Here is a 115,343-nt window from a genome sequence, read left to right on the forward strand (position 1 = left end):
CTCTTGAGGCTGTATTTTTAATTAGCAAGGAGTTAGAAAGCTCTAATGTAATCGCCTTCGATGAGTTATTAGAGAGGATAACCAACTCCGCAACAAATATTGCTCAGATATTACATTACAGAAAACACAAAATTGATGATGCCTTTGGATATGAAAACTCATTTATCACAAATGAGCAAAACTTAATAAGAGGTCATCGATTACAACCAGATCCTAAGAGTAGAGAAGGCTTTTCTAAGGAAGAGTTCGTACAATACTCTCCAGAAACAAATGGCAAATTTCAGCTTTATTATATGTATATAAGTAAAGATATTTTAGAATCACAATCATTACTTGAAAAAAATACAGATGAGATTTTTTCAGACTTCCTAAAACATGAGAGTATATACTATAAATCTGATAAAGATTACCAATTATTTGCTGTACATCCTTGGCAAGCAAAATACTTGGCAAAACATGATGAAATCCAAAAGTATAAAGCTCAAAAAAAGATAATAGATATTGGCATAACAGGCCCTTGGTTTTATCCAACAACCTCTGTTAGAACTGTGTACTCTCCACAAGCCAACATTATGCTGAAATTCTCGCTAAATATCGCCATAACAAATTCAGTAAGAACGAATTTGGCCAAAGAATGTAACAGAAGTTTGACGGTTCATAAACTATATACAAATCATTTACAGACTATCTTAAATAATGAGTTCCCATTCTTTAAGCTAATTACAGATCCTGCTTATTGTGCAATAAAAGTTAATAATAAGGTTTTTGATCCGAGTATCTGCATTATACGCAATGCCAACTTTAATCCTCAAGATGATATTGCATGTATTGCAAGTCTAACTGAACCCAACCCATTTAATGAAGCTACGCGTATTGGCTCATTAATTCAGTACTTCAGCGTACACAATAATATCTCTACTTATGAAGCTACTATCTATTGGTTTGAGACTTACTTAACAGTGGCTATTACCCCTATACTATGGCTGTACTCAAAATATGGTATTGCTCTAGAAGCTCATCAACAGAACTTGCTAGTCAAACTAGAGCATGGACTACCAGTTGAAAGCTACTATCGTGATAGCCAAGGATATTATTATATAAAAGACCATCCAGAACTCAAAAAAGCTAGTTTTGGAAATATCAGTAGTCTATGTGAAGAATCTGAGGACTTTATAGATCATCATTTTTGCTACTATTTCGTTGTGAATCAACTTTTTTCTGTAATAGAAGCCGTTACAAATACTGGCTATATTAGCGAACAAGATTTAATAAAAATAACTATAGATTTCTTAGAAAGCTTCCTAGAAAAGTATAAAACCTGCGATAAATTTATCAAAAAGATTCTAAATATAGATCAATTACCTCTAAAGGCTAATCTACGCACAAGACTTTGTGGGCTTGATGAACTACAGGCTCCTTTAACTAATCAATCTATTTATGTAAATACAAATAATCCTTTTAAGGAGGTTATATGAAAATCTATGACATTATTGGCATAGGAATTGGTCCTTTTAATCTTGGACTAGCGGCATTATTAAACGATAAACCTATCAACTGCCTTTTCTTTGATAAAAAAGATAATTTCTCTTGGCACCCTGGGTTGATGATGAACTGGACAACATTACAAGTACCATTCTTAGCTGACTTAGTAACTATGGCTGATCCAACTAGTGAGTTTACTTTTCTAAATTACTTACATCAAAAAAACCGTATGTATAAATTTTACTTCAAAGAAAATTTCTTTATACCTAGACAAGAATATAACGACTATTGCTTATGGGTATCACAAAAGTGTAATTCTTGTAAATTTGGCTATGAAGTTATAAATATAGAGCATCAGATAGATTCCCTGAACGAGACTTGGTGCATCACAGTAAAAGATAAAGATAATCTAGAGCAACAATACTTAACAAAGAACATTGTACTTGGGTTAGGTACATCTGCATATTTGCCAAGTAAACTTAAGAATAAAGCGAACATTCACCATAGTAGTGAATATCTGAATATAAAAGATCTAGCTCTAAAAGATCAGCACATAACGCTGATAGGTTCTGGTCAAAGTGCTGGAGAGATATTTTTAGATTTGATGAAGTCAAAAGATGATTCTACAAAAATTAGCTGGCTAACTAGAAGTAAAGGCTTTTTCCCAATGGAGTACTCTAAACTTGGTCTAGAACACTTCTCACCTGATTATATTGAGTATTTTTATAACCTACCTAATTTAGAAAAGCCTAAACTTCTAAGTGAACAAGATTTACTCTATAAAGGAATTAGTGCTGAAACAATATCAGATATCTATGATGTCCTTTATGAACAATCTATAGAAAATAAAAACAATGCTGAATTGATTGCAAACTGTGAATGCCTAAATATTGATAACTCACAAGATAAACTTCTCTGCTCTTTTTATCATAGTCAGCAAAATCAAGAGTTCTCAATCGCAACAGATAGAGTTATTGCAGCAACCGGATATAAAGCAAATATAAATAATGCCCTCAAAAATATAGAAACACTAATTCAACGAGATGATAGCAATAATCTCAAAATATCTCGTGATTATAAAATAATCACGCAAAATACGTCTTTAAACATTTTTGTCCAAAATGCTGAGATCAACTCTCATGGTGTAGGTACTCCTGATTTAGGATTAGGGGGTTATAGAAATGCTGTGATAGTAAATACTCTTCTCAACAAAGAGATATACAAAGTATCTTCTCGAACGATTTTCTCAACATTTGGTGTTCCAAGAAAATACTTAACACAAAGAGCAAATATTAAAGTCGCATAAATTACAGGAGACTATTTATATGAAAAAGGAAATAAACTACTACAAGATAGCTAGCACAAGACTATTGGAAAAGATAATTTCAGAATTTAGTTATGAAGGAATTTTTAAGCCACTACAAAAAGATATAGATCAAGAAGTATATACTTTAGAAATAAACTCCAACCTATATTACAAATTTAAGGCTGTACAAAGAATATACGGTAATTTAACTATTGAAAAGGATTCTGTAACAAGACATGAGAGTAATAGTACAAAACCTGCTGATGATGCTATAAGACTTATCATTGATACACTACCTATAACAAATATTGACTCTGTCACAACGGCACACCTCATAAAAGAGCTAAATAATACGATATTTGCAGATATCGCTATCTTACAAAAAGACAATATCTCAGCAAAGGACATCTACAAACTTCCATATGCCTACATAGAAGGAAACATGACTGGTCACCCCTGGTTTGTGATTAATAAGGGTCGCATTGGCTTTAATGCATCAGACTATGCAAACTACGCTCCAGAAATGCAAAAAATCATCAATTTAGTGTGGATTGCCGTAAACAAAGATTTAGTAACTTTTTCATCTATAGCAAGTACTGATTATCTACAAATTACTAATAAAGAAATTAACTCAGAAACCTTACTCAGTTTCAATAAAACTATAAAGATGAACGGTAAAAAGCCTAGTGATTTTTATATTTTACCTGTTCATCCATGGCAGTGGAAAAATGCTGTAATGCAACAGTTCACGAAATATATAGCTGATAAAGATATTATATTTCTTGGTAAGTCTACCGATCAATACTTAGCTATGCAATCAATAAGAACTATGTCTAATATTTCTCATCCTGAAAAACACAGTATAAAGCTACCTCTAAATATACTAAATACCGCGGTTTATAGAGGCCTACCCAAAGATCAAACAATTAATGCCCCAATGCTTACACAATGGGTTAAAAATATAGTCCAAAAAGATGAGTTTTTAGCTAAATGTAATTTTATTCTTCTAGGAGAGTTAGCTAGTGCCTACTGCCATCATCCTTATCAGTCAGAAGTTCCTCAGGTACCATACTACTTTACAGAGCAGTTAGGTGCAATCTGGAGAGAAAGTATTCACACTAAACTTAAAAGTACTGAACAGGCTATAACAATGGCTGCTTTAACTTATGTTGATGCTAATGATAAAAGTATCATTTGTGAAATGATCAAAGAATCATCTTTAGATATTGATAAATGGCTAGAAATGTTTTTTGAAAATACTGTCCCTGCTCTACTACATTTCTTATACAAATATGGCATGGTTTTCTCTCCTCATGGAGAAAATAGCATATTAATTATAGAGGACAATCTCCCTGTTGGTCTGGCTATGAAAGATTTTGTCGATGATATAAATATATGCAAAAATCCTGTTGCTGAACTAAGATCGCTTCCACAACAGGTAAAAAACGCCATTCCTCAAGTTGAAGATGATTATCTTCTGCAATTTATTCATACAGGATTATTTGTTGTTCACTATAGATATATCTCTTCAATACTAGCAGACAAACTAAACTACCCCGAACTTTACTTCTATCAAAAATTAGATGAATGTATACAAAAATATCAGACAAGCAATCCTGAGTTAAAATCTCGTTTTGAACGTTTTGATCTATATAAACCAACTTTTACAAAACTATGTCTGAATAGGCTAAGAATTTTTGAAGTTGGATATAGTGATTATTCAGCAAGACCTAAGGTAATATCTACAGGTCAACTTGATAATCCTCTTTATCTTGCCCAAAGCACTAGAAATGTAGATAAATATTTATTCAAGCATAATAGAGTATCTTTTAGAGCATTTGACTTAGAACATGATTTAGATATTATTCACTCATGGATGAATAAACCTCACGTAGCAAAATTCTGGAGCCTGAATAAATCAAAGTCAGAGCTAAAAAAACATTTTTGCAATATGCTTTCAAAGCCTAACCAAAAATTACTTATATTATCGATAGATAATTCAGAAATCGCCTATGCTGAAATTTATAACACTCAGACTGATCGTATCGCTAATTATTTTTCCACTGATGATAATGAATATGGATGGCACCTGCTAATTGGCCCTGAAGAAGCTATAGGCAAAGGATATTCTAAATTACTTGTAGAAGCTCTTAGCAAATATTGCTTTGATATGCTTGGTGCTAACAAAGTTATCTTTGAACCTGATGTTAGAGTGATCCCTTTTCAAAAAATCGCTCCTAAAATCGGATATTCAAATCATGGTGAGATAGCCTTACCTGAAAAACAAGCATATCTATTTAGTTGTTCAAAGAGCTCTTTTATAGAAGGTGAAACATTATGATAGACTGCGATATTTCAAAATGGCCAATAGTTAAAATGCATTTTGGTAGCTCCCCAAGCTATAAAGATGTACTTAGCTGGTTAGATAAATGTTCTCAAATACTAAAGAAACAACAAAAATTCTTAGTAATTAGTACTTTTTCTGAACAGTATCAGTTTGAGCATAAAGCACGATTAAAACAAGCAAAATGGTTTAAAGAGTCTAAACCTGAACTTGCTAAATGGTGCCTAGGTATGATTCGTGTCACAAATGATCCTATTATGATCAGAAAGATTAATGCTCCAGCAATGGCTAAGGGTATGCCCTTTAGCTGTATTGCTGTTGGTAATACATGCTCAGCATGGGAAAAAGCTCAACAAATTCTAATAGAAGATAACTTGATATGAAAAAACAACTTGATATAACCATTCTTTATTTAGCACAAGCTATATCACTATATTTCTGTACTTTTGGATTACCAACGATTCTACGTTCTGAAGGAGTCTCTTTAGAAAAAATAGGCCTTTTTAGTATCTTACTATTACCATGGGTTATCAAATTCCTATGGGCTCCTTATGTAGATAGGTTATATATCAAAAAAATAGGCCGAAGAAAAAGCTGGTTTATTGTAATGCAATTTTTGACCATAAGTCTATTTTTAATATTCTCTATTTACACTCCAAAAGACTATAGCAACTATATTTTCTTATTTGCGTTTTTATTGTCCTCCATTGCAGCAACTCAAGATATAGCAATTGATGGATTTTCAATAGAACAAACAAAAGCTAAAAGCTTACAGTGGAGCAACTTTTGTAGAGTAATTGGCACTACTCTAGGTAGCATGATTGGTGGAGCATCTCTAATTGCGCTATACAAAATTTTAGGCTGGCATCAAATTACTCTATATATGACTTTGATAAGTTTATGCATTTGTGCCTATATGTTTCTTATAAATGAAAATCATCAAAACGAAGAATACCGGCACCACATACCATCTCTAAAGTCTTTCTTTAGTAGAAAAGAAACCAGAATATTGTTACTTATGTGTTTGAGCTACAGAGCCTGTGAAGGTTTGGTTATGGGAATGCAATCATCATTTTTGGTAGATTCTCATATTCCGCTAACAACGATAGGCATAGTTATGGGAACTGGTAGCGCATTAATAGGTGTTTGTGGTGCAGCTGTTATTAGTTATCTCTTTAACTTTTATAAAGAAACTATTCTTTTAACAATATTGGCATTAATCAGAGGCTTTTGCTATTTCTCTCTAGGATTTATAAGTTTTTATGGCATTGATAATCAAATATTTATCTTTGGAATTGTATTATTAAATATGGCTTCTCGACTTATGGAGATGATAGTTCTATATACTATATTCATGAAATTTAGCTCAAAAGATCAAGCAGGCACTGACTTTACAGTTTTAGTATGTGCTGAACTTCTAATCTATATACTAGGAATGTCACTTAGTGGTTTCTTAGCTGCGAATATTGGTTACTCAATGCTTTTCACACTAGGAGGTATTATTTCCATACCAGGGTATTTAATAGCATTACTATTATTACAAAAACTATTCCCTAGCGAGAGTGCTAAGCCTATTATATTGGATAGATAATCTAATTTATTCATTTGCTATAAATGATATTGATTATCATTATCATGATGATATTATCTAAGTTCTAATTTGTTACTTCTAATACAATAACATTCTTATGAATTCTAAAATTACAGCGCCTATAATTATATGTATAGTTATTTTATTATCTTACAGCACAGCTTTTTCAAACACTAATGCTCAAGAGCTTAGCTTAAATGAAGAAGCTATCATTGAACTACAGCAGCAGATACGTAAATTACAAGCTGATATTAGTGATATGGAAGAAAACTCACTAGACTCCAATCGATTAACAACATATGACTCAAAAATAACCGATCAAAACCCTAATGATATAAGCCTAATATTTGAAAATAGTACAAATGCTTACGAAATCAGCACAAGTATAAATACAAATAATTCAATCATAGATTTAAGAAATACCCTAGCAGGCGGTATCTTTACTCATGATGGTGCTATTAATGTCGGAAATGCCCCAGCTATTACAACCAGAGGACAAGTAACATTTTTAGGAGCCTACTCAGGTAATAATAGTATACCTATAGGAATGATATCAGGCAGTTTATTCTCATCTACGGTAATCGGACAACGCAACAAATTTGATGACTATGCTATATTTTTAGGCGGAAAAATAGAAGTCGATGCTCAAGTATGGTCTGGTAGTGAGGGAATCTCAAATGGCTATACTCTAAATGCTAATGGTCAAAATATTTCTCTGACATCTTCTACATTATATTTTCTAGCCAATGTAGGACACTACGTGACCGCTCAATTTGATATCAGCACTAGTGAGCTTAATAACTTTGGCTTAGGCAATGCTTTTGTCATATTTGGTAATCTAGATACATCGCCATTATTTGTAACTGCTGGAAGAAGTAAACTATCAGTAGGTGCTTTTGGTGGTGGTGGACCATGGACTGGTGGTACAACAGGATTTCTGGCACCGGGTAGAACAACCAACATATCATTAAACTATAAAGATGACATTCTAAATGCCAATATAGCTGTCTTTGGATCTGATGATAATCATCTAAATTTTTCAACTGGACTATTCTACGCTGAGAGTTGGACTGAGAGCCTAGCTGTTGGCTTTAATACAGGATATGTCTTTAATATTGCAGGAGCTGGTAATGCTTCTTTTAGCAAGTTTTTGGAGAATCAAAATTCTTCAACTGATAATATAGGCAGCTTCAACATTAATGGTAACCTAACTTACACTATAGGTGGTGGTTTTTTAAACCTAGGAACAGGTTGGGCAAGTACTACAAATAGAAAAGACTTTAATGGTAGTAATCAAAATGTCTTAGCTGGAGGCTGGTATGCTGCAGCAAACTATTCATTACAGCTAGGCGGCAGAAATACAAACTTTGGTGTATCATATGGGCAAACATATAATTCTGCTAATATACCGATGTCATTACCAGCATCTCCACTGCTATTTGGTCAATCTCCATCTGGAATCAAAAACCAGCTAGTTTTATCAACTCAACGCGCATATTTTGACAACAATGTCTTAATAGGTCCAGAGTATTCATATCAAAAGTTATATAACGACAAGCATATGAATACTTTCACTATAGACATTGCTGTATACATGTAGTCACTGAGTTAATGCTAAGCTAAAGTATTACTATTATTTAGTTTATTTTTTGTATACATGAGAAAGCTTAGTCTGGTTTTTTTGACGTTAACCACTTCCTTAACTGAATTATGTTATGCTGATGCAAGATCACAAATTATTATAGAGAATAACTGTTCAGTCCCAATATCATTCAGCATATCTCCAGGAAATAGCACTGGAAATGCCATAAACAATCAAGTATTAGATGCAAATCAGTATATCAATGTTGGACAGTATACCAATGATAAGTTTGTAGATTATAACTCAACTATAGATATAAACTTCCATTCTGAGAATTTACAATATAATGGTTCAATACAATTTAATCTAAAAAATGGTTGGACTATTAATAGTGCGAATTTTGATAATTTGAATGGTGATATAGCTATAGAGCATCAAAATAATGATTTTGACTATAGTTGGCATAGCTACACAACAACACTAAAATATCGTATACCTATATTTACAATCTCTACCTGTCCGAAATTCACAAACCCGCAAGACTCAAAACTCAAAGACATAGAAAGAATACTTATATTTGGAGATAGCCTAAGCGATACAGGCAACTTATATGGTTATACAAATGGAATTATTCCAAGATCAACTCCTTATTATAGAGGTATGTTTTCTAATGGCTCAGTTTGGACAACAATGTTAAGTGGAATTCTAGAAAATAAAATCCCAATCAGTAATTATGCTGTTGGAGGAGCTACCGCTGTCTTTGAACCATCTTGGACAGATCTTGGCTTACCCTATACGATAGACACTGAACTTCAAGCATATTCTCTCGATAATGGAGCTCACGATACCAATAAAAATCTAGCAATATTTTTTATTGGTGCAAATGACTATTTAACAATATCAGCCAATCAAGATCCTAACTTACTCAAGAATATTGCTAGCGAGGTTACTGACAAGATTATAGCAGCTATCAAAACTGTAAAAGCACAAAAAACTCTAGTTATAGGACTACCTAATCTAGGTTTAACACCAGAGTCAAAAAATATAGGCAACCAAAACCTCTTAAAAGAAGTATCTTCGCTACATAACCAAATTCTAAAACAGTTTGCTGAAGACCAGACTAATATAGAGTTTGTAGATATGAATCCAATATTTGAGATGCTTGTTAATGATACTGATAATTTCAACAAAAAATATCACACTTCGATAAGCCCAAGCAAAACCAACCAAAGTTGCTGGAGTGGTGGTTATTTCTCTTATAATCCAGATGGTCTAAACTCAAAAGAGTTTTATGAAAACCTATTAAGAGGCAATCCCAAGACTATCCTACTTCAAGAATCTGAGAATATTTCATCAGGAGAGCTAGATATGAATAAAATTCCTCTGAATCCAGATATTACTAGTGCGATTTTAGCTGCTGAAACTGGTAAATTATGTGATAATCCTCAAGAATATATATTCTGGGATGGTGTCCATCCAACCTATCAAGTGCATAAAGCACTATTTGAATATATCGCTAACGAGTATTTAGGAATAAATATATAGGTAGAAAACTTAATCGAAATAGCCACCAGCGACAAAACGATCAATAAAATGTTGGCTAAAGTGCATTTTATTCAATTTAACATTTTCCAAAAGTTGCTGGTATTGGCCTGACTTAAAAATATAATCAATAACATAAAATACATTACCTTTACCAACTATCTTTTCAACCTTTTCTTCGAAATTAGAAAAATCTGTTTTCTCATCAATATAATCATCTAATAAAGAGCAAAGCTTATCTATAGTTTTCTCATCAGCTCTGTCAAAGTACTTTGCAACCTCATAATGAAACTCATACTTGCTATCATGAAAAAATGGGTATACATTTCCTTTCCAAGCAACTTTATAAGCATCATCAACGTAGCTACTACTTAAAACATTTAGCTTCATAAGATGATAGTAAAATTTATTTGTATTCATTTGATTTTCCTATTTTATTTATTAAGCTCTTCTTGAACTATTTGATTAACCTGCTTAGGATTCGCCTTACCTTTACTTGCCTTCATAGCTTGACCAACAAAGAAGCTCATAAGCTTAATCTTACCAGCCTTAAAGTCAGCAGCCTGTTGAGGATTAGCTACAATTATACCTTGAACTAGTTCTCTTATTGCGCTCTCATCTGATACTTGTTTCAAACCTAGTTTCTCGATGATATTAGCAACAGATGTTGCTGACTCAATATATTCTGCTATGACTTTTTTAGCATTCGCTTGTGAGATAACATCTTTTTGGACATTATCAATAATCTCTAATAGAATCTCTGCTGGGATTATATCTACTGAGAATTCTTTTTCCGCTCTATTAAGAGTTGATATTAAATCGACTGTTATCCAGTTATACGCTGGCTTATAGCCTATCACAGCTGCTACTTGATCATAATAATCTGCTATTTCAAGATTTGATAATAAAAACTCAACTTCTTGATCAGCTAAATGCTCACGATAGACTGCTTCACGCTCTTCTGGCTTGAGTGGCATCTGCTTTTTGATACTTTCGATATATTCATCAGTTATTACCAATGGTAATAAATCTGGATCTGGGAAATAACGATAATCAAAAGCATCCTCTTTTGCACGCATTGAGCGTGTTTCATTTGCATCCGCATCATATAGACGAGTTTCTTGAACAACCTCTCCACCAGACTCTAGCACAGCTATTTGACGAGCATATTCATACTCAATCGCTTTATCAATAAATCTAAACGAGTTTATGTTTTTAAGTTCTGCACGAGTACCAAACTTATCTTGACCTTGTGGTCTAATTGACAAGTTGACATCACATCTAAACGAGCCTTCTTGCATATTACCATCACATATACCCAAATGCTTGACTAGCTGATGAAGCTTTTTAAGATAAGAAACTACTTCTTCAGATGACCTAAAATCAGGATATGTAACAATTTCTAAAAGTGGTGTACCTGCACGGTTATAATCTAACCCTGTCTCACCAGCGACATAACCATGAACTGATTTACCAGCATCTTCTTCTAGATGAGCTCGCTCAATTCTGATAGTTTTAGCTCCACTAGAAGTTTCAATCTCTAGCTTACCCTCTTGGACTATTGGATTATTAGATTGACTAATCTGGTAGCCTTTTGGTAAATCTGGATAAAAGTAATTCTTACGTGCGAAGAAACTATCTTTTGATATTTTAGCATCTACAGCTAAACCAAATATAACAGCTTTACGAATAGCTTCTTTATTTACTACAGGCAAAGTTCCTGGCAAACCTAAATCTAAAAATGCAGCCTGAGTATTTTGATGCTGCCCATATTTTGTTGCAGAAGTCGAAAACAGCTTAGATTTAGTACTTAACTGAATATGGACCTCTAGCCCTATCACCATTTCCCAATTCACTATTAAATCCTCGCTTGTTCTAAAATAAATTCTTCAATACCATAACTATTTTGATATTGCGTGACCATTTGTGTCAAAACATTATCATTAAATGCCTTCGCCATGAATTGACCACCAACAGGTAAATCATTAGCAAAACCAATCGGAAAAGCTATCGCTGGTAGACCTGATATATTAGCAGGTATAGTATAAATATCTGATAGATATGCCGAAACAGGATCTAACTTATCGCCTTTTTTGAAAGCTTCACTTGGAGCTGCAGGCATGAATATAACATCAACTTGCTCAAATATTTGATTAATTTGATCAGTCATTACCTTACGTAGCTGCTGAGCCTTATTATAATAAGAGTCATACTGACTTGATGCTAACACATAGTTACCTATCATGATTCTACGCTTAACCTCTTCACCAAAACCATCAGTACGAGATTTTCTGTATAGCTCATCTAAGTCTCTAGCTTCTGGATTACGATAGCCATATCTAATACCATCATATCTAGCCAGGTTAGCAGCTGCTTCTGCTGGTGTTATGATATAGTAAGTTGAAAGAGCCTCTTTTAAATCAGGAACTTTAACTGACTTTATTTCAGCTCCTAGCTTTTTGAAATTATCAAGAGTTTTTGACACAGCTTCTTGTATTTGTGCTGGTAGGTCTTTGATTAGACTTTCATCAACACCAATTACTTTACCTGAGATATCTTTCTCTAAATCTTGTGTAAAATGATTTTCTTTGACACCAACACACGTAGAATCATACTGACACTCTCCAGAGATAGCATCTAACATAATAGCCACATCTTCTGCATAATGTCCAAAGATACCTGCTTGGTCAAAAGATGATGCAAAGGCTACCATACCAAATCTTGAAGTACTTCCATAAGTTGGCTTCATAGCTGTTAGACCACAAAAACTCGCAGGCTGTCTCACAGATCCACCAGTATCTGAACCTGTACTAACAGGAGCAAAGCCTGCAGCAACTGCAGCTGCTGAACCACCTGAAGATCCACCTGGTACTCTATCCAAGTCCCAAGGATTACTAACAGCTCCGTAATAGCTATGCTCATTAGTTGAGCCCATAGCGAACTCATCCATATTTAACTTACCAAGAGTTACCATACCTTGATCTTTACAGTTTTTTGTAACTGTTGAATCATATGGAGCTACAAAGTTATCTAGCATCTTAGAAGCTGCTGTTGTTTTGATACCTTTTGTACAAAAAAGATCTTTATGCAAAATAGGTATACCAGTCAACAAACTTTGCTTACCTGCAGAAATAATAGCGTCAGCATTTTCTGCTTCTTTTAGCGCCTCTGCTTCACATAGTGTTATTACAGAGTTTATACTTTTATCTTGGTCTTTTATTTTTGCTAGATATTGCTTAGTTAGTTCAACCGCTGTGACTTCGCCACTATCTAGCCTAGCTCTCAATTTTTTAATATATGACATTGCTCACCCTATTTAACAACCTGTGGCACCATAAAATAATCATCAACTACTTCACAAGCAAATTTATCAAAACTTGCTCGATTATCTTGATCTTGAGGAATATCTTCACGAAATTTAAAATCAACACTAATTGGAGAAACCATCGGTGTAACTCCATTAGCATCAAAATCTTTGATGGCATCAAGAATCTTACAAATATTTGTAAGGTCTTGAGTATACTGCTCTAACTGCTGCTCATTCAAATCAAAACAAGATAGCTTAGCAATATGTTTTACTAGTTTTTTATCCATTTAAACACCCAAATAAATCATTAGAAACAAATACCCATAAATTATAGAATACTCATAAACATAAAGAAAGGTGTAGCTATTGCTATTTTATATTTGATGGCTGATTCTGTACTTGCTCTTTTATCGTTACAGGTTTAATCACTGATTCACTCTTTTTGATACCTATATGTAGCTGGCTACTGTTTAGATTTATCGGGAAACCATTATATCTACGCCATAGCTCATAACCTAAACTAACATCATTAAGCAATACCCAACCATGTACTTTGGTACCTAGTCTTAACACATCAGGAGATGGCCAATCCCTACTACCACTTTGTTTAACAAATATCTTAAACTGTCCTTGGGCATTATTTTGTGGAGAGATAAATATAACCTCGCCTTCGAAAGTACCGATTGCTACCTGAGGCCAACCACTAAACTGTATAGCAGGCCATCCTTCAAATTGTAGCATTACCTTATCGCCAACCTTGACCATAGGTACATCCATACTATTAACCCATAATTCAACTATTCTAGACTTACTCTCTGGAACTATAACTGCTAATACATCTGTATCTTTGACTATTACCCCTCCCATACCATGGATACGATCCATTATCACACCATCAGTAGGAGCTTTGACTAAACGGCTTTGTTGACGTGCTATTTGTACTTTTACTTTTGCTAGATCAACATTAAGTTTTGATAGTTCTTGAGTATAATTTACCATCTCCATCTGAGCCTGCTCATATATTCTTTGAGTACTCGCTCCTTTATCTACTAGATACTTATGTCTTTCGATATTATTTTGTGTATTTTTTATTGCTAGTTTAACTGACTTGATACCTAGCTCAATCGCTGCCTTTTCTTCCTCTAAACGAGAGACAACCTCAGGATCAAGATCAAGCACCTCAACGATAGGATCCCCTTTTTTAACAGCATCACCTTCAAATACATACCATTTACCTAGTCTACCTCCAATAGGAGCAGATATATTTTGCTGACGCTCAGATGGTGATAAAGTTGTAACATCGCCATAGCCATCGATAGTTTGTTGCCACGGAATCATACCCAAGACAACACCTATAACAATAATGCTCAATAAAACCAAGAATATAATCTTTTTAAAGCTAGGGTCTTTTCTAAGCATTTCTGATGATTTTAGTTGCATCATTAAATCCCCACTTACTGAATAGATATAATTAACGTTGGTGTTGCTATTTTACGTAGCATATGTGTAATTGCCATATGACCATTCCTGTTTGTTAAGCCATACGAATCAATTAGTATTAATAGCTTAGGCTGTTTTAAAATAGCTCTTATTAAATTCATCTTTAATACTACCATTGTATTAAACTCTAAATTGTATTTGATAGTTTGTGAATCAATTTCTTTTTCAAAATACTTTTCAAGAAACGTAATACCAAAGATATCTAATAATTCACTTAGATACTCAAGCCTCTCTTGAGAGAAATCACCCTCACATAAATTGTCAAGCACAGTACCTGCAATGACCTCTATACCACTAGCAATATGGATTTTGTCACTAATCTCTTGCTTAGAGTAGTTTGTCAGACAGACACCATTTAATTTTATTACTCCAAGAGAATTATCATCAAAGAAAGAATCTAGAAGCTTTTGCGCACTATTTATTGATAAACAAAGTTCATAAAACTGATTTTGAGTGTAATCAAAAGTATACTTTTGCTCATCGTCGGCTAATATAACATCCAATGATACAACATTATCAGCTAGCTTAGCTTCTTTATGCTCTGCACGCACTTTATCTTCTTGAGAAATCTCCAATAAATCTAGAATCTTACGCACCGCCACAAGAAAACCATAACAATCATATAAATATTGACTAAATTTCAGTAATCCAAGTAAAACTATATTGACCAAAAGCTCTGCAGCAATCAACTGGCCAATAGATAACTGACCATTTATGATCAGATAACTACCGATACCTAATAATAGAATATTTATGAATATATATGTCAAACCTATGTATACATGTTGTCTCAAGACTACACCAAAGAAATTAGATCTAGCATCTAAATAGTTACATAATTTAGTATCGACCTTTTTCATAGAATTATTTAGAGGGCGTTGTTTAAATGATAAAAACTCCGCTGTTTTCTCTTCAAGAGAGTCAACAATATCATAAATATTGCTCGACTCTTTAAGTCCAGCTTTATACCCAGCGTTCATCGGCACAAATATTGACAATATGATACAAGCAACCAATAAAATATCAAACACTAAAAATAATGGATGATAAAACGCTAAAATAATTACACAAAAAAGAGTCTGCAAGAATATATCTAGAAGAATTATAAAAATAACTGATACCGACTTTTGCAAAAACTTAAGTTCAAAAGCCCTGTTAATTTTCTCGCGAACATTTATCTTATCTAACTTGTTAAAATCAACTCGATAGATAGCAGTTATAACTCTTAACACGACATCTACAAAGATTTTCCTTTGGATATCTTCAACAAGCTTTAGTTGAAAAATCCTCACAAAAAAAGCTGCTGTTAATAGAATAAACAGAATAGTTATCAATGATATAACTGGCCTAATAGACAAACTAACGCCAACAAGATTAACTAATGTTTGAACTGATACAGGAATTGTTAGTGATAAAAAACCTAATAGTAAACTGTATATAATAAGCGTATATACGGTATGTCTAGGAATTTTCAATACTGATTTAATTTGTTTATACAACATAAAAATAAAATACGACATAATAACAACTATACTGCTTTAGTATAATATTGTTTTAAATAATGTCTACACTAGGATATTAATTTTATGTAATGATACTACATGTATCTAGCAAAGATATATATTTATAATGAAGAGATAAATGGAAACTGATTTAAACCATTTCTAAACTTTGATTGACCTTGCAAAAACATGATCAATTTCTTTTAGATAAGTTTTCTTGATACCCTCAAAATCCATTTCTGGAACATCTAAAATGATACTATGCTCATCTTGCATTACTTTTTGCAAGTTTTTCGAGAATGACTCACCTTGCTTAAGATCAAAAGCTACTTGCTGAACAATTTTGTAACAATCCTCACGCATAAATGGTGTATTTGCTACTAAGAAATGTAGATAGAAACTTGATAAATATGCACTTGTACTTCTTACTCGATCTTCGATAATATCTTTTTGAACAACAAGGTTATCGATAGTATTTTTCATTCTACGTAGCGCATAAACCATAATACCGAAGTTATCTGGTAAGTAAAAACGCTCTGCAGAAGAATGAGAAATATCTCTTTCATGCCATAGTACACAATTCTCTAATGCTATAGATACATGAGATCTTAACATCCTTGCCATACCTGTTAAGTTTTCAGTAGAAATTGGGTTTTTCTTATGTGGCATAGTTGAAGAGCCTTTTTGACCTTTAGAGAAACCTTCATACACTTCGAAAACATCACTTCTATGCAAATGTCTAATCTCAACTGCTAATCTCTCAATGGCAGAAGCAATAAGCCCATGAATAGAAATTAGTTTAGCAATTCTATCTCTTGGGATAACCTGAGTTGATACTTCTTCAACTGGTAAACCTAAAATATCAGCTGCCTTTTTCTCATCTTCTGTAGTTAAAATACAGTAGTTACCTACCGCCCCTGAGAACTGTACTGTCAAACCATCTTTTTGGAATTCTTTAAGATCTTTTAGTCTACGTTTAAACTCAACATAAGCACCCAAAAACTTCTGACCGAAGCTCATAGGTTCTGCAAACATACCATGACTTCTACCCATAGTAATGATTTCTTTTGTTTCTTGAGCTTTTGCTAATAATGAATCACATAAAGACTCTAAGTCTCTAACAACATACTCCATTGACTCACGGATCTGTAAGCTAAGAGCTGAATCGATAATATCTGAAGATGTAACACCAAAATGAAAAAACTTACCAGTTTCAGCTGTGAATTGCTCAGCAATTGAAGTACAAAAAGCTATAATATCATGCTTGGTAACTTTCTCGATTTCATCAACTCTATCAGGTCTAATCTCTGCTTTAGCACGAATCTCAGCTGCCGTACCTTTAGGAACCATTTTGTCCTCTAAAGCTTCAAGAATTGCTAACTCAACCTCAAGCATTTTTGCATATTTATTTTCATCTGCCCAAATCTTTGAGATTTCTGCTACGTCATACCTTTTTATCATCTTACTATCCTATTCGATAAACATGTATAAGCACCCTCGACACATCAGACACAAAAACATATGGCTAAAAACAAGAAGCGACTATATACAATGATTTATTTGATTCAACATAAATATATTTTAATTCTCTCAAATGGAGCCATATTGTCAACATTTTTATAAATATTACTCTCCAACGATTTTACTAATTTTTTTCAGCTCATTTGCTATAATACTATCTAAAGATTATGACTAAAAAATACTTATTGTTTTTAATATACAGGTCAAAATAGATTACCTAGTAAAAGGAGATAGCATGAAAAAGCTTATATTCACATCAATCGCAATTATGACTCTAGCATCTACGGGCTATAGCTCAGTATTAAAAGGTAGTGACTATATTTCAACAGATGTTGGTACAACATATAATTTCGAACGTGTTGATGCTGATGATAAAGATAACTTCTTAGTTCAAACAACAATAAAGAACTGTAGCGATGATAAGACATCATGTCAGTATTTCAGCGAAATTAAAGAACCATCGGGTAAAGAAGTATCTCAATCAAAGTATGTATATAGTTATATAACGAAAAATAACGGCGATGTATATATTCAATACCCTAATTCTGATAAAGAAACACTACTTTTACCAGCTAATATAGAATTTAACAAGATTAGAAAAGAAGATATAACAATAGGTAACAGTAAGTTCTCAAATACTTATGAATTTAAAAAAGAAATTCCTAAACTGACTATTAACGGTAAAGATTATGAGAACTGTATTGAGCTAGAAGCTAACTCAACTGTAAAATATAAAGGACAGGTTGAAAAAACTCAAAGTACAGAAACATACTGTAAAAAAATTGGGCTAGTCAAAGATACTTTAAAAGAGACTTTTAATTCAGAAAAACCAATTGTCTACAAAAATATACTTATGTCTATCACAAAGTAAAAATATATGAAAAAAATACTCTTTGCTTTAATTTCAATAGCATTATTGGCTGGCTGTTCTACGACTATAATTAACGGTAGTGATTACATATCTATGCAACCTAATACTCAGTACCACTACAAAAGAACAGCCCTAAAAGCAAACAAATCTATTTTTATTGATATAGATATTGAGTCTTGCAATAATGACAACACAAAGTGTCAGTACTTTGTAACTGTAAAAAACAGCAAAGATAAAATATTAGAACAATATTATGAGACTTATTATGTAAATTTCTTTGGTGATGTATATCTGACTGACAAGGTGTATCCTAACAGCACCCTACTCTTACCAGCTAGAATCACGCTAGGTCAAGAGATGCTTTTGGATAATGGTGATAGATATGGCGCTGTTAATGAAAAACTACTTGCTTACAAGCTCATACCTGAAATACAGATAAATAGTCATAAATATGAAAACTGTGTAAATATCCTGTTTGTATCAACAACTCCCGCAGAGTCTGTATATCTAAAGTTAGTAACTGATGAAGTCACTTGCAAAGATATAGGCTCTGTCCAAAAAGAAATGCAAATGTCATATAAACCTAAACATGCTAATACCAGTGAAGAAGAAATAAGTAATAGCGTGATGAAATTTGCTGCCACAAAAAGTATCAGCAGAGATATGGCTCCGGAAGGTTTTCTTAAGCCTTTTGGACAAAAAAATGTAACAACGGATAATGAAGGATTTATTCTTATAGATACATACTTAGATATACTAGAGTCTATTACTCACAGTAATTAATCTTACGAATTCAAAAAGTATAAACTTTTATCATATTTTGAATAATATAACTAATACCCAAATTCTATAGTATATGCGCGAGAAAAAATCTGTTTAGGTTCTATCTCAACATTACCTATACGATACTCAATATCAACATCCATACCTAGTGTATCACTTCTGCCACACCACGGCTCAATACATACATACGGAGCATTAGCCTTAGGTTTTGACCATAAGCCAAGATATTCAAAGCCATCAAAAGTCACTTCAATATAACGATTTGAACCTTTCTCAACTAATCTGACTCTTTTATCTGTGAAACCACTATACACAAGAGCATCATTATCAAAAGTATGATTATCTAGTTCAATTTTAGATAGTTTGAAATGCTTGGTTTCACCAGTATAAAAAGCCTCTAGTGTAATAGGATGAAAATCTAATTTTTGCTCAGAGAATGTAATCTCATAATCACTAAATTTATGCTTGTTATCAAAAGGACAAGCAAATGCTGGATGAGCTCCAAAGCCACATGATGCAACACTATCCTCTAGGTTTATAATATTATACTCTGTGAGAAGTTTATTAGCTTCAAGAGTGTATGTGACTTCAAATCTTAGTCTAAAAGGATAGTCCTCTTTGGTAGTCTCCATAGCTAAAATAACACTATTTTCACTATGTAAAACAATATCAAATACAGTATGACGAGCAAGACCATGATTTCCCATAGGATATTCTTTACCTTGGTATTTGATCTTATTACCATGAGATTTCCCAACTACTGGAAATAGTACCGGTGACACTCCAGCCCATACGCGACCATCACCAGACCACATATATTCATGATTGGTTGTAGTATTGATAACAGCGCGAACTTCGGCACCTAGCTCACTAATCTCTACTAATAAATTATCATTTTTGATTGTAATCATAACAACACCCCATCGTTATTAGTGAAGAGGTATAACTATATTAAAATGGTATGTCATTCCGTCAGGCTTGACCGCGTAATCTAAGAAGTAGGTTATTAAAATCTACCTCTGCAAATACCACTTACCAAACCATACCCTCTTCTGGGTTAACTTCAATATCTTCAGTAAAAAACGAGCAATTTAAAATACTCTATTAGTATTTTAGCATATTGTTGAATAGTAAACTAAGGTGAAAAGATTCCCCTTCATTTATGAAGGGGTGGCAGTCGCAGACTGACGGGGTAGTTTTGACACAAGCTCTTCTAACCACATCATCACACCTTCAAGATTAGTTTTAATATCCTTATCTAATATATGAATTACCTTTAAATCCAAGCTATTTAAGTATTCATCTCTAATACTATCGTACTCTTCTTTATCATTATGACTAGAACCATCAATTTCTATAACTAAGCGATAAGCTGGACAATAGAAATCAACAATATAATTACCTATAATTTTTTGCCTATGAAAATTCAGACCTAAGAACTTTTTTGATTTCACCATATTCCAAAATAAAACTTCTGATAAACCTCCAGCTTTTCTAAGCTCTCTTGCTCGTTGCTTTAACTTTGGATTGTATGGTAACTTTGTCATTTTAACTACCCCAAGTTGCTCTCGCAACCCACCCCTTCTCTTGTGAAGGGGAATTAAAATCTCAGATTTTAAAATACTAATCGCAATATAGCTGACTCCTATGAAACACTAGATAACATGTGACTAGTAAACCCACCGGTCTTTGCTATATTAATTAAATTTCTTTTTTCATCTGCGGCCAAATAATCATCAATAACTCTTGAAAGATCTTTTACCGTTTCTGAAAAAAGACTTTCATTCAGGTCTAAAAGATTTAAATTTGTAATACTATCAGCCATTAAACTACTAAATCCAAATATTTTTCTTACCATAAGAAGACTCAAATGAAATTTAAAATTTGAAACCTTTGATTTTTCATCAAGATTACCATGCTTTAACCAAAAATTATGAACTTTTCTATTCACTAAACAACAATTTAAATAACTCTTATATTCGCGATGATTATCAAATATCCTATTATATGTTTGATCTTTTTTAAGCAAAGATGTTGGTGTTGCTCTTGCACTATGAGGCTCTTCAAAAATCAATGTTTGTACTGACTGAGCTAAACTTTGTATACTAAATATTTTAGTGGCTGGCTTTCCTAGATTCTTATAATAGTTTTTTCTTCTATCATAATAGTAACCCTCATTTAAAAAATACAATTCTAACTCTCTTTGTATTTGTTCTGTTGCTCGTAATAAAACTGCAGACACAGGGTTCTGGCTGTTTGTTGATGCAATTATGTTATCTGTAACCTCTTTATTATCATTTACTATGATGACTTTAACAAGAACTGACCTATCATCTGAAGTATCTCCATTATGAGCGTTATATATTGAATAAGATGTTTGTAAACCATTTACGATTTGAACATTTTCTATAGATAATTGTTTATTTAATTCTTTAGGATCTTCCGCAACAATTGTTACACCATTATTCAACCACCAAAAATCTTGATCTGCTTTAGTCTCAATGGTATTTTTAATCTTCTTATTAACATCTACAGATCCTTGAAAATGTCGAATATTATTTTCAAATAGATCATCTCTAATTTCATCGTTATCTGAAGTTAAAAACTGCTTGTACTTCGCAAGCTCAACTACACCAATGTAACCAATCCCATCATTTCCATAACTAATAGATAAAGGCCTATCTTTAAACTCTATAGATAGTCTGTTAGATTTTTGCTTTTGGTAAAACTCTAATAATTCTTTACAGCTATAGCATTTAAAATCAACAAGCTTTGTTGAAAATATCTTGGATGTTATTCTTTTTAGCTGTTCTTTCTTTTCTTCAAAAACATTATTAATTTCTACTGAGGTTGCGTTAGTTATATAATGGTAATCAATAGATATAGACCCTCCGGCAATAGCTGTTTTCTGCCAAGCATCAGCTAATAAAATAGTCTGAGAAACTAAGCTCGCATTAAATCTAGTAAGTAAAGCTGTTTCATTTTTTTCTAAGTCAAATAGTTCTGGAATTGTAGTAATGATTTTATCTATAGATGATTCTTTAAAAGAAGACTCTTTTTTACACTGAGATATTACAAACCTTGTTCTTGTTTTACTTTTAAATGAAAAATTATCTAGATCTTCAATATTCTCAATGTACTCATCATCAATAAATATCATAAGTGAGTCAATTCCACCATCATTTGAGCCATCAACAATAGAATGTTCTATATTCTCAAATGTTAAGTCATTATCTTTATGAACTTGTGACAAACTAAATAGCTCAAATATTTGACTGTCCGAGAAACTCAATTCATTTGACTCTTTGAATACCTTTATACAGCCCTCTAATATAATCTTATTATTATTCATAAAAGTACTCTACCCAACCCACTTCCTAGCATTTCTAAACATTCTCATCCATACAGAATACTCATCATACTCTGCTGGGATATGCGAGTTTGTGATCGCTCTATAGACACGCTCAGGATGCGGCATCATCGCAAGGACACGACCATCTAGAGCTGTCACAGCTGTTAGACCATCTATTGCACCATTTGGATTGTATGGATATATCTCTGTAGTTTGATCTTGCCCATCGATATATTTAAGAGCTACTTGAGCGCTTGCTAGCATAGCTTGTTGCTGGTTGTCATTTTCAAATAATGGACGACCCTCTCCATGAGCTACAGCAATTGGTGCTTTTGTGCCTGCCATATCCGCAAACCAAATAGAATCAGACTCTTGAATCTCAACCATAGATACTCTTGCCTCAAACTGCTCTGATTTATTCTTGATAAATATCGGCCAGTTTTCAGCGCCTTTGATTAGTGATTTAAGCTGAGCAAGCATTTGGCAACCATTACACACGCCTAGTGCTAGAGTATCATTACGACCAAAGAATCTACTAAACTCATCTCTTAGCTTCTCGGTAAAGAGGATATTCTTTGCCCAGCCGCCGCCAGCACCTAGAACATCACCATATGAGAAACCACCACAAGCCACCAATACTTTGAAATCTGCCAAAGTTACACGCCCAGCATGCAAATCTGACATATGCACATCATGAGCCTCAAAACCAGCCGTAGTAAATGCTGCTGCCATCTCAACTTGACCGTTGACACCTTGCTCTCTTAAGATTGCAACTTTTGGTTTCTCAACATTGACAAACTTAGCTGTAATATCTTCTTCAAGATCAAATGTCGCCTCAACATGGATACCTTTATCATCAGTATTTAAAATACTATCAAACTCTTGTTTAGCACATTCGTTATTATCACGGATTGATTGGATTTGATATGAAGTCTCAGCCCACCATCTTTGTAAATTTACACGCGTATTTGAGTATACTTTCTCACCATTTGCAAAGATATTTAACTCATCGCTAGAGTTTAGCTTAGCTATTGCACACAGGTGAATTTCAGTATCTTTAAACATCTTGTCAACTAGTACTACATCACTATTTTTAACTTGGATAACAACCCCAACTTCTTCAGCAAAGAGTTTTGCTAATATATCTTGAGTCTCTAGCTTAATATCTAAACCTTTACGCCCAGCGAATGACATCTCTGCTAAAGTTGCAAATACACCACCATCAGATACATCATGATATGCTAAGATTTTATTTTCAGCTTTTAGTTTAGTGATATTTTCAAATAACACTTTCACCTTAGTCGCTTCAACATCTGGTGCAATATTGCCAACTTGGTTATAAGCTTGGGCTAAACAAGAAGCTCCAAGTCTACCGGCACCATTTGATAGATCAATGTGTAATAAAGTTGTATCATTATCATCAACTAAAACTGGTGTAAGAGTCTTACGTGCATTAGTAACAGGCGAGAAACCTGAAATCACTAAAGACAATGGCGATGTTACTGATTTAGCTTGACCATTATCTGACCCCGATTTATCTAACCACTGGGTTTTCATTGACATTGAGTCTTTACCAACTGGTATTGCAATACCCAACGCTGGCGCAAATTGCATACCAACAGCTTTTACAGTCTCATATAACTTTTGGTTTTCGTCACCCTGATTTGCAGCAACCATCCAATTTGCAGATAGGCGAATATCACTTAATTTTTCAATATCCGCAGCTAGAAGGTTTGTTACAGTCTCAGCAATTGCTAATCTACCAGAAGCAGCCGCATTAATAGCAGCAACAGGAGTTCTCTCGCCCATTGCCATAGCCTCGCCTGCTTGACTATCGACTGTAGCAGTTGTCACAGCACAGTCAGCCACAGGCACTTGCCATGGACCAACCATTTGATCGCGTGCAACCATACCTGTAATACTTCTATCGCCAATTGTGATTAAGAAAGATTTAGAAGCTACAGCCGGTACTTTTAGCACTCTTTCAATCGCATCATCAAGCTTGATAGTACTCGTATCAAAAGCATCTTGCTCAACTTTAACAGTTTTTACATCAATATGCATTTGTGGTGTATTACCAAATAATAGCCCCATTGGTAAATCAACCGGCTTATTATCGAAATACTCATCATTTAACGTAATATGCTTCTCAGATATTGCCTCACCAACTACTGCAAATGGACATCTTTCTCTGTTACAAAGTTGTTCAAAAAGCTCTAATGACTCAGGATCAACTGATAATACATATCTTTCTTGTGACTCATTTGACCATATTTCTAATGGAGAAAGCCCTTCTTCACCGACATTTACTTTTCTAAGCTCAAAATGACCACCGACATTACCATCTTTCACAAGCTCAGGAAACGCATTTGAAATACCACCTGCACCAACATCATGGATAAATGTAATTGGGTTATGCTCACCCATTTGCCAACATCTATCGATAACCTCCTGGCAACGACGCTCCATCTCAGCATTATCACGCTGAACAGATGCAAAATCTAGCTCTGAGTTAGTATCAGAAGATACAACGGATGACGCAGCCCCACCACCTAGACCAATGCGCATCGCAGGTCCACCAAGACAGATTAACTTAGCACCAACTTTGATATCGCCTTTCTCAACATGCATTCTTTTGATGTTACCCATACCACCAGCAATCATAATTGGCTTGTGATAGCCAAACATCTCTTTACCAGCAGATGTGTTAACCTCTTGCTCAAAAGTACGGAAATAACCATTTAGATTTGGTCGACCAAACTCATTTGAATAATGAGCTCCACCTATTGGAGCCTCTAACATAATTTGAAGTGGTGTAACTATATGATGTGGTTTACCATACTTGCTAGTCTCCCAAGCTTGTTCAAAATTTGGGATATTTAAGTTTGATACCGTAAAACCTGTCAAACCAGCTTTTGGTTTAGCTCCCAACCCAGTAGCTCCCTCATCACGAATCTCTCCGCCAACACCAGTAGCTGAACCACTAAATGGAGCTATAGCAGTTGGGTGATTATGAGTCTCAACTTTCATCAGGATATCAACTTCCTCTTGATTGAAACTATAAACACCAGTTTGCGTATTTGAATAGAATCTTTGAGCAGTTGCACCCTCTATCACAGCTGCATTATCTTTATATGCAGAAAGTACACCTTTCGGAGATTTCTCAGTAGTGTTACGAATCATTTTAAACAATGACTTATCTTGCTCTTGACCATCTATAGTCCATTTGGCATTAAAAATCTTATGTCTACAATGCTCTGAGTTTGCTTGAGCAAACATATATAGCTCTGTATCAGTAGGGTTTCTACCAAGCTTTGTATACTCATCAGCTAGATAATCAATCTCTTGCTCACTTAAAGCTAATCCAAGCTTCTTATCCGCATCTTTGATAGCCTGAGCACCATTTTCTAGTACATTAACAGTCTCTAGCTCTTTTGGTGCTGTTACGCTAAACAACCCATGCAGATCTTCTTTACAAGAAAAGACTTCCTCAACCATACGATCATGTACTAAATTTTCTATAGCTCTTAGCTCACTATCAGAAACTTGTCCCTCAATACCAAAAAGAACAGCTCTTTCTACTCTCTTAACAGCACTGATACCAGTATTACGGATAATATCAGTAGCCTTTGATGACCAAGGAGAGATCGTGCCTGCTCTTGGAGCCGTAATAAAAGTATGACCCTTCGGCTCTGTTGAACCATACTCTATATTGTAGTTAAGTAAAGATTTAATTATTTTTTCTTGCTCATTACTTAACTCTGACTCAAGCTCTACAACATGAATATATTGAGCAGATACAGACTCAACTTTATTAGATATTTTTTTAGCATCTGCTGAAATCTTTTCTCTTTTAAATGGAGATAATGCACTTAACCCTTCAAAAATCCTAATCATTAGCTATCAAACCCTTTATATTTCTTTTCTAACTCTTTTAACTCTTTTCTATGTCTTTCTAGCTCATTCAAATAAGCTTCGTCAACATCACCTGTAATATAATTACCAGAGAAAACACTATCTTCAAACTCTGTGATTTTAGGATTTTGCTTTTGAACTATTTGCTTTAGATCTTCTAATGGTAAATAAATCAATCCATCAACTCCAATCCACTCACGAATTTCTTCTAACGTTTTACCATGTGCAACCAAGTCTGATTTAACAGGCATATCAATACCATATACATTTGGATAACAAACAGCTGGTGATACAGAAGCAAGATATACAGATTTCGCACCCAAATCTCTGACCATCTCAATAATACGCTTAGATGTTGTACCTCTAACTATTGAGTCATCAACTAGCAAAACATTCTTATCCTTAAATTCTGCTGGTATTGGATTTAACTTTCTTCTTACAAAGTTCTTTCTATCAACATTTTCAGGCATGATAAATGTTCTACCCACATAGCGGTTTTTAACAAACCCTTCACGGTACTCAACACCTAATGCTGTTGCTATCTCTTGGGCTGATGCTCTACCTGTCTCCGGCACGGGGATTACAATATCAATCTCTTTATCTTTCCATGTTTCTTTGATTCGTTGACTTAACACTTTACCAGCATCAACTCTAGCTTGATATACGCTTACGCCATTCATAATACTATCAGGACGTGCAAAGTATACATATTCAAATAGACAAGGCGCTAAAACTGGATTTTTTGCACATATCTTAGAGTGAACTTGTCTATCCTCAGTGATAATTATCACTTCTCCAGGCTCAACATCTCTTAGTATCTTAAATCCCGATATATCTAAAGAAACACTCTCACTAGCCACCATATAGGCTTTTTCGCCATTGTCATATTCCTTAACACCTAGTATCAAAGGTCGTATACCATACGGATCTCTAAAAGCCACTAGTCCAAAATTTGCTATCATCGCAGTACAAGCATAACCACCCTTAGCATGTTCAAAAACAAACTCACATGCTTTATAGACAGCTTCAGGTGTTGGACAACCTTTTGATTTATTCATACCACATGCAAAAAAATTCAAAAGCAGCTCTGAATCAGAAGTTGTGTTTAGATGACGTCTTTCGATATCATGTAACATCTGTGCAAGCTCAGCAACATTTGTCAAATTACCATTATGAGCAAAGACTATACCGTGAGGATTATTTACATAAAAAGGCTGACTGTCTGCAGCTCCTAAGCTTCCAGCAGTTGGATATCTGACATGCCCTATACCCATATTACCTTTTGACTTTTCTAGCTTTTCATCTGTAAACACATCACTTACAAGCCCTGTATTTTTGCGAATAAAAAAATGTCCTTGATCCATAGTCGCGATACCTGCCGCATCTTGACCTCTATGTTGCAAAAGACTTAAACCATAAAATAATGGATAACTAACCTGATTCGGTCCAGCGACTCCTATAACTCCACACATAAAACTACCAACTACTCTTTATACCAAATTAATTAACAAACATATTATAGCAATATTTATCATGATAAATTAATCAAAATCATCTAATACTACTAATGCGAAAAACCACCTCTTTCGATATCTTTAGATTTATTATCTAAAGAGTTAATAACATTTTTTAGATCCCTAATCATAAGCTCTGCTAAATCAAAGCTAAAGCCTCTCCTAACAAGCACTCGCATAACTACCAAGTCTTGTCTATCTTTTGGCATCGAATAAGCAGCTATCTGCCAACCTCTAGCACGAATTTTTTCAGAGATATCAAACAAATCATAACTTTTGCCTGCCTTAAGTGACCAGCTCACTGCTGGGATACCACCTTTACCAGCATGAATAATATCAAAGATACCCATACCCTTAATTTCTTTAGCAATATATTTTGCAACATCATAACTAAGCTTATGAACTTTCTTATACCCTTCAAAACCAAGCTTAACAAAGTTATAATATTGGGCAACTATCTGACCACCAGGTCGAGAGAAATTTAAAGCAAATGTCGGCATATCGCCACCAAGATAATTAACATTAAAAATCAAATCTTGAGGTAAGTATTTCTTATCTGCCCAAACAACCCAACCCACTCCTAATGGCGATAACCCAAACTTATGTCCTGATGAATTAATTGACTTAACTCTTGGTAATCTAAAATCCCACCTAAGTTCAGGCTCTACAAATGGTGCTAAAAATCCTCCAGAAGCAGCATCCACATGCACTGGAATATCAATACCAGTATCTCTCTCAAATTTATCAAGTGCTTCACAAACTGCCTCAACAGGCTCGTACTGACCTGTAAAGGTAACCCCTAAAGTCGGCACAACTCCAATTGTATTTTCATCACAGTACTTAAGCATAGTTTCTGGAGTCATTATTAAACTTTCATTTGACATTGGAATCTCTCTAAGCTCAATATCCCAATATCTAGCGAATTTATGCCAGCAGACTTGCACAGGTCCTGTAACAAGATTAGGTTTTGTATAATCTTTACCTTGTGCCTTCATCTTATCACGCCAGCGCCACTTCATTGCCATACCGCCAAGCATAGCTGCTTCAGATGAGCCAGTAGTTGAACAGCCGATTGCATTTTCTGCTGAAGAGTTCCATAGGTTTGCTAGTATGTTGACACATCGTGACTCTATTTCAGCAGTTTGAGGATACTCATCTTTATCAATCATATTCTTATCAATGCAATCATCCATAAGCCTATGAATGAAATCATCAACTTCTGTTTGACAAAATGTCGCTAAATTCTGCTTTGAATTACCATCGAGCATTAGCTCATCTTTGATTTGTTGATATGCTTCGAAAGCATCATTTGATTTTTTGGGAATTTCAAATTTTGGTAATGATTCTTTATACAACTTATGTTTCATATCATTTTTGGCATGTAACGCCATAATTGATTACCCCCTAGTAATGTTTATTCCTATAAATTCAAAATTTTGAATTTCGTATAAATCTATTTTCTGATTAGCGATGTTTTGACAACAAATTGAAATTATTAATTCTTGATAATTAAATGTGAAAAAATCTTCTGGATAATTATTACTTATCCATCGTGTATTTCGCTTAATGAAGTTCGCATCAGACAGCCCTCTAGCAATACCTAGAGAGCTTCTTTTTACTTGAGCTTCTTTTAATGTCCATAACTTATAAAACTGATTATATGTGTCTTCGCTATTTTTTAAACTTTGATACTCTTGATTAGTAAAGTATCGCTCTGCTATCAAAAGAACATTTCTCTTTGAAGATATCTCCTCAGCATCAACACCTATATCGTGATTTGCAAAAACTATTATAGCTTTATTCTTAGTATGACTTATATTGAAATAAAACTTGTGACTCTTTAGATATGGCTTACCATGCTTATATTCAAATATTGGAGTAGCAATATCATAAAATCTCTCTAATACAAAATAGCGAATAAACTGGGAAAATATTTTCTGCTTATTAGTTAGTTTTAACAAATCTATATTTTTTTTAGAAGAAAGATAATTTCTAAGATCCTCAGCTTTGTATTTTTCAAAATCTAAAATAAAAGCTGAAACTTGAGACATTGAAGTAATTACTCCGTTGCAATCTGCGAGATTATATCTGTTTTACCAAGAATATTGTTTATGTACTCAACATCTTTATAAGTCAAGCCACCCTGCAACTGCTTCAATCTAACATAATCCTCAACATAGTTAAATATAGCATCTGCAAATGAAAGCTGAGCCTGTACAAGTATTGCCTGACGGTTAAGTAAGTCTACAATAGTCTGAGTACCAGCCTCAAAGCCATCTAATATCGCTTTTACAGAAGCAATACCAGCATATACTGACTTCCTGAAGGCATCAATCCTCACAGCATCCAGTACAACAGTCTGATAAGCTTCTACAGTTCCAGCATAAACCTCTCGCTGTGTTTGAAGTAGCGCATAATTAGCTGCTTGATTATTATAACTAGCTTGTTTAAGCTTCGCATAATCAGAACCACCTCTTAATATGTTCCAATTAGCCTCACCACCGACATTGGCAACATCATACTTAGTAGGAATTTTTGCGATCTGTTGTTGGTTACCAGACAAAGCATTTCGTGACATCATTATACCGCCAGTTAAATTAACCTTAGGGAAAAAATTACCCCACTCAATACCCACACCCTCTTGTGCTGCTTGATACTCAAATCGTTTCTGTGCAATATCAAGATTATACTTCTCAGCAGTATTTAACCAGTAGTTGATATCATCTGGTACAGGATTGCCAAATTCAGTATCTTTTGAAATATATAATATAGAGCTTATGCGTTTACCAATAAGTTTAGCCATTACTGCTTTTGCGTTGATAAAGTTCCTTTGGGCACTAACTCTATCAGCAATCGCTTGACGATACTGAGCATCTGTGGTCTTAAAATCTGCATAGGAAACCATACCAGAATTATATTGATATTTCTGTGTTAGATATAACTTCTTGTTCCATGCTTCGTTTGCAAATTGAAACTGTAGTGCCTGCTCTGCTCTGAGAAGCTCAAAATATGCTGTTACAGTATCAACTATAAGAGTCTGCTCTGCCTTTGCATAAATCATAGCATAAGATTTTTGCAAGTATGTAGCTTGAGTATATGTCTTCCATTTACTCCAATCAAAAAGTACTTGAGAACCACTGAAATTAACATTATTTGACGTATCATTAACCCTACCACCGAACTGATTATACAGATCGCGTCTAAGATTATAGTTAAAATCAATCTGCGGTAATAATGCACCCAATGCTGCAGGCACTGTTTCAACATTAGCTGCAAATGTTGATCTAGCTGCTTGGTAATCTGCGTTATGTTCAGCTGCTAACTTATAAATATCAACTAAGCTGTAGAATTTATCTTCAGTATTACCAACCATCGCGACTTCATCAGCTTTTTTAAGATCATAGAATTTGTTATCTACTTTAATCTCATCAGCTTTCGCATACTGTTTTTCTACACTATATGGATTCTGCGTTATATCTGTACCAAGAGGTCTTCCGGCATATTTGTATTCTGGCACAGGAGTATCCTCGTTGGCAAATGCCATAAAAACCCCCAAAAAACCCAAAATATATAGTGCTAGTTTCTTCATATTTTTTTATCTATTGTAAACATTAAAGAGAAAATTCTTCTGATATGTTTCTTTTACTGCTTTAGTTATGAGATAAGCTTTGTCACACACATCAGTTCTGACAACAAAAACCAATCTACCACCAACTTCAAGAAGATCTAGTAAAGATTCATCTACTTCATTTTCTTCTACAACATTTGATATATATATGCAGTTATATTTTTTAGCATTTTTTATAATATTTGTAAGGTGCTCAGCACTATTAAATTCAACATTATAAACATCTACTTTTGCTAAATTGCGTCTAGCCATAGCCAGTCTTTCTTCGTCGTAGTCAACAAGCTCTACACTGTTACACAATTTGGCTATCAAAGCTACTGGATACCCAGTTTCCAAACCAAGCTTTAATACATTATCAGTTTTTCTCATAGCTAAAGCTTCTATTAACCTAGCTGTAAACATAGGGCTTCTAAGCTCTCTATCATCTATCACAAGATTAGTATCACAATAAGCTAAAGATTGATATTCTTTGGGTAGAAAAATCTCTCTAGGGATATCTGTCATAATCTTTGCAACACCATCTAAAGAAAGACCTTCCGTGAGGACTTGTTGCTTTACCATATTCTCTCTAGCAAGCTCAAAATTCATATTAGCCCCTATTAATATTTAATATTAAGAAGTAAATTTCATCTACTATTTAGAAAAAAGATAATATCATAATACCACGGTAAAAGGAACCTTGCTAATTTTTGCCATTTAATATTATTAAGATACTTGAAAGAGATTTTTAATAGTATCAACCTTTGCAGACTCTTTTGTTTGATAAACATAGTAACTATAAAGACTAGCTAACGATAACTCTGTATCCATATTAACTAAATCTTTACCCTCTTGAGACTTAACGAGAAATGTTGGTAAAAAACCATAACCAACTCCTTGTATAATTGCATTATAAACACTTAAACAACAATCAAAGCTTATTACATTTGATAAACGAAATTTATCTCGATATTTACTTTCTAAAATTAAAACTGAATTTCTAAAAACTGTCTCTAAACCACCATAACGCTTTAATAACTTTTTTGAAACATACATTTCAAAATCAATTCTATTGTATAACTTGACATTATAACCTTTATTCTTAAGGTCATGTACCTCTTCATCGCTCATTACTGCCAATACAACATCTATATCATTATTCTCAAGCTTCTCTATTAATCGAGTTTTTTTACAAACTTTTAAATCATATTCAAATATAGTTTCATTATCTATACATCTATTTATTGCATCAAAGATACTTTTTTCAAATATTGGTAACAGACCTATTCTAATCTTTGACTTTCTATTCCTCAAAATTGGTAACTCTAATCTATTAACCTGATCTATTTTTTCAAGTATAGGCTTGACTAGATCATAGAAACGCTCTCCTTCATTGTTCAAATTTAAACTATTACTTTTTCTTTCGAAGAGCTCTAAATCTATAATATCTTCTAAATTTTGAAGTTGTTTAGTCACCGCTGGTGGTGTAATAAAAAGCTGTTCTGCTGCTTTTCTTAAACTCTTATTTTCAACCACTGCTGCAAATACTCTGAGTTGATGTAACGTATACTGCATAGACAAAGTAATTAAAAAAAACCAGTGTTAACCAAAAGTTAACATAATGATGAAAATTATTCAATTTATATATTTAAGAATCTAATTTAAACTCTCAACACACCATAAACCTAGAGGTATTTAAAATGACTAAAACAAACCTTGAGATAATTCAAAACTTTATTGAGTATCAGCAAAATGGCAACCTAGATGCAGCACTAAACCTAATTGATGATAATGCAGAGTGGCATTCCGATAGTATCAATGGTGCCTGGAGTGGCTCACACCTTGGCAAACAAGCCATTATTGAACACTTCAAAAACATCAAAAAAGATGTTAGTCAGTTTAATAAAACATCTATAGATTTAACCGCAAGTGAAAATACAAATCTTGTTTACGAATATGGGAAACTAAAGGTTATATTCTCACATAACAACCAAATCTTTGAAACTTACATTGTATCAATATATGAAATAAAAAATCAGAAAATACTAAACTATAGAGTTCTTGAAGATTCTCACACTCTGTACCAGATCTACAATAGCAAAGCTTAAAACTTAAAAGCCTCAAAACTTATAAACAAATAGTGAACAATAAATTTTAATAGTGACTAAGTCTAATATCCAAACTCTTTTCAGGAATCTCACATGAGCAAAAATATTAAAACTCTTATTTACACATTAGCTTTTTTATCAATCTTAACGGCTAATATTTATTTACCAGCAATGCCAATATTACAGCACATTTTTTCGACAACAAAAGCAAGTATGAGTTTGACTATTAGCTTTTACATGCTAGGTCTCGCTATTGGTATTCCGATATATGGTGCATTATCTGATCACATCAAAACATCAAAGGTTCTAGCATTTGGGCTTATCTTGTATATTGTTGCTAATCTTATAGCCATCTTATCACCTAATATTTCAACCTTCCTTATAGCTCGACTGACTCAAGGATTAAGTGCAGCAAGTGCATTGTGTCTATGGCAAGTTCTAGCATTTAGTTATTTTGAAAAGCATGCTGCACATATTATTGGTACAGGATATATCCTCATTGGTTCAATGCCAGCTATAGCACCAGTATTTGGCGGTACAATTTTAACATTATCAACATGGTATGGGATTTTTATTTTTTTAATAGTAATAGCTGCAGTATTATTTTTAATAACTATAAAGCTACCTACCCCTCCGAAAAGTATCCATGATGTAAAAGAGCATAGCATTACTCAACAGCATATTATTTTAGCTGTACTAAATCAATACAGACACTTATTGAAAGATTTTAAATTTATCATCTTAACTTTAGCTAGTACTTCGATATATATATCTGTATATGTATACCTGTCTCAAGTTCCCTTCTTGTTGACAAAACTTCATTTTGCGACAGGGGAGTTTAGTTTATTTTTTATTCCGATATCGATTGCATTTATATTAGGTGGAATAATTTCTAAACTCATGTTGAGAAAAGGAGTTAAATTTGAAAATAGAATTATACTTCCTATTTGTTTATTCATAACATCTTTGACTATTGTTTTAGTTACTAAAATAATCAACTTACCTCTCTCTGGGTGGCTATTAGCAATACCATTTTTCATTTTCACAATAGGCTCTGGGATTGGAGCTCCTAACATAAGTAGTGAAGCACTATCTTTACATCCTCATAGGCGAGGAACAGCAGCATCAGCATTAGGATTATTACAAAACTTAGCAGCATTTGCCTTTAGTGGTCTTGGAGCTTTTTTAACAAAGTATGGTTATGATGGACTAATAATATCTTATATTATATTAGCAGTCTTACCGACCTTTTGGATTATAATTTATAGGCTGCTAATTTAGATATATCTAAATCTCCAAAATACCAGACTTTGACTGAATCTTACCATCTTATTTTTTTGTAAATTAGAATTAATTCAACAATTCTTTGTATCAAAATAAATCTTTATAGACAAAAAATAAAAAGTTAAAATATAGAGTTGAATCATTCGCTTTCTAAGAAAAAAAGCTTAGTAAATATTAAGTCAAAGGATAAAAATACATGAAAAGACCTGAACTATTGTCACCGGCAGGCACCCTAAAAGCTATGCGCTATGCTTTTGCTTATGGGGCTGATGCAGTATATATTGGACAACCTCGCTATAGCCTAAGGGCTAGAAATAATGAGTTCTCAAAATTAGAGACTCTTGAGACAGCAATTACTGAAGCTCATGCACAAGGCAAGAAGATAATGCTAGCTAATAATATAGCTCCACATAATGCTAAAATCAAAACTTACATCAAAGATATAGCTCCTGTACTTGCTCTTAAACCTGATGCAATGATTATGTCAGACCCTGGCATGATTATGCTAGTTAGAGAGAACTTCCCAGACCAAGAGATACATTTATCAGTTCAAGCCAATGCAGTGAACTATGAAACTGTTAGATTTTGGCAAAAATTTGGTATTACACGCGTTGTATTATCAAGAGAACTATCTCTAAAAGAAATCGCAGAGATCAAAGAGCATGTTCCAGATATGGAAATTGAAACATTTGTTCATGGCTCATTATGTATGGCTTACTCAGGTAGATGTCTACTATCAGGATACTACAGTCATAGAGATCCTAACCAAGGTGTATGTAATAATGCTTGTCGCAATAACTACAAAGTTGCTGAGGCAAAACAAAACGAGTGGGGAGATTTCGAGCCTGTTGAAGTCAAGTCAACTCTTGGTATAGGTACACCTTCCGATAAAGTAGTGCTTATAGAGAATGACAAAGAGCCAGGACAATATAACCCAATGTTTGAAGATGAGCATGGTACTTATATTATGAATTCAAAAGACCTAAGAGCTATACAGCATGTAGAAGCAATGATGAAGATGGGTGTTGATTGCTTTAAGATAGAGGGTCGTACAAAATCATTTTTCTATGCTGCTAGAACTGCTCAGCTATATGATCAGGCTATCAAAGATGTTCTTGCAGGCAAACCTTTTGACATAACGCTTATGGATAAACTTGAAGGTCTAGCTCACAGAGGTTATACCGAGGGGTTCTATCGTCGCCATGTTCATGATGAGTATCAAAAGTATGAAAACTCAGACTCACGTAGTTCTACTCAACAGTTTGTTGGTGAAGTAACAAACTTCGATGAACATACTGGCTATGCTGATATCAATGTCCGTAACAAAATGAAAATCGGCGATAGTATTGAACTTATGTTGCCATCTGGTAGTCGTGAGATAATACTAGACAATATGCTAGACAAAGATGGTAATCCTATGGAAGAGGCAAAAGGTAGTGGCTATCAAGCTAAAGTTAGATTTGATAATGTCACATCTGATGATATGAAGTTCGCCTTAATGATAAGAAATTTATGAAATAAATAGTGTCTAGATAGCTTTAGAGTATAGTTTTAATCATGGAGATTTTACGAGCAAACATTTTTTGATGGATCGTACTCTCTCCAAGGATCACCATTTCCTGGAGTATTTGAAGCATCTGCATACCAACAAGCTACATATGACATATAGTTCTTTCCTCCATCTACCGAATATATTACTTTAGGGTACAAAGTTGGATTATATTTGACTTGATATATTTTTGAACCATCCCAAACACCCGCATCGTAAGTATACTCAGCTATTGGCTCAGGAGCTTTACCTCCTGTGAGGGTAATATTAAGCTCGCTTGGTGCTACTTTCGATATTCTACAAGTAATGCCCTGCCCTTGAGTATCAATACTACATATGCCATTAGCTTGCTTTGGTGTTACAGTTTTGTATGAACCATTTGGAGATGAGATTTCAACATTCAAATTTTGATAATATTGTGGATTCATTGGAACACTCTGCATAGTAAAAAAGCTTGCATCTTGCTTCAATGATCCTATTATCTGAACATTTGGAATACGGATCTCATACTGATTTTGAGTATCAAGATTAAAAGTATTGATGCCTTTTTCAAGGTTCTTATCCCCATCAGTAGATGAATGAAGTTGCAACCCCTGTGCTTCAGATTGATTATCAATATTCAAAGTGAATGGTGTTGCTAAGGCTAATGTTGACGTAAATAGCGCCACTACAACAAGTGATGTTTTTTTCATAGTTTATCCTTTGGTTTCTTATAAAATCAATTCTTGAAATTAGAGTATCTAACTTTTGCCTTTGATCTATAAGAACATCTATATTTATTCAAAAGGCAATAATTAAGGTTATGATGACTCAATACCAGTGATTCTAATTTATTTCAAAATAGATAAAAATATCCATATGCGCATAGCTGTCATCCATATATGCATATTAACAGAAACTAACCACCGTTCATAAGACTATGCTTCACGAGCATTATTAAGTTAAGATTTAAAGAAAACTTCGTATATTATTATCAATATCATAAGAAAAATCCAAAGTATCTTATTGGGGCAACTCTTCTCCACGAATCCATATACCAACTCCAGTAAGAGCTCGATATCGATTTAACTGTACTAAATATAGTTTTTAATATTTTTAGCATAAGTAACTTCTAAGATTTATAAATATTAGCTATTCTTTTGTCTGTGTGATTTTGACTAGAATTAACAATGAAGCCGCAATAATAGAAATAATAATCATTGTAATTGCTATTGGTAAAGAGCTAGTTGCTGGGAATAACATCGCTATACTGCCTATAGTTCCACTAATAGCAAACTCCATAGTTCCAAATAATGCTGCTGCAACACCCGCCATTTCATAGAATGGCTCCATGCTACCACTAGCGCCAGTACCTGCGGTAAGGGCACAACCAAATGTCGCTAAGAAACACGGAGCAAAAAAGCCCCATAAACTTAATCCCCATATTTCATATATACTAAATGACAAAACACCTGCAATAAATACACACACCACACCAAGAAAGGCAGTGTTATAGACACCCAGTGCATTAACAATAACTCCAGCAAATATTGAACCTATCAAAAATGCCACCCCTGCTGAACCAAATACAATGTATATCTCTGAAATAGGGTAACCCAAATAGTTAATAATGTATGGAGTCATTGAAAATAATATAAAAAACGAAACCATCCCTGATACAGCTGCTAGCGAATACGCCCAAAACTGTAAAGACTTTAACACATGTAAATATCTCGCAAAAACACTCAAAGTCATCTTTTTGCGTCTTTCAACAGGTAAGCTTTCTTTAACAAAAAATACGATTATCAAAAATGAAACAAAAGCCAATATAGTCAGAAATATAAAAGCTGAATACCATGGAAAATGTATCGCTAACTGCACTCCAATTAATGGCCCTACTATTGGTGAAACAGAGATTATCGCATTAATAAAGCTGTATATCATCGAACTTGTTTTACCGAAGAATGCATCTCTAATAATTGCAAAAGCACATACTGATAGACCACAGCACCCCACAGCCTGAACAACTCTCGAAAATATCAAAAACTCAATATCTTGAGAGATTGCACATAAAACCGACCCTATCAAAAATATAATAGATGATATTAAAATAATTTTGAATCTACCAAATTGATCTGATAATGGTCCTAGAATAAGCTGACCAACTCCAGTAACAACCAAAAACAAAGATAACGTGACTTGCACCATTTGCTGAGTTGTATTAAAAGCCTCTCGCATATCTGGTAGAACAGGCATATAGACATCCATAGCTAATGCAAAAGCAAAAACCATAGGTCCTAGAATAAGAATAGTTTTAATTGGAGAATATTTCCACATAGAAACACCCCTTGTATTTTATATGTAAGTAGCGGGTTATTATATCAGATTAATATAAATATGTTACCCATTTAGTATAGTAGTACTACCAAAGCTAAAAGCTTAGTTTATTTTCTTAACTCTCTAGCTGACAATGTTATAATAGCGCCATCGATAATTTTTATTTAAATATAATGTTTAAAAAACTCCTACTTGTAATATTTACAAGCATGTTACCTATATTATCATTTGCTGAAGGGGCTAAATCTCTAAGTGCGGTGAGTGTTCATGCTGTTGACCAACCACTAGCGATTGCTGCTGTTGTGGTTTTTGTAATTGCTTATTTATTTGTTATGACCGAAGACTTCACTAAACTCAATAAGTCCAAACCTGTAATCCTCGCAGCAGGTATTATATGGACATTAGTAGCAATAGTTGGCAAATCAGTTGGCGCGGACAATATTGTACATTCAAACTTTGACCATATTATGACTGAGTATGGTGAGCTTTTACTATTCTTATTAGTCGCAATGGCATATATCAATCTAATGGAAGATCGAAATGTCTTTGCTAAGCTAAAAAGTACACTACTAAGAGCTGGCTTTGGATATCTAGCAACATTTTGGCTTACAGGTATTATAGCTTTTTTCTTATCGGCAGTTGCTGATAACCTAACAACTGCTCTAGTGATGAGTACCGTTGTAATATCTATTGGCAAAGACAATAAAAAGTTTATTACTATGGCTTGTGTTAATATTGTAGTTGCAGCAAATGCAGGCGGTGCATTTTCTCCATTTGGAGATATTACTACGCTGATGGTCTGGCAAACTGGAGTTGTAAAATTCACAGAATTCTTTGCTATATTTGTACCATCATTAGTGAATTTCTTAGTACCAGCTATTATTATGAGCTTTTTTATACCAAAAATGGAATCTCAATCGATAATAGAGGAAAAGGTAGAGCTTAAACGTGGCGCTGTTCCAGTTATTTTGCTATTTATCTTAACGATTGCTACTGCTGTATCATTTGAGCATTTACTTCACTTACCACCATCACTAGGAATGATGACTGGCTTCGGATATGTAATGATATACAACTATATCTACGGACTGAAAATTGCTTATGAGAATAGGAATCCTAAAAAACACAAAATGCCTCCTCATGCTTTTGATATCTTTGATAAAGTCAAAGAAGCAGAGTGGGATACACTGTTGTTTTTCTATGGAATATTAGTTTCTGTACAAGGACTAGCAGCTTTAGGCTATCTTGGTTTAGCATCTCAATATATCTATACAGATATGCAATCAATTGCACCAAGCCTTTTCTCTGCACATACTCAAGCAAATACAATTATTGGTATACTTTCAGCAATTATTGATAACATCCCTGTTATGTTTGCTGTCCTTAGCATGAATCCAACAATGGAACATGCTCAATGGTTACTAATAACTCTAACTGCTGGGGTTGGTGGTAGCTTACTAGCTATAGGCTCAGCAGCTGGTGTTGCCGTGATGGGTAAATCCAAAGGTAAATATACTTTTATGGGGCACCTCAAGTGGACTTGGGTTATTGCCATAGGTTATTTCGCTAGTATTATTGTTCATCTTTTGATCAATCATTAGAAAAATCTAAAAAGCTATCATGGTATTCTCTAACTCTCTCACTATGACTTGTTGAGATATATGTAAATCCTTTTTCTTGTAGAATTTGATATATTTTTCTTTCAGAATTTATATCAATATTTGAAGTTGCCTCATCAAGTAATAGTAAATCATACTCTTTAACAAAAATCCTACAGAAATTAAGCTTTTGCTGCTCACCAGACGATAGAAAATTTCGCCAATCATTTATTGTATTTATGTATTTTGCTAAGTAGCCGACATTTAGTAACTCAAGAATCTCGATAAACTTATCATCCGAAGGTATTCCCGACTGTATTGGATAAAAAATAGCTCGCTTAAAATCATCTTCAGGGTAATAAGGTTTCTGAGGCAATAAACAAATCTTGAGACACTTCTTGGCAAAGATAATATCTCCTTCATGACTACCACACCCCACCCCTGCAATAGCTCTTAACAGAGTACTTTTACCAATGCCCGAATGGCCACTTATAAGCAATCTTTCTTGACTCTTTAGCCTAAAACATATGTTATCCAACAAGAATGGTGAGTTTTGTGATTTTTGCAACGAAAAACTATTTACTTCTAAAATACTTTCTTCGCAATTAAGCATATCTATCTCATCAGAATTTGTTTTTTCTGAGGATATTTCATGCTTTAACTCTGTAAGTCGTGACATACTAGCTCTTAGGCTAGCTAAGGTCTCATATACATAGGTCAAATAAACCATAGGAAATATCACTTGCATTACTGCTGAGTTTACCTGCATCATCTGACCAAAGCTTATCTGTTTTGCAAAGTATCTGGGTAATGACAAGATCGTACCGATAATTGCATAGACTTGACTAAATAGCGTATTTACAACATCTATTTTTGCATTACGGAACATTAAACTATAGAAGTTAGTTACAATTGCTTTGAAATTCCTTCTAGAACGAGCATATTCATATCTTTCAGCATTGTAATCTCTAACTGAGAGTCGATTGTTTCTAATGGTAGATAAGTGGTATCTAAAGTTAGCTTGTAACTTCTGTTTTTGATACACTAGCTTTTTCAAGGGTCTGCCCACCCAAAATACTACAACAATATTCAAAAGACCTAATAAAAAAGCCACCCAAAAAAGATAGCCATAGATGGTAATATCTACACCTAAAATATTGAAAGTATAGTCTCCTGATAATCCCCACAAAACTACCGCAAATGAGAAAAAACTAAAAATACTTCTTGTAATTCCCAAAAATAATGATTGTGAATCGGTAATAAATCTTGTAACATCTTCATCAATCCTTTCTTCTGGATTATCAACCTGTTTACTTCTATAGTATGATCTTGAGTACAGCCAATTTTTAGTATAAAAATCAGTCATTGGTTTACGGATAAAAATAACAAAGAACTGCTTAACTAAATATGATAGAAAGAAGTTAAACATCATCAATGATATCAAGACTATGAAGATAATTAATTGGTGTATCAACAATGCTTTATTATACTCTTGAATTGAGTTATAGAACCCAACATTCCATGAGTTTAAGTAAACACTTAGAGCAACCCCCAAGCCTTCAAGTACTAGCAACAAAGCTACTATCGCTAAAGCTATTTTACCGTACTTACTTTTCCAGAAAAAATCAGATATATGCCAGAAATTTCCAAAAAATCTCAACATTCGTTATTCTGCCTTATACGGTACAGAGATAACCACTCTAGTAGCTGTCTTATTATCTTTTTTATCCATTGCGGCAATAGCTAGCTTAACCATGCGCGAATTTTGGTTATGTAATAAGAAGTGCCACCACTTTGTATTTACAACCTCAGGAATTATTACTACAGAATATCCTTTTTCAGGATCTCTTAAGTCATTCTTGTGCAAAATCTGTAATACAGGTGTGATAAATGAATTATAAACCGGTCGCATCACAAGAAGCTTTTCTTTGAATGCAAGATTCTTCCATTCAGTTTTTATTTTTTCTATTTTCTTCTCATTTGCTGAAACAAATACTGGTGTTATATCATCAGAGATATTTCTCGCCAATGTCAACGCATCTATTGTACCACGGTGAATACGGGAGATTAGTATAACTATTTTTGGTTTTAAATTCTCATGTATACACGCATTTACAACAGCCTCATCAATACTTAAAGCTAGATTATGTTCTCTTTTAATGTAGTGCATTTTAATTGAATATAAACCATACATTATTATCAATATAGCAATTATTACAATCCAGACACCCTCAAAGAATTTACTCTCAATAATAGTAATCAACACAACAAAGGTTGCTACACAGCCAAAAGCATTAATAAAGGCTCTTAAGCCCCAACTCTTATAAATACGCTTATTTTTATACCAGTATTTAACTAAACCTGCTTGGCAAAGAGTAAACGCAATAAAAACACCAAATGCATATAAAGGGATTAATCTACTAACTTTAGCATCAAAAATAATAACTAAAATAGCTGATAAAACTGTCAAAATAAGAATACCATTTCTAAAAGCAAATCTATCACCTAGACGCTGAAGCTGTTCAGGTAGATAATTATCTTTACTCATAATTGCAGCAAGAATAGGAAACCCTGTAAAGCATGTATTAGCAGCCATAAGCAAAATCAAACATGTTGATGCTTGTAAAAAGTAATAAAAAAATCCATTTCCTAAAACTTGGTGAGCCACTTGAGATAGAACGCTTTCAGAGAAATTAGGAAGTATCTGTGTCTTTGCAGCAATAAAGGTAACTCCCGCAAACATCACGATAGATAAGAAAACCATCAGTAATAGTCCAACAATAGCCTTAGATAGTCCTGGTGACTTATAAGCAGAAACACCATTGGCATAAGACTCTATACCAGTCAAAGCTGAACTTCCCGAAGAAAAAGCTCTAAGAACTAGTGTTATTGTCAACACACCCATCGATGCTTGCATTTGATTAAGATAGTCTTCTTTATAGCTAAAAGTCTCTAGAGTGCCATGATTATACTGATATATGCCCACTATTATCATCACAATTATTGACACGATAAACATATATGTTGGCCACACAAAAATTTTTGCTGTAGATTTTACCCCTCTTAAATTCATAATCATCAAAAAGACTAAGAAACATAATGCTAACTTAGTACTATAATTTTCTAATCCTGGAAATGCTGAACTAATAGCTACTGCTGCCGTCGAAACCGAAACTGCCACAGTAAGTATATAATCAATAATCAATGATGCTGAAGTTAGTAAAACCAATCTTTCACTAAAATGTGCTTTTACTATTGAATAAGATCCCCCACCTTCTGGATGCGCTCTTATGACTTGAGCATAAGAGAAACCCATCAATAGCATCAATAGTATAACCATCACTGATACTCCTATAGAGTACTGTGAAACAGCTACAGCACCTGCTGTAGCTAAAACTATAAAAACTTCTCCCGTTGCATAAGAAACTGAAGATAAAGCATTTGATGATAATATTGCAAATCCGGCAAATAAACCTATTTTTTGTTCTTGTTGCTTTGCATTAGGAATTGGTGAACCAAATATTAGATTCTTTATTTTCATCTATCATTTACTCTTGCTTATGTAAAAACTCATTAAGCTTTTTAGCTAATTCTTCTGTTCCTTTTTTCATAGCTGCCGATATCATATAATAATTACCTTCATAGCCTATCTGTTTGACAAACTCTTGGCACTTTTCTTCTACTTCATCAGCCAGCAAATCAATCTTATTAATAACTAAAAATCTAGGCTTATCATATAGTTCTTCACTATATTTTTTAAGCTCTTTCTCAACTGCAAAATAGTTCTCTACGGGATCTGACTCATTAAATGGACAAATATCTACTACATGCAATACGCATCTTGCTCGAGTTAAGTGCTTCAAAAATCTAAGGCCAAGCCCAGCTCCTTCAGCAGCGCCTTCAATCACACCTGGGATATCCGCCATCACAAAACTATCGACACCAACCTTAACCACTCCTAGATGAGGATACATAGTTGTAAATGGATAGTCAGCAACTTTTGGTGTAGCTTCAGATACCGAACGAATAAGTGTTGATTTACCAGCATTCGGCAAACCTAACAATGCAATATCTGCTAACAAATTTAGTTCTAGGCGAACTTCTTTGTATTCACCTTCCTCACCTAAAGTAAACTTTCGTGGAGCTTGATTTGTACTACTCTTGAAGTGGGTATTACCTATCCCTCTCTTACCTCCTGAAACTAGCTTAAGAGTTTCACCATTATTTAAAACTTCACCAATTTTTTTGTTCGTTTCAAGATCAAATACACTAGTACCAACAGGTACTATTAGATACATATCCTCACCAGCTTTACCATAACAGTTACGTCCCTCTCCTGGGCGTCCATTTTCAGCGTAGTATTCTCTTTTGTAACGATAATCAATCAAAGTGTTTACATTCTCATCTGCCTTGAGATAAATACTACCTCCATGACCGCCATCGCCACCATCCGGTCCACCACGAGGAACATATTTTTCTCTACGGAAGCTCACACAACCATTACCACCCTTACCGGCTTGAAGCTTAATCACTACTTCATCTACGAATCTCATAACTCTATAATCTTATACTTATAAAAATGCTAATCATACATTATATATGTTCTAGCTTAAATTATCATCGACTATTTAAAAACCAGTAAATGGATTGATATCGAAACACAGATTAAAAATTTGAAAAAATATTACTATGCTTCCCATTGATATCACATAGATATTTGAATAATACACCTTAAGATCTGCCTTTCTACTTAAAAATGCTGGCGTATAAACAAATATTATCACAGCAAATATTGCAGCATACTGTAACGCAAGTATAAACCCTCTAGGGTAGAAAACAGTAAATACTAAAGGCGGAATGAAACAAACAAGACCTAATGCTAAATTAGTTATTTTCTTATTATAACGAGAGAATAAATCACGAATATAATGCATTAAAGAAATTCCAACACCAATAAAAGATGTAATAATAGCTATATGGATAAATGCATTTAGACCTGTTTCTAGAAAATCAGAGCCCGAGACTTGTCTAATTTCTGAAGCAAGTCCCATAGGAGTATTATTATTAGACATAAATAATGTTTGGTAACTATGCAAACCTTGCTGAGGAATAAGAGCCAAAGCCAATAAAATCCAAATTACATATATAATCAAAACACATAAACTGCCTATAAGTATACTTTTTTTTAGACTTTTAATATCTCCTTTTTGATACTCATAAATAACAGGAATTATATTATGAAAACCAAAAGATGGTAAAAGTGTTGGCCATGCGAATATAAATGCCGAAAAACTAAGAGGTGCTCTACTTAAATAACTCGTATTTATATACAGCAACATAATAACGACAGCTACTGCAAAAAACACAAACTTAAGTATTACAAAAGCCCTATTTGCATAGTCACTCACTCTATAGCTAAACATTAAAGCACCAAATATTAGCGTAAAAATAATAGCCGATAATGCTACGTCAAATTTCGAAGAACCTTCAAGACTTCCGATTGTAGCTACTAATGATGAGCCTTGTGTTGTATATGCTGACATTAATGAATAAAGCAATAACAAATAAATTACCGTAAAAAATATCAGATACCCTTTAGATACTCTTGACTGCATCATTGTTGTGAAATTAACTCCAAGAGGATACTCTGCACAAACTCTCAAAAGCTTAAGTGCTGTAATATACATCACACTCCATGATAGCATTAGAAGAACTATTGCCATAGTGAAGCCACATGATGCAACTATCAGAGGTAAAGATAACATCCCTGCACCAATTGTAGTGCCTATTATCAATAAAATTGAGCCAATCGATTTGGAATTCATATATTCAGTATATTTTCTATTAATCGCTAGAATAATAACTCTATTTTAACAACTAAGCAAATAATGCTGACTTATCCAACTATTTTTTCATATAATCACAGTCATAAAAACTAAATTTGTTAACACTATGGAACTATTCTCTAAGCTACTTAATATACAGTACTTTAAGTATGAGTCGAAGAGCGGCAAAAACTCTCAAACAGGCTGGAATGGTCATGGATATGGCACTGTCATAACTCATCAAAAAGATAATTGTATATACTTCAAAGAGCAGGGTTATTTTATACTTGATAGATCAAACAAACCTATAAATATTTCTAACGAATATATCTGGCAAAAGATAAATTCACAGCGCATAAGTTTATCTCATGCTCGATTTGGCTATAATAATCTTGTCAAACTTTTTGATTTAATACATATAGATGATAACTTATGGCAAAGTGAGCAGGCTCATGTATGTGTTGATGATTTATATTCAGCCCAACTTTACAATTTAGAGAGTGAGATTAGTCTAGTATGGAAAATATCTGGACCAAAAAAAGATGAGCTTATAAACTATAAGTATACTTTCTAGTCAGCTGGTATAAAGCGATAACCTATGGCATTTTCTGTAACAATTAATGGTTGCTTTTTACAGGCAGAAAGCTTCTTTCTTAACTGTCCAATATACACTCTTAGATACTGAGCCCCGTCTCCATAGCAATCTCCCCAAACCTCATGCAAAAGAGTATTCTGCATTACCAACTTGCCTGAGTGTTTAACTAAATAGCCCAAAATCGAAAATTCTTTTTTTGATAAGTGAATTTCTTGGTTATCCAAAATAACTTTATGATCATTTAAGTCGACTATGAGATTATCAAAGCTATATACATTAGCGATTTCAAGATCTTTTTTAATAACAGCAATCAACTGTCTTCTAACTCGAGCAATTAGCTCAGGCATATCAAAAGGCTTTTTAACGTAATCATTGGCACCATTTTCTAAAGCTTTGACAACCTCTTCTGTATCATTTCTTGCTGAGACTACAATAATAGGTACGTCACTACTAACTCTTACAGCCTTAAGCCAATCTTGCCCATCTTGATCAGGAAGTCCAAGATCGAGAATAACAACATCAGGATGATATTGTCCTAGCAGGCTAGTCGCTATTGAAGCTGTTGGTGCACTCTCAACATCATACCCTAGTACCAAAAAAGTTTTTTCTAAAAGCTTTTTAATTTGAGGTTCATCTTCTACTATTAGTATTTTTTTTATCATATTTAAACTATCTATATTTACTTATTGTTTAAGTTTAATTGCAAAGGTAATGTAACTTTAAAAACACTTCCTTTACCCTCGCCATCACTATAAACACGTATTTTACCATTATGTGCAGCAACAATCCCTTTACATATAGCCAAACCTAAACCGTTACCATGGGTATAGCTATCTCTTTTTTCAATTCTATGAAAAATTGTAAATATCTTCTCCATATCTACCTCTTTTAAGCCAAGACCTTGATCTTTTACTTCAAAAAGACAAGCTTCGTTACCCTTTCTTACAAGAGAAACCATTACTTCTTTATCAAAATCAGCTGTAAATTTAACCGCATTATCAATCAAATTAAGAATAACCTGCTGGAATAGGATAGGATCCAACTGTATTTTAAATGATTCACGTGGGACTATAAATTTGAATTTCTGCTTGCTATAAACTCTTTTACAAACCTGTTCAATTTCTGCAAGGAAATCATTACTATCAATATCTCTTATACTCAAAGAGAGTTTTCCTGAGTCGACTTTTAACATCTGGATTATATTGTCTATATAGTTATCTAATCTTTTAGACTCTGTCAAAGCTAAGTCAATCATTTCATCTTGTTGCTCTTGAGTAAAAGATTCTTTAAATGATTTAACACTACTTAAGGCACCCATTATAGATGCTAGAGGAGTCTTTAAATCATGAGAAACAGAAGATAGCATCGATTTTTGTAGTCTTCGCTGCTCATCTAGAACTAGAGACTTTTTCTCTTCCTTTTCAAGATTTCTTTTAAGTAGTAAGTGCGATATATGAGATAGCATGCTACTTAGAATTACACTATCTGTGACTATCCTCTCTACAGCTTCTTCTGAACTTAGATAAACAGCTATTACACCAAGAACTCTACTCTCTATAACTAGTGGCTCAACCGCCCAATCTAACCCTGCGAAAGTATTAGTCCCCTTACCGCAACTATCTTTATACTTAAAACTCCACTTTGCTGCTGCTAACTCTTTTTGGTTAAAATTTGGATGTTGTGGAAATGCTGAAGATTCTAATTCGCCATTTGAAACACTTAAAAATACAAAATCACACTTAAAATACTCTTCCAAAGCATTTAAAAATATTGGACGTAAATCTTTATCTAAACTTTTCTCATTAAATATCTTTGTAAATCGATATAATACAGAAATATTATTTTCTCGCTCTTTAAGAAGAGTAAATGCTCTTTTTGTACGTAGAATTACATGACTCGAAAATATAACGATAGCCATAAACAAAGCAAATGTAATTATTCCCGCTAAACTAGATATATGAAATACAAAGTTAGGCTCAAGATATAAATATACATATAAAAATAATCCTACTAGAGAGGATAATATCGATGGTATCAGACCATACCTATACGCACACGCAGCGAGAACTAATAAGAAACATAATGTCTGAGACACTAATCCAGCAATATTCAAACTAAAAAATATAAATACTCCCGATATCGCAGTTATCGAGACTGACTTTATAGTATCTAGAATTAACTCTTTTATGTTTATCTTTTTATGTCGCGGTGGCTCTTCGGCCTTACATTCTTTTTTATTTATCGAAACAATATGGATTTGCATTCCCGTATTGTTATTACGAACAACATCATAAACAAGAGATCCAAAAAACCTATCTTTCCACTTAGGACGTATTGACTTGGCTATAACTAAATCAGTAGCCCCTATAGACTTTGCATATTCTAGTATCGTATCAGAAATCCTATCCCCAAGAATATGCTCAATATTATAACCTAAACTATTTGCTAACATCTTATAGCGTCTGATAACGGCAAAGTTTAATCTAGTCTTTGTAACTTTATTTGGTTTTTGGACAAATATAGCTATTAATCGAGCATTTAATGTTGTAGCTAAAAGCTTACCTTTACGCAGTAAACTAGGTGTTGCTTCATCATAACCACAACAAACTAATACGTATGGTGATGTAGGTATCGCACTGCCATTTTGATACAACTTTCTATATTGTTGAATATCTTGACCAACATGGTTTGCTGCCATCCTAAATGTATAGTCTCTCAATATAGTTAAATTCGTATACTGAAAATATCTTTCTAACGCTCTATTTATTGCATCACTTTTATAGACTTTACCTTGTTTTAATCTCTTGATAAGCTCTTCTGGGCTAACATCTACAACAACAAGCTCATCTGCAGACTGAATAAAATCATTAGGAACAATCTCATTCACATTAGCCTGTGTTAATTGAGTAACTTCATAAGATAAGCTAGCAATATGCTGAATATTTATCGCAGTATAAACAGAAATGCCTTCGTCAAGAAGCTCTTCAATATCAATATATCTTTTTTTATTTCGCGATGTCGGCAAATTTGAATGTGGTAATTCATCGATTATTACTATATCTGGCTTTCTTGCTTTTATTGCATCTATATCAAGCTCTTCAAACACCTTACCTCTATATGTCACTTTTTTAAGTGGCATCACCTCTAATCCCTCTAATAGCGCTTGCGTATCAGCTCTACCATGACTAACAAGAAGCCCAACTATCACATCTTTGTTATCTTTTTGTAGAGCTCTAGCATTATTAAGCATCGCGTAGCTTTTACCAACACCAGGGGCATAACCTAAAAAAATCTTTAGCTTACCTTTCTTAGATTCTTGACTTTTATTTGCTAGATTTAGTAGTGCATCTACTTTTTGCTGATTATCCATAGAGGCCTTAAGCAATGCTATTAAAGTTGTTGAGAATATTCACAGAACATAATTATATCAGACTAGATATACCTTGAGAATTTTTACCTATCAGTTGTAAAAGAGCTATATTTAATGGTAAAACATTTACAGTAGCTACATTAAATAGATGCTCCTTAGTATTCTCTTTGATAAGTTTATTAACCTGATCTATAGAAAGATTATTCTTTTGAGCTATATATGCTGATTGATATAGCGCAGCTTGCAGACTTATCTCTGGATCAACTCCACTACCAGATGCAAAAACTAAATCTTCTGGAATAGGCTTAACACCATACTTAGCTTGTAAGTCTTTAATTCTATTTTTAACATCTTGTAACTGTGTCTGATTATTAACTGCATAATTAATACCACCCGTAGCTAACGGATTATATCCTGATGCTGATGGTCTAGACTGGAACAGATTATCTGGCATAGTTTGCCCAATCAGCTCTGAACCAACTACATTACCATTATAATAAACTTGTGATCCTGTAGCTTGATTATGTGCGACACCATATCCAATTGCCATTATAAAAAATGGATAAACTAAACCAAGCACAATGGTAAGGAAAAACATCGCCATAAAAGATTTAAATAAGTTTTTCATAAGATTAACTCCTTGCTTAAACTATATGCATAGCTGTTATAAGCATATCTATCAGCTTAATAGCTATAAAAGGTACTATCACACCACCTAAACCATAATATAGAAGATTTCTTCGTAATAAGGTTTGTGATGATGCTACAACATTCTTCACGCCCACCAATGCCATAGGTATCAGAAAGATAATGATTAGAGCATTAAATATAACTGCTGAAAGTATTGCACTTGTTGAAGAATGTAACCCCATAAAATTAAGCGCACCAAGACTAGGAAATGCTGTCACAAATAGTGCTGGAATCACCACAAAATACTTAGCAATATCATTAGTTATACTAAATGTTGTCAATGCTCCTCTAGTTACAAGTATTTGTTTACCAATTTTAACTATTTCAATTATCTTCTTAGGATCTGAATCTAGATCAACCATATTACCAGCTTCTCTAGCTGCAGACGTCCCTGTTGCCATAGCGATACCAACGTCCGCCTGTGCAAGAGCTGGTGCATCATTAGTACCATCACCACACATTGCAACTGTTTTGCCGTCTTTTTGTGCTTTGATTATAAAATCTAGTTTATCCTGAGGAGATGCTTGAGCAACGAAATCATCAACACCCGCCTCTGCAGCTATCGCAGCGGCTGTTAATGGGTTATCTCCTGTTATCATAACAGTTTGCACACCCATTTTACGTAGCTCTTCGAAGCGCTCTTTGATATGTGGCTTTATAATATCTTTGAGATGGATTACACCCAAAAGCTTATCTTTATGAGCCACCGCTAGAGGAGTCCCACCTTGCTCTGATATCTGCTCTGTTACTTTTCTAAACATTTTTAGAAGGCCTTTATCAAGCTTATCTTTAAGATAATTTTCTATTGATGAGATTGCACCTTTTCTTACTTCAAGACTTTGGTAATTTATGCCACTCATTCTTGTATATGCTGAGAAAGGTATGATTTCAGCTTTAGATATATCTACAGAGGATTGTTTAAACCCAAAACGCTGTTCTGCTAACTTAACTATAGATTTACCTTCAGGTGTTTCATCAACAAGTGAACTTAACCAAGCAGCATGCGCTAACTCATCTGGAGATGTTGCTCCTAAAGCAATAAAATCCGTAGCAAAGCGATTGCCCAAAGTTATCGTACCTGTTTTATCCAAAAGTAACAAATCAATATTCCCAGAAGACTCAACAGCTCTTCCAGATAAAGCAACAATATTAAATTTTAGAAGTCTATCCATACCAGATATACCAATAGCTGACAGTAGACCGGCTATTGTAGTTGGTATCAATGTCACAAAAAGTGCAATCAAAACAACCGCTGATAAAACTGTATTACTATACATTGCCATGCCATATAAAGAGCAAATCGCAAATATAAAGATTAGTGTTAATCCTGACAATAAAATAGTTAAAGCAATCTCATTTGGAGATTTAAGACGCTTTGCCCCCTCAACAAGTTCTATCATTTTATCCAAGAAGCTCTCACCCGGATTAGATGTAACTCTGACTTTGATAGCATCTGAAAGAACTTTTGTACCTGTAGTCACAGCAGAATTATCAGAGCCGGCTTCTTTAACAACAGGTTCAGATTCACCAGTAATAGCAGATTCATCAATTGTTGCCATACCTTCAATAACATCACCATCACAAGGAATTAGAGTATTTGCTTCAACAATGACAGTATCACCAATCTTTAAACTCTCTGCATCTACTTTTGTGACATTACCATCACTTTCAACCCTTAGAGCAAAAAGCTTGGATTTTGCAGCTTTTAGAGTATCAGCCTGAGCTTTACCTCTTCCTTCAGCGATGCCTTCAGCAAAGTTTGCAAATAATATTGTAAACCATAACCATATTACAACCTGTAATGTAAAGCCAATATCTTGTTTATGTACAATTTCTGAAACTAGATAAAGTGTACACAAAATAGTCACAACTTCGACACAGAACATTACTGGATTTTTGATCATCTGACGAGGATCACATTTTGTAAAAGACTTCTTTATAGCCGGAACTACAAGTTCTTTTGACAATAAATTAGGAGATTTTTTTGTACTCATAACTATCACCGATTAGAAATTTAAATTTAGTTGATCTAATATTGGTCCTAAGCTTAAAGCTGGGAATATAGTTAGACCACCTATTAGCACTATTGTGAAAAACACTAAGACCGAGAAAATAAAACTAGTTGTATCAAGTGAGCTTATTTCACTCATTTGTGAACTACGTTTTTTCTTAACTAATGACCCTGCTAGCATCATTACAGCAAATATAACTCCAAAACGTCCGATAAGCATACTTAAAGCTATAGTTATATTTAGGTAGCTAGTATTTGCTGCTAAGCCGGCAAAAGCACTACCATTATTATTAGATCCTGAGATATAAGCATAAAGAATCTCTGAAAAACCATGCGCACCACTATTAGTTAATGCTTGATGCACACTTGGAATAACTGCTGCCAAACCTGTAAATACTAATACACAACATGGTGATATAAGTAGAGCAAACATTGTCCATTTCATATCATTAGCTTCGATACGCTTACCCAAAAAGCTTGGTGCTCTACCTATCATCAATGATCCGATAAATACAGCTAACATCAAGAACATAAAGAAGCCATAAAATCCAGCACCAATACCACCAAAGATAACTTCTCCAATAGCCATATTCAGCATCGCCATCATGCCACCTATAGCAGAATAACTATCCATAACACTATTTACTCCGCCATCTGAAGCAGACGTTGAAACAGTATTATATAAAGTTGAGTTAAATATCCCAAAGCGAGTCTCTTTACCTTCCATATTTGATAAATGACCAACTTGCCCATAGATATCTTGGATATTTTTGCTATGTAAAAAATCTAAGCCATGAAGCTCTGATATTGTCATAACCATTAGAGATATCACAAATAGTACTAACATTACTGCAAATATCATCCAACCTTGCTTGGTGTTGCCAACCCACTTACCAAAGGTATAAGTTAATGCCGAAGCTATAGCAAATATTGAAACCATCTGAATATAGTTTGTAATTATAGTTGGATTCTCATAAGGATGAGCAGAGTTTGCATTAAAGAAACCTCCACCATTTGTACCTAAGGACTTAATAGCTTCTTGTGATGCTATAGGTCCCTGAGCAATGATTTGATCACTACCAGCTAAAGTATGTACATGTAAATATGCCATAATGTTTTGTGGCATACCTTGGAATATATATACAATAGCGATTATGATAGATATTGGCAGTAAAATCCAAAATATAGCTTTACCCAAATCATTCCAAAAGTTACCAACTTTAACAGCCTCATGCCTTGCTACAGACCTTATCAAGACTATTGCAACACATAACCCAACTGCTGCTGAAACAAAGTTCTGGACAGCAAGGGCAAGCATCTGTGAGAAATAACTAACACCTGTCTCACCACTATAGCTCTGCCAATTAGTGTTGGTAACAAAACTTACTGCGGTATTAAATGCTTGAGAAAAACCCATTCCCTTAATTTCTTGTGGATTAAAAGGTAATAAGCCTTGCAAAAGTAATACTACAAAAACAAAGATAAACGCCATAATCGAAAAGCTTAGTAAACTAAAAAAATAACTTTTCGCTGATTGTTCTTTTTTTGAGCTCTCCCCAAGTATTAGTAGATATACTCTTTGAAAAGGCTTTGCAAACCAATCAAACCATGTTCTCTCATTATTAAATACTTTAAATATATAAGTTCCTAGTGGTTTAGTAATAATCATTAATGTAAATATAAAAACCACAAACAAAATAAAATTATAACTCATAGCTATACTCTCCTATAAGCTAAAATTTCTCTGGATATATAAGCGTAGCTGTCATATATATCGCCAAACTTATCATTGTAATTGCTGAAACAATAATCATATCAACCTCTTTAAACATATATTTTTAGGAGATAAATTATAATTTCAAGTGATATAAAGATTCTATTATGAACTTTAGCAAAGATATAAAAATTTTATAAAAATTTCTACTATATGTAATTAGTCTGTATTTTTTATTAGATTTGAAATATAAAATTATAATCATAGTAATGACATAAGAGAGTATAAATATGAGAAAGATTTTACATATTAGATCAAGTATTAAAGAAGAAAATTCGGTTTCAAGAAAATTTGGTGATGATTTAATTAGCCATTTTAAAAGCACTGACAAGGTGAAAGTTTCAGAGAGAGATCTTGTAGATAATTCTGTAGAACATATAAATCCAGACTTTATTAATGCCATGGCAAATAATAATCAAGATAGACTTGCTACCTCAAACAAGCTTATAGAAGAGCTTTTTGAAAATGATATTATTGTTATTGAATCGCCGATGTATAACTTTAGTATCCCTTCGACACTAAAATCTTGGATTGATAATATAATGATTGCAAGAAAAACATTCTTATATACAGCGAATGGACCTGAAGGCTTAGTAAAAAATAAAAAAGCTATCCTTGTTCTTAGTAAAGGAAATATCTATAGTGAAGGAGCTGCAAAACCTTTAGATTTCCAAGAAAACTATTTAAAAACAATTCTTAATTTTATTGGTATAAATGACATAACTGTGATCTGTGCTGAAGGAGTTGATTTAAATGCTGAAATACGAGAAAAATCTTTAAAACAAGTTGAGCAACAAATAAAGAATTTATCAATCTAGCTATATACCAGAATAATACTCTTTATTCCTTTTAATTTTTTTCTCTTCTGCAACAGCTACAAACATCATTAGCACGAAACATACAATCGCAGCTAAATATAATGCTATAAAAGTTCCATACCAACCATCAAATCCAAATAGACTAATTTTTTTATCGGCAATCATACCCAAGCCAAGTTTAGCAAAACTATCGCCTAGCAAGTAAGCAAAAGTACCTTTTATACCATCTGCTACTGCAATCCCCTGTTTTGGAACAAATCCCACAGCAGCTACACCTATAAGAAGCTGTGGCCCAAACACACAAAATCCTAAAAGAAACATAACCGTTAAATATACATACTGATTAGTGGCTGACTGATATAAGAAAATTAAAATAATAGTAGCTATAAGACAAATAATAGCTGTCAATCCACGTCTACCATTAATAAGATCTGATAGTAATCCCCATAATAATGTTCCAGTTAAAGCTCCTGATTCAAATAATGCGTAACTCCATGCCGAAGTTTCTTTTGTAAAACCCAAAACTTCATGAGCGTAAACAGGTGACCACTGATCCACACCAATTCTAACTACATATAGAAAGACATTTGCAAAACACAAAACCCAGATTATCTTATTAAAAACCACATATTTCTTAAAAATTTCCCACTTTGAAATTTGTACTTTTTTAACATACGCATCTTCTTCGCTAATAGGTTCATCAAATATTTCTTCAACGGGTCCAAGGCCATATGATTCAGGAGAGTCATTACCAACCCTCAATCCAATAAAACCGATAATTAAGCAAAGAACTGATGGAAATATAAACATACCAACCACATTGCCATCAAATACTACATGTGCCCCAAAAAGTGCTACAGCCGCAGCTAATGCTCCACCAATATTATGAGACATATTCCACAGTCCCAAAAAGAATCCTCTTCTATTTCTAGGCGTCCATTTAGTGATAGTAGAATAACTACAAGAGCCTCCAGGACTTTGAAAAAAACCACTCATAGCATAAAAGGCAATCATGAGAAATATACTATATGTACTACTCCCTAAGCTTAGACCAAAGCCTATCATACATATCGCAGATAATATAAGCATAAAAGGCAATACTTGCTTAGTATTTTTACCATCAAAGTAATAAGTTGTCACAGTCTTACCAAGACCATAAGTAATCGAAAAACCTAAACCAATCAATCCTAAATCAGTAAAAGAAAGACCATAATCTTGAATCATATCATTCTGAGCTATATTAAAATTCTTACGAATCATATACATACTAAGATAGCCTATAAATACAACCAAATATGATTTAATAAACTTATTTAGCCAAATTTTCTTTCTTTGCTCTTTAGATAATTCCATAGTTGGAATTCTTTTTTGCACAAACATTTTTGCTAGAGTCATGTTAGATATAAGTGATAAATATAAATATCAGGAGATTATAGATTAAAGTTGCTGTTTAATATAGCCATAATAGATTTTTAATTTGGTAAGTATATAAACACAAAAGCCCCATATTTCTATGAGGCTTTTTGTATTGCTTATCACGATAAGACTTTGATGTAATAAGATGGCGATTACCTACTTTCACCTGGGCATTGCCAGACTATCATCGGCGTATTGTAGTTTCACTTCTGAGTTCGGAATGGGATCAGGTGGTTCCTACAAGCTATTATCGCCAAAACTGTGTTTTGGATAATATATCTTATAAAGATATTTAACAATTCAGCATAGAAATAGACTTAAGTCTCTCGGATCATTAGTACTGGTAAGCTTCATACATTGCTGTACTTCCACACCCAGCCTATCAACGTCGTAGTCTCCAACGTTCCTTACTGATTTTCATCAGAGAGATCTAATCTTGAAGGAGGCTTCCCGCTTAGATGCTTTCAGCGGTTATCCCTTCCGAACGTAGCTACCCGGCAATGCTTCTGGCGAAACAACCGGAACACCAGTGGTTCGTTCACTCCGGTCCTCTCGTACTAGGAGCAACTCTTCTCAAATCTCTAACGCCCACGGCAGATAGGGACCGAACTGTCTCACGACGTTCTGAACCCAGCTCGCGTACCACTTTAAATGGCGAACAGCCATACCCTTGGGACCTGCTTCAGCCCCAGGATGTGATGAGCCGACATCGAGGTGCCAAACTCCTCCGTCGATATGAACTCTTGGGAGGAATCAGCCTGTTATCCCCGGAGTACCTTTTATCCGTTGAGCGATGGCCCTTCCATACGGGACCACCGGATCACTAAGACCTACTTTCGTACCTGCTCGAGCCGTCACTCTCGCAGTCAAGCGCACTTTTGCCTTTATACTCTTGGCACGATTTCCGACCGTACCGAGTGCACCTTCGTACTCCTCCGTTACTCTTTAGGAGGAGACCGCCCCAGTCAAACTACCCACCATACACTGTCCTCGAATCTCTCCTGAGTTAGAACTTCAAATATTCAAGGGTGGTATTTCAAGGACGACTCCACAACTACTGGCGTAGCTGCTTCAAAGTCTCCCACCTATCCTACACATAAATATTCAAAGTCCAGTGCAAAGCTATAGTAAAGGTTCACGGGGTCTTTCCGTCTAACCGCGGGTACACTGCATCTTCACAGCGATTTCAATTTCACTGAGTCTCTGGTGGAGACAGTGTGGCCGTCGTTACGCCATTCGTGCAGGTCGGAACTTACCCGACAAGGAATTTCGCTACCTTAGGACCGTTATAGTTACGGCCGCCGTTTACTGGGGCTTCGATCCAGAGCTTCGCTTGCGCTAACCCCTTCAATTAACCTTCCAGCACCGGGCAGGCGTCACACCCTATACTTCATCTTACGATTTAGCAGAGTGCTGTGTTTTTGATAAACAGTCGCAGCCACCTGGTATTTGCAACCCCCAACAGCTCAGAGAGCAAGTCTCATCACCATCAAGGGCACACCTTCTTCCAAAGTTACGGTGTCATTTTGCCTAGTTCCTTCACCAGAGTTATCTCATAGCCTTAGTATTCTCTACCTACCCACCAGTGTCGGTTTACAGTACGGTCGCTTATACAATATACTTAGAAGCTTTTCCTGGAAGCATGGTATCAATAGCTTCGTCAAACAAGTTTGACTTCGTCTCGTATCTCAGATCAACAAGATGCCGGATTTGCCTAGCATCTCTACCTACATACTTTCACCTGGACAACCATTCGCCAGGCCTACCTAACCTTCTCCGTCCCTCCTTCGTTCATATAAGCGGCACAGGAATATTAACCTGTTTCCCATCGACTTCACTCTTCAGCTACGCCTTAGGGGCCGGCTTACCCTACGTTGATTAACATTGCGTAGGAATCCTTGGGTTTTCGGCCAATAAGAATCTCACTTATTTTACGTTACTCATGTCAGCATTCGCACTTCTGACACCTCCAGCATGCTTCTCAACACACCTTCATCGGCTTACAGAACGCTCCCCTACCAATATACTAAATATATTCCGCAACTTCGGTGCATAGCTTAGCCCCGTTAAATCTTACGTGCAGGCCGACTCGACCAGTGAGCTATTACGCTTTCTTTAAAGGGTGGCTGCTTCTAAGCCAACCTCCTGGCTGTCTGGGCCTTCCCACTTCGTTTCCCACTTAGCTATGACTTGGGGACCTTAGTTGGCGGTCTGGGCTGTTTCCCTTTCCACTGCGGACCTTAGCACCCGCAGTGTGTCTCCCGTGATTGAACTTCATCGTATTCTGAGTTTGCATCGAGTCAGTAAGGTCGTAAAACCCCCATTGTCGAAACAGTGCTTTACCCCAATGAGTTATACACGAGGCACTACCTAAATAGTTTTCGGGGAGAACCAGCTATCTCCGTGCTTGATTAGCCTTTCACTCCGATCCACAGCTCATCCCATACTTTTGCAACAGTATTGGGTTCGGTCCTCCAGTTGGTATTACCCAACCTTCAACCTGGCCATGGATAGATCGCGCCGGTTTCGGGTCTACTCCTAGCGACTTATCGCCCTATTAAAACTCGCTTTCGCTACGGATCCCTTATTCAGTTATCCTCGCCACTAAAAGTAACTCGCTGACCCATTATACAAAAGGTACGCAGTCACATTACTAAATAATGCTCCTACTGCTTGTATGCAAGCGGTTTCAGATTCTATTTCACTCCCTTTATAAGGGTTCTTTTCACCTTTCCCTCACGGTACTAGTTCACTATCGGTCATTCAGGAGTATTTAGCCTTGGAGGATGGTCCCCCCATATTCAGACAAGGTTCCACGTGCCCCGTCCTACTTGTTCGTATGCTTAGTTCCACTGTGATTATTTCGTATACGGGACTATCACCCTCTATCGTCAAGCTTCCCAACTTGTTCTACTATAATTACAGCTAAATCATACCAGGCTCTTCCCACTTCGCTCGCCACTACTATGGGAATCTCAATTGATTTCTCTTCCTAAGGGTACTTAGATGTTTCAGTTCCCCTCGTTCGCTCTACACTCTATATCGAGTGAGTACCTAACTTGTGTTAGGTGGGTTCCCCCATTCGGAAATCTCCGGATCAAAGCTTATTTACCAGCTCCCCGAAGCTTATCGCAGATTAACACGTCCTTCATCGCCTCTGAATGCCAAGGCATCCACCGCTTGCACTTATTTTCTTAAGTCTATTTCTATACTAAATTGTTAAATATCTCTATCTTCGTGTAAATAAATATGGTGGAGCCAAGCGGGATCGAACCGCTGACCCCCTGCGTGCAAAGCAGGTGCTCTCCCAGCTGAGCTATGGCCCCAAAATTACTGGTGGGTCTGAGTAGACTCGAACTACCGACCTCACCCTTATCAGGGGTGCGCTCTAACCAACTGAGCTACAGACCCGTATTCTATTTACACTAAAATATATTATCTACAAACACTATGCCAAATCACTTGAATATGTAATTAGAGCTTATTTCTATTTTTTCGTATTTCCGTTAAGGAGGTGATCCAGCCGCAGGTTCCCCTACGGCTACCTTGTTACGACTTCACCCCAGTCATGAATCACTCCGTGGTAAACGCCCATTCGTTAAGCTATCTACTTCTGGAGCAACCCACTCCCATGGTGTGACGGGCGGTGTGTACAAGACCCGGGAACGTATTCACCGCAGTATTCTGACCTGCGATTACTAGCGATTCCGACTTCATGCAGTCGAGTTGCAGACTGCAATCCGGACTAAGAGTACCTTTCTGAGTTTCGCTCCAGCTCGCACCTTCGCAGCCCTCTGTAATACCCATTGTAGCACGTGTGTAGCCCTGGTCGTAAGGGCCATGATGACTTGACGTCGTCCCCACCTTCCTCCGCCTTGTCAGCGGCAGTCTCAATAGAGTACCCAACTTAATGATGGTAACTATCAATAGGGGTTGCGCTCGTTGCGGGACTTAACCCAACATTTCACAACACGAGCTGACGACAGCCGTGCAGCACCTGTCACTGCGTTCCCGAAGGCACCAATCTATCTCTAGAAAGTTCGCAGGATGTCAAGACCAGGTAAGGTTCTTCGCGTTGCATCGAATTAAACCACATGCTCCACCGCTTGTGCGGGTCCCCGTCAATTCCTTTGAGTTTTAGCCTTGCGGCCGTAGTCCCCAGGCGGAGTACTTAACGCGTTAGCTGCGCCACTAGATCCTTTACACCGAATCCAACAGCTAGTACTCATCGTTTACAGCGTGGACTACCAGGGTATCTAATCCTGTTTGATCCCCACGCTTTCGTCCCTCAGTGTCAGTATTGGTCCAGAATGTTGCCTTCGCCATTGGTGTTCCTTCTGATCTCTACGCATTTCACCGCTACACCAGAAATTCCCCATTCCTCTACCATACTCTAGTTTGCCAGTATCAAATGCAGTTCCAAGGTTGAGCCCTGGGCTTTCACATCTGACTTAACAAACCACCTACAGACCCTTTACGCCCAGTAATTCCGATTAACGCTCGGACCCCCCGTATTACCGCGGCTGCTGGCACGGAGTTAGCCGGTCCTTATTCTTTGGGTAACGTCCTTCCTACAAGCTATTAACTCATAGGCTTTCCTCCCCAACTAAAGTGCTTTACAACCCTAGAGCCTTCTTCACACACATGGCATTGCTGGATCAGGGTTTCCCCCATTGTCCAATATTCCCCACTGCTGCCTCCCGTAGGAGTTTGGGCCGTGTCTCAGTCCCAATGTGGCTGATCATCCTCTCAAATCAGCTATGGATCGTAGCCTTGGTAGGCCCTTACCCCACCAACTAGCTAATCCAACGCAGGCTCATCCATCTGCGGCAGCCTAAGCCACCTTTAATCCACAGATATTATGCGGTATTAACAGTCGTTTCCAACTGGTATCCCCCTCAAATGGGCAGATTCCTACGCGTTACTCACCCGTCCGCCACTCGTCAGCATCCGAAGACCTGTTACCGTTCGACTTGCATGTGTTAAGCATGCCACCAGCGTTCAATCTGAGCCAGGATCAAACTCTTCAGTTTAATTCTCAAATTCTGACTCTAACTACTGATACTCAAATTCTTTAACAAAGTGTTTGTATATAATATATCTCTTAAATATCTTTGAAGCCTTAGCCTCTCACCGTTAACATCACTCGTCAGCCGGTGAAGACATATAATACGCATCCTCCAATCAAAATGCAACACCTTTTTTTAAAAATTTTAAACTTTTTACAACTTTTTTATTTCAACACCTTTTTCAATACCTAAAAGCACCGTTTATATAGCCTTTTTGCCACTTTACAGCACATTCACCCTGTTTTATAACAAAAAAACAAATATCCTACTTATCTAAAAAAATAATACTTTTTTATCTATCTATTGCACTTTCAATAAATGTGGTAAGTCTTGTCATAGCTCCTGCCAAAATATTTAAATCATCAGCACAGCATATTCTTATATAGCTTTCTAAGCCAAAGAAACTTCCAGGTGTTATAGCTAAAGCTTGGTCTTTTAATAAAGCTAAGCAAAATTCTATATCGTTTTTGAATTTAGTCTTTTGTAACAACTTCTGTATTTTTGGAAAAAGATAGAAAGTCCCCGATGGTCTTACCACCTCAACTCCTTCCATATTATCTAAATACTCATAAACATACATTACTCTTTCTTTATAAGCAGATGTATATCTCTCTAAATACTTATTATCTAAAGCTAAAGCCTCTATAGATGCCATCTGAGATATTGAACAAGCTCCTCCAGTAGTCTGAGATTGTAGTTTTGCTATAGCATTTTTTAAGATTTCTGGAGCTATAACGTAGCCAACTCTCCAACCTGCCATAGCATAACCCTTGGACATTCCACTTGCTATGATAAATCTACTAGATAAATCGGGAGCAATCTGTAATAAAGAAATAGCTACATCATCAAATAAAGTTTGATCATATATTTCATCTGAGATAATCCATATATTTGGATATTTCCTGATTAACTGTGCAAAATATGCCAATGTTTCTTCTGAATAAACAACACCTGTAGGGTTGTTAGGGGAGTTTAGAATAATAGCTTTTGTTTTAGATGTTATAGCTTTTTCAATTTCTTTAATATCTAATTGGAAATTATTTTCAGCATGGGTTTTTACTATAACTGATTTTGCCCCAGCTAATTTTAATTGTTCTGGATAACATACCCAATACGGTGCAAAATATATAGCTTCATCCCCATCATCAAAAATACATGTAAAAATATTATGTATACTTTGCTTAGTGCCACTTGTCACACAAATCTGATTTTTATTAAAACTTAAACCATAATCTCTTTTATATCTCTTAACTATGGCTTCTTTTAATTCAGAAATTCCATCTATTGGAGGATACTTAGTAATATTATTATCTATAGCTCTTTTAGCAGCCTGTTTGACACAATCCGGTGAGAAAAACCCTGGCTCTCCTATAGAAAGAGATATCACATCTCTTCCCTGCTGCTTTAACTCTGCTGCTAATTCAGACATTACAACTGTAGCTGATACCTCAATACTTTTTACTTTATTACTAATTTTTAGCATTATTTGACCTTATATTTTTTATACTAACCAGCTAGATGCCTTTTTACTCTGCCTAACAGTTTGAAGATGCCCTTTATAAAAAATTATCTCCGCTGGTAAATTATGGCATAAGAAGAATGGCATACTCTCTGTAAAACCATATGCACCAGTTTGCTTAAATATTAAATAATCATTTAGCCCTATATCTTTTGGCAAGCTTGCAATGCCAGCCCTATCCAAGCTTGTACATAAAGGTCCATGGATTTGAAAGTCATTAGTCTCGCTACAAGATTCTTCTCTGAGTAACTCTATTGGAAAGCTTTCTCCAGTTAATGCTGGTCTGACTAAATGTTGAGCGCCACCATCAGTTACGAGTAAATTAATATTATTTACTGATTTTCTATCCACAACTTTAGTTATATAGACTCCACTTTCTGCAACAGCATATCTACCAAGCTCTAACCAATACTCTATGTCAGGAAACTCTTTTTTAAGATTATTAAAACAAGATATTAAATCATTGATTGACACCGCTTTTTGACTAGAGTTGTAAGGAACACCTATACCACCTCCTAAATCTATAATTTTTAAAGAAACATTAATAGCTTCACCTAAATCTAACAAAGATTTCGTTATTGTCTTCCATATTTGAGATAGTTTATCTAAGCAAAGAATATTTCCCCATTGAAAACAATGCATTCCAATTATAGACATATTATTAGAAATATCTGGAGCACTATCAAAAAGGTCTTTCCAATCATTTATTGATAATCCAAAAGGAGTTACGCAACCTCCTCCTCCAAGAACATTACTTTCTTGATCATTCCATACAAGCTGTATTCTCAAAAGAACCTCAACATTTATATTATTTTTTTCTACAAGGTCTGATAAATCTTTAAATTGATTTATGCTCTCGATTACAAAAATTCTAACGCCTTGAGCTAGAAAATATTCTAGTTGAGAATATGACTTAGCTGGACCTGTATGCAGAATATTCTTAGGATCTACTCCTTGGGATAAAACTTGATCTAATTCTCCAATACTAGCGACATCAAAATTTATATTTTGCTCATCGAAGACTTTAATTATTTTAGATAGAGGATTTGCTTTTAGTGCATACCATAACTTTACTGGTAACTTCTGTAACTCTTTTGCATGCTTCTCTAACATATCTAGGTCATAATAAAAGAAAGGAGCTTCATTTTCTTTACATAGACTATCTAGGTTACTTCTATGTACTTCTATATTCATTAAACTACCTCAATATCTCTTCTAGTGTTAATGAAGCGTCACTTTTCTCATCTCTATATTTAATAATGATTGGACAATAAGCTTGAAGACCATTTTCTTGAGCCCAACTAGTTCTAATTGGTCTACTACCTGGAATGATTACTGCATTTTCTGGAATTTTTGAGCCTTTGAGTAAAACCTTATCACTCACAGCATCATAAACAGCTACACCTTTTGATAAAACAACAGATGGCGCTATAACAGCACCTTTTCCAACTACAATACCCTCAACGATAACAGCACCTGCACCAACAAACACATCATCCTCAATAACCACAGGATTCATCCCTATCGGCTCTAAAACACCACCTATTTGAACTCCTGCCGATAAATGTACATTCTTACCAATCTGAGCACATGATCCAACCAAAGCATGACTATCAACCATAGTCCCAGAGTCAACATATGCTCCTATATTAATATAAGCTGGGGGCATAATAATAACAGATGGTGCCACATAAGCTCCTGCTCTAACCGACGAACCTCCAGGTACTAGCCTAACGCCATCATCTACACTAAAATTTCTGACTGGTAAATTATCTTTATCAACGAATCCAGAATAGGATCCTGAGAGCTCAACATTATGCCCAGCTTTAAAAGCTGCTAATATACCTTTTTTAACATCTTGATTTGCAATCCACTCACCATTTTCTAACTGTATCGCCGCTCTTAGTCTTCCGGCCTCTAATTCTTCAATAATATTTTTCCAATTCATTATAAACTTCTCTCCGCTTTCTATTTATATATGGCTGAACCAATCTTTAACTAAACTATCAGCTCCTATTAATAAACTTAAATCCTCAAGTTCATTAGCTAAAAGCGGCGCTCTTAAAGTGTTTGTCGTAATGACACCACTATATGCTAACCATGCCTTAACAGGTATCGGGTTAGTGACACTAAAGCAAGATCTCGTTGCAACTTCCCAGATCACTTTATCTGTTATTGCTATTTGATGAGCAAGACTTTGTTTAACATACTCTTTTGTTTGTTCTGGCCATATATTAGATATAACCGACACAAGACCCTTAGCACCAACATCAGCTAGCTCTGGCAACAATCCATCCTCTCCACTATATATAGTTAGATTTGGAGCTAACTCCTGATAACGAGCACACCTCCGCACATCACCAGAAGCCTCTTTTAATGCCCAAAGATTAGGATGATCTCGTAAACTTGTTAAAACTTCTTCAGCTAAATTTACTCCAGTTCTTGAAGGAACGTTGTAAAGCATACAAGGCCTTTCTGCTTTATCCAAAACTGCCTTAAACCAACTAGTCTGACTAGCTGACCCAGGCTTTGCATAAAGAGGAGTAACAACCAAGAAGCAATCTACTCTTTGTTTCTGACAAAACTCTATCCACTGAAGCTGTTTAGCCAACTGAAAACCGCCAACTCCAACCATTATTGGAACATTAAGATTTAAATTAGTTACAAATCTTACAACCTCACACTGCTCATCAAAATCTAAAGCTAAAGCCTCACCTGTACTACCAAGTATTAAAAGCCCGCATCCTTGATATTCTTGAACCCTTAATAAATTCTCAAAACTAACCCAGTCAATAGAACCATCTTCAAACATCGGGGTAACTAATGCAGTATATAATCTATTATTAATATCTATAGACATAATCTCTCTCCTACTAACTCATCAAAATAAACAAATCCGGTAATACCTCTTTGAAGCACTTCTCTTGCTGCCCATATAGCTCCTTCAGCAAACAAGCTTCTGTCATGAGCTGTATGTTTAAATTCTATTGTTTCATGAGGTGTATTTACCTTAACTTGATGTTGTCCTTTTATGTCTCCCTCTCTAATAGACTCTATAAATACATCCCCTATATTTAACCAATTTCTCCAAGATACCGCCGTACCACTAGGAGTATCAACTTTTTGTACATGATGCTTTTCTGTAATTGAATAATCAGTATTTTCATGTAATTGATTTAACTGACCTAATGACGCCAGAATATTTCTCACAATCACCATAGACAAACTAAAATTATTGGCAACAACACAAGTTTTCTGATTTTGATTTATATAATTAATAAAAGCCTGATCCCAGTTATAACCTGTTGTACCACAAATCACTGGAGTATTTGCCTCTAATAATATAGGCAAAAGCTCTTGTAATATTTTTGCGTTAACAAAAACTATAGCTACATCTACATTTTGTAGTGCTTCTACTGTTAATACATTTTTTGAGTCATGTATTCCTGATATTTCATCTTGTGGTAAAAGACCTGCTACTGCAGACCCTGTTTTACCATTACCAACTATAGCTACTCTCATCTCTCTCTCCTCTAGCTGAAAAAACTACTGTAAACATTATTAACGACTTTTTGCGCATCTTTACTAGCTACAAGCATACATATACTATTTTCACTAGCTCCATGAGTAAAAAGCCTAATATTGTAGTCTTTAAGGCTACTAAAAAGCTCTCCACTAACACCATTTATTTGGTGTAAATTACTACCGACGACACTAACTAAAGATAAATCATTTTCAACTTTAATATTCACATTACCTATAGACTCTAAATCTTTTAAAAGCTCTGGAGTTACTAAATCATCACCCATCGAGTGACTTCCAAGTTTATCTAAAGTGATTGCGACACTTACCTCACTAGTGGAAACCAAATCAACCGCGATATTATGGTTAGCTAAAATACTAAAGACTTTCACCAAAAAACCCTGGGAGCCAAACATATTAAAGCTTTTTATAGTTAATAGAGTTTGATCTTTTCTTTCAGCTACAGCTATGATGTTTCTATTAGAATCCGCTTTTTGTGTGATTAAAGTACCACCAAGTTCTGGTTGAAAAGTTGAACCAATATAAACATCAAAATTACTAGTCATTGCTGGCCAAAATGTTTTAGGATGAACAACCTTAGCTCCAAAAGTAGCTAATTCTGCCGCCTCACTAAATCCTAAAGTGCCTAAAGAGCTAGCACTAGGAACAACTCTTGGATCAGCCTGATAAATACCTGTTACATCCGTATAAATTTTTAGTTGAGCCGCTTTTATAGCTTGTGTGTATAAAGCTGCAGAATAATCACCACACCCTCTACCCAAAGTTGTAGTGTTCCCATGAGCATCTGAACCAATAAACCCTCCCAGAACACAAACATAACCCTCCCTTATTTTAGGTATAATATGCTCCATAGTATTAGTTTCTAAAACCGATAAATCTGGGCTAGCACAACCAAAATTACTACTCGTTTTAAGGATCGCTCTTGAATCTAAATGATAAGTATTTATACCGTTTTGATTAAAAATATTAGCAACCAGAATAGAAGAAACAATCTCTCCAAAAGCTAAGATAGAATCTGATAGTTGCTTACCACTAAAATAAGTGGCCATATTTGCAAACATTCTAAGCTCAGCAATCATATTACTTACAGAAGTAGTTACATATTCTGAATCAATAGACTCTAATATTGGATTAACTATAGATTTTACCTGTTCTATAATTTCTTCTATTCTTGAATTATCTTTATTATTTGCTAATTGAATCAGTAGATTTGTAATGCCTGACTGAGCACTTACAACCACCAGCTTTATTCTATTATCTGAATTAACTATATTAGCGCATTGTCTAATAGCTTGTTGATTTGCTACACTTGTGCCACCAAATTTGGCAACAATTGTTTCTGACATATTAGCTCTCCCATCTAACAGCTATATATCAGACGAGAGAACATAAAATTTGAGAAATAAATACACAAACTAAAGCACTCCACGTCGATACATTTTTTTAAACGACATGACAGTTCTGCTACCTTTCAATATCAGAACCAAGACTACCAATCATAAACTTGGATAGTCTTTCGGCATTAGCTCTATCCTTTCTAGTGATCATAGGGGTTTATGCGCCTAACACTAGAGATATAACAAATGCACCTCTTTAATTACACTTTTAATTAAGTGTTAGAATCGAGTCTAACATCGCACTGATCTTAGATAAAAGTTTTTTATAGCAAAAAAGTTGATTTTATAACTACTAATTAGAACTTGATTCTGCAACGCAGAGTCGATGTTTTTTATGAAGTTCTAACTTGCAGGTAAGTTAGAAACAAAAAGATGCTATTATTTTAATAATTAATCTGTAAATTTATCTGTTGCTCTGACTAAAGCCTCTAAAATTCCCGGTTCGCTGATAGAGTGACCAGCATCTGCTATAATATCTAGCTCTGCCTTCGGCCAAACTTTATGCAAATCCCAAGCACTTACTGCTGGGCAGACCATATCATAGCGACCTTGCACTATCACACCAGGAATATCTTTAATCTTATATGCCTCATTCAATAATTGAGCCTCTTCTATAAATAATTTATTTTTAAAATAGTGACATTCAATTCTTGCAAAGGCCAAGCTAAACTTATCCTCTCCATATCTATCTATAGATTTTTTATCTACAAATAATTTACTTGTTGATGCCTCCCAAACACTCCACGCTACAGCAGCTTGTTGCTTTAGCTTCTCATCATCACCTGTAAGTATTGAATGATATGCTGATATAAAATCTTTTCTTTGCTCTACAGGAATCGGCTCTATATATTTCTCCCACATATCAGGAAATACCATACTAGCACCATGCTGATACAACCACGACAACTCTTTTTCTCGCCCAAGAAATATACCTCTTAGAACAAGCTCTGTTACAACCTCTGGGTAAGCTTGAGCATAAGCCAACCCTAGAGTACTACCCCAGGATCCGCCAAAAAGCATCCACTTATCAATATTCAATTTTTTACGAATTTTTTCAAAATCCTCAATTAAATTTTGAGTTGTATTCTCTCTTAGCTCTGCAAAAGGTGTACTTTTACCGCATCCGCGCTGGTCAACCAATATTACCCTATACTTATCTGGGTTAAAGTATTGCCTATAACTTGGTTGAATACCTCCTCCCGGACCACCATGAATAAATAGTGCAGGTTTACCGTTAGGATTGCCACACTCTTCAAAGTATATTGTATGGATATCTGAAACTTTTAAAAACTCTTGATTATATGGCTCTATTTCTGGATACAATGGCATGATAAACCTATAACTCTTATACCTTATTAACTAAAGTATCTACCAAAAAAAATAACTAAGCAAATCAAGATTTAGCTAAAGTAAAATATTTTCCTGATTATCTTGTAAAGTTTTTAAAAACTCACTTACTGAAATTTGCTTAACCTCACAAACTTTATTAATCACCTTAAATAGTAAAGTTGGCATACCATCATTTTGCTCCTTACCCAATAGCCAAGAGTATGATGAGGGATTATCTGTCTCTATTAAGATTCTATCCAAAGGTATTCGTCTAGTTATATCTCTAATATGTTCGCTAAATAGAATCTCAACACCTATTGAGAAATGGCCACCTAATGCCAAATATTTATCCAACACATCAAGATCTCCTGCATACCAGTGGACAATAAACCTATATCGCTTATATCTCTCTAAAGTTTGCAAAACCTCTAGCTCTGCTCCACTTGTATGTAAGTTTAGTAATTTATTATCTACAGCTGAGTGCGAGACTATATACTCAAATACTTGCTGCTGATCATCAAATGGAGCCGCATAATCCAAAAACCTCTTATCTAAACCAATCTCTCCTATATATTTACTCTCAAACAAGTATTTATCTAAAGACATAAGATCATGTACATATATATCCGCCTTCCATGGATGAATACCAAATGATGGAATAATAAAATCATAGTTATCGCTCAGGGCTTTTATCGAAATATATGATGGAACACACATTGCAACAGATAAGAGCTTTATATCATAGGTTCGACACTCTTTAACTACCTTGTTTAAATCCTCTGATGAATATTTATCTGTGTGGACATGTGCATCTAATATCATTTATATATACATTAATTTTTTCCAATGAATATAGCCGTATATTGCCACAATTAGATATATAAATGTAGTAATAGCTGCAAATGGTAAATCTTTATACATATATAACAGTACATAAGTGGAATCAACAACCATCCATATCATCCAGTTATCTATTATTTTCCTGCTCGCTAAAAAAACACAAACAAGTGATGCCACACTTGTAAAACCATCCATATATGGCGTTGTTGAGTCTGTATAATTTATAAGTAGCTGAGAAACCACCAAACCAAACACACCAATACTTACTAGAACTTTTAACCAACCAATGATTTTAAGTCTATGAACAACTATCTTTTTGTGACTAAAGTTGGGTTGCCAACTATACCAACCGTATCCAAAGCTAAACAAAAGAATCATCTGCAATATAGCATCAGCATATAAGCCACTTATTGAAAACAATCCCGCACTCATAATCAAGCCAACTATACCCACAGGCCAACCAATAATATATAGCCCTGCTAATAAAAAGGTACACAAAAGATTAATAACCATTGTACAAAAATCAAGAAGATGAATCATGGTTCTATTAAAGATAAGTTTTTAAAGATTATAATAACTTGTATTTTTGAATAAAAAAACTGGTGATCTATAAATAATACACATAACTAGTGTTAAGCTATTAGTAAGATAAAGAAATAATTGACTATGTCTAAAAGCAGATATATTATCACTTATGCTTGTTATAACATATTTAATATGAGGATCAAATTATGAAACTAAAAAAAATATTAACTGCCACTTTACTTGCAACATCAGCATTATCACTAAGTAGTTGTTGGTTAGTTGTAGCTGGTGCAGTAGGTGCTGGTACTGTTGCTTATGTTGATGGTAAGTATTCAATGAATTTAGACGGTAGTATAAAAGATGTTACTAATGCAACTCTTAAAGCTATTAGTGAAAATGACAACTTAGCGATTACTAAGAAAAATGTAGCTCCAACTAAAACTGATATCAAAGGTAAAACTAAAGTAGGCTCTACTGATTTCTATATTGAAATACGTGAAATTACTAAAAACGCATCAAAAGTAACCATCAAATTTGGTACATTTGGTGATCAAGCAATGTCAGCTACACTAATGGGACAAATCCAAAAAAATCTATAATTTAAAGGTTAACTAAAATGACTATCTTTAAAAAACTTCTTATTGCAACAACAATATCTGCCTCTGCACTAACATTGAACAGTTGTATTGTAGCTGCTGTTGCTGTTGGTGGTGGTACTGTTGCCTATGTAGAAGGTAACTATTCTATGAATATAGAAGGTAACTACATTGCTGTATATAAGGCAGCTCTTAAGGCAGTTAATGATAACAACGACTTCGTTCTGGTGTCAAAAGATATTGATAAAACTAAAAAATCTGCCGATATCGAGGGTGCTACTAAGATAGATAGTACAAGCTTTAGTATCAAGATAGATAGTCTTACTGATAAAATATCTAAAGTAACTATCAAGTTTGGAACTTTTGGTGATCAAGCGATGTCATCAAAACTTATGGATCAAATTCAGGCTAACGTATATAAAGCTTCTTAGTAATGTTCAAAAAAGCTCACTTTATCATTTTATCAGTTATCATGCTGATATCTCTGAATAGTTGTGTTGCCACTGCAATTTTAATAGGAGCAGCAGTTGTTGCTGGTGGTGCTGTATATTATGTAAATGGTGATTATATAATTGAGGTACCCAAAGATATCCGCTCTGTATACAATGCAACTATCAAAACTATGCAAATGGATAAACAGTTTTCTCTACTTAGCCAATCATATAAAGATAAAACAGCTGAAGTCAAAGCATCTCAGAATGGCAATGATGTAACTATTAATCTGACTAGTCTAAGTAACCGCTCTACTGAGATAAAAATTCGAGTCGGAACTCTCGGTGACGAGAAAGATTCTATAAATATAGCAAATGCTATAACCAAAAATATAACCTAGATAAGTATTTATCGATTTTTGGTCAACTTTTTCTTTTTAAAAACTTTCAAATATGTATAATTTGTGTTAATTCTGAACTGACCCAGTATTACTGTATTATCATGAGTAATAAAGTACTAGACACATATTATAAAAACAATCGCCATATATGGGTGTTAGTATTATCTGGCGCTGTTATAGGAACATTAGTAGGCCTATTTGCAACATTTTTCCAATTAATCCTAGACTCTATTAGTGAACTTAAAAAGATGTTGTTTTCTTTAAGTGGTGGTAATCTATTTATCGAAATCATAATGTCTGTTTCGTTAACTATAACTATGGTAGTGATATCAATACTTATAGTTAGAAAGTTTGCCAAAGAAGCTGGTGGTAGTGGTATCCAAGAAGTAGAAGGAGCGCTAAAAGGATGTCGAAAATTACGTAAAAGAGTAGTTCCTGTAAAATTTGTAAGTGGCCTTTTCTCTTTAGGCTCTGGTTTAAGTTTAGGTAAAGAGGGTCCTTCAATACACATGGCAGCTGCATTAGCGCAGTTCTTTGTAGATAGATTTAAACTTACCAAAAAGTATGCAAACGCTGTAATATCTGCTGGTGCTGGTGCTGGTTTAGCTGCTGCATTTAACACACCTCTTTCTGGGATTGTCTTTGTAATCGAAGAAATGAATAGGAAATTTAGGTTTAGTGTTTCAGCAATAAAATGTGTTCTTGTAGCTTGTATAATGAGTACTATTGTTTCTAGAGCTATTATGGGCAATCCCCCTGCAATACGTGTCGAGACATTTAGTGCAGTTCCACAAAATACTCTTTGGTTATTTATGGTGTTGGGTATTATCTTTGGTTACTTTGGACTACTATTTAACAAATCAATTATCAAAGTCGCAAACTTCTTTTCAGATGGATCTAAGAGAAGATACTGGACTCTAGTTATAACTGTTTGTATAGTATTTGGTGTCGGTGTTGTACTTTCTCCAAATGCTGTGGGCGGTGGATACATAGTTATAGCAAATGCTTTAGACTACAACCTATCTATCAAAATGCTTTTAGTTTTATTTGCTCTACGTTTTGCCGGTGTAATTTTCTCATATGGGACGGGTGTTACAGGTGGTATATTTGCACCGATGATTGCTCTTGGGACTGTTTTTGGTCTAGCCTATGGTCTATCTATAGCTCAGCTTTTCCCTGAGTATAATATTGATGCCGGTGTCTTTGCTGTAGCTGGGATGAGTGCCTTATTTACTGCAACAGTAGGTGCGCCACTGACTGGTATTGTACTAGTAATGGAAATGACTTGGAACTTCCACCTTTTACTTCCTCTGATGATAACTTGCTTTAGTGCGTCGATGCTGACATATATTCATCATCAAAAACCAATATATGATACTCTATTAAGACGTACTATTTCTAATGAAAGAAAACAGCAGGCGAAGGAAAAAAATGAGCGAAATCAAAAGTCAGCTCCAGATACTCAAGGACAACCTATCTCAAAAGAAGAAATATAATCACGTAATTTCTCTAATGCACTGGGACTTAGAAACAGAAGCTCCCAAAAATTCAATCAACACCACATCTGAAGTTATTGGTTTTTTCAGTGAAAAAATCTATGAAATAACTAATAGTGAAGAAATAACTAAAAGCTTAAAGTACCTAAATAACAACTTGTCAGCACTTGATGAGACTAACAAAAGGATTGTGTATCTAACAACAAAGCAAAAAGATAGACTAAGCAAAATACCAAAAGATGAGTATGTCGCATACAACAAACTACTATCACAAGCTCAAAATATTTGGACAAAAGCTCGTAAAGATAATGACTTTGAAGTATTTGCTCCATATTTAGAAGAGATTATAAAGTATCAAAAAAAGTATGTCGAAAGAATTAGCTATAATGAGCACCCCTATGATGTGCTTCTTGATGATTATGAAGAGGGTATGACTGTTGCAAAATTAGAACCTTTCTTTGACAATCTAAAAGAAAGAATAGTACCTCTTCTAGAAAAGATAAAAGATGCTAAGCAAGTTAATACTAGCTGCATTGATAAACCATATAATATTGATAAGCAAAAAGAGTATTCTCACAAAATAGCTAAGCAACTAGGATTTAACTTTGATAGCGGTATTCTAAAAGAAAGTGCTCATCCATTTACTCTAAACTTCAATAAATATGATGTTAGAATGACAACACGCTATATTGAGGATCTTTTTACTTCTTCATTATTTGGTACTATCCATGAAACTGGTCATGCCATGTATGAGCAAAATATCGGTGATAATATTTATGATACTATATTAGGCACTGGTGTTAGCTTAGGCATACACGAATCACAGTCACGATTTTATGAAAACTTAGTCGGTAAAAATAAAGCATTTTGGGATAGTAATTTTAGTGAATTACAAAACTTATTTGCTGAAAACTTGACTAGTGCTAATGAAGAAGACTTCTATAGAGCTATTAACAAAGTTAGCCCTAGCCTAATTCGTGTAGAAGCAGATGAATTAACATACTCCCTACATATACTAGTACGCTTTGAAATAGAAAAAGAAATCTTTGAAAAAAATCTCGATGTTAGCGAGTTGCCAAAGCTATGGAATGATAAATATCAAAAATACTTAGGCATAATTCCAAATAATTTCTCTGATGGGATATTACAGGATGTTCACTGGTCTGCTGGATTGTTTGGCTATTTCCCAACTTATGCTCTTGGTAGTGCGTATGCTTCACAGATTTTTTACTACATGAATAAAGAATTTGATGTAAATGCTGCAATTAGAGAAAATAAACTAGAACTAATACTGAGCTTCTTAACTAAGCATATACACCAATTTGGCAGTCTAAAACCTGCTGATGAAATTATCCATGATATGTGTGGAGAATATCTAAACGCTAAATACTATATTGATTATTTGGATGATAAATTTTCTAAAATTTACAATTTAAAATAATATTGATATCAGCATCTTTCTACTCTAGCCTTTGCAACAAATATTAGCGATAATATAAGCATTAAAATTTAATTATAGTATTTAAATGTCAAAACTAAATGCTTATTTTGGTGAGTATGGTGGTCAATTTGTACCACAAATACTTGTGCCTGCTCTTGATCAACTAGAGCATGAATTTATAAAAGCACAGGCTGATGAAAGTTTTAAACAAGAGTTTAAAGAACTTTTACAAGAATATGCAGGTCGTCCAACTGCTTTGACAAAAACTAGAAATATAGTCAAAAACACAAAAACTAAATTATATCTAAAACGTGAAGATCTACTACACGGTGGTGCTCACAAAACCAATCAAGTACTTGGTCAAGCTCTATTAGCCAAGAGAATGGGTAAAAAAGAGATAATTGCAGAAACTGGAGCTGGTCAACATGGTGTTGCTACTGCTTTGGCTTGCGCACTACTTGATCTAAAATGTAGAGTATATATGGGTGCTAAGGATGTTGAGCGCCAAAGCCCTAATGTCTTTAGAATGAAATTAATGGGTGCTGAAGTCATACCTGTACATAGCGGTTCAGCAACGCTTAAAGATGCTTGTAACGAGGCACTAAGAGATTGGTCAGCAAACTATAACAAAGCTCATTATTTATTAGGAACTGCAGCAGGACCTCACCCTTTTCCAACAATTGTTAGGGAATTTCAAAGAATGATCGGTGAAGAAACTAAACAACAAATTCTCGCTAAAGAAGGTAAATTACCTGATGCTGTGATTGCCTGTGTTGGTGGTGGTTCAAATGCTATTGGTATGTTTGCTGACTTTATTGATGAAACTAGTGTACAACTGATAGGTGTAGAGCCTGCTGGTAAAGGTATTGAAACTGGTGAACATGGAGCGCCTCTCAAGCATGGTAAAACTGGTATATTTTTTGGTATGAAAGCGCCATTAATGCAAAATGCTGACGGACAAATTGAAGAGTCGTACTCTATATCAGCAGGTCTAGATTTCCCCTCTGTTGGTCCACAGCACGCCCATTTACTAGCAATAGGTCGTGCTGAATATGCATCTGCTACTGATAATGAAGCGTTAGATGCTTTTAAATTGCTTTGTAAGAAAGAGGGAATTATCCCGGCTCTAGAATCATCTCACGCCTTAGCATATGCTCTTAAACTTGCTTATGACAATCCTGAAAAAGAGCAACTTTTGGTTGTTAATTTATCTGGGCGTGGTGATAAAGATATTTTTACAGTACATGACATTTTAAAAGAAAAGGGAGAGATTTAGTAATGGATAGATACACAACCCTTTTTGCAAGTTTAGAGAAAAGAAGTGAAGGTGCTTTTATACCTTTTGTAACAATTGGCGACCCGAATAAAGAACTATCTCTTGAGATTATCGACACTCTAGTTAGCTCAGGTGCCGATGCTCTTGAGTTGGGTATACCTTTTTCTGATCCTTTAGCAGATGGACCAACAATTCAAGAAGCAAATATTCGTGCCCTAGAGAGTGGCGTAACTCCTAAAGATTATTTTGATATCCTCACAAAAATAAGAGTAAAATACCCTCATACCCCCATTGGCTTATTGCTTTATGCTAATTTAGTTTATGCAAATGGTATAGAGAATTTTTATCAAAAATGTTTAGCTGCAGGTGTTGATTCTATACTTATAGCTGATCTACCAGCTCATGAATCTAAAGAGTTTCGTGATATTGCTAAAAGAGTGGGTATTTCTCAGATATTTATTGCTCCGCCTGATGCTAATGAGACTACTCTTAAACAAATTTCTGAACTTGGAAGTGGTTATACTTACTTGCTCTCAAGAGTTGGCGTAACAGGTGCAGAAACTGCAGCAAATATGCCCGTAGAAGATGTGTTAGCTAAACTTAGAGAATATAATGCACCCAAGCCAATCTTAGGTTTTGGTATCTCTAAACCTGAGCAAGTACAACAAGCTATCAAAGCAGGTGCTGCTGGTGCAATTTCAGGTTCTGCAACAGTAAAAATAATTCAAAACAATCTCTCAAATAAAGAGATAATGCTTAGTGAACTTGAATGTTTCGTTAAAGAAATGAAAGCCGCAACTAAAAATAATTAAAGACTACTTTGCTTTTGTAAATTATAATTCTTTCTCCAAGTTATATAGCCATAGATAGCATTTATTAATGCTACAATTTTGGTAATAATAACAGGAATAATTGCAATAGTAATTGCTGAATCCAAAATCCCATCAACCCAAATTGAAATTGTCAAAACATCTACAGCCAACCAGAGTATCCAAAACTCTTTAAATAACAATACTGTAAGTATAAAAGCTATAATTGAAGTAACTTCAACAATAGCATCTGCGACCAACCCCACATTTTGACCAAAATATAGATGTAAAACAAAGTACCCATATATAGTAGATACCACAGCTATAAAAGCCAAAATACTTATAAACTGTAATCTCGTTAATTTTTTGATTTTTATATGTTTTTCTTTAGTTGTGTTTTTGGGTCTAGTCCAGTTATACCAACCATAAAACTGTATTGGACACAAAAAAAGTACCGCAAGAAGTAATTGACCATAAACTTGGTTTTGATATGAGATCACAGCGTACATAACCGCTGCTATAAACCCTAAAACATAATTAAAAACTTTTCCCTTAGCTGCTAATATTAAATTTGTAATACTAATAACAGAGAATATGAGTATAAATGCACTACTTCCACTAATAAATGCGGCAATAATAGTTAATACTATACAGCTAATTAGCCAGCTAACCTCTCTTTTACTCCAACCAGTAAAAGTGTTTTGTAATATATTCATTTTATAAGTTAATAAAATATTTAGAACTGTATTTTAGAACTCTTGATAACAAGCTACAAGTACTATTTATTATTCGTTAAAAATGTAAAACAAAAACACCAATAAAACATATTAAAACTTATCTATATTTTTTTTCCAATAAGCTTAATTTATTACTTGAAAAATAGCAAAGTATCCTTAAATATATAACAGATACTATTTCTTAGGGGGAAATAATGGATATAAATAAATTTACAATAAAACTACAGGAAGCATTAGCAGAGGCTCAATCTTATGCTTTTCAGCAAAAAGCTACTGAGTTTACATCAGCACACATGCTAAAAGCTCTTTTGGAGCAAAATGATAGTGTTGTTGCATCAATTCTTAGTGTTTGTGGTGTTAATATACAAAACTTTGCAAAAGCTGTAAATGATATGGTGGATGGCGTTGCAGTACTATCAGGAGAAGGTAATCCTCAAGTAGCTCCATCTAGAGATTTGATAGCTACATTACATAAGATGCAAGAGCTTGCTAATAAAAATGGCGATGAGTTTATTTCAAGTGAAGTTTTCTTGTTAGCCTCTTTAGAAGACAAAAGTTTAACTGGACTATATAACAAGTTTAGTATTACAAAAGAAAAACTGACAAAAGCAGTCAATGATTATCGCGGAGGAGAGAAAGTGAGTAGTCAAAATCAAGAAGATATGAAAGGCGCATTGGATAAATATACAGTGGATCTGACAGATTTAGCGAGAAAAGGAAAGATTGATCCAATTATAGGTAGAGATAGTGAGATCCGTAGAACTATACAAGTATTACAAAGAAGAACTAAGAACAACCCTGTGCTTATAGGTGAGCCAGGTGTTGGTAAAACTGCTATTGTAGAAGGCTTAGCTCAACGAATAGTTAATGATGAAGTACCAGAAGGGGTCAAAGGCAAAAAAGTATTATCTTTAGATATGGGTTCATTATTAGCTGGTGCTAAGTTTAGAGGAGATTTTGAAGAGAGATTAAAATCTGTTTTAAAAGAATTATCAAAACAAGAAGGTAATGTGATTCTATTTATAGATGAATTACATACTATGGTAGGTGCTGGTAAAGCAGAAGGCTCTATGGATGCTGGTAACATGCTTAAACCAGCTCTAGCTAGAGGTGAGCTAAAGTGTGTTGGTGCAACAACTTTAGATGAATATCGTGAGTATGTTGAAAAAGATCCCGCACTTGAAAGAAGATTCCAAAAAGTGCTAGTTGATGAACCAACTGTTGAAGATACTATTGCTATACTTAGAGGTCTGAAAGAAAGATACGAGTTGCACCATGGTGTAAACATTACAGACTCTGCTATTGTGAGTGCTGCTACATTATCACATAGATATATCACAGATAGACAACTACCTGATAAAGCTATTGATTTAGTGGATGAAGCAGCTAGCCAAATTCGTATGGAAATAGACTCTAAACCTGAAAAAATGGAGAGCTTGTACCGTAGAATTATTCAGCTAAAAATGCAACGTGAGCAGTTAAAAAAAGAAAAAGATGATGCTACCAAGAAGCGTTTAGAAATATTAGAGGCTGAAATCAAAGGCTTAGAATCTGAGTATCAAGGCTTTGAGGAACTTTGGAAAGCTGAGAAGCTTAAAATGCAAGGTACAAGTAAGCTAAAAGAAGAGTTGGAGAAAGCTAAGTTTGAGCTGGAGAAATACCAAAGAGCTGGTGATTTGAGCAAAATGGCTGAACTACAATATGGTAAAATTCCAGAACTTGAAGCTCAAATTAAACAAATTGAAAATACTGAAGCAGAACCCTCTGAAAATAAACTTGTAAGAACATCTGTTACAGAAAATGAAATAGCTGATGTAGTTTCTAAAGCTACTGGCATACCTGTTTCTAAGATGATGGAAGGAGAAAAAGATAAGCTTCTAAACATGGAAAGCTTCCTACATAAGAGAGTAATTGGCCAAGATCAGGCTATAAAAGCAGTATCAAATGCTGTGAGAAGATCTCGCTCCGGATTATCAGATCCAAATAGACCTATAGGTTCATTTATGTTCTTAGGTCCAACAGGTGTAGGTAAAACTGAGCTTACAAAAGCATTAGCAGAATTCTTATTTGATGATGAGGATGCAATGCTTAGAGTAGATATGTCTGAGTTTATGGAGAAACACTCTGTAGCTAGATTGATAGGTGCTCCTCCAGGATATGTGGGTTATGAGCAAGGCGGTTATCTGACTGAACATGTTAGAAGAAAACCTTATTCTGTAATCTTATTAGATGAGGTTGAAAAAGCTCACGCAGATGTATTTAACATCTTGCTACAAGTATTAGATGATGGGCGACTAACTGATGGTCAAGGCAGAACAGTTGACTTTAAGAATACTGTAATAGTTATGACTTCTAACCTTGGTTCGCATAGAATCCAAGAAATGCAAGGTCAAGACTATGACACAGTCAAAGATGCTGTAATGGAAATGGTACTTAGCCACTTCAGACCTGAGTTTGTAAATAGGATTGATGATGCTATTGTGTTTGAACCTCTAAACAAAGAGATGATAACTGAAATAGCTAAGATACAGATTAAGCGCTTAGAAAAACGTCTAAGAGATCTAAATATAGGTTTAGAAGTAACTGCTAAAGCTATGGATAAATTAGCTGATGCTGGTTTTGATCCTGTATTTGGTGCTAGACCACTTAAACGAGCTATCCAAAGCAACTTAGAAAATCCTCTAGCACTTAAACTACTAGATGGAGAGTTTAAAGCAGAAGATAAAATAGTTGTTGATGTAGATAGTGACCACAATATAGTTTTTTCTAAATAAATCCTTTTGTATATTTCTTTAAATTGTCTTTATTAGTTGGTAAAAATTAACAGGTGCTTGTTATTTTCTGATAATTTACTATTTCCTAATAGGTTATATACTATAACAGCAATTCATTTTTATATAAAATTTTAGATTCGGAGCAATTATATGAACTATAAAAAGCTATTAATAAGCGCTTTATTAACAGCATGCGGAGCTACAAGCTATGCTGCTGTAGAGTATAACGCTGGTACTAGTTATTCTAAGGGTCAAGAAGTAAAAAATGCGGAATCTTGCTATGTATGTGATATACCGGGATGGTGCTCTTCTTCAGCTGCTTGGGCTTATGAGCCAGGCAAAGGTACTGCTTGGCAACAGGCTTGGACAGAAGGATGCAAAGATCCTGGTCCATCGCCAGAACCTACTACAGAAAAAACAATCTCTGTAAAACTATCTGGAGATAGTTTACCTGCTAATGCAAAAATTGAATTCTCAGCGAATGGTAAGTCTTATGCTGTCACAAATAATCAGGTAACATTACCATACTCAGATAGTCAAACTATCAATTACACTATTAGTGCAACTAATGGGTCTATTTCTCCAAACTTTTTTGCTATGACAAAAGATTCTAGCTCTATAAATTTAACATATACAAAGCAACCAGCTCCAGTACCTGGCAAGTGTGACACTATTCCAAAAGATGTTAAAGATTTTATCCCTAATGGTCAAGGTGGCTTCTGGGGTGGTTATAGTAAAGGTGCTTTTGTTAAATTTGATGGTTCTATATATCAACTTCTAAATGATTATTGGACTAGTGCTTCTCCTGCTGATAGCTCAGCTTGGGTACTATGTGAAGCTATAGTACAGGCTCAAGTGAATATCAAAACTACAGGTCTACCTCAAGCTATAGATAAGGTTGATATTAAAATTGGTTCTCAAACATATACTATAAACCCTAATAACCCAACGCCTATAACAGTGGCTAAAGGTTCTTATGATGTTTCAGTTAGTAGTATTTTAAGCTCTGATGGTTCAAAAAACTATGTTGCTAAAACTATTACTCCTAACCCTGTAGTAGTTAGTGAAGAAACTAAAGAGATAAACCTAAATGTAAGCTTCCAAGCAGAAGATGTTAAACCTGCTAATGTTAGTTTCAATGTTAAATTCCCTGAAGATGCTTCTCCTAGTAAAACTGTAACAGCAGAAAGAATATCTTCTAATGGAGATAAGTACGGTGATTCTATAAACTTGGATAGTGGCTCAAATACAACAAGTATTCCTTCAAAAGGTGAATTTACTATAAAACCTGAAAGCTATGAAATTAATGGCACTAACTATAATGCAAATAGCATAACTATAGTTGATGGTAAGGTTCAAGGTGATAACACTATTAGCTATGAAATTGCTGGTGCTTGGCCTGAAAAAGTCATTGGAGGATACACAGCTTCTTGGGGTGCGGACTGGAATCATAAAATAACTTCTATAGATAATATGGGCGAAAATGGTTATAACATTGCTCTATTAGCCTTTGGTAAAGTCATCAATACAAGTGTTGGTATGTTTGATGATGCTACAATATGCGCAAGTGGATGTACTTGGGACTATGACTATACTAAAAAAGACGCTCCTTTAGTTATTATGTCATTTGGTGGTATCGCTCATGAAAGCACATGGACACCAGATCTTTCATCAGATCAATCTATAAATAAAATAGCTGAAGATATTGTATCTTTTGCTGCTGAAAATCATATAAATGGTGTTGATTTTGATTTAGAGGGTGCTAGTACAGGAATATCAGATGCAGATGTTGTTTTGGTTGATGGTGTTCAAACATACCCTAAAATAACTAAGTTAATCACAGCAATTAGAGAAGCTGCAAATAAACAAGCTGATAAATTCCCTAGAGGGTTTTTCATAACAGCAGCACCTCAAACAGATGGTAAAGATCTATACTGGGCTGCAAGTGGTAATAAAAGGTTTGATAGCATGCTCAAAGCAGATGCGTGTGGTGGTCATGAGTGTTTTGATTCAATATTTGTTCAAAACTATAATTCCTCAAAAATGAATCCTAATACAGCTTATGATATAGTAACTAGATTGCTTACTGCAGGCAACAATACTAAAACAAAATTTGTAATGGGTTATGATCTTGCTAGTGGTGAATGGGTTAATAACTATCCTGTAATTGGATGGGAATCTGAAACAAATGGTCCAAATGCTCCGATAGTTTCTGCTACAAAATTTGCTAAAGAACATCAAGATATAGGTGCTTTTGTATGGCAAGCAGAGCAAGATAAGTTTGGTGGTGCAAGCAATAAGGGAATTATGACTACAGGCAAAGATTCTTACAGTTTTGCTCACGCAATGAAAGAAGTATACAATATCAAGTAGTCACTAAACTATCATAAAACCTTAATTTAACCTTCTCCTTTCTGATAAAATATCTTTTAAGAATAATTCTCACAATATATTTATCAATATGAATCTTTCTAACATTAAAATCATGCTACTTGGCTCAGGCGAGCTTGGCAAAGAATTTATCATAGCAGCTCAGAGACTTGGCATACACACTATAGCTGCAGATCGTTACGAGAATGCGCCAGCTATGCAAGTAGCTCATGAGAGCTATGTTATAGATATGCTAAATGCTGATGCTCTTGAACAACTAATATTAGCAAAAAAACCAACTTATATAGTTCCTGAGATTGAGGCTATAAATACTGATAGCCTAGTAAAGTTAGAGGCTCATAACTTCAATATTGTCCCATGTGCTAAAGCTACAAAGCTCACTATGGATCGCCAAGGTATAAGATCTCTAGCAGCTAATGAGCTTGGTCTAGCGACATCTAAATTTGCTTTTGCTAATAGTCAAAAAGAATATCTTGATGCTGTTGAGGTTATTGGACTACCATTTGTGATTAAACCTGTGATGAGCTCCTCGGGCAAAGGACAATCTATAGTCAAAGAACGTAGCGAAGTTCAGAAAGCTTGGGATTATGCCCAAAGTGGCTCTCGAGGTCATGCTAAAGGTGTAATTGTAGAGCAATTTATAGATTTTGATTATGAGATTACACTTCTAACTGTTAGACATAAAGATGGTACTTCATTTTGTGATCCTATCGGACATATCCAGAAAGATGGTGACTATAGATTCTCTTGGCAACCTCATGCAATGTCGAATATAGCTCTAGCGAAATCTCAAAAGATAGCCAAAGAGATCACAGATGCGCTAGGGGGATATGGGGTTTTTGGCGTTGAGTTATTTATAAAGGGTGATGAAGTATTTTTTAATGAAGTCTCTCCTCGTCCTCACGATACAGGCATGGTAACACTCATATCACAAAACATTAATGAATTTGAATTACATCTGCGTGCAATATTAGGGTTACCGATACCGCAAATACAAACTCTTCAACCCTCAGCATCAGCGGCTATATTACTTGAAGGAGAATCTACAGATCCAAGCATATTAGGGATTGATACTGCTCTATCTGACTCAAATATAGATATTAGAATTTTTGGCAAAAAAGAAATCCATGGTAAGCGTCGCATGGGAGTAGTTTTAGCTAAGGGTCAATCAACACAACAAGCTTTGGATGCCTCTAAAAAAGCCGTAAGCAAAATTTTTATCTAGCATAAAAATCAAAGCTTCCTAACCAGGTTGATACCATCTCCTATAGGGATAATACAAGCTTCCACTGTATTATCATTATGAATTAATTTATTTAACTCTCTTATAACCAAGGTGTTTTGCTCATTATTGTACTCATCTGCAACTCTACCTGACCAAAGCACATTATCTATTGCGATAATTCCACCTGAGTTTACCAATTTTAAAGCTTTTTCATAGTAGTTAATATAGTTTGGCTTATCCGCATCTATATATACAAAGTCAAACTTCTTAGCTTGCTTTTCAAACCTTTCTAAAGTTTCTAAAGCTGGTGCAATATTAAGATTAATTTTATGCTCAACGTTTGCTTCTTGCCAAAAGTGTTTGTATGGCTTGATATATTCATAACTAATATCACAGGCTTCTAGTTTACCTTCATAGGGTAATGCTTGAGCCATAATCAATGTTGAAAAACCTCTAAAAACACCGATTTCTAAGACATTTTTTGCATTAATCATTTTGATAAAGAGACTAATAAGCTGTAACTGATTAGGTGAGCTAAGCATGTGACTTAACTCATCATTTGCTGCTTTATCAAAGAGCTCCTGTGCAGTTTTATCTAGTTTTACTGAATTATCATTTATATATTGATTAAGGCTAGGATTACTAAACAATGATGCTATAGACATAAAAGATACCAATTAATTTAACGATACGATAGTAATAAGTTTAGAGAATCACGAACCAAAAGACAAAAAATGTGCAGTAAAGGCCTACTTAATTTTAGTAATAGAAAATGTCCAGAACCAGAAAATAAGAGCATAAACCCCCCACCATTCAACAATATTATGATTAACTGTTGTCTGATCCATAAATACTGACCATATCGAAAAAGCTGCCGTTATCAAAATGGCAAATCTACGCAAAATAAGTGGCACTTTGTTTAGTCGATCTGAATACTTATATTCGATAATTGTATACCAAACCTGACAAATACTCATTAGCACAAAGAACACAGCAACACCCTTTAGATGAACTTTCATAAGAGTCTGCTGACCATCAATTACTGAAGTCCCAATTATTAAGCCAATACAACCAACAGATGCTAAGAAAAGCATAACTTTACCTTGCTTAATTATTGATTTTTTATTATCACTTATTTGAACAAGTAGCTGTGTGATAAAAAAGAAAATCACTGCCATAAGCGTAGCAGTCGGTATTAGTATAGCTTTGAGCATATACTTCTCATACGATGTAAATCCAGCATGCGTAATATCAGAACAACCAGAAATAAATGGATTACATAAAGTATTATTACCATCTGCAATAGATACAAGATATGTTACAAAAAACAAAACCGCTACAGATATTGTTGTCGCAGCGATTAATTTTCTTGGGTCAAGTTCAGCTTTCATTTTTAACCAAAACATTATTATAAATCTTATGCTAATAGTACCACTTGTTAATAGATATTTCTAATTTTAGCTCTTTTATTTTATGTTATAGATGTATGAAAAATTTAGGCTTTGTCACACATAATCAACAAAATAGATTAATATTTACCTTTTTCATATCTATGCTATAATTTGTGGGTTTCTTCTAAAAAAGTAAAATAACGAAAGGATTTAGTAAAATGCCATTTGTAGTTACTGAAAATTGTATCAAATGTAAATATGGTGACTGTGTAGAAGTATGTCCTGTTGACTGTTTCTATGAAGGTCCTAACATGTTAGTAATAAACCCAGACGAATGTATCGACTGTGCTCTTTGTGAGCCTGAGTGTCCTGTCGATGCTATCAAATCTAGTGATGATCTTACAGAGAGCCAAGAGCAAATGCTTGATCTTAACAGAGAGTTAGCTAGTATTTGGCCAAATATCGTCGAAAAATGTGATCCTTGTGAAGATGCTGATAACTGGGCATCTGTTCCAGATAAGTTAAAATATTTAGAAAAATAATCTTTCATTTTTATCTAAGAATCTTATCTTATTTTCTTCATAAGCTTATTTTTTTGTCGGCAGCTATTTGTAAAAAGTGTATAATGACACTAATAATTTTGAGCTTTTGTACAAACTGATAGTTAAATAAAACTACTAAAAATTTATGGAGAGTCTTTAAATGAAATCTTTTTTTAAAAAGATTTGGAATATTCTAATGTGGGCTAGGATGACTGCTTTCCAACTCTACTCATTTGCTGTTATTGGTGGTTGTAGTGTCCTTATAAATATATTCGCTTTTTTTAATCTTCCTATTGCTTGGAGAATGGCTGTTTGTAAAGTTTGGACTTATCTGTATTGGATAGGAATGCTTGTTTTCTTACAAGTGTATATTCGTGTGAGTGGTCGTATAAACATCGATAAAGATTATCCTTGTATATATGTATCTAAACACCAATCAATGCTAGAGACATTTATGTTTTATGGTTTAATTGGTAAATGTCATTTTATTATGAAAAAAGAGCTTTTTGATGCTCCAATCTTTGGTACGGCGATGAAAAACCTGGGCAGTATCGCTATAGATAGAGATAAGCCAAGAGAGTCATTAAAAAAAGTTGTTACAGATGGTAAACAAAGTCTAGCAGATGGAATCAATGTTGTAATTTTTCCAGAAGGTACGCGAGTTAATATTGGCGAATATCCAGAGTTTCAACGTTCTGCAATGAAACTAGCAGCTGATGCAAATACTTATATTATTCCTGTTGCTCATAATTTTGGGAGATTTTTCCCTAAAAAATGGGGACAAGTAATTAAGCCTGGTATTGCTAGAATGGATTTTGGTAAACGCATAGATCCTAGAGATTTTGACTCGAAGACTCTAACTACTTACTGTCATAAGGTAATAACGGAAAAAACAAAAGAGTTTAAAGGTTAAATAAGAGGTCAATCAGATGAAAAAAATTCTTCATCTACTATTACTAGCAAGAATGCAGGTTTTCAAGGTTTACGGATATATAGTTCTACTATTTTCTTGTTTGCTAATGAATACTGTTGGGGTATTAGGAGCATCATTAAAAGTTAGATTATTTGTCTGTTGGATATGGTCTTGTTTGTATCGTCTAGGAACTTTGGTTATATTGCAAATATATGTAAAAGTTGAGGGCAAAGAAAATATCCCAGACTATCCTTGTATTTATGTTTCTAAGCACCAATCAATGTTGGAGACTTTTGTATTTTATGGTCTTGTACATGATTGCTGTTTTGTAATGAAACAAGAATTACTAGAAAAACCAATATTTGGTAAGACAAACATATTTGCTGAAGCTATTGGTGTAGATAGATCAAAAGGTCTTTCTGCAATCAAAAAAGTACTTGAAGATGGCAAAGATAGAATAGAAAACAAAAACTTAAGTATTATAATCTTCCCAGAAGGTACAAGGGTTCCTGTTGGCGAGTATCCTAAGTTTCATCGTTCTGCAATGAAATTAGCCAAAGTATCAAATGTTCCAATAATACCTGTTGCTCATAACTTTGGAGTATATTTTGGACGTAAAAAAGGTGACTTTGTGAAACCTGGTATCGCTAGAATGTCTTTTGGAAAACCTATTGATCCAAAAGATTACTCTGTCGCTGAGTTGACTGATCTTTGCTATGACATCATCAACGATAAAACTAAGTCTTATGGTGGTTAATCAAATATTTATTTGATACAAAACTCTGCAATAATCGGATTATGATCTGATATTTTTTTGCAATCTAAAACAGATGCTTTTTCAAGATTTAGACCTCTATATAATACAAAATCTAAATGATTGCTCTGAAAAGATTTGACTAATTGAGGCTCATCTATAAAAGCCACTTTAAAACTAAATTCTCTACAGAAATCTTTGATTAACTTTACTCGTCTTCTATTCCAAGTATTAAAATCCCCTGCGATTATAATAGGATGCTTATACTTCTCTGGAGAGATATATTCTTTTATTTTCTCAAATTCATATTCATAAACTTTATTACTTTTGAAATTGATTGCATGAATATTCACAACAACAACTTTTGTGCCATCTATATTTAAATGTGTAATCAAAGAGGCTTTGTGAGTATTTATTACAGACTCTCGATGAGTTGTAAGTATTTTGACATTTTTTATCACTGGGAAATGACTAACTGTAGCTACCCCATAGTTATGTGAACGCAACACAATATTAGATGCAAAGTTTATATCAAATTTGTCGATAGGAAATTTAGTATCATGTTGATGTACCGCCTCTTGTAGACAAAAGATATCAATATTGTGATTAAAGTATGTGTGCCTGATATAGGCTTTGAATGTTTCTGTATCTTTATAGTCAATTTTGTATGAGTTCCAACTCATTAAGCAGAATTTTGTAGATTGATTTTTTTTTGAGTCTCTTTCAAACATTTAATCAACTAGAGCTGAATCATCATAATTTCATTATATATTAAAAATACTTATACAGTTAGATCAGTGAGGGTTTCTAGCTATAAACCTTAGAACTATATAACCACAAATTCCTGAGAGTAAAGAACCTACTATCACACCTACTTTGATTGCACTAAGAGTATAATTATCATCAAAAGCAAGTGTACCTATAAATAAACTCATGGTAAAACCTATACCGCATAAAAGACTTATACCATATATCTGAGAACTCGAAAAAGACTCTCCTAACTTAAATAATTTTAGCTTCTTTGAAATCGCTAATATTGAGAAAATACCCAACTGTTTACCAACAAATAATCCCAATATAATACCTAATGTAATTGGCTCAAATATTATAGAAATACTCATCCCTGAGAAATTGATACCTGCATTAGCAAATGCAAATACAGGCAATATAAAATAGATAACCCAAGGATGAAGAGACTCTTCCATAAAATTAGCTGGAGAATCTTTGTCATTCTCTCTAAATGGAATACACAGAGCTGTTGTAAAACCTGCCAAAGTTGCATGTACTCCAGACTTAATAGTACAAAACCAAGCAAAGAAACCGAGAACTACATATACAGAGCTTCTATTAACTTTAAACACTCTATTACAAATAATCATTGCCAATATAAAAAGCGTTCCTAAAGATAGTGAAAGTAACGATAGTGACTTGGTATAAAATATCGCAATAATTACTATTGCAGCTATATCATCAAAAATAGCGATTGTAACAACCAATAGCTTTAGCTTTGCTGGGATTCTTGAACCAAGTAAAGCTAATATACCTAAAGTAAATGCTATATCTGTTGCAGAAGGTATTGCCCAACCTGTGATATTAGCATCATAGTTGATCGATAAATATATCAAGCTTGGAACTGCCAGTCCTGCAAGAGCTGCTATAGCCGGTATTATAATATTAGAAGGCTTTGATAATGCCCCTGAGATTATCTCTCTTTTGATTTCTAAACCAATATATAAAAAATATATGGCCATCAAACCATCATTAATCCAATGCATCAAGTTTTTGTCGATAACGAGGTTTTCAATTCCTAATTTGACATTGATTGTCTCAAGCATTCCATAGTAGATAGATAATGGTGAGTTATTTATAAGTATTGCAACAAAAGCTGCAGCAAAGAGAATTAACCCTCCGACTATCTCTTGATTATTTTGGTTTGCACTCATATTTATAGTATCTAAAAGATTTCAATAGTATTAATTATCTAATAGCTTGAGGTATAATTCTACTCATGCAAAAACTAATTTTTGTGCTCAATGATAAATAACATTCCCAAAGCTTGGTATGCTATAGCTCATATCAAAGAAATCAAATCCAAACCTATCAAACTAGAAAGACTCGGTAAAAATCTTGTTTTATGGAAAGATGCTGAGAAAATAATAGCTATGGAAAATCGCTGTCCTCATCGTGGTGTAGAATTGAGTTTAGGCAAAGTATGTGACGGAGCTATAGCTTGTCCCTTTCATGGCTTTAGGTTTGACACACAAGGCAACTGTATATACACACCAGAAACTCAAGGCGCTATCCCAAAACTACAAGTTAAAAGCTATCCAACAAAAATTGTCGCTGACATGATTTGGATAAATGTTTTTGATGAAGAACTAGATAATAGCTACGCTTTTGAATTTGCACAAAACCTATATAGTGATTTTGCTGGTAAGTACTCTCTTTTGACTGACACATGGGATAACAATATACGCCACTGTATCGAGAACCAACTTGATTATACTCACTTAGCTACTGTACATAAGAGATCTATCGGCAGAGGATACAAAATCCCCCAAGATATAAAACTAAATATAAGCAATGAATATATAGAAGCACTAAAAAACCAACGCTTAATGCTAAAGTACATCTTTCCTAACTTTTGGTTACTTAATAATGCTGATAAACTTAAAATTTGTGTTTATTTTGTACCTATTAATGAGCATCAAACAAAACTATATTTAGTAAATTATCGTAAATTTTTGACTGGTAAAATCATCAAACCTATCGCAGATATAGTATTTAGTATCACCAATAAAATCATCCTCAATGAAGACAAAAGAGTTGTTAAAACCCAGAAATACGATGAAAAATATGATACTGAAGATTTTCTATTACGTCATGATCAAATCATCAAAGAATTTAGAAAGATTTGGCATACTCCAGATTAAAATATTTCTCAAAAGTTTGTAAATACTATACAATCAAAAAACACTCTATTAACTTATCTATGATTATGAAATACAGTCTACCTGTTAGAGTTCTACATAGCTTATTGGCTTTTTTGATAATAGCTCAGCTTATTTTGGGCTTCGGTTATGCTTATGATCTATTTGATTCAAGATGGATTATGACCTTGCATAAATCTTTTGGTTTAGTAATTTTCTTTGTGATACCTCTTTTGGTTGTTGCTAGGTTTTTTAGTATCAAACCACCGTATAATCCACCACTACCATTACTACAATTAATCATAGCTAAAATAGTGCATCTTGGTTTATATATTTCAACATTTGGTATGGCTTTTTCGGGAGTAGTTGGCTCGATGCTAATGGGTTATCCATGGAAGATATTCTTTGTAATACCATTTCCAGAGATCATAACTCCAAACTTTGAATTAGGTAGCAAAATTTTTAGTTATCATTATATCTTTGCATCAGTTTTATTAGTGCTAGTAGTACTACATATAGCCGCCGCTCTACACCATCAATTAATAGTAAAAGATAATATCTTAGCTAGAATGAAATAGTAACTAACAATACCAATCATATTCAAATTTGTTTAACAATACTTTAAAATCTTAACTGATAATACAAATCAAAGGAATAAAAATGAAAAAACTAACAATTGCTATCTCATCGATACTTTTATCAACAGCTGTATTTGCTGCTGATGCACCAACTACTACTGCAAGTAGTGCAAAAGCTGAGTCAAATGGCGTAGATATGAGCAAAGTCAGCTACCTGATAGGTAGAGGCGTAGGTGAGCAACTAAGCAAAGGAAAAATAACTATCGATCAAGCAAACTTCGACAAAGGTCTGCAAAGTGCGCTTGCTGGTCAAAAGTCTGAAATACCTGAAGCTAAGGCTCAGCAAATCATGCAAGCATTCCAAAAAGAAATGATGGAAAAGATGCAAAAAGCTCAAATTGAGGCAGCTACAAACAACCTTAAATTAGCTAATGACTTCCAACAAGCTATAGCTAAAGTTGACGGTATCAAAGAGGTCGATGGTAGCAAGGGTGTATATATCCAAGTTCTAAAACAAGGAGATGGTGCTCAACCTACTAAAAGTGATTCAGTAACTGTTAACTACAGAGGAACTACTCCTACTCAAGCTTATGCAGATGATAAAGAAGCTGCTATAAAAACTATCCAAGAAGGTAATCTAATTGGTGACCAGTTCGATAGCTCATACGATAGAGGCACACCTGCTACTTTCCCGCTATCAGGCGTAGTTAAGTGTTGGCAAGATGCTATTCCTCAAATGAAAGTTGGCGAAAAAGCTATAGTATACTGTGCTCCAGACACAGCTTATGGCACTAGTGGTAATGCTGCTATTGGACCAAATCAGCTACTTTCTTTCCAAGTTGAACTTTTAAAAGTTAACTCTTAAACAGAAATATATCTTAACTATTTTTCTACCTACTTTTCTTCAAGTCTTCGATTTAGTTATATAGAGCATTTTAGAAATATCTATTTTTATAAAGAAGTTACTATCAACCTAAATGAAATAAGATTAGAAACGTTATATACTAAGCAACTAAATAATTATTTCTTAACACCGAAAACAATATGTTACAAAAAAATCAACGTAAAGCACTATTACTATCAAGTTTAGGCGGTATGCTTGAGTTTTATGATTTTATTATCTACGCTCTACTTGCTAGTTATATTTCTAAGCTTTTCTTTCCTATTCAATCAGCAATTACATCTTTATTAATCGCATTCAGTGCTTATGCTGTTGGCTATCTCGCTAGACCTTTTGGTGGTATTATCTTTGGTCATTTTGGTGATAAATATGGCAGGAAAAAAACTTTTACAATCTCTATTTTGATTATGGCATTATCAACATTTTTGATTGGTATACTGCCTACTTACAGTAGTATTGGGATTATGGCACCTATATTATTAGTACTTTGCAGAATAGCTCAAGGAATATCAGTTGGTGGCGAGATACCCGGTGCTATCACTTATGTTGGCGAAGCTGTTCCTGAGAAGCGTGGTTTTATGACTGCGGTGATTTTTGGATTCTTGATACTTGGTGTTGCTATAGGATTTATAGTTGAAAGTTTGCTATTGGAGTTCTTCACAAGTCAGAGTATGCTTACCTATGGTTGGCGCATACCTTTTATATTAGGTGGTCTGTTTGGGCTTGTTGCATACTATCTTAGACGTCAGCTTATTGATATCAAAGAGTTTAATCCTTTTGTGAATGAAGAGTTTTCTCTACCGATTACAAAGATGCTTCTAACTCATCGCTGGAACTTGATCTATTCAACAATTATTGTGTCATTTGGAGCTCTTTGTTTTGTGACACTATTTTTGTTACTACCGGCATATTTTAGTACTATTCTAAATCTTCACTTAGATAACTTCACATGGATTAATAGTCTTGGTGTGATTATTATTTCTATTCTTTGTGTAGCTGTTGGTCTATTTGCTGATAAAGTTAGTAGAAATTTGATTTTGTTAATTAGTATATTGGCTACCTGTGCTTTTAGCTTTGTCATTTATACTACATACACATCACATCAAAATTTCTATTTTATTGCTATAGTTCTTAGTGCTATTTTGGTAGCTCTTTGTTGGGGCAATATACCTGCGATGTTGATTGATTTGTTTAAGCAAGATGTTCGCTATACTGGCATAGGTTTTGCATATAATCTAGGATTTGCAGTCTTTGGTGGTCTGACACCTATGATTGTAATCAGCACTATCAAATTCTCAAATAATAATTTAGCTCCGGCATATATACTAACAGCTGGTGCGATAATCACTCTTATAGCCATGATTATAAACTCTTTAATCCAAAGAAGAGCTACTGCAAAAGTTTAGCTCAAGGCATCGAAACTATACTAAAACGGTATAATTTATAATTCAACAAAAATTAATCCTCCTTAGGTCAGCAGATACTTACAGCTTATATTTTGGTATAATATAAGTATAGTCACGTAGTTTTGGATTTGTCCTAATGCACGAGTTTTCATTGTGTCAAAGTGTCATAAATATCGCTAAGAAAGCAGCTGAGAATAACTCTAAAAAAGTATCTAAAGTAGTTGTCAAAATCGGTAATTTAGCTGGTGTGGATGTTAAATCTTTTGAGTTTTGGTTCCCAGTAGCTGCAAAAGATAGTGTCTTAGAACAAGCAAGGCTAGAAATAATACATGAGCAAGCTATAGCAAAATGCAAAGCTTGTGAACATGAATTTGAATTAACCAGATTATATGAGCAATGCCCAAACTGTGGTAGTTTTGAGAAAGATATTCTCAAAGGTAAAGATATGCTCGTAGAATCTATAGTTTTTAATTAAGGAGTAAATTATGTGTACAACTTGCGGATGTGGAACAGATAGCAATCATCATCACCATCATCATGGTCATGAAGGCGATGCTGTAAAGTTAGAAAAAGCAATCTTAGAAGCAAATGATCAATATGCCGAGCAAAATAGAGATGTACTAGCTAAGGATAATAATATTGCCCTAAACTTTGTCTCAAGTCCTGGTTCTGGTAAGACATCTCTACTTGAGAGAACTATCAAAGAGCTTGATGGTAATCACCCTATTGTAGTTGTTGAGGGTGATCAGCATACAGATCTAGATGCTGAGAGAATCCGTAAAGCTGGTGCAAAAGCTTATCAGATAAATACTGGTAAAGCTTGCCATCTAGATGCTCACATGGTTGGTCATGCTTTTGAACACTTAGGTGAAATCAAAGATGGTTTTGTGATGATTGAGAATGTTGGTAACTTAATATGTCCAGCAATGTTTGATCTTGGTGAGAAGCATCGTGTAGCTGTTATCTCAACGACTGAAGGAGCTGATAAACCACTTAAATATCCTGATATGTTTTATTATGCTGATGTAGTTGTTATCAATAAGATTGATCTATCTCCTTATGTAGATTTTGATATCCAAGAATGTATCGCAAATATCAAAAAAATTCGTTCTGATGTGAAAATATTTGAGCTATCCGTAAAAACTGGTGCTGGTTTTGATAGCTGGTTGGATTGGTTGAGAGGTTTGAAATAAATACATAAAGGAGATGTACATGAAAACACTAGAACAAGGACAATTAGCTCCAAACTTTAAATTAGAAAATCAAAATAACGAAGAAGTATCATTAAGCGACTTTAAAGGTAAAAAAAATGTCTTAGTTTACTTCTACCCAAAAGCGATGACTCCAGGTTGTACTACTCAATCTATCGGTCTAAGTAGCATTAGTGACAAACTAGCTAAGCTTGACACTGTAGTTCTTGGTATCAGTCCAGATGCTCCAAAACGCCTCAAGAAATTTGAAGAAAGAGATAGTCTAACAATACAACTTATAAGTGATGAAGATCACAAAGTTGCTGAACAATTTGGTGTTTGGGGTGAGAAGAAGTTTATGGGCAAAGTATATGATGGCATCCATAGAATTAGCTTCTTTATCGACAAAGATGGCAAGATCAACCATGTGTTTGATAAGTTTAAAACGAAAGATCATCACGAAGTTGTATTAGAGTATATTGAGAGTTATAAGAATTCATAATTAAGGGATGTCATTCCCGCGAAGGCGGGAATCTCTTGAATAGTTTATAGATTCACACCTGCGTGGGAATGACGGAGTGGGTTTAAAAGAAATAGTGTCATTCTATGGCTTGACCATAGAATCCAAAAGCCATGGAGAAAATCTATACTTTGACAATGGATACTTCGGTCGGAGCCGTAGTATGACAATTTTTTTTATGTAGTGACAGATCATTGATCTGTCAGCTGTTTGACAAGACAGCACACTGTGCCGTCACTACAACAAATTTTTAAAAATATAGCTGGTGATATAAAAGGAAAAAATGCAAAAGATCTTAACAAAAATTCTCGTCAATGGTATAGTCCAAGGGGTTGGATTCCGCCCTTTTATCTATTGCCTTGCAAAAGATTTAGATTTGTGCGGCTCGGTGCAAAATACTCCTAATGGTGTTGAGATAATTCTGCAATGTGATGAATCTACCGTAGATAGTTTCATAAATGATATGCAGGCAAAACTGCCTCCTCTAGCTAGTATAGAAACTATCCAAAAAACTATTTATCAAACTGAAAGTGAATTTACAGATTTCAGCATTCTAGAAACTCAACAGGGTAGCTCTGCAACTAAAATTCCTGCTGACACAGCTATTTGTGACCTATGTTTAGATGATATTTTTAACCCACAAAGTCGCTATTATCTATATCCATATACTAGCTGTACTCATTGTGGTCCGCGTTTTAGTACGATAGAAAGTCTACCCTATGATAGAGATAAAACCACATATAAAGATTTTCCACTCTGTGATGGCTGTCACGATAGCTACACAAACCCATTAGATAGGCATTATCACGCTCAAACTGTTGCATGCTCTAAATGTGGACCAAAATTATCACACTCTTTTGCAGAAATATCTCTGGCTATCAGGGCTGGTAAAATCATCGCTATAAAAAGTCAAAATGGTTTTAAGTTAGTCGTAGATGCTACAAATACTCAAGCAGTCGCAGAACTCCGTAGAAGAAAAAATCGCCCAAATAAACCATTTGCTTTAATGGCTTTAAATACTCAAAGCATACAAGAGCATTTTGCAGAAGTTACTCCACAACAAGATGAGTTATTAAATACTACTATTAGACCTATTGTTTTAGTTAAAAGACATTCTATTAGCAATATCAGCTCATCTATTGCACCACGTATAAATCAGCTTGGTTTTATGCTACCCACAACAGGGACTGATTATATCCTTTTTTATCATCTACTAGACCAACCTACTAGCTCTAGCTGGCTTGATGAAGCTTACAATTTAGCTTTGATAGTTACTAGTGCAAATATCTCTGGTGAAAGCATCATTGCTAATAATAATGAAGCCCTAGAAAAGCTCAAAGATATTGCTGATCTAATAGTTACAGATAATCGTGATATTGCAATAAAAAGTGATGATAGTGTCTTTCATACTGTTATAGATAAAAATCTACCGATTAGAAGATCTCGAGGCCTTGTACCACAATCAATCCAACTATCAGAAATCCTACCAAATATACTAGCTACTGGTACATTTTTAAAGAATACTTTTTGTTTTATCAAAGATAATCAAGCCTTTGTATCGCAACACATAGGCGATATGGATAGCCAAGCTAATATAGAATTTTTTGAGCAATCTTTAGAACATTTCCAAAATATGTTTGGGCTTAAATTTGATGGTATTGCTTGTGATTTACATCCTGATATTTATACTACGCATTTTGCGCAAAAGTTTGATCTACCAATTTATCAGATTCAACATCATCAAGCCCACCTAGCAGCTGTAATTGCTGAGCATAATTTACAAGGTCATGCTATAGGTTTGGTACTAGACGGTTTTGGTTTAGGAGAAGATGGTATAGCTAGAGGTAGCGAGCTTTATCATTGTGATATTGATAATTTAGAGTTTAATCGAATTGGTGAACTAGATCCTATCGAATATATTGGTGGTGACAAGGTAGCAAAAGAGCCTTGGCGAATGGCTCTTGCAGTATGCCATAAATATGATCTTGAGATACCAAATCATCTCAAAGAGTTTCCGCAAGCTGAAAGTCTAATCAAGCTTTTACAAAATGACTCTTTACCTAAAGGTAAAACTACAAGTATGGGTAGACTCTTTGATGCTGTTTCTGGCTTATTAAATATTTGCAACATCAACACTTACGAGGCTCAAGCCGCTATAGAATTAGAGTCTTTAGCTGATATTCCAAACATTCAATATGATACCAAATCAGTATCATTTAAAACTAATTTAAATTTAAAAAAACTACTAAAAAGCATAATAAAATGCGATAATATAAGTGTTGCTAGTAACTTATGGCACGGCACTTTGGCTTATGCTCTAGCGCAGTGGATTAGTAACTCAGCCCAACCTCGAAATATTAAGAACATAATACTTAGTGGCGGTTGTTTCCAAAATAAGCTACTACTAACAAAGACTTACCGTCAACTTAAAGAAATGGATTTCAATATTTATATATCAGAGAAAGTTCCTCTAAATGATGGTGGTGTAAGCCTTGGACAAGCTTGGCTTGGTGCCAAAAAATATAAAAAAGGTGAGTAAAATGTGCTTAGCAATACCCGCAGAAATTGTAGAAATCAGAGAAGATAATCAAGCAATTGTTAATGTTGGCGGTGTAAAAAAAAATATATCTCTAGCACTACTAAGAGATGAAGTTCTTATAGGTGATTTTGTCATAATCCATGTTGGTTTTGCATTAAGTAAACTAGACAAAGAAATGGCTCAGCAGACTCTAGAGGATCTAAAAAGTATAATATAAAAGGGGTAATGTAATGGATTACATACAAGAATTTAGGGCCCCGAAAGTTGCAAAAAGTCTTTTACAACAAATCGCTAAAGAAGTTGACCCTAATAGACAATATAATCTAATGGAATTTTGCGGTGGACATACGCATGCCCTGCATCGCTATGGTATTCCTAGTCTTTTGCCAGAAAATGTCAAAATGATACATGGTCCAGGCTGTCCTGTATGTGTGCTACCTATCAAAAGAGTCGATCAAGCAATATTTTTAGCATCTCAAAAAGATGTAATCTTCTGTAGCTATGCAGATATGATTCGCGTACCAGGATCTCATCAAGATAGTCTAACCAAAGCTAAAGCACGCGGTGCTGATGTGCGTATGATTTACTCAGTGGAAGATGCTCTAAAACTTGCTGAAGAAAATCCTAATAAAAAGATTATATTCTTTGCTATCGGGTTTGAGACAACTACTCCCCCAACTGCTGTGGCTATACAACTAGCTATTGCTAAGAAGTTGGATAATTTTCTAATATTTTGTAACCATGTACTTACACCAGTAGCTATGCAAGCAATCTTATCTGAGGATGTTAAGATTGATGGCTTTTTAGGTCCATCTCACGTTAGTGTAATCATTGGTAGTAACGCTTATGATAAAGTAACCAAAGAATATCAAAAACCAATGGTTGTAGCAGGTTTCGAGCCTTTGGATGTACTACAATCTATACTTATGCTTATCAAGATGATTAACGCTGACAAAATAGGTGTAGAAAATCAATACACAAGGGCTGTAGTACCAAATGGTAATCAACTTGCTCAAGATTTAATATCTCAATATCTAACTATCAGAGATACTTTTGAATGGCGTGGACTTGGATATATCCCAAATAGTGCTTTAGAGATAAAAGATGAATATGCAAAGTTTAATGCTGAAAAATACTATCAAATACCCGAGGTGCAAGGGCTAGAGCATAAGCAATGTGCTTGTCCTGATATTCTAAGAGGCTTAAAAGAGCCAAAAGATTGCAAATTATTTGGTGTGGTTTGTACTCCTGAGCAACCGATGGGAGCATGTATGGTTTCATCTGAAGGTGCTTGTGCAGCACATTATCAATACGGAGACTAAAATGGCTGTGAAATTAAATATCAAAAATGGTGTAGTCGACCTAGCAATGGGTGCTGGTGGTAAGGCTATGCACCATTTAATCGAGCAGATGATTAAAAAAAGCTTTGATAGTCAGTATTTAGCTCAAGCAGAAGATCAAGCTATACTACCGCAAATAAATGGCAAAATTGCCATGACAACAGATAGTTATGTAATTACACCGTATTTTTTCAGTGGTGGTAATATTGGCAGCCTTGCAATTCATGGTACAGTTAATGATCTAGTAGTTGGTGGAGCTAAACCACTATATATATCTGTAGGACTTATTTTGGAAGAGGGTCTACCTCTTAGAGATTTAAAAGTAATCCTAGACTCTATGGCTAAAGCTGCCAAAAAAGCTAATGTCCAAATAGTAACTGGAGATACTAAAGTTGTCGAGAAAGGTAAAGGAGATGGTATCTTTATCAATACAACTGGAGTTGGAGTTATCCGTGATGATTTTGTCACTAGAGATACTCTTGAAGATGGTGATGAGATTATCATCAATGGCACTCTTGGGGATCATGGTGTAGCTGTAATGTCACAACGAGCAGGTCTTGACTTTGAATGTCAAATAGTGAGTGATGCAACATCTTTAGACAGCTTAGTTGATGCAATTTATGACAATAAATGTCAAATAAAAACAATGCGTGATCCTACTCGTGGTGGAGTTGGTGCAACCCTAAATGAATGGGCTAATCAATACAATGTAGCTATCGAGATAGATGAAGCAAATCTTCCGGTATCGACTGAGGTTCAATCAGCATGTGAGCTTCTTGGTTTAGATCCATTATATATCGCCAATGAAGGCAAAATTTTAATCGCTTGTAAGCCTAGTCAGACTCAAAAGGTTTTAGACTGCTTAAGGGGTCATCCATTAGGAGAAAATGCCCAAGTGATAGCAACCGTAAGAAAAAGCGAGCAATCTCAAGTCTTTATGAAAACCACTTTTGGTGGCAAAAGACGTGTGGATTGGTTAAGTGGTGAGCAATTACCAAGAATATGTTAAGGAGAGTAATATGAGTCAGTTTTATTTCTTAAAACATGATGACCTAGATAGAATGATTTCTTACTTCTCAGGGCAAGGCTATGAAGTTATGGCGCCGGCAGTTAGAGATAAATCTATTGTTTATGACAATATAAACAATGCAAGCGAGTTGCCATGGGGATATGTAGATATACAAGAACCAGCAAAATATGAAGTCATCAAAACAGATGCAAAAAAAGCTTTTGGCTGGAGTGTACCTGTTCAGTCTGTTAAACCAATGCTTTTTGAAGAGAAAGAAACTCTATGGAAAGTCTCTCGTGATGAGAATGGCAGATTAGCATTCAATCAAAGTTTGAACAACAAAAAGTATGCTGTACTAGGTGTTAGACCTTGCGATCTAAGAGCTATTGAGATTCAAGATAGAGTGTTTGTTGAAAATGCTTATCAAGATGTTCGTTATAAAGCTAGAAGAGAAGCTATGTTTATCGTAGCCGCTAATTGTACTACAGCTCACAGTAACTGTTTTTGTATAGCTCTAGGTGATAAGCCAGAAGCTGATAAAGGTTTTGATCTAGCGATGACAGAGATTGATCATGGTTTTGTAATCGAGACAGGTAGTGATAAAGGTAGACAAACAATATTAGCTCTACAACTAGATCCTGCAACAGGTGCACAAACATATCAAGCTGAACAAAAAGTAAAAGCAGTATATGCTATGCAAGAGAAAACTCTACCACCAATAGATCAAGTAGAAAAAGCTCTAACAAGCTCTTATGACCATCCGCAATGGGATGATGTAGCAGCTCGTTGCCTATCTTGTGGTAGCTGTACTCAATCATGTCCTACCTGTTTCTGCCATACAGAAAAAGAAGAGCCGAGTTTAGATGGTAAAGAGAGTGAACATACTCGTGAATGGGATTCATGTTTTGGATTAGATCATAGCTATACTCATGGCGAGCTATACCGTGAAGAACCAAAACATAGATACCGTCAATGGCTAACACACAAGTTTGGTACTTGGAGAGAACAGTTCAAAACTAAAGGTTGTGTTGGTTGTGGTCGTTGTATCACATGGTGCCCTGTAAAAATTGATGTTACAGAAGAAATTAACGCTATTTGTGAGGAGAAATAATTATGATATACCCACAAGATGCTTATTTACCACATGAAGCAGAGATAGTTGAATTTATCCAAGATGCTGATGATATTTTTACCCTACGTTTACGCTTTGTAGATGAAGAGTTACGCAAAAATTATAAGTTTCACCCTGGTCAGTTTAATATGCTGTACTTATATGGTGTTGGTGAAGTAGCTATTTCTATTGTTAATGATAGAAATTTTGCTGATGATATCTTTGAGCATACAATCCAAGTAGTTGGTCGTATAACTAAGGGTATGGACAAACTAAAAACTGGTGAAACTATAGGTGTTAGAGGTCCGTTTGGTAGCTCTTGGCCTGTAGAACAAGCTAAAGGAAAAGATGTTGTAATTATGACAGGTGGTCTTGGTAATGCTCCTCTAGTTGCTGCAACAGAAGAAATCCTAAAAGATAGAGATGCTTATGGCAAAGTCTATGTAGTACAAGGTATTCGCGATACTTCTGGCCTTATTTATCAAGATAAATACACTCGTTGGAATAACCAACCAAATACAGAAGTACTTTTAGCAGCTACAGCTGGTGAACCTCATGGTCCATGGAAATGGTACGATGGTTTTGTAACTGCAGCGATCCCAGATCTTGATATTGATCACAAAAATACTGTAGTTATGACTGTTGGTCCTGAGATTATGATGAAAAATGTTGCTAAAGAGTTTGCTAAGGTTGGTGTGCCAGAAGAGCAAATTTTTGTCAGCTTAGAGCGTAGCATGAAGTGTGCTATCGGACATTGCGGTCATTGCCAAATGGGCAAAGAGTTTGTCTGTAAAGATGGTGCTGTATATGCTTATCCAGCTGTTAAAAAACTATTAGAAATAAAAGGAGTATAGTTATGTCAGCTCAAGATAAATTAAAAAATTTAGCTCCTAGACCAAAAATTGCCGTGCATAAGTTCAGCTCATGTGATGGTTGCCAACTAGCTCTAATCAATGATGCTGTATCATTACTTACATTAGCTGAAATGGTTGATATTGTTCACTTTGCAGAAGCTGGTCCTCTAGATGAGTTTGCTGATGTTGATATTGCATTTATCGAAGGTAGTGTAAACACTCATCATGATATTCCACGCTTACAAAAAATTAGAGAAAAAGCAAAGTATGTAGTGGCTATCGGTGCTTGTGCCGTGGCTGGTGGTATTCAAGCTCTGAGAAACTATACAAATGCTGCCGAGCTCCTAGAATGGCAAAAAGCTGTATATCCTCAAGATACAGATGTAATTATCAAAGAAGATTTATCTACAGCAAAAGCTATCAAAGAGTATGTAAATGTTGATTTTGAAATCTCTGGTTGTCCTATAACTACGGAGCAAATACTCAAAGCTATCCGCCAGCTACTATTTGGTGTAGAGCCTGAGAAAGTTGTTGATCCAGTTTGTACGACTTGTAAGCATGCTGGCGTTACTTGTGTAATGGTTGCAAAAGATGAGCCATGCTTGGGTCCTGTAACAGCAGATGGTTGCGGTGCAATCTGTCCAAAACTTGGACGTGGTTGTTATGGTTGCTTTGGTGCATCAAAATATGCCAATCTAGATGCAATGACAACTAGATTAAAAGAACTTGGTTTATCAGACAAACAAATCCAAGATAAATATAGATTTATCAGTAGCCAAGATGAAGTATTTAAAAAGGCTGGAGTATAATCATGAGTAGAGAAACAGTTATTGAAGTGCCTATTTTAGCTCGTGTTGAAGGTGAAGGTGCTTTAGATTTAAGAATTAAAGATGGCAAAATAGATAAGTGTGAGCTAAGAATCTATGAACCACCGCGTTATTTTGAAAAATTCCTCGAAGGTAGAGAACCAAATGCAATTATCGATGCTGTAGCTCGTATCTGCGGTATCTGCCCTCTAGCATATCAAGCAGGCTTCTCTAGAGCTTATGAGACTGCATTTGATATTACTAGAACTCAATGGATAGATGATATGCGTCTATTGATGTTTTTGGGAGAGTGGATTGAGTCACATTATTTACATGTACACTTATTAGCGGCTCCTGACTTCTTAGGTTATAGATCGGCTATTGAGATGGCAAAAGATTTTCCTAAAGAGGTTGTTCGTGGTGTTAAACTACAACATTTAGGTAATGATATTCTTAAGCTTCTAGGTGGTAGATCTGTTCACCCTAACGGTATGAAAGTTGGTGGTTTCTACAAAGCTCCTTTAGTTAAAGAAGTACATGCACTGATTCCTAAGCTAAAAGATGCCCTGAAAGAAGCTAAAGATGTGGTTGAGTGGGTATCTACACTATCATTCCCAGATACTACTATTCCGTTTAAGATGGTTAGCTTATCACATCCTACTGAATATCCTGTATTTGGTGATGATGTGATTACTAGTGATGGTGAGAAATTCCATATTAGTGAGTATGATGATCATTTCAGAGAGTTCCATGCTCCACAATCTACAGCGCTACACTCTACAACTGTTGATGGTCAGCCAATACTTTTAGGTCCTCTGCCAAGAATCAACCTAAACTTCGACAAACTACCTAAGCATATCCAAGAAATGGCACATGCTACTGGTGTTAAATGGCCAAGTAAAAATATGTTCCATTCTGTAGTTGCTAGAGCTATCGAGGGCTACTGGGCGATAGAAAGAGCGTTACAAGTATGTGAAAACTACTCATATACAGATACTCCATGTGTTGACTATACTGTCAAAGCTGCCGATGCTTGGGGTGCTGTAGAAGCTCCGCGTGGTATTCAGATAGATCATATCAAGGTTAATGATCAAGGTTTAGCTGAGAAAATAAGAATATCAGCGCCTACATCACAAAACTTACCTTGTATTGAGGCTGATCTGCGTATAGCTTTAGAAAACTTTGGTTTAGATAAGCCAGAAGATGATATAAGACTACATGCTGAGATGGTTATTCGTAACTATGATCCATGTATCTCATGTTCTGCACATTTCTTAACTTTGAATATTGATAGAGATTAAACACAATCAATCGTCCTATTACACATATTTTTTTAATTTAGCTATAAATTTCTAATTTAAGAAACAAAATTAGTTAAAATAAGTAGCGAAATATTAACTATGTTCATAATTTAAGGAACTAATATGAGAAAAAATATAACTATTTTCTCTGTACTAATCTTAGCGTTACTATTATTCCTAGCAACCCAAGATCTCAAAATGCTTAGTATGATTGGCATTGCCTTTATGCTAGGTCTTAGACATGGCTTTGATGCAGACCATATAGTAGCTATAGATAATGTAACAAGGCAACTAATAACTCAAAATAGAGCGAGTTTCAAAACTGGTTTATTTTTTGCTTTAGGTCACTCTACAATTGTCTTCTTGCTTACTCTACTTATAGTTATCGGCTTTAGTTTTGCAAGTATTGAGAAAACTAGTGCTTTGGATATTGGTGCATTTTTTGGAACTATTGTATCGGCTGTATTTTTGCTACTAACAGGAACTATGAGTCTTCTCTCTCTAAAGAAAATGCTCAAAAATAAAACTAGTATCGCTCACGATCATACATCAAATTCTGTATTGGCAAAACTTTTTAGACCTATAATTAAAGTTATAGATAGACCATATAAAATGTATTTTGTAGGCTTTCTATTTGGTTTAGGCTTTGATACCGCGACTGAGATAGCTCTATTGAGCATGGCTGCTGCTAATGTACTAAATGGTTTATCTATTTGGTATATTATGTTGCTACCTATCTCATTTGCTCTAGGGATGATTATAGTTGACTCTATAGATGCTGGATTAATGTCAAAAGTTCTAAGCTTTAACTCAAAAGAGCAGAGATTTTATCGTTATAACATTATAATACTATGTGTTGTGATAGCTGCTGCTTATATCGTTGCATTAGTTGAATTGTTAGGTTTATTAAATACAAATATAGCTACAATTAATCTAGTTACAGACTTTGTTGATGATTATTCATCTACTATTGGCTTAAGCTTAGTAGCTATTTTCTCTGTATTTTTTGTGTTTAAGTTTGTAAATGTATACTCAAAAAGAAAAATAAAATAATACCTTACTGGACAGCATAATGTGCTACCCCTACAGAATTTTATTTATCATAAAAGGTAAAAAATGAAGCAAAAAACTCTAATTCTTGGTATAGGATCACCTTTTGCAGATGATCAATTTGGTTGGTTTGTAGCCGATAAACTAGCTGAAGTTGTAAGAGAAAAAAATATCCAAAATATAACTGTCGAAAGTGCTGATAGACCAGGTTTAAATCTACTAACATTTCTAGATAGTGGATATGACAAAATTATCCTTATAGATGCTGTATATGCCAAAGTCACACCAGGTACAGAGTTTTACTTCAAAGCAAAAGACATACTTAGCTTCGGTGGTTTTCTATCCTCACATAGTGTTGGAGTCGCGCCATCTTTAGCATTAGCTGATGCTATAGGGATGGATATTAGTAATATTGAGTTTTATGGTGTAGAGGGTCAAAGAATCTTTGAAAAAGATGAAATACTCTCTGATGTTGTAAGAGATTCTATAGAGTCAATGTCTAAAAAAATTGTAAATAATCTAGACCGATAGATTTTATCTCTATTTATTTGAGTTACCCTCTATCAGATCTGCAGGTAATTTGACAGTCATATAAATCGCTCCTCCTAATGCAAAGCCTATTGCTGCAAATGGAGCTACAAAGATATTAACTATGTCACTATCTCCAGAATGATGCTCGCCATTGTATAAGATAGCTTGAGACTTTGAAGCTCCTTCAAACAAACCAACAAAAGAACCAATTGGAGCTGTTGCCAATAAAGCTACATCAGTAATTGGAGTCACTATATAGTCATTTAAAAAACCTTTACTTTCTAATTTTGGAGTATTAGAAGGAGCATTTATCGGATCATTACTACTATCTGTATCAGCAAAGCTATAGTTTAGTAGGAAGAGAAAAAAACATATACAAAGTAATATTTTTTTTATCATAAGTTTTTGCCTTTAATGGTTTATCAACTCAGTATAATATAAAATGCTCAGATAAATAAATTATTATATTTTTTATGTTTACAAAAAAAATTAAACTTAGCCACATTGCTCTAATCATTAAGAATTTAGAAAATTCTGAAAAATTTTACTCTAATATCCTTGGTTTTGAAAAAATATATAGACCAAATTTTAAATCTAAAGGTTTGTGGTACAGAGCTGGAGATTTTTATTTACATTTAATACTATCAGAAACAATGACTAGACCTTTTAATGACCCTATAAATCACACTGCTCAAACACATTTTGCAATAGCTCTTACCACTATAGATTACACAGAATTTCTAGCAAAACTAAAGTCTTTAGACATTAAAATAATAAGTGAAGAATTTAGTAAAGAAACAAATACAAAGCAAGCTTTTTTCTATGACCCTAGCTTTAATATGATTGAGATAAATAATGAATTAGATAAATATTAATCAACCGAAATTCGCTTATATTTAATCTTAGTGATAGCATCATATTTATCACCAAGACGACGCTTTTTGTCTTCGATATAAGCATCGTAGTTACCTTCAAACCAAACTACTTCACTATTACCCTCAAAAGCAAGCATGTGTGTAGCAATACGGTTTAAGAACCATCTATCATGCGAAATAACCATAATACAACCTGGGAAAGCTAATATAGCTTCCTCAAGCGCTCTTAAAGTCTCGACATCAAGATCGTTTGTCGGTTCATCTAGTAGAATAACATTACCACCACTTCTAAGTAGCTTCGCAAGATGAACACGGTTTCTCTCACCACCTGATAGTTGAGAAATATATTTCTGCTGATCTGCACCTTTAAAGTTAAATCTACCTACATATTGGCGTGATGGAATAGTGAATTTACCAACTGTAATTACATCTAAACCATCAGCGATTTCTTCCCAAACTGTTTTGTTGTCATCTAGAGCATCACGTGATTGATCTACATAAGCTAGATTTACAGTTTCACCAATCTTGATTTCGCCAGAATCTGGAGTTTCTTTACCAGTTAGCATCTTAAAGAATGTAGATTTACCAGCTCCGTTAGCACCGATGATACCAACAATCGAACCTGGATATACATCCATCTCAAGACCATCTACAAGAAGCTTGTCATCAAATGATTTAACAAGATCTTTGACTTTGATGACATTGTTACCAAGTCTTTCTCCAGGTGGGATATATAGCTCTTGAGTCTCATTACGCTTTTGGAACTCTTGTGAGCTTAACTCATCAAATTTCGCTAATCTTGCTTTTGATTTAGCTTGACGACCTTTGGCATTTTGACGTACCCACTCTAGCTCTTCTTTAAGCGCTTTTTGATGTGAAGATTCACGTTTCTCTTCCATCTCTAGGCGTTTTTGCTTTTGCTCAAGCCATTGTGAATAGTTACCTTTAAATGGTATACCTTCTCCTCTATCAAGCTCAAGAATCCACTCAGCAACATTATCCAAGAAGTATCTATCATGGGTAATAGCTACAACTGTACCTTTGTACTCAGCTAAGAACTTCTCTAACCATGCTACAGATTCAGCATCTAAGTGGTTAGTAGGCTCATCTAGAAGTAGGATATCAGGAGCAGATAATAAAAGTTTACATAAAGCAACACGACGAGCCTCACCACCAGATAGTTTAGTAACATCAGTGTCCCATGTTGGCAAACGTAGAGCTTCTGCAGCAACCTCTAGCTTACGATCGATCTCCCAAGCTCCAGCCGCATCGATAGCATTTTGTAAGTCTCCTTGTTCTTCTAGAAGCTTAGCCATTTCTTCATCTGACATTGGCTCACAAAATTTCATACTAATTTCATCAAATCTAGTAATCATATCTTTTAAGTGACTTAATGCTTCTTCAACATTACCTCTTACATCTTTTGTTTCATCTAGCTTTGGTTCTTGTGGTAGATAACCAATTTTGACACCTTTACGTGGAGCTGCTTCTCCAATAATCTCAGTATCAAGACCAGCCATAATTCTAAGTAGTGTTGATTTACCAGAACCGTTAAGACCTAGTACCCCAATCTTTGCACCATCAAAAAATGATAGTGAAATATCTTTAAGGATATATTTGTTAGGTGGCACAACTTTGCCGACCCTATGCATTGAGTATATATATTTTTCAGCCATGCAGATTATTTTTGAAAATTTAAGATAAACAGATTATAGCAGATGATTAAAATAGTTTCTTTTATAAAGCAAAAATGACTTATTTTTTTGTTTTTTACAAAACCATATTCACTATAGTTTGGTTATTTTCATGATATTATCTTACGAACAATTTGACCTAATTATTGCGAGTTAGGTACTTTTGTTTAAACTTTGAAATTAGAGATAAAAAATGAAAGACTTACAACTAAAAACTATTTTTCTTTGTTCTTTAGGCATGGTTCTAGAATATTTTGATTTTATAATATATCTGAGCTTTTCTGAAGTGATCGGAGCTCATTTACTCCATAGTTCTAACTCCCAAATTATCATACTTTTAATATTTGCTTTAGGTTTTGTTACAAGACCTATTGGCGGTATTATTTTTGGACAAATTGGTGATAGAGTTGGACGCAAAAAAGTATTGGTAGCTGCTGTACTTTTGATGACAATTGGAACATTAGGTATTGGTCTTATACCTGATGCTTCAGTCATAGGAATATATGCTGGTTTACTATTACTTACTTTTCGTATTATGCAAGGTCTTTCTGCTGGTGGAGAGGTCAATAGTGCATTTACATATCTAAACGAAACTATCATTACTAACAAAATATATCCTATTGCAGCGATAATGATCTCGGCAGCTATAGGTGTAATGCTTGCTAAACTACTAACGATAATACTTAATTTTATTTTCCCTGAGAATTATGCTTGGAGAATTGCTTTTATACTTGGTTCTACGCTAGGAATTGTTACTTTTTATATAAGAAAAGAGCTGCATGAGAGTCCTCTTTTTACACAATTATTACAAACTAATCAACTGACAAAAAATCCAATTATTGAGCTATTCAAACATTACAAAATGCCGTTATTAGGTTGTTTTTTGATGACTGCTAATGTTATGTCTTGTATTACATTGTTCTATTATGCTTTACCAAGCTATTTAACAAATCTATCTAGTTATAGCTCTAACAGTATGCTCAAGATTAGTATTATAGGCTTACTTATGATGTGTTTATTTGGCTTACTATCAGCATTACTAATAAAGAAAGATAGCATTCCAAAATTGGATAATTGGTTCTTACTTTTATCATCAATATTATCTATCTGGTTATGCTATGCTTTTATTCATAATTCACACTATATGGTTGCATATTTAGTCTATAGTATTTTATTTAGTGCTTATATTATGATTGCTCAATACAGATGTATTAATGCTTTACCTGTCAAAGTAAGATTAGTTGGTATGGGAATTGGTTATGGTTTAGGTTCTGCTGTTTTCGTTGGATTTATGCCTCTTATAACACAGACTCTTATTCTAGAGTACCACTCACTTTATATACCTGCTTTTATTGCTATTATTACAGCGATATTGTCTTTTATAGGTTCTATTATTTTAAATAAAAATAGCTAAAATTTTATATATTGTTTACTTCTCATAACCAACATACTCTATAGAATCACTTGTTACTTCAAACTTAAATATTACTAATCTAAATCTAAAGAGAAACATACCATCAGTGATATTATCTTCTTTTACTCTTCTAATAATCTCTTCTTCTAGAGATTCATTTGTATATCTACATAAATCAAAGATACTTGTAAAATCAGTATATAATTTTTCAAAGTTTATAGTTTTCATAGCTACCTACTTGGTAATATTTGTATAATTTTAAATATACATTATGAAGAATATTATCTCTATAAAAATCCTCAAAGTTAATTTGTCAAACTTATGTATGGTAATATTAATCATATAGTTACTGTGTAATATTGGGGAGAAGATATTATGGCCCGTATAGTAATAATTGGTGCTGGTATTGGTGGAATACCAATGGCATATGAACTAAAAGAAGCAATTGGTAATGATCATGAAATCATATTAATCTCTAAAGGAGATAAATTTAATTTTGTTCCTTCAAACCCTTGGGTAATGGTAAATTGGCGTTCTAGAGAAGACGTTGAATTTACTATTAGCAATTATATAGAAAAAGCAGGCATAAATTTTGTATATGATGGAGTAAAAAAACTCTATCCTGATGAAAATAAATTAGTACTTTTTAACGACAAAGAAATAACTTATGATTACCTGATAATAGCAACAGGTCCAAAATTAGCCTTTGATGAAATTGAAGGTATGGGACCAGATTTATATAGTCATTCTGTATGTACTGTTGATCATGCAACCAAAGCAGCATCTGACTGGGATAAAGTACTCAAAAACCCCGGTCCTGTAGTTGTAGGTGCAGCACAAGGAGCATCTTGCTTTGGGCCTGCTTATGAAACTGCTCTAATAATAGATACTGATCTAAGAAAGCATAATATTCGTGAACAAACCCCTATTACTTTTGTTACTTCTGAACCATACCTAGGACATCTTGGATTAGCTGGAGTTGGAGACTCGCCAAAACTTCTAGAAGAAGAGTTTAAAAAACGAAACATTAATTGGATTTGTAATGCTAAAATCACAAAAATAGATGCTGAGAATATATATGTTGATGAATATGACGATAATGGAAGTATAAAACAGCAACATACTATCAGAAGTATTTTTAATATGATTCTTCCCTCATTTAAAGGAATTGATGCTTTTGCTAATATCGAAGGACTAGTTAATCCTAAGGGCTTTATTATCGTTGATAAACATCAAGCTAATCCTAAATATCCAAATATTTATTCATTAGGTGTTTGTGTTGCTATCCCTCCTGTTGAAAAGACTATAATACCTACAGGAGCACCTAAAACAGGTTATATGATAGAATCAATGGTCACAGCAATAGCTAGTAATCTAAAAGCTGTTTTAAATGGAGAAGAACAACATACTCAGGCTACTCTAAATGCTGTATGTTTTGCCGATTTTGGTGATGGTGGAGTTGCTTTTGCCGCAATCCCTCAATTTAAGCCTCGTGAACATGACTGGTATTATGAAGGTAAGTTAGTTCACTATGCCAAGGTGGCTTTTGAGAAATACTATACTTATAAAGTTAAGCATGGTGTTAGTGAACCATTTTTTGAAAAAATAATGATGCGAATGCTAGGAATATCAAAAGTAAAAGATGATGAAATATCCAAATAATAAGTTCTCAAATCCTCTAGGTAGCCCCATGCGCAAAGGAGGAAGTAGAGATTTTTTAAGATTTATTTTTTCTTCTATGTTTAAAAAGCATAAAGAAAGTTTTCCTAAAGACCATGTTTTAGAAAAACAACAAGCTTTAGAACGATTAGATAAATCAAATGATTATAGTATTACTTGGTTAGGGCATGCTGCTTTTTTGATTAAGCTTAATGAATATTTTATTGTTACAGATCCTTTTTTAAGTAAAAATGCTGGGCCTGGATTTTTAGGACCAAAACGAGAAATATTTTCTCCTTTAGATTTAAGTGAGCTTCCAAAAATTGATATGCTTATTATTAGTCATAATCATTATGATCATTTAGACTCAAAAGTTATAAAGAACTTTCCAAATAAACAAAGTATCAAAGTAATAGCACCTCTAGGGCTTAGTAATTTCTTTATCAAAAGAGGTTTTAAAAATGTAACCGAAATGAACTGGTGGCAAGAGATTAATATAAATGATATTACTATAGGCTGTTTACCATGCGTTCATTTTTCTGGTCGAGGATTATTTGATAGAAATAAAACTCTATGGGCTAGCTTCTCAATCAAAGATAAAAATAAGAAAATATGGTTCTCAGGAGACACTGCTTATGGTGATGTATTTAAAGAAATTGGTAAAAAAGAAGAATATTTTGATCTCGCTTTGATAGGCATAGGGGCATACGAGCCTCGTGATTTTATGTGTTCTGTACATGCTACTCCGGAAGAAGCAATACAAATAGCTAAAGATATCAAAGCTATAAAAACCATAGGCATGCACTGGGGAACTATCAGACTTACACCAGAACCATTTTTTGAGCCACCTAAAAGATTCAAACAAGCAGCTATAAATCAAAAATATGGTGAAGAAAATGCTTTGATTTTAAAAATTGGTGAAACTATAAATTTAGAAATCTAATAGGGTTGATTAGAAATTAATTAGCATTCGAGTACAGCTAATCGCAATAATAAACATAAGAATCCCCGTAACTCGTTCTACCCACTGCCAAACAACTAATTTTTGGATAAATTTTCTTAGAAAAAAACCTGATAACATCAAAGATAAAAACCAAGTAAAACTTGCTAACATTGCGCCAAACATAAATTCTATTTTTAAAATATTGTCTTCATAATGCGCTGCTACTCCTCCTAATAGTATAACTATATCCAAAATAGCTTGAGGGTTAAGTAAGCTAAAGGAAATACTCAAAATGAAAATTTTAAAAAAACTATACTTATAAAAGTTTTCTTCTAATGGGTTTTTATTTGAGAAAGATGACCTTATCGAAATAAAACCATAATAAACTAAGAATAATATCGCAATAATAAGCATCACTGGTCTCAAAAGAGGAATGTATTGAGACATAGTCGTAGTTAATAAAATACTGAATATAATTAATATAACATCACAACAAAAGCATAGTAGTGCTGTAGAGATAGCGTAGTGTTTCTTGATTGACTGCTTGAGTACAAAAATATTTTGTGCTCCTATTCCTAAAATCAATGATAAAGCTAAACCAAATCCCGATATGAATGCCATAATTATTTTCTTGTTTTGAAATATTTGATGAAATAGAAATTTATCATACACTCGATAATTAGTATAATTAATAATTATTATAATACATAAGTTAAACTAATAATTATGGTAGATTATAAAGCTATACAGGCATTAAAAGAAGTAATAGAACAGCAAAGTTTCGAACTTGCTGCTGATAAATTATTCATAAGCCAGTCAGCTGTATCACAACGAATAAAATCTCTTGAAACAAAATTTGGTGCTCCTGTTCTTATAAGGGTACTTCCTTATAAGGTTACAAAGTTAGGCCAAGATTTATTAAGTCATTTAGCAAAAGTAGAACTATTAGAATCTGGTCTACTAAAAGAAAAAAAACTAATAGAAAATGCTAAACTGCAAATATCAATAGCTATAAATCAAGACAGTCTAGATACTTGGTTTCTAGACATATTAGACAATATAGATGTATCTAATATAGCAAGATTTAATATCAAAACTTTTGATCAGGAAATGACTCACAAATCATTGCAAAACGGAGAAGTTTTGTCTTGTATTAGTACAAATAATAAAGTCTCTCACGGGTGTCTTGTCGAGAAGCTTGGTGAAATAGACTATTTGTTGGTTTGCTCTAATTATTTTTATGATAAGTACTTCAAAAAAATTAAAAGAAATAATAAAAAATGGATAAATGCTCTGAAGCAAGCTCCTTCTTTATTATTCAATCAGTATGATCAATTAAATGCTAGATTTATGGAGAAATTTTACGGCTTTCAAGTTGATATAGATAATTGTCATATTATTCCTTCTGTAAAAGGGTTTAAACAAATGTGTTTACAAAGCAAGGGCTATGCTTTATTACCAAAATCAGACATTATAAAAGAACTTAAAAATAATGAACTTATTGTTTTAGATAATGAGTGTATATGGAATATGAAACTATATTTTCATTACTGGGATTTACCAGATGATACATATCGCGCAATCATTACCAAACTAATTTCAGAAAGTAAAAGCCAATTACAACAAATCAATGATTATTTTGATATATAAAACATATTGTATATTACGCTGATTGAATACTATTACTCCTAATTTTAAATAGATTATTTCTTTTATAAAAAATCCTAAGTCCCATAATAAAACTAATAACTGATAATACACTTATAATACTTAGCATAAAACCAATCGATGGATTCATACTTGATGCAATAATACTTATCAAGAAAATCCCACACATTTGCATAGATCCATAAAAAGCACTAGCTACTCCTTTCATATTATCAAATAAACTCAAAAGATTTGCTGCTGAAATTGGTATTACTATTCCACAAGCTAAGAAAAAAATAGCAAGAATAAATAAAAGATCAAATAGTCCTAATAAATTTAATAAATCTAAAATTATCAATATATTAGATGATAAGAACATGAGAAATAATCCAAACAGTATAACCTTATTTTTATCCATATACTTAAGCAATATCATTGATGTCAAAAAACGTGAAACAATTATCATCATTAATAAAAGTGTTGAGATCATACCAAAAGCTACTGATGTTAAATGATAATCCTTGATTAATATAAACGATCCTATTACATCAAACGAAATTCCTCCTGATAAAC

At 34.4% G+C, this 115,343-nt stretch carries 98 protein-coding genes, 2 tRNA genes, 3 rRNA genes and 1 riboswitch (2 of these 104 cut by a window edge); of the genes, 50 read left to right on the forward strand and 53 right to left on the reverse strand.

The window, feature by feature from the left end:
* The 7 genes from IMS64_RS08660 to IMS64_RS08690 form a co-directional block, all read left to right on the forward strand.
* Window positions 1–1,475, forward strand: partial view of an IucA/IucC family protein gene (locus IMS64_RS08660; RefSeq protein WP_211490441.1) — the 3' portion only. The gene continues 235 nt to the left of window position 1, outside the view; the window shows 1,475 of its 1,710 coding nt (coding positions 236–1,710); its start codon lies beyond the left edge, outside the window; the stop codon is at window positions 1,473–1,475.
* On the forward strand, window positions 1,472–2,788 hold the full coding sequence (locus tag IMS64_RS08665; protein WP_211490442.1) for a lysine N(6)-hydroxylase/L-ornithine N(5)-oxygenase family protein: 1,317 nt from the start codon (window positions 1,472–1,474) through the stop codon (window positions 2,786–2,788). Before IMS64_RS08660 ends, IMS64_RS08665 begins: the two co-directional genes overlap by 4 nt.
* 19 nt (window positions 2,789–2,807) lie before the next feature.
* Window positions 2,808–5,129, forward strand: coding sequence for a GNAT family N-acetyltransferase (locus IMS64_RS08670; RefSeq protein WP_211490443.1), 2,322 nt, complete (start codon window positions 2,808–2,810; stop codon window positions 5,127–5,129).
* The gene (locus IMS64_RS08675; RefSeq protein ID WP_042524137.1) at window positions 5,126–5,515 is read left to right on the forward strand and encodes a hypothetical protein; all 390 of its coding nucleotides are present in this window, start codon (window positions 5,126–5,128) and stop codon (window positions 5,513–5,515) included. The genes IMS64_RS08670 and IMS64_RS08675 overlap by 4 nt, the downstream gene beginning before the upstream one ends.
* Entirely contained in the window at window positions 5,512–6,723 is a 1,212-nt protein-coding gene (locus tag IMS64_RS08680; RefSeq protein WP_211490444.1) for an MFS transporter, read from the forward strand. The genes IMS64_RS08675 and IMS64_RS08680 overlap by 4 nt, the downstream gene beginning before the upstream one ends.
* A 97-nt stretch (window positions 6,724–6,820) precedes the next feature.
* The gene (gene fslE / locus IMS64_RS08685) at window positions 6,821–8,323 is read left to right on the forward strand and encodes a rhizoferrin import outer membrane protein FslE (protein WP_211490445.1); all 1,503 of its coding nucleotides are present in this window, start codon (window positions 6,821–6,823) and stop codon (window positions 8,321–8,323) included.
* 57 nt (window positions 8,324–8,380) lie between these two features.
* The gene (locus tag IMS64_RS08690; RefSeq protein ID WP_211490446.1) at window positions 8,381–9,850 is read left to right on the forward strand and encodes an SGNH/GDSL hydrolase family protein; all 1,470 of its coding nucleotides are present in this window, start codon (window positions 8,381–8,383) and stop codon (window positions 9,848–9,850) included.
* Between the two features lie 9 nt (window positions 9,851–9,859).
* On the opposite strand, the gene IMS64_RS08695 is transcribed toward IMS64_RS08690, so the two are convergent.
* From IMS64_RS08695 to purB, 7 genes are all read right to left on the reverse strand, one after another.
* A complete protein-coding gene (locus IMS64_RS08695) occupies window positions 9,860–10,267 on the reverse strand; it encodes a hypothetical protein (protein ID WP_044526984.1) in 408 nt (135 codons plus the stop codon).
* Window positions 10,268–10,281: 14 nt separating this feature from the next.
* Window positions 10,282–11,703, reverse strand: coding sequence for an Asp-tRNA(Asn)/Glu-tRNA(Gln) amidotransferase subunit GatB (gene gatB / locus IMS64_RS08700; RefSeq protein WP_211490447.1), 1,422 nt, complete (start codon window positions 11,701–11,703; stop codon window positions 10,282–10,284).
* A gap of 2 nt (window positions 11,704–11,705) precedes the next feature.
* Window positions 11,706–13,151: an Asp-tRNA(Asn)/Glu-tRNA(Gln) amidotransferase subunit GatA gene (gatA, locus tag IMS64_RS08705; RefSeq protein WP_035737103.1), complete on the reverse strand. Its 1,446-nt coding sequence runs from the start codon at window positions 13,149–13,151 to the stop codon at window positions 11,706–11,708.
* A gap of 8 nt (window positions 13,152–13,159) precedes the next feature.
* Entirely contained in the window at window positions 13,160–13,441 is a 282-nt protein-coding gene (gatC, locus tag IMS64_RS08710; protein WP_211490448.1) for an Asp-tRNA(Asn)/Glu-tRNA(Gln) amidotransferase subunit GatC, read from the reverse strand.
* Window positions 13,442–13,523: 82 nt separating this feature from the next.
* Window positions 13,524–14,594, reverse strand: a complete 1,071-nt coding sequence (locus IMS64_RS08715; protein WP_004286934.1) for an HlyD family secretion protein — start codon at window positions 14,592–14,594, stop codon at window positions 13,524–13,526.
* Between the two features lie 14 nt (window positions 14,595–14,608).
* Window positions 14,609–16,156, reverse strand: coding sequence for an ABC transporter ATP-binding protein (locus IMS64_RS08720; protein ID WP_211491108.1), 1,548 nt, complete (start codon window positions 16,154–16,156; stop codon window positions 14,609–14,611).
* Between the two features lie 162 nt (window positions 16,157–16,318).
* On the reverse strand, window positions 16,319–17,617 hold the full coding sequence (purB, locus tag IMS64_RS08725) for an adenylosuccinate lyase (RefSeq protein WP_012280326.1): 1,299 nt from the start codon (window positions 17,615–17,617) through the stop codon (window positions 16,319–16,321).
* Between the two features lie 295 nt (window positions 17,618–17,912).
* On the opposite strand from purB, the gene IMS64_RS08730 reads away from it, so the two are divergent.
* Together IMS64_RS08730 and IMS64_RS08735 are read left to right on the forward strand one after the other, a co-directional pair.
* Complete coding sequence (locus IMS64_RS08730) at window positions 17,913–18,548, forward strand: hypothetical protein (RefSeq protein ID WP_211490449.1); 636 nt, start codon at window positions 17,913–17,915, stop codon at window positions 18,546–18,548.
* A 6-nt stretch (window positions 18,549–18,554) separates the two neighbouring features.
* Window positions 18,555–19,331 carry a lipoprotein gene (locus IMS64_RS08735; RefSeq protein WP_211490450.1) on the forward strand — a complete coding sequence of 259 codons (777 nt, stop codon included), beginning with the start codon at window positions 18,555–18,557 and terminating at the stop codon, window positions 19,329–19,331.
* A 50-nt stretch (window positions 19,332–19,381) separates the two neighbouring features.
* Here IMS64_RS08735 and IMS64_RS08740 read toward each other — a convergent pair whose 3' ends face one another.
* The 10 genes from IMS64_RS08740 to IMS64_RS08785 form a co-directional block, all read right to left on the reverse strand.
* Entirely contained in the window at window positions 19,382–20,242 is an 861-nt protein-coding gene (locus IMS64_RS08740; protein WP_211490451.1) for an aldose 1-epimerase family protein, read from the reverse strand.
* A 249-nt stretch (window positions 20,243–20,491) separates the two neighbouring features.
* Window positions 20,492–20,878, reverse strand: a complete 387-nt coding sequence (locus IMS64_RS08745; RefSeq protein WP_211490452.1) for an endonuclease domain-containing protein — start codon at window positions 20,876–20,878, stop codon at window positions 20,492–20,494.
* A gap of 98 nt (window positions 20,879–20,976) precedes the next feature.
* Window positions 20,977–22,683 (reverse strand): AIPR family protein, encoded by a 1,707-nt coding sequence (locus tag IMS64_RS08750; RefSeq protein ID WP_211490453.1) that lies wholly within the window; start codon window positions 22,681–22,683, stop codon window positions 20,977–20,979.
* Window positions 22,684–22,692: 9 nt separating this feature from the next.
* Window positions 22,693–26,580, reverse strand: coding sequence for a phosphoribosylformylglycinamidine synthase (gene purL, locus IMS64_RS08755; protein ID WP_211490454.1), 3,888 nt, complete (start codon window positions 26,578–26,580; stop codon window positions 22,693–22,695).
* Complete coding sequence (gene purF / locus IMS64_RS08760; protein WP_004286926.1) at window positions 26,580–28,070, reverse strand: amidophosphoribosyltransferase; 1,491 nt, start codon at window positions 28,068–28,070, stop codon at window positions 26,580–26,582. Before purF ends, purL begins: the two co-directional genes overlap by 1 nt.
* 92 nt (window positions 28,071–28,162) lie before the next feature.
* Window positions 28,163–29,503, reverse strand: coding sequence for a glutamate decarboxylase (gene gad, locus IMS64_RS08765; protein ID WP_211490455.1), 1,341 nt, complete (start codon window positions 29,501–29,503; stop codon window positions 28,163–28,165).
* 6 nt (window positions 29,504–29,509) lie between these two features.
* Entirely contained in the window at window positions 29,510–30,163 is a 654-nt protein-coding gene (locus IMS64_RS08770; protein WP_211490456.1) for a 4'-phosphopantetheinyl transferase family protein, read from the reverse strand.
* 8 nt (window positions 30,164–30,171) lie between these two features.
* Window positions 30,172–31,701, reverse strand: coding sequence for a TolC family protein (locus IMS64_RS08775; RefSeq protein WP_211490457.1), 1,530 nt, complete (start codon window positions 31,699–31,701; stop codon window positions 30,172–30,174).
* Between the two features lie 6 nt (window positions 31,702–31,707).
* Window positions 31,708–32,328, reverse strand: coding sequence for a protein-L-isoaspartate O-methyltransferase family protein (locus tag IMS64_RS08780; protein ID WP_211490458.1), 621 nt, complete (start codon window positions 32,326–32,328; stop codon window positions 31,708–31,710).
* A 117-nt stretch (window positions 32,329–32,445) separates the two neighbouring features.
* Entirely contained in the window at window positions 32,446–33,294 is an 849-nt protein-coding gene (locus tag IMS64_RS08785) for a LysR family transcriptional regulator (RefSeq protein WP_211490459.1), read from the reverse strand.
* Window positions 33,295–33,419: 125 nt separating this feature from the next.
* Here IMS64_RS08785 and IMS64_RS08790 point away from each other — a divergent pair, with 125 nt between their 5' ends.
* From IMS64_RS08790 to trhP, 3 genes are all read left to right on the forward strand, one after another.
* Window positions 33,420–33,827: a nuclear transport factor 2 family protein gene (locus tag IMS64_RS08790; protein ID WP_042517027.1), complete on the forward strand. Its 408-nt coding sequence runs from the start codon at window positions 33,420–33,422 to the stop codon at window positions 33,825–33,827.
* Between the two features lie 93 nt (window positions 33,828–33,920).
* On the forward strand, window positions 33,921–35,108 hold the full coding sequence (locus IMS64_RS08795; RefSeq protein ID WP_211490460.1) for an MFS transporter: 1,188 nt from the start codon (window positions 33,921–33,923) through the stop codon (window positions 35,106–35,108).
* Between the two features lie 199 nt (window positions 35,109–35,307).
* The gene (trhP, locus tag IMS64_RS08800) at window positions 35,308–36,627 is read left to right on the forward strand and encodes a prephenate-dependent tRNA uridine(34) hydroxylase TrhP (RefSeq protein ID WP_088821741.1); all 1,320 of its coding nucleotides are present in this window, start codon (window positions 35,308–35,310) and stop codon (window positions 36,625–36,627) included.
* 50 nt (window positions 36,628–36,677) lie between these two features.
* On the opposite strand, the gene IMS64_RS08805 is transcribed toward trhP, so the two are convergent.
* On the reverse strand, window positions 36,678–37,352 hold the full coding sequence (locus tag IMS64_RS08805; RefSeq protein WP_200148158.1) for a hypothetical protein: 675 nt from the start codon (window positions 37,350–37,352) through the stop codon (window positions 36,678–36,680).
* Window positions 37,353–37,791: 439 nt separating this feature from the next.
* Window positions 37,792–38,976 carry a multidrug effflux MFS transporter gene (locus IMS64_RS08810; protein ID WP_004286918.1) on the reverse strand — a complete coding sequence of 395 codons (1,185 nt, stop codon included), beginning with the start codon at window positions 38,974–38,976 and terminating at the stop codon, window positions 37,792–37,794.
* Window positions 38,977–39,149: 173 nt separating this feature from the next.
* Here IMS64_RS08810 and nhaD point away from each other — a divergent pair, with 173 nt between their 5' ends.
* On the forward strand, window positions 39,150–40,577 hold the full coding sequence (nhaD, locus tag IMS64_RS08815; RefSeq protein ID WP_211490461.1) for a sodium:proton antiporter NhaD: 1,428 nt from the start codon (window positions 39,150–39,152) through the stop codon (window positions 40,575–40,577).
* Here the strand turns inward: nhaD and IMS64_RS08820 are convergent.
* The 4 genes from IMS64_RS08820 to IMS64_RS08835 form a co-directional block, all read right to left on the reverse strand.
* Window positions 40,567–42,237 carry an ABC transporter ATP-binding protein/permease gene (locus IMS64_RS08820; RefSeq protein WP_211490462.1) on the reverse strand — a complete coding sequence of 557 codons (1,671 nt, stop codon included), beginning with the start codon at window positions 42,235–42,237 and terminating at the stop codon, window positions 40,567–40,569. The two genes, nhaD and IMS64_RS08820, sit on opposite strands and share 11 nt — an antisense overlap.
* 3 nt (window positions 42,238–42,240) lie before the next feature.
* The gene (locus IMS64_RS08825) at window positions 42,241–44,115 is read right to left on the reverse strand and encodes an APC family permease (RefSeq protein WP_004286915.1); all 1,875 of its coding nucleotides are present in this window, start codon (window positions 44,113–44,115) and stop codon (window positions 42,241–42,243) included.
* Window positions 44,116–44,122: 7 nt separating this feature from the next.
* On the reverse strand, window positions 44,123–45,127 hold the full coding sequence (gene cgtA, locus IMS64_RS08830; RefSeq protein ID WP_004286914.1) for an Obg family GTPase CgtA: 1,005 nt from the start codon (window positions 45,125–45,127) through the stop codon (window positions 44,123–44,125).
* 75 nt (window positions 45,128–45,202) lie between these two features.
* Window positions 45,203–46,399 (reverse strand): amino acid permease, encoded by a 1,197-nt coding sequence (locus tag IMS64_RS08835; RefSeq protein ID WP_088821744.1) that lies wholly within the window; start codon window positions 46,397–46,399, stop codon window positions 45,203–45,205.
* 127 nt (window positions 46,400–46,526) lie between these two features.
* Here IMS64_RS08835 and IMS64_RS08840 point away from each other — a divergent pair, with 127 nt between their 5' ends.
* The gene (locus IMS64_RS08840) at window positions 46,527–46,973 is read left to right on the forward strand and encodes a DUF6314 family protein (protein WP_211490463.1); all 447 of its coding nucleotides are present in this window, start codon (window positions 46,527–46,529) and stop codon (window positions 46,971–46,973) included.
* Here IMS64_RS08840 and IMS64_RS08845 read toward each other — a convergent pair.
* Genes IMS64_RS08845 through kdpA form a run of 5 tightly spaced genes read right to left on the reverse strand, consistent with a single transcriptional unit; the run spans window position 46,970 to window position 54,779 of the window.
* Entirely contained in the window at window positions 46,970–47,656 is a 687-nt protein-coding gene (locus IMS64_RS08845; protein WP_004286911.1) for a response regulator transcription factor, read from the reverse strand. The two genes, IMS64_RS08840 and IMS64_RS08845, sit on opposite strands and share 4 nt — an antisense overlap.
* A gap of 17 nt (window positions 47,657–47,673) precedes the next feature.
* Window positions 47,674–50,364, reverse strand: a complete 2,691-nt coding sequence (locus IMS64_RS08850) for a sensor histidine kinase (RefSeq protein WP_211490464.1) — start codon at window positions 50,362–50,364, stop codon at window positions 47,674–47,676.
* 52 nt (window positions 50,365–50,416) lie between these two features.
* Window positions 50,417–50,992, reverse strand: coding sequence for a potassium-transporting ATPase subunit C (locus IMS64_RS08855; RefSeq protein WP_211490465.1), 576 nt, complete (start codon window positions 50,990–50,992; stop codon window positions 50,417–50,419).
* Between the two features lie 16 nt (window positions 50,993–51,008).
* Window positions 51,009–53,048, reverse strand: coding sequence for a potassium-transporting ATPase subunit KdpB (gene kdpB / locus IMS64_RS08860; RefSeq protein WP_211490466.1), 2,040 nt, complete (start codon window positions 53,046–53,048; stop codon window positions 51,009–51,011).
* A gap of 12 nt (window positions 53,049–53,060) precedes the next feature.
* Entirely contained in the window at window positions 53,061–54,779 is a 1,719-nt protein-coding gene (kdpA, locus tag IMS64_RS08865) for a potassium-transporting ATPase subunit KdpA (protein ID WP_211490467.1), read from the reverse strand.
* 290 nt (window positions 54,780–55,069) lie between these two features.
* Between kdpA and IMS64_RS08870 the strand changes: the two genes are divergently transcribed.
* Window positions 55,070–55,657 (forward strand): FMN-dependent NADH-azoreductase, encoded by a 588-nt coding sequence (locus IMS64_RS08870; protein WP_211490468.1) that lies wholly within the window; start codon window positions 55,070–55,072, stop codon window positions 55,655–55,657.
* On the opposite strand, the gene uhpT is transcribed toward IMS64_RS08870, so the two are convergent.
* From uhpT to pnuC (IMS64_RS08945), 15 genes are all read right to left on the reverse strand, one after another.
* Window positions 55,658–57,037, reverse strand: a complete 1,380-nt coding sequence (gene uhpT / locus IMS64_RS08875; protein ID WP_244972905.1) for a hexose-6-phosphate:phosphate antiporter UhpT — start codon at window positions 57,035–57,037, stop codon at window positions 55,658–55,660. It lies immediately after the preceding gene.
* 179 nt (window positions 57,038–57,216) lie between these two features.
* A 5S ribosomal RNA gene (rrf, locus tag IMS64_RS08880) occupies window positions 57,217–57,331 on the reverse strand.
* 55 nt (window positions 57,332–57,386) lie between these two features.
* Window positions 57,387–60,273 (reverse strand): 23S ribosomal RNA (locus tag IMS64_RS08885).
* Between the two features lie 50 nt (window positions 60,274–60,323).
* A tRNA-Ala gene (locus IMS64_RS08890) sits at window positions 60,324–60,399 on the reverse strand.
* 8 nt (window positions 60,400–60,407) lie between these two features.
* A tRNA-Ile gene (locus tag IMS64_RS08895) sits at window positions 60,408–60,484 on the reverse strand.
* A gap of 96 nt (window positions 60,485–60,580) precedes the next feature.
* A 16S ribosomal RNA gene (locus IMS64_RS08900) occupies window positions 60,581–62,106 on the reverse strand.
* The 16S, 23S and 5S rRNA genes sit together here with 2 tRNA genes alongside, the layout of an rRNA operon.
* 328 nt (window positions 62,107–62,434) lie before the next feature.
* Window positions 62,435–63,625, reverse strand: coding sequence for a pyridoxal phosphate-dependent aminotransferase (locus tag IMS64_RS08905; protein WP_211490470.1), 1,191 nt, complete (start codon window positions 63,623–63,625; stop codon window positions 62,435–62,437).
* 18 nt (window positions 63,626–63,643) lie between these two features.
* Window positions 63,644–64,855: a PLP-dependent decarboxylase gene (locus IMS64_RS08910; RefSeq protein WP_211490471.1), complete on the reverse strand. Its 1,212-nt coding sequence runs from the start codon at window positions 64,853–64,855 to the stop codon at window positions 63,644–63,646.
* Between the two features lie 4 nt (window positions 64,856–64,859).
* Window positions 64,860–65,609 carry a 2,3,4,5-tetrahydropyridine-2,6-dicarboxylate N-succinyltransferase gene (locus IMS64_RS08915; RefSeq protein WP_211490472.1) on the reverse strand — a complete coding sequence of 250 codons (750 nt, stop codon included), beginning with the start codon at window positions 65,607–65,609 and terminating at the stop codon, window positions 64,860–64,862.
* A 24-nt stretch (window positions 65,610–65,633) separates the two neighbouring features.
* Window positions 65,634–66,521 (reverse strand): 4-hydroxy-tetrahydrodipicolinate synthase, encoded by an 888-nt coding sequence (gene dapA, locus IMS64_RS08920; protein ID WP_211490473.1) that lies wholly within the window; start codon window positions 66,519–66,521, stop codon window positions 65,634–65,636.
* Window positions 66,512–67,183: a 4-hydroxy-tetrahydrodipicolinate reductase gene (locus IMS64_RS08925; RefSeq protein ID WP_211490474.1), complete on the reverse strand. Its 672-nt coding sequence runs from the start codon at window positions 67,181–67,183 to the stop codon at window positions 66,512–66,514. The genes dapA and IMS64_RS08925 overlap by 10 nt, the downstream gene beginning before the upstream one ends.
* An 11-nt stretch (window positions 67,184–67,194) precedes the next feature.
* A complete protein-coding gene (gene lysC / locus IMS64_RS08930) occupies window positions 67,195–68,550 on the reverse strand; it encodes a lysine-sensitive aspartokinase 3 (protein WP_211490475.1) in 1,356 nt (451 codons plus the stop codon).
* 64 nt (window positions 68,551–68,614) lie between these two features.
* Window positions 68,615–68,806: riboswitch (Lysine riboswitch) on the reverse strand.
* A gap of 185 nt (window positions 68,807–68,991) precedes the next feature.
* The gene (gene pip / locus IMS64_RS08935) at window positions 68,992–69,930 is read right to left on the reverse strand and encodes a prolyl aminopeptidase (RefSeq protein WP_159183914.1); all 939 of its coding nucleotides are present in this window, start codon (window positions 69,928–69,930) and stop codon (window positions 68,992–68,994) included.
* Between the two features lie 75 nt (window positions 69,931–70,005).
* The gene (locus IMS64_RS08940; RefSeq protein ID WP_211490476.1) at window positions 70,006–70,752 is read right to left on the reverse strand and encodes a TatD family hydrolase; all 747 of its coding nucleotides are present in this window, start codon (window positions 70,750–70,752) and stop codon (window positions 70,006–70,008) included.
* Window positions 70,753–71,310: a nicotinamide riboside transporter PnuC gene (gene pnuC, locus IMS64_RS08945; RefSeq protein ID WP_042517055.1), complete on the reverse strand. Its 558-nt coding sequence runs from the start codon at window positions 71,308–71,310 to the stop codon at window positions 70,753–70,755.
* 191 nt (window positions 71,311–71,501) lie between these two features.
* Between pnuC (IMS64_RS08945) and IMS64_RS08950 the strand changes: the two genes are divergently transcribed.
* The 7 genes from IMS64_RS08950 (at window position 71,502) to trpA (ending at window position 77,748) form a co-directional block, all read left to right on the forward strand.
* Complete coding sequence (locus IMS64_RS08950) at window positions 71,502–71,894, forward strand: DUF3568 domain-containing protein (RefSeq protein ID WP_211490477.1); 393 nt, start codon at window positions 71,502–71,504, stop codon at window positions 71,892–71,894.
* A 17-nt stretch (window positions 71,895–71,911) separates the two neighbouring features.
* On the forward strand, window positions 71,912–72,322 hold the full coding sequence (locus IMS64_RS08955; RefSeq protein ID WP_004286893.1) for a DUF3568 domain-containing protein: 411 nt from the start codon (window positions 71,912–71,914) through the stop codon (window positions 72,320–72,322).
* 2 nt (window positions 72,323–72,324) lie between these two features.
* Window positions 72,325–72,723 (forward strand): DUF3568 family protein, encoded by a 399-nt coding sequence (locus IMS64_RS08960; protein ID WP_035737195.1) that lies wholly within the window; start codon window positions 72,325–72,327, stop codon window positions 72,721–72,723.
* 101 nt (window positions 72,724–72,824) lie between these two features.
* The gene (gene clcA, locus IMS64_RS08965) at window positions 72,825–74,219 is read left to right on the forward strand and encodes a H(+)/Cl(-) exchange transporter ClcA (protein ID WP_200150747.1); all 1,395 of its coding nucleotides are present in this window, start codon (window positions 72,825–72,827) and stop codon (window positions 74,217–74,219) included.
* Entirely contained in the window at window positions 74,155–75,660 is a 1,506-nt protein-coding gene (locus IMS64_RS08970) for a carboxypeptidase M32 (protein WP_211490478.1), read from the forward strand. Before clcA ends, IMS64_RS08970 begins: the two co-directional genes overlap by 65 nt.
* An 85-nt stretch (window positions 75,661–75,745) precedes the next feature.
* Entirely contained in the window at window positions 75,746–76,936 is a 1,191-nt protein-coding gene (trpB, locus tag IMS64_RS08975; RefSeq protein WP_088821761.1) for a tryptophan synthase subunit beta, read from the forward strand.
* Window positions 76,937–76,938: 2 nt separating this feature from the next.
* Window positions 76,939–77,748 (forward strand): tryptophan synthase subunit alpha, encoded by an 810-nt coding sequence (gene trpA / locus IMS64_RS08980; RefSeq protein ID WP_211490479.1) that lies wholly within the window; start codon window positions 76,939–76,941, stop codon window positions 77,746–77,748.
* Here the strand turns inward: trpA and pnuC (IMS64_RS08985) are convergent.
* Window positions 77,745–78,461, reverse strand: a complete 717-nt coding sequence (gene pnuC / locus IMS64_RS08985; protein WP_004286886.1) for a nicotinamide riboside transporter PnuC — start codon at window positions 78,459–78,461, stop codon at window positions 77,745–77,747. The two genes, trpA and pnuC (IMS64_RS08985), sit on opposite strands and share 4 nt — an antisense overlap.
* A 215-nt stretch (window positions 78,462–78,676) precedes the next feature.
* Here pnuC (IMS64_RS08985) and clpB point away from each other — a divergent pair, with 215 nt between their 5' ends.
* The 3 genes from clpB (at window position 78,677) to purT (ending at window position 84,872) form a co-directional block, all read left to right on the forward strand.
* Window positions 78,677–81,256 (forward strand): ATP-dependent chaperone ClpB, encoded by a 2,580-nt coding sequence (clpB, locus tag IMS64_RS08990; RefSeq protein ID WP_211490480.1) that lies wholly within the window; start codon window positions 78,677–78,679, stop codon window positions 81,254–81,256.
* A gap of 150 nt (window positions 81,257–81,406) precedes the next feature.
* Window positions 81,407–83,629, forward strand: coding sequence for a glycosyl hydrolase family 18 protein (locus IMS64_RS08995; RefSeq protein WP_211490481.1), 2,223 nt, complete (start codon window positions 81,407–81,409; stop codon window positions 83,627–83,629).
* 88 nt (window positions 83,630–83,717) lie between these two features.
* Window positions 83,718–84,872, forward strand: coding sequence for a formate-dependent phosphoribosylglycinamide formyltransferase (purT, locus tag IMS64_RS09000; RefSeq protein WP_211490482.1), 1,155 nt, complete (start codon window positions 83,718–83,720; stop codon window positions 84,870–84,872).
* Between the two features lie 8 nt (window positions 84,873–84,880).
* Here the strand turns inward: purT and IMS64_RS09005 are convergent, their stop codons facing one another.
* Together IMS64_RS09005 and IMS64_RS09010 are read right to left on the reverse strand one after the other, a co-directional pair.
* Window positions 84,881–85,537: an O-methyltransferase gene (locus IMS64_RS09005; protein ID WP_035737215.1), complete on the reverse strand. Its 657-nt coding sequence runs from the start codon at window positions 85,535–85,537 to the stop codon at window positions 84,881–84,883.
* A gap of 84 nt (window positions 85,538–85,621) precedes the next feature.
* Complete coding sequence (locus IMS64_RS09010; protein ID WP_042519136.1) at window positions 85,622–86,263, reverse strand: Frag1/DRAM/Sfk1 family protein; 642 nt, start codon at window positions 86,261–86,263, stop codon at window positions 85,622–85,624.
* 218 nt (window positions 86,264–86,481) lie between these two features.
* On the opposite strand from IMS64_RS09010, the gene fdxA reads away from it, so the two are divergent.
* From fdxA to IMS64_RS09025, 3 genes are all read left to right on the forward strand, one after another.
* The gene (gene fdxA / locus IMS64_RS09015; protein WP_004286881.1) at window positions 86,482–86,805 is read left to right on the forward strand and encodes a ferredoxin FdxA; all 324 of its coding nucleotides are present in this window, start codon (window positions 86,482–86,484) and stop codon (window positions 86,803–86,805) included.
* A 160-nt stretch (window positions 86,806–86,965) separates the two neighbouring features.
* Window positions 86,966–87,718: a lysophospholipid acyltransferase family protein gene (locus IMS64_RS09020; protein WP_088821766.1), complete on the forward strand. Its 753-nt coding sequence runs from the start codon at window positions 86,966–86,968 to the stop codon at window positions 87,716–87,718.
* 16 nt (window positions 87,719–87,734) lie between these two features.
* Window positions 87,735–88,475 carry a lysophospholipid acyltransferase family protein gene (locus IMS64_RS09025; protein WP_004286879.1) on the forward strand — a complete coding sequence of 247 codons (741 nt, stop codon included), beginning with the start codon at window positions 87,735–87,737 and terminating at the stop codon, window positions 88,473–88,475.
* Window positions 88,476–88,483: 8 nt separating this feature from the next.
* Here the strand turns inward: IMS64_RS09025 and IMS64_RS09030 are convergent, their stop codons facing one another.
* Together IMS64_RS09030 and nhaA are read right to left on the reverse strand one after the other, a co-directional pair.
* Window positions 88,484–89,203, reverse strand: a complete 720-nt coding sequence (locus tag IMS64_RS09030; RefSeq protein ID WP_004286878.1) for an endonuclease/exonuclease/phosphatase family protein — start codon at window positions 89,201–89,203, stop codon at window positions 88,484–88,486.
* Between the two features lie 63 nt (window positions 89,204–89,266).
* Window positions 89,267–90,415 (reverse strand): Na+/H+ antiporter NhaA, encoded by a 1,149-nt coding sequence (gene nhaA, locus IMS64_RS09035; protein WP_004286877.1) that lies wholly within the window; start codon window positions 90,413–90,415, stop codon window positions 89,267–89,269.
* A 93-nt stretch (window positions 90,416–90,508) separates the two neighbouring features.
* On the opposite strand from nhaA, the gene IMS64_RS09040 reads away from it, so the two are divergent.
* From IMS64_RS09040 to IMS64_RS09120, 17 genes are all read left to right on the forward strand, one after another.
* Window positions 90,509–91,405, forward strand: a complete 897-nt coding sequence (locus IMS64_RS09040; protein ID WP_088821904.1) for an aromatic ring-hydroxylating oxygenase subunit alpha — start codon at window positions 90,509–90,511, stop codon at window positions 91,403–91,405.
* A gap of 59 nt (window positions 91,406–91,464) precedes the next feature.
* Complete coding sequence (locus IMS64_RS09045) at window positions 91,465–91,980, forward strand: cytochrome b (RefSeq protein ID WP_200160157.1); 516 nt, start codon at window positions 91,465–91,467, stop codon at window positions 91,978–91,980.
* Between the two features lie 82 nt (window positions 91,981–92,062).
* Entirely contained in the window at window positions 92,063–92,845 is a 783-nt protein-coding gene (locus tag IMS64_RS09050) for an FKBP-type peptidyl-prolyl cis-trans isomerase (RefSeq protein WP_211490483.1), read from the forward strand.
* A 179-nt stretch (window positions 92,846–93,024) separates the two neighbouring features.
* Window positions 93,025–94,287 carry an MFS transporter gene (locus IMS64_RS09055; protein WP_211490484.1) on the forward strand — a complete coding sequence of 421 codons (1,263 nt, stop codon included), beginning with the start codon at window positions 93,025–93,027 and terminating at the stop codon, window positions 94,285–94,287.
* A gap of 136 nt (window positions 94,288–94,423) precedes the next feature.
* Window positions 94,424–94,762 carry a hydrogenase maturation nickel metallochaperone HypA gene (hypA, locus tag IMS64_RS09060; RefSeq protein ID WP_211490485.1) on the forward strand — a complete coding sequence of 113 codons (339 nt, stop codon included), beginning with the start codon at window positions 94,424–94,426 and terminating at the stop codon, window positions 94,760–94,762.
* Between the two features lie 10 nt (window positions 94,763–94,772).
* Entirely contained in the window at window positions 94,773–95,480 is a 708-nt protein-coding gene (gene hypB, locus IMS64_RS09065; protein WP_211490486.1) for a hydrogenase nickel incorporation protein HypB, read from the forward strand.
* Between the two features lie 19 nt (window positions 95,481–95,499).
* On the forward strand, window positions 95,500–95,979 hold the full coding sequence (gene bcp / locus IMS64_RS09070; RefSeq protein WP_211490487.1) for a thioredoxin-dependent thiol peroxidase: 480 nt from the start codon (window positions 95,500–95,502) through the stop codon (window positions 95,977–95,979).
* Between the two features lie 301 nt (window positions 95,980–96,280).
* The gene (gene hypF, locus IMS64_RS09075; RefSeq protein WP_211490488.1) at window positions 96,281–98,536 is read left to right on the forward strand and encodes a carbamoyltransferase HypF; all 2,256 of its coding nucleotides are present in this window, start codon (window positions 96,281–96,283) and stop codon (window positions 98,534–98,536) included.
* Between the two features lies 1 nt (window position 98,537).
* Window positions 98,538–98,753 carry a HypC/HybG/HupF family hydrogenase formation chaperone gene (locus IMS64_RS09080; protein ID WP_042524196.1) on the forward strand — a complete coding sequence of 72 codons (216 nt, stop codon included), beginning with the start codon at window positions 98,538–98,540 and terminating at the stop codon, window positions 98,751–98,753.
* 13 nt (window positions 98,754–98,766) lie between these two features.
* Window positions 98,767–99,858, forward strand: a complete 1,092-nt coding sequence (gene hypD / locus IMS64_RS09085; protein ID WP_211490489.1) for a hydrogenase formation protein HypD — start codon at window positions 98,767–98,769, stop codon at window positions 99,856–99,858.
* 1 nt (window position 99,859) lies between these two features.
* Window positions 99,860–100,885 (forward strand): hydrogenase expression/formation protein HypE, encoded by a 1,026-nt coding sequence (gene hypE, locus IMS64_RS09090; RefSeq protein WP_211490490.1) that lies wholly within the window; start codon window positions 99,860–99,862, stop codon window positions 100,883–100,885.
* Between the two features lie 10 nt (window positions 100,886–100,895).
* Window positions 100,896–101,996, forward strand: coding sequence for a 4Fe-4S dicluster domain-containing protein (locus IMS64_RS09095; protein WP_211490491.1), 1,101 nt, complete (start codon window positions 100,896–100,898; stop codon window positions 101,994–101,996).
* Between the two features lie 2 nt (window positions 101,997–101,998).
* The gene (locus IMS64_RS09100; RefSeq protein WP_088821779.1) at window positions 101,999–102,850 is read left to right on the forward strand and encodes an FAD/NAD(P)-binding protein; all 852 of its coding nucleotides are present in this window, start codon (window positions 101,999–102,001) and stop codon (window positions 102,848–102,850) included.
* 2 nt (window positions 102,851–102,852) lie between these two features.
* Window positions 102,853–103,659: an NADH-quinone oxidoreductase subunit B family protein gene (locus tag IMS64_RS09105; protein WP_211490492.1), complete on the forward strand. Its 807-nt coding sequence runs from the start codon at window positions 102,853–102,855 to the stop codon at window positions 103,657–103,659.
* Between the two features lie 2 nt (window positions 103,660–103,661).
* Complete coding sequence (locus IMS64_RS09110) at window positions 103,662–104,957, forward strand: Ni/Fe hydrogenase subunit alpha (RefSeq protein ID WP_211490493.1); 1,296 nt, start codon at window positions 103,662–103,664, stop codon at window positions 104,955–104,957.
* Between the two features lie 123 nt (window positions 104,958–105,080).
* Window positions 105,081–106,010: a HoxN/HupN/NixA family nickel/cobalt transporter gene (locus IMS64_RS09115; protein ID WP_211490494.1), complete on the forward strand. Its 930-nt coding sequence runs from the start codon at window positions 105,081–105,083 to the stop codon at window positions 106,008–106,010.
* A gap of 63 nt (window positions 106,011–106,073) precedes the next feature.
* The gene (locus tag IMS64_RS09120) at window positions 106,074–106,538 is read left to right on the forward strand and encodes a hydrogenase maturation protease (RefSeq protein ID WP_211490495.1); all 465 of its coding nucleotides are present in this window, start codon (window positions 106,074–106,076) and stop codon (window positions 106,536–106,538) included.
* A gap of 9 nt (window positions 106,539–106,547) precedes the next feature.
* On the opposite strand, the gene IMS64_RS09125 is transcribed toward IMS64_RS09120, so the two are convergent.
* On the reverse strand, window positions 106,548–106,937 hold the full coding sequence (locus IMS64_RS09125) for a hypothetical protein (RefSeq protein WP_211490496.1): 390 nt from the start codon (window positions 106,935–106,937) through the stop codon (window positions 106,548–106,550).
* Window positions 106,938–107,011: 74 nt separating this feature from the next.
* On the opposite strand from IMS64_RS09125, the gene IMS64_RS09130 reads away from it, so the two are divergent.
* The gene (locus IMS64_RS09130; RefSeq protein ID WP_211490497.1) at window positions 107,012–107,413 is read left to right on the forward strand and encodes a VOC family protein; all 402 of its coding nucleotides are present in this window, start codon (window positions 107,012–107,014) and stop codon (window positions 107,411–107,413) included.
* Here the strand turns inward: IMS64_RS09130 and ettA are convergent.
* Window positions 107,410–109,089 (reverse strand): energy-dependent translational throttle protein EttA, encoded by a 1,680-nt coding sequence (gene ettA, locus IMS64_RS09135; protein WP_211490498.1) that lies wholly within the window; start codon window positions 109,087–109,089, stop codon window positions 107,410–107,412. The two genes, IMS64_RS09130 and ettA, sit on opposite strands and share 4 nt — an antisense overlap.
* Window positions 109,090–109,300: 211 nt before the next feature.
* Here ettA and IMS64_RS09140 point away from each other — a divergent pair, with 211 nt between their 5' ends.
* Window positions 109,301–110,521, forward strand: a complete 1,221-nt coding sequence (locus tag IMS64_RS09140; RefSeq protein ID WP_211490499.1) for an MFS transporter — start codon at window positions 109,301–109,303, stop codon at window positions 110,519–110,521.
* 15 nt (window positions 110,522–110,536) lie between these two features.
* On the opposite strand, the gene IMS64_RS09145 is transcribed toward IMS64_RS09140, so the two are convergent.
* Window positions 110,537–110,749, reverse strand: coding sequence for a hypothetical protein (locus IMS64_RS09145; RefSeq protein ID WP_211490500.1), 213 nt, complete (start codon window positions 110,747–110,749; stop codon window positions 110,537–110,539).
* Window positions 110,750–110,896: 147 nt separating this feature from the next.
* Here IMS64_RS09145 and IMS64_RS09150 point away from each other — a divergent pair, with 147 nt between their 5' ends.
* Entirely contained in the window at window positions 110,897–112,183 is a 1,287-nt protein-coding gene (locus tag IMS64_RS09150; protein ID WP_211490501.1) for an NAD(P)/FAD-dependent oxidoreductase, read from the forward strand.
* Entirely contained in the window at window positions 112,164–113,123 is a 960-nt protein-coding gene (locus tag IMS64_RS09155; protein ID WP_211490502.1) for an MBL fold metallo-hydrolase, read from the forward strand. The genes IMS64_RS09150 and IMS64_RS09155 overlap by 20 nt, the downstream gene beginning before the upstream one ends.
* Before the next feature lie 9 nt (window positions 113,124–113,132).
* On the opposite strand, the gene IMS64_RS09160 is transcribed toward IMS64_RS09155, so the two are convergent.
* Window positions 113,133–113,744, reverse strand: coding sequence for a LysE/ArgO family amino acid transporter (locus IMS64_RS09160; RefSeq protein ID WP_211490503.1), 612 nt, complete (start codon window positions 113,742–113,744; stop codon window positions 113,133–113,135).
* 105 nt (window positions 113,745–113,849) lie between these two features.
* Here IMS64_RS09160 and IMS64_RS09165 point away from each other — a divergent pair, with 105 nt between their 5' ends.
* Entirely contained in the window at window positions 113,850–114,773 is a 924-nt protein-coding gene (locus IMS64_RS09165) for an ArgP/LysG family DNA-binding transcriptional regulator (RefSeq protein WP_088821789.1), read from the forward strand.
* 13 nt (window positions 114,774–114,786) lie between these two features.
* On the opposite strand, the gene IMS64_RS09170 is transcribed toward IMS64_RS09165, so the two are convergent.
* Window positions 114,787–115,343: the final stretch of a multidrug effflux MFS transporter gene (locus IMS64_RS09170; RefSeq protein WP_211490504.1), read on the reverse strand. 682 nt of this gene lie beyond the right edge of the window; 557 of the gene's 1,239 nt are visible here — the last part of the coding sequence; its start codon lies off the right edge, out of view; its stop codon occupies window positions 114,787–114,789.

The organism is Francisella philomiragia, from assembly GCF_018135955.1.
Lineage (GTDB): Bacteria > Pseudomonadota > Gammaproteobacteria > Francisellales > Francisellaceae > Francisella > Francisella philomiragia.

Excerpts from the sequence above, each read along its gene's own strand:
- IMS64_RS08665 (WP_211490442.1), top strand. The coding sequence starts at position 1,472 with ATGAAAATCTATGACATTATTGGCATAGGAATTGGTCCTTTTAATCTT.
- IMS64_RS08670 (WP_211490443.1), top strand. The coding sequence starts at position 2,808 with ATGAAAAAGGAAATAAACTACTACAAGATAGCTAGCACAAGACTATTG.
- IMS64_RS08675 (WP_042524137.1), top strand. The coding sequence starts at position 5,126 with ATGATAGACTGCGATATTTCAAAATGGCCAATAGTTAAAATGCATTTT.
- IMS64_RS08680 (WP_211490444.1), top strand. The coding sequence starts at position 5,512 with ATGAAAAAACAACTTGATATAACCATTCTTTATTTAGCACAAGCTATA.
- fslE (WP_211490445.1), top strand. The coding sequence starts at position 6,821 with ATGAATTCTAAAATTACAGCGCCTATAATTATATGTATAGTTATTTTA.
- IMS64_RS08690 (WP_211490446.1), top strand. The coding sequence starts at position 8,381 with ATGAGAAAGCTTAGTCTGGTTTTTTTGACGTTAACCACTTCCTTAACT.
- IMS64_RS08695 (WP_044526984.1), bottom strand. The coding sequence starts at position 10,267 with ATGAATACAAATAAATTTTACTATCATCTTATGAAGCTAAATGTTTTA.
- gatA (WP_035737103.1), bottom strand. The coding sequence starts at position 13,151 with ATGTCATATATTAAAAAATTGAGAGCTAGGCTAGATAGTGGCGAAGTC.
- gatC (WP_211490448.1), bottom strand. The coding sequence starts at position 13,441 with ATGGATAAAAAACTAGTAAAACATATTGCTAAGCTATCTTGTTTTGAT.
- IMS64_RS08715 (WP_004286934.1), bottom strand. The coding sequence starts at position 14,594 with ATGCAACTAAAATCATCAGAAATGCTTAGAAAAGACCCTAGCTTTAAA.
- IMS64_RS08720 (WP_211491108.1), bottom strand. The coding sequence starts at position 16,156 with ATGTTGTATAAACAAATTAAATCAGTATTGAAAATTCCTAGACATACC.
- purB (WP_012280326.1), bottom strand. The coding sequence starts at position 17,617 with ATGATAAAAAGGTATGACGTAGCAGAAATCTCAAAGATTTGGGCAGAT.
- IMS64_RS08730 (WP_211490449.1), top strand. The coding sequence starts at position 17,913 with ATGAAAAAGCTTATATTCACATCAATCGCAATTATGACTCTAGCATCT.
- IMS64_RS08735 (WP_211490450.1), top strand. The coding sequence starts at position 18,555 with ATGAAAAAAATACTCTTTGCTTTAATTTCAATAGCATTATTGGCTGGC.
- IMS64_RS08740 (WP_211490451.1), bottom strand. The coding sequence starts at position 20,242 with ATGATTACAATCAAAAATGATAATTTATTAGTAGAGATTAGTGAGCTA.
- IMS64_RS08745 (WP_211490452.1), bottom strand. The coding sequence starts at position 20,878 with ATGACAAAGTTACCATACAATCCAAAGTTAAAGCAACGAGCAAGAGAG.
- IMS64_RS08750 (WP_211490453.1), bottom strand. The coding sequence starts at position 22,683 with ATGAATAATAATAAGATTATATTAGAGGGCTGTATAAAGGTATTCAAA.
- purL (WP_211490454.1), bottom strand. The coding sequence starts at position 26,580 with ATGATTAGGATTTTTGAAGGGTTAAGTGCATTATCTCCATTTAAAAGA.
- purF (WP_004286926.1), bottom strand. The coding sequence starts at position 28,070 with ATGTGTGGAGTTATAGGAGTCGCTGGACCGAATCAGGTTAGTTATCCA.
- gad (WP_211490455.1), bottom strand. The coding sequence starts at position 29,503 with ATGGCGTTACATGCCAAAAATGATATGAAACATAAGTTGTATAAAGAA.
- IMS64_RS08770 (WP_211490456.1), bottom strand. The coding sequence starts at position 30,163 with ATGTCTCAAGTTTCAGCTTTTATTTTAGATTTTGAAAAATACAAAGCT.
- IMS64_RS08775 (WP_211490457.1), bottom strand. The coding sequence starts at position 31,701 with ATGAAGAAACTAGCACTATATATTTTGGGTTTTTTGGGGGTTTTTATG.
- IMS64_RS08780 (WP_211490458.1), bottom strand. The coding sequence starts at position 32,328 with ATGAATTTTGAGCTTGCTAGAGAGAATATGGTAAAGCAACAAGTCCTC.
- IMS64_RS08785 (WP_211490459.1), bottom strand. The coding sequence starts at position 33,294 with ATGCAGTATACGTTACATCAACTCAGAGTATTTGCAGCAGTGGTTGAA.
- IMS64_RS08790 (WP_042517027.1), top strand. The coding sequence starts at position 33,420 with ATGACTAAAACAAACCTTGAGATAATTCAAAACTTTATTGAGTATCAG.
- IMS64_RS08795 (WP_211490460.1), top strand. The coding sequence starts at position 33,921 with ATGAGCAAAAATATTAAAACTCTTATTTACACATTAGCTTTTTTATCA.
- trhP (WP_088821741.1), top strand. The coding sequence starts at position 35,308 with ATGAAAAGACCTGAACTATTGTCACCGGCAGGCACCCTAAAAGCTATG.
- IMS64_RS08805 (WP_200148158.1), bottom strand. The coding sequence starts at position 37,352 with ATGAAAAAAACATCACTTGTTGTAGTGGCGCTATTTACGTCAACATTA.
- IMS64_RS08810 (WP_004286918.1), bottom strand. The coding sequence starts at position 38,976 with ATGTGGAAATATTCTCCAATTAAAACTATTCTTATTCTAGGACCTATG.
- nhaD (WP_211490461.1), top strand. The coding sequence starts at position 39,150 with ATGTTTAAAAAACTCCTACTTGTAATATTTACAAGCATGTTACCTATA.
- IMS64_RS08820 (WP_211490462.1), bottom strand. The coding sequence starts at position 42,237 with ATGTTGAGATTTTTTGGAAATTTCTGGCATATATCTGATTTTTTCTGG.
- IMS64_RS08825 (WP_004286915.1), bottom strand. The coding sequence starts at position 44,115 with ATGAAAATAAAGAATCTAATATTTGGTTCACCAATTCCTAATGCAAAG.
- cgtA (WP_004286914.1), bottom strand. The coding sequence starts at position 45,127 with ATGAGATTCGTAGATGAAGTAGTGATTAAGCTTCAAGCCGGTAAGGGT.
- IMS64_RS08835 (WP_088821744.1), bottom strand. The coding sequence starts at position 46,399 with ATGAATTCCAAATCGATTGGCTCAATTTTATTGATAATAGGCACTACA.
- IMS64_RS08840 (WP_211490463.1), top strand. The coding sequence starts at position 46,527 with ATGGAACTATTCTCTAAGCTACTTAATATACAGTACTTTAAGTATGAG.
- IMS64_RS08845 (WP_004286911.1), bottom strand. The coding sequence starts at position 47,656 with ATGATAAAAAAAATACTAATAGTAGAAGATGAACCTCAAATTAAAAAG.
- IMS64_RS08850 (WP_211490464.1), bottom strand. The coding sequence starts at position 50,364 with ATGGATAATCAGCAAAAAGTAGATGCACTACTAAATCTAGCAAATAAA.
- IMS64_RS08855 (WP_211490465.1), bottom strand. The coding sequence starts at position 50,992 with ATGAAAAACTTATTTAAATCTTTTATGGCGATGTTTTTCCTTACCATT.
- kdpB (WP_211490466.1), bottom strand. The coding sequence starts at position 53,048 with ATGAGTACAAAAAAATCTCCTAATTTATTGTCAAAAGAACTTGTAGTT.
- kdpA (WP_211490467.1), bottom strand. The coding sequence starts at position 54,779 with ATGAGTTATAATTTTATTTTGTTTGTGGTTTTTATATTTACATTAATG.
- IMS64_RS08870 (WP_211490468.1), top strand. The coding sequence starts at position 55,070 with ATGAGAAAGATTTTACATATTAGATCAAGTATTAAAGAAGAAAATTCG.
- uhpT (WP_244972905.1), bottom strand. The coding sequence starts at position 57,037 with ATGTTTGTGCAAAAAAGAATTCCAACTATGGAATTATCTAAAGAGCAA.
- IMS64_RS08905 (WP_211490470.1), bottom strand. The coding sequence starts at position 63,625 with ATGCTAAAAATTAGTAATAAAGTAAAAAGTATTGAGGTATCAGCTACA.
- IMS64_RS08910 (WP_211490471.1), bottom strand. The coding sequence starts at position 64,855 with ATGAATATAGAAGTACATAGAAGTAACCTAGATAGTCTATGTAAAGAA.
- IMS64_RS08915 (WP_211490472.1), bottom strand. The coding sequence starts at position 65,609 with ATGAATTGGAAAAATATTATTGAAGAATTAGAGGCCGGAAGACTAAGA.
- dapA (WP_211490473.1), bottom strand. The coding sequence starts at position 66,521 with ATGTCTATAGATATTAATAATAGATTATATACTGCATTAGTTACCCCG.
- IMS64_RS08925 (WP_211490474.1), bottom strand. The coding sequence starts at position 67,183 with ATGAGAGTAGCTATAGTTGGTAATGGTAAAACAGGGTCTGCAGTAGCA.
- lysC (WP_211490475.1), bottom strand. The coding sequence starts at position 68,550 with ATGTCAGAAACAATTGTTGCCAAATTTGGTGGCACAAGTGTAGCAAAT.
- pip (WP_159183914.1), bottom strand. The coding sequence starts at position 69,930 with ATGCCATTGTATCCAGAAATAGAGCCATATAATCAAGAGTTTTTAAAA.
- IMS64_RS08940 (WP_211490476.1), bottom strand. The coding sequence starts at position 70,752 with ATGATATTAGATGCACATGTCCACACAGATAAATATTCATCAGAGGAT.
- pnuC (WP_042517055.1), bottom strand. The coding sequence starts at position 71,310 with ATGATTCATCTTCTTGATTTTTGTACAATGGTTATTAATCTTTTGTGT.
- IMS64_RS08950 (WP_211490477.1), top strand. The coding sequence starts at position 71,502 with ATGAAACTAAAAAAAATATTAACTGCCACTTTACTTGCAACATCAGCA.
- IMS64_RS08955 (WP_004286893.1), top strand. The coding sequence starts at position 71,912 with ATGACTATCTTTAAAAAACTTCTTATTGCAACAACAATATCTGCCTCT.
- IMS64_RS08960 (WP_035737195.1), top strand. The coding sequence starts at position 72,325 with ATGTTCAAAAAAGCTCACTTTATCATTTTATCAGTTATCATGCTGATA.
- clcA (WP_200150747.1), top strand. The coding sequence starts at position 72,825 with ATGAGTAATAAAGTACTAGACACATATTATAAAAACAATCGCCATATA.
- IMS64_RS08970 (WP_211490478.1), top strand. The coding sequence starts at position 74,155 with ATGAGCGAAATCAAAAGTCAGCTCCAGATACTCAAGGACAACCTATCT.
- trpB (WP_088821761.1), top strand. The coding sequence starts at position 75,746 with ATGTCAAAACTAAATGCTTATTTTGGTGAGTATGGTGGTCAATTTGTA.
- trpA (WP_211490479.1), top strand. The coding sequence starts at position 76,939 with ATGGATAGATACACAACCCTTTTTGCAAGTTTAGAGAAAAGAAGTGAA.
- pnuC (WP_004286886.1), bottom strand. The coding sequence starts at position 78,461 with ATGAATATATTACAAAACACTTTTACTGGTTGGAGTAAAAGAGAGGTT.
- clpB (WP_211490480.1), top strand. The coding sequence starts at position 78,677 with ATGGATATAAATAAATTTACAATAAAACTACAGGAAGCATTAGCAGAG.
- IMS64_RS08995 (WP_211490481.1), top strand. The coding sequence starts at position 81,407 with ATGAACTATAAAAAGCTATTAATAAGCGCTTTATTAACAGCATGCGGA.
- purT (WP_211490482.1), top strand. The coding sequence starts at position 83,718 with ATGAATCTTTCTAACATTAAAATCATGCTACTTGGCTCAGGCGAGCTT.
- IMS64_RS09005 (WP_035737215.1), bottom strand. The coding sequence starts at position 85,537 with ATGTCTATAGCATCATTGTTTAGTAATCCTAGCCTTAATCAATATATA.
- IMS64_RS09010 (WP_042519136.1), bottom strand. The coding sequence starts at position 86,263 with ATGAAAGCTGAACTTGACCCAAGAAAATTAATCGCTGCGACAACAATA.
- fdxA (WP_004286881.1), top strand. The coding sequence starts at position 86,482 with ATGCCATTTGTAGTTACTGAAAATTGTATCAAATGTAAATATGGTGAC.
- IMS64_RS09020 (WP_088821766.1), top strand. The coding sequence starts at position 86,966 with ATGAAATCTTTTTTTAAAAAGATTTGGAATATTCTAATGTGGGCTAGG.
- IMS64_RS09025 (WP_004286879.1), top strand. The coding sequence starts at position 87,735 with ATGAAAAAAATTCTTCATCTACTATTACTAGCAAGAATGCAGGTTTTC.
- IMS64_RS09030 (WP_004286878.1), bottom strand. The coding sequence starts at position 89,203 with ATGTTTGAAAGAGACTCAAAAAAAAATCAATCTACAAAATTCTGCTTA.
- nhaA (WP_004286877.1), bottom strand. The coding sequence starts at position 90,415 with ATGAGTGCAAACCAAAATAATCAAGAGATAGTCGGAGGGTTAATTCTC.
- IMS64_RS09045 (WP_200160157.1), top strand. The coding sequence starts at position 91,465 with ATGATTATGAAATACAGTCTACCTGTTAGAGTTCTACATAGCTTATTG.
- IMS64_RS09050 (WP_211490483.1), top strand. The coding sequence starts at position 92,063 with ATGAAAAAACTAACAATTGCTATCTCATCGATACTTTTATCAACAGCT.
- IMS64_RS09055 (WP_211490484.1), top strand. The coding sequence starts at position 93,025 with ATGTTACAAAAAAATCAACGTAAAGCACTATTACTATCAAGTTTAGGC.
- hypA (WP_211490485.1), top strand. The coding sequence starts at position 94,424 with ATGCACGAGTTTTCATTGTGTCAAAGTGTCATAAATATCGCTAAGAAA.
- hypB (WP_211490486.1), top strand. The coding sequence starts at position 94,773 with ATGTGTACAACTTGCGGATGTGGAACAGATAGCAATCATCATCACCAT.
- bcp (WP_211490487.1), top strand. The coding sequence starts at position 95,500 with ATGAAAACACTAGAACAAGGACAATTAGCTCCAAACTTTAAATTAGAA.
- hypF (WP_211490488.1), top strand. The coding sequence starts at position 96,281 with ATGCAAAAGATCTTAACAAAAATTCTCGTCAATGGTATAGTCCAAGGG.
- IMS64_RS09080 (WP_042524196.1), top strand. The coding sequence starts at position 98,538 with ATGTGCTTAGCAATACCCGCAGAAATTGTAGAAATCAGAGAAGATAAT.
- hypD (WP_211490489.1), top strand. The coding sequence starts at position 98,767 with ATGGATTACATACAAGAATTTAGGGCCCCGAAAGTTGCAAAAAGTCTT.
- hypE (WP_211490490.1), top strand. The coding sequence starts at position 99,860 with ATGGCTGTGAAATTAAATATCAAAAATGGTGTAGTCGACCTAGCAATG.
- IMS64_RS09095 (WP_211490491.1), top strand. The coding sequence starts at position 100,896 with ATGAGTCAGTTTTATTTCTTAAAACATGATGACCTAGATAGAATGATT.
- IMS64_RS09100 (WP_088821779.1), top strand. The coding sequence starts at position 101,999 with ATGATATACCCACAAGATGCTTATTTACCACATGAAGCAGAGATAGTT.
- IMS64_RS09105 (WP_211490492.1), top strand. The coding sequence starts at position 102,853 with ATGTCAGCTCAAGATAAATTAAAAAATTTAGCTCCTAGACCAAAAATT.
- IMS64_RS09110 (WP_211490493.1), top strand. The coding sequence starts at position 103,662 with ATGAGTAGAGAAACAGTTATTGAAGTGCCTATTTTAGCTCGTGTTGAA.
- IMS64_RS09115 (WP_211490494.1), top strand. The coding sequence starts at position 105,081 with ATGAGAAAAAATATAACTATTTTCTCTGTACTAATCTTAGCGTTACTA.
- IMS64_RS09120 (WP_211490495.1), top strand. The coding sequence starts at position 106,074 with ATGAAGCAAAAAACTCTAATTCTTGGTATAGGATCACCTTTTGCAGAT.
- IMS64_RS09125 (WP_211490496.1), bottom strand. The coding sequence starts at position 106,937 with ATGATAAAAAAAATATTACTTTGTATATGTTTTTTTCTCTTCCTACTA.
- IMS64_RS09130 (WP_211490497.1), top strand. The coding sequence starts at position 107,012 with ATGTTTACAAAAAAAATTAAACTTAGCCACATTGCTCTAATCATTAAG.
- ettA (WP_211490498.1), bottom strand. The coding sequence starts at position 109,089 with ATGGCTGAAAAATATATATACTCAATGCATAGGGTCGGCAAAGTTGTG.
- IMS64_RS09140 (WP_211490499.1), top strand. The coding sequence starts at position 109,301 with ATGAAAGACTTACAACTAAAAACTATTTTTCTTTGTTCTTTAGGCATG.
- IMS64_RS09145 (WP_211490500.1), bottom strand. The coding sequence starts at position 110,749 with ATGAAAACTATAAACTTTGAAAAATTATATACTGATTTTACAAGTATC.
- IMS64_RS09150 (WP_211490501.1), top strand. The coding sequence starts at position 110,897 with ATGGCCCGTATAGTAATAATTGGTGCTGGTATTGGTGGAATACCAATG.
- IMS64_RS09155 (WP_211490502.1), top strand. The coding sequence starts at position 112,164 with ATGATGAAATATCCAAATAATAAGTTCTCAAATCCTCTAGGTAGCCCC.
- IMS64_RS09160 (WP_211490503.1), bottom strand. The coding sequence starts at position 113,744 with ATGGCATTCATATCGGGATTTGGTTTAGCTTTATCATTGATTTTAGGA.
- IMS64_RS09165 (WP_088821789.1), top strand. The coding sequence starts at position 113,850 with ATGGTAGATTATAAAGCTATACAGGCATTAAAAGAAGTAATAGAACAG.